The organism is Chelativorans alearensis (genome assembly GCF_010993735.1).
In the GTDB taxonomy this organism is placed as follows: domain Bacteria; phylum Pseudomonadota; class Alphaproteobacteria; order Rhizobiales; family Rhizobiaceae; genus Chelativorans; species Chelativorans alearense.
Window position 1 is genome coordinate 331,741 of record NZ_WQNI01000002.1, and the last position, 108,821, is coordinate 440,561.

116 protein-coding genes, 1 tRNA gene, 1 pseudogene and 1 riboswitch (2 of these 119 only partly in view) are annotated in these 108,821 nt (G+C 64.5%); of the genes and pseudogenes, 64 read left to right on the forward strand and 54 right to left on the reverse strand.

Translation table 11 applies throughout. From position 1 onward, the window contains the following. Positions 1-75: the beginning of an MBL fold metallo-hydrolase gene (locus GPJ75_RS04400; protein ID WP_163265495.1), read on the reverse strand. It extends 720 nt beyond the left edge of the window; the window shows 75 of its 795 coding nt (coding positions 1-75); it begins with the start codon at positions 73-75; its stop codon lies beyond the left edge, outside the window. Between the two features lie 181 nt (positions 76-256). Here GPJ75_RS04400 and GPJ75_RS04405 point away from each other — a divergent pair, with 181 nt between their 5' ends. Together GPJ75_RS04405 and GPJ75_RS04410 are read left to right on the forward strand one after the other, a co-directional pair. Continuing rightward, positions 257-1,006, forward strand: coding sequence for a YebC/PmpR family DNA-binding transcriptional regulator (locus tag GPJ75_RS04405; protein WP_163265497.1), 750 nt, complete (start codon positions 257-259; stop codon positions 1,004-1,006). A gap of 4 nt (positions 1,007-1,010) precedes the next feature. Continuing rightward, the gene (locus tag GPJ75_RS04410) at positions 1,011-1,310 is read left to right on the forward strand and encodes an Rdx family protein (RefSeq protein WP_425482647.1); all 300 of its coding nucleotides are present in this window, start codon (positions 1,011-1,013) and stop codon (positions 1,308-1,310) included. Positions 1,311-1,364: 54 nt separating this feature from the next. On the opposite strand, the gene rpmE is transcribed toward GPJ75_RS04410, so the two are convergent. Next, positions 1,365-1,586 carry a 50S ribosomal protein L31 gene (rpmE, locus tag GPJ75_RS04415; protein WP_163265501.1) on the reverse strand — a complete coding sequence of 74 codons (222 nt, stop codon included), beginning with the start codon at positions 1,584-1,586 and terminating at the stop codon, positions 1,365-1,367. A 194-nt stretch (positions 1,587-1,780) separates the two neighbouring features. Here rpmE and GPJ75_RS04420 point away from each other — a divergent pair, with 194 nt between their 5' ends. Beyond that, a complete protein-coding gene (locus GPJ75_RS04420) occupies positions 1,781-3,586 on the forward strand; it encodes an ABC transporter transmembrane domain-containing protein (protein ID WP_163265503.1) in 1,806 nt (601 codons plus the stop codon). 3 nt (positions 3,587-3,589) lie between these two features. On the opposite strand, the gene GPJ75_RS04425 is transcribed toward GPJ75_RS04420, so the two are convergent. The 3 genes from GPJ75_RS04425 to GPJ75_RS04435 are packed head-to-tail and all read right to left on the reverse strand — an operon-like array spanning position 3,590 to position 7,351. Next, complete coding sequence (locus GPJ75_RS04425) at positions 3,590-5,248, reverse strand: FAD-binding dehydrogenase (RefSeq protein WP_163265505.1); 1,659 nt, start codon at positions 5,246-5,248, stop codon at positions 3,590-3,592. A gap of 55 nt (positions 5,249-5,303) precedes the next feature. Beyond that, a complete protein-coding gene (locus GPJ75_RS04430) occupies positions 5,304-6,335 on the reverse strand; it encodes a peptidoglycan -binding protein (RefSeq protein WP_163265507.1) in 1,032 nt (343 codons plus the stop codon). After that, complete coding sequence (locus GPJ75_RS04435) at positions 6,335-7,351, reverse strand: MotA/TolQ/ExbB proton channel family protein (protein WP_163265509.1); 1,017 nt, start codon at positions 7,349-7,351, stop codon at positions 6,335-6,337. Before GPJ75_RS04435 ends, GPJ75_RS04430 begins: the two co-directional genes overlap by 1 nt. Before the next feature lie 236 nt (positions 7,352-7,587). On the opposite strand from GPJ75_RS04435, the gene GPJ75_RS04440 reads away from it, so the two are divergent. After that, the gene (locus GPJ75_RS04440; protein ID WP_163265511.1) at positions 7,588-8,523 is read left to right on the forward strand and encodes an NAD-dependent epimerase/dehydratase family protein; all 936 of its coding nucleotides are present in this window, start codon (positions 7,588-7,590) and stop codon (positions 8,521-8,523) included. 34 nt (positions 8,524-8,557) lie between these two features. Here GPJ75_RS04440 and GPJ75_RS04445 read toward each other — a convergent pair whose 3' ends face one another. The 4 genes from GPJ75_RS04445 to GPJ75_RS04460 all read right to left on the reverse strand — a co-directional run bounded on the left by GPJ75_RS04445 (position 8,558) and on the right by GPJ75_RS04460 (position 11,739). Continuing rightward, positions 8,558-9,352: an inositol monophosphatase family protein gene (locus tag GPJ75_RS04445; RefSeq protein ID WP_163265513.1), complete on the reverse strand. Its 795-nt coding sequence runs from the start codon at positions 9,350-9,352 to the stop codon at positions 8,558-8,560. A gap of 37 nt (positions 9,353-9,389) precedes the next feature. Further along, a complete protein-coding gene (efp, locus tag GPJ75_RS04450; protein WP_163265515.1) occupies positions 9,390-9,953 on the reverse strand; it encodes an elongation factor P in 564 nt (187 codons plus the stop codon). 150 nt (positions 9,954-10,103) lie between these two features. Then, entirely contained in the window at positions 10,104-11,081 is a 978-nt protein-coding gene (locus tag GPJ75_RS04455; RefSeq protein ID WP_163265517.1) for a tetratricopeptide repeat protein, read from the reverse strand. Between the two features lies 1 nt (position 11,082). Beyond that, positions 11,083-11,739: a thiamine phosphate synthase gene (locus GPJ75_RS04460; protein ID WP_163265519.1), complete on the reverse strand. Its 657-nt coding sequence runs from the start codon at positions 11,737-11,739 to the stop codon at positions 11,083-11,085. A 179-nt stretch (positions 11,740-11,918) separates the two neighbouring features. Between GPJ75_RS04460 and GPJ75_RS04465 the strand changes: the two genes are divergently transcribed. The 22 genes from GPJ75_RS04465 (at position 11,919) to serA (ending at position 34,441) form a co-directional block, all read left to right on the forward strand. Beyond that, complete coding sequence (locus GPJ75_RS04465) at positions 11,919-12,692, forward strand: sulfite exporter TauE/SafE family protein (protein WP_163265521.1); 774 nt, start codon at positions 11,919-11,921, stop codon at positions 12,690-12,692. Between the two features lie 50 nt (positions 12,693-12,742). Next, positions 12,743-14,386, forward strand: a complete 1,644-nt coding sequence (locus GPJ75_RS04470; protein WP_163265523.1) for an acyl-CoA synthetase — start codon at positions 12,743-12,745, stop codon at positions 14,384-14,386. A 340-nt stretch (positions 14,387-14,726) separates the two neighbouring features. Further along, a complete protein-coding gene (gene rcdA, locus GPJ75_RS04475; protein ID WP_163265866.1) occupies positions 14,727-15,257 on the forward strand; it encodes a protease adaptor protein RcdA in 531 nt (176 codons plus the stop codon). 132 nt (positions 15,258-15,389) lie between these two features. Then, the gene (gene ruvC / locus GPJ75_RS04480) at positions 15,390-15,905 is read left to right on the forward strand and encodes a crossover junction endodeoxyribonuclease RuvC (RefSeq protein ID WP_163265525.1); all 516 of its coding nucleotides are present in this window, start codon (positions 15,390-15,392) and stop codon (positions 15,903-15,905) included. After that, positions 15,902-16,522, forward strand: a complete 621-nt coding sequence (ruvA, locus tag GPJ75_RS04485; RefSeq protein WP_163265527.1) for a Holliday junction branch migration protein RuvA — start codon at positions 15,902-15,904, stop codon at positions 16,520-16,522. Before ruvC ends, ruvA begins: the two co-directional genes overlap by 4 nt. Positions 16,523-16,600: 78 nt before the next feature. Continuing rightward, positions 16,601-16,867 (forward strand): AbrB/MazE/SpoVT family DNA-binding domain-containing protein, encoded by a 267-nt coding sequence (locus GPJ75_RS04490; protein WP_163265529.1) that lies wholly within the window; start codon positions 16,601-16,603, stop codon positions 16,865-16,867. Further along, positions 16,854-17,252: a type II toxin-antitoxin system VapC family toxin gene (locus GPJ75_RS04495; protein ID WP_163265531.1), complete on the forward strand. Its 399-nt coding sequence runs from the start codon at positions 16,854-16,856 to the stop codon at positions 17,250-17,252. Before GPJ75_RS04490 ends, GPJ75_RS04495 begins: the two co-directional genes overlap by 14 nt. Continuing rightward, complete coding sequence (gene ruvB, locus GPJ75_RS04500) at positions 17,249-18,289, forward strand: Holliday junction branch migration DNA helicase RuvB (RefSeq protein ID WP_163265533.1); 1,041 nt, start codon at positions 17,249-17,251, stop codon at positions 18,287-18,289. The genes GPJ75_RS04495 and ruvB overlap by 4 nt, the downstream gene beginning before the upstream one ends. A 6-nt stretch (positions 18,290-18,295) precedes the next feature. After that, positions 18,296-18,766: a tol-pal system-associated acyl-CoA thioesterase gene (gene ybgC / locus GPJ75_RS04505; protein ID WP_163265535.1), complete on the forward strand. Its 471-nt coding sequence runs from the start codon at positions 18,296-18,298 to the stop codon at positions 18,764-18,766. A gap of 256 nt (positions 18,767-19,022) precedes the next feature. Beyond that, positions 19,023-19,751 carry a protein TolQ gene (gene tolQ, locus GPJ75_RS04510; RefSeq protein WP_163265537.1) on the forward strand — a complete coding sequence of 243 codons (729 nt, stop codon included), beginning with the start codon at positions 19,023-19,025 and terminating at the stop codon, positions 19,749-19,751. Then, the gene (gene tolR / locus GPJ75_RS04515) at positions 19,751-20,203 is read left to right on the forward strand and encodes a protein TolR (RefSeq protein WP_163265539.1); all 453 of its coding nucleotides are present in this window, start codon (positions 19,751-19,753) and stop codon (positions 20,201-20,203) included. Before tolQ ends, tolR begins: the two co-directional genes overlap by 1 nt. 5 nt (positions 20,204-20,208) lie before the next feature. Continuing rightward, positions 20,209-21,261, forward strand: coding sequence for a cell envelope integrity TolA family protein (locus GPJ75_RS04520; protein ID WP_163265541.1), 1,053 nt, complete (start codon positions 20,209-20,211; stop codon positions 21,259-21,261). Positions 21,262-21,310: 49 nt separating this feature from the next. Next, a complete protein-coding gene (tolB, locus tag GPJ75_RS04525) occupies positions 21,311-22,627 on the forward strand; it encodes a Tol-Pal system beta propeller repeat protein TolB (protein ID WP_163265543.1) in 1,317 nt (438 codons plus the stop codon). Between the two features lie 179 nt (positions 22,628-22,806). Then, positions 22,807-23,316: a peptidoglycan-associated lipoprotein Pal gene (gene pal, locus GPJ75_RS04530; protein ID WP_163265545.1), complete on the forward strand. Its 510-nt coding sequence runs from the start codon at positions 22,807-22,809 to the stop codon at positions 23,314-23,316. Between the two features lie 157 nt (positions 23,317-23,473). Then, positions 23,474-24,427, forward strand: coding sequence for a tol-pal system protein YbgF (gene ybgF, locus GPJ75_RS04535; protein ID WP_163265547.1), 954 nt, complete (start codon positions 23,474-23,476; stop codon positions 24,425-24,427). A gap of 65 nt (positions 24,428-24,492) precedes the next feature. Continuing rightward, positions 24,493-25,764, forward strand: coding sequence for a tRNA lysidine(34) synthetase TilS (gene tilS, locus GPJ75_RS04540; protein ID WP_163265549.1), 1,272 nt, complete (start codon positions 24,493-24,495; stop codon positions 25,762-25,764). A 122-nt stretch (positions 25,765-25,886) separates the two neighbouring features. Continuing rightward, positions 25,887-27,824 (forward strand): ATP-dependent zinc metalloprotease FtsH, encoded by a 1,938-nt coding sequence (gene ftsH / locus GPJ75_RS04545; protein ID WP_163265551.1) that lies wholly within the window; start codon positions 25,887-25,889, stop codon positions 27,822-27,824. 248 nt (positions 27,825-28,072) lie between these two features. Further along, a complete protein-coding gene (gene glmM / locus GPJ75_RS04550) occupies positions 28,073-29,425 on the forward strand; it encodes a phosphoglucosamine mutase (RefSeq protein ID WP_163265554.1) in 1,353 nt (450 codons plus the stop codon). A 201-nt stretch (positions 29,426-29,626) separates the two neighbouring features. Further along, complete coding sequence (locus tag GPJ75_RS04555; RefSeq protein ID WP_163265556.1) at positions 29,627-30,481, forward strand: outer membrane protein; 855 nt, start codon at positions 29,627-29,629, stop codon at positions 30,479-30,481. 255 nt (positions 30,482-30,736) lie between these two features. Beyond that, on the forward strand, positions 30,737-31,438 hold the full coding sequence (locus tag GPJ75_RS04560) for an outer membrane protein (protein ID WP_163265558.1): 702 nt from the start codon (positions 30,737-30,739) through the stop codon (positions 31,436-31,438). A 165-nt stretch (positions 31,439-31,603) separates the two neighbouring features. Next, positions 31,604-32,776, forward strand: coding sequence for a phosphoserine transaminase (locus GPJ75_RS04565; RefSeq protein WP_163265560.1), 1,173 nt, complete (start codon positions 31,604-31,606; stop codon positions 32,774-32,776). Between the two features lie 66 nt (positions 32,777-32,842). Beyond that, positions 32,843-34,441 (forward strand): phosphoglycerate dehydrogenase, encoded by a 1,599-nt coding sequence (gene serA / locus GPJ75_RS04570; protein ID WP_163265562.1) that lies wholly within the window; start codon positions 32,843-32,845, stop codon positions 34,439-34,441. Positions 34,442-34,486: 45 nt separating this feature from the next. Here the strand turns inward: serA and GPJ75_RS04575 are convergent, their stop codons facing one another. Beyond that, complete coding sequence (locus GPJ75_RS04575) at positions 34,487-35,413, reverse strand: DMT family transporter (RefSeq protein ID WP_163265564.1); 927 nt, start codon at positions 35,411-35,413, stop codon at positions 34,487-34,489. Between the two features lie 207 nt (positions 35,414-35,620). Here GPJ75_RS04575 and GPJ75_RS04580 point away from each other — a divergent pair, with 207 nt between their 5' ends. Beyond that, entirely contained in the window at positions 35,621-36,919 is a 1,299-nt protein-coding gene (locus GPJ75_RS04580) for an adenylosuccinate synthase (protein ID WP_163265566.1), read from the forward strand. A gap of 152 nt (positions 36,920-37,071) precedes the next feature. Continuing rightward, entirely contained in the window at positions 37,072-38,556 is a 1,485-nt protein-coding gene (locus GPJ75_RS04585; RefSeq protein ID WP_163265569.1) for a hypothetical protein, read from the forward strand. A gap of 35 nt (positions 38,557-38,591) precedes the next feature. Here the strand turns inward: GPJ75_RS04585 and rpoH are convergent, their stop codons facing one another. Together rpoH and GPJ75_RS04595 are read right to left on the reverse strand one after the other, a co-directional pair. Beyond that, positions 38,592-39,506 carry an RNA polymerase sigma factor RpoH gene (gene rpoH / locus GPJ75_RS04590; RefSeq protein ID WP_163265571.1) on the reverse strand — a complete coding sequence of 305 codons (915 nt, stop codon included), beginning with the start codon at positions 39,504-39,506 and terminating at the stop codon, positions 38,592-38,594. A gap of 176 nt (positions 39,507-39,682) precedes the next feature. Beyond that, positions 39,683-40,708, reverse strand: coding sequence for an RluA family pseudouridine synthase (locus GPJ75_RS04595; RefSeq protein ID WP_163265573.1), 1,026 nt, complete (start codon positions 40,706-40,708; stop codon positions 39,683-39,685). Between the two features lie 29 nt (positions 40,709-40,737). On the opposite strand from GPJ75_RS04595, the gene GPJ75_RS04600 reads away from it, so the two are divergent. The 3 genes from GPJ75_RS04600 to GPJ75_RS04610 all read left to right on the forward strand — a co-directional run bounded on the left by GPJ75_RS04600 (position 40,738) and on the right by GPJ75_RS04610 (position 41,678). Continuing rightward, the gene (locus GPJ75_RS04600) at positions 40,738-41,127 is read left to right on the forward strand and encodes a fimbrial protein (protein ID WP_163265575.1); all 390 of its coding nucleotides are present in this window, start codon (positions 40,738-40,740) and stop codon (positions 41,125-41,127) included. Continuing rightward, positions 41,124-41,537, forward strand: coding sequence for a VOC family protein (locus tag GPJ75_RS04605; RefSeq protein WP_163265577.1), 414 nt, complete (start codon positions 41,124-41,126; stop codon positions 41,535-41,537). The genes GPJ75_RS04600 and GPJ75_RS04605 overlap by 4 nt, the downstream gene beginning before the upstream one ends. A 65-nt stretch (positions 41,538-41,602) precedes the next feature. Beyond that, positions 41,603-41,678, forward strand: a tRNA-Glu gene (locus tag GPJ75_RS04610). 106 nt (positions 41,679-41,784) lie between these two features. Here the strand turns inward: GPJ75_RS04610 and GPJ75_RS04615 are convergent. From GPJ75_RS04615 to GPJ75_RS04625, 3 genes are all read right to left on the reverse strand, one after another. Continuing rightward, positions 41,785-42,288 (reverse strand): hypothetical protein, encoded by a 504-nt coding sequence (locus GPJ75_RS04615; RefSeq protein WP_163265579.1) that lies wholly within the window; start codon positions 42,286-42,288, stop codon positions 41,785-41,787. Positions 42,289-42,375: 87 nt separating this feature from the next. Further along, entirely contained in the window at positions 42,376-42,585 is a 210-nt protein-coding gene (locus tag GPJ75_RS04620; protein ID WP_163265581.1) for a hypothetical protein, read from the reverse strand. Continuing rightward, on the reverse strand, positions 42,585-42,893 hold the full coding sequence (locus tag GPJ75_RS04625) for a hypothetical protein (RefSeq protein ID WP_163264924.1): 309 nt from the start codon (positions 42,891-42,893) through the stop codon (positions 42,585-42,587). Before GPJ75_RS04625 ends, GPJ75_RS04620 begins: the two co-directional genes overlap by 1 nt. Positions 42,894-42,983: 90 nt before the next feature. Here GPJ75_RS04625 and GPJ75_RS04630 point away from each other — a divergent pair, with 90 nt between their 5' ends. From GPJ75_RS04630 to GPJ75_RS04660, 7 genes are all read left to right on the forward strand, one after another. Further along, positions 42,984-43,214, forward strand: a complete 231-nt coding sequence (locus GPJ75_RS04630) for a helix-turn-helix domain-containing protein (RefSeq protein WP_205602462.1) — start codon at positions 42,984-42,986, stop codon at positions 43,212-43,214. A gap of 49 nt (positions 43,215-43,263) precedes the next feature. Beyond that, positions 43,264-43,641 (forward strand): hypothetical protein, encoded by a 378-nt coding sequence (locus GPJ75_RS04635; RefSeq protein WP_163265583.1) that lies wholly within the window; start codon positions 43,264-43,266, stop codon positions 43,639-43,641. A gap of 43 nt (positions 43,642-43,684) precedes the next feature. Further along, positions 43,685-44,446: a hypothetical protein gene (locus GPJ75_RS04640; protein WP_163265586.1), complete on the forward strand. Its 762-nt coding sequence runs from the start codon at positions 43,685-43,687 to the stop codon at positions 44,444-44,446. 106 nt (positions 44,447-44,552) lie between these two features. Beyond that, positions 44,553-45,158, forward strand: a complete 606-nt coding sequence (locus GPJ75_RS04645) for a type VI secretion system-associated protein TagO (protein ID WP_163265588.1) — start codon at positions 44,553-44,555, stop codon at positions 45,156-45,158. A gap of 7 nt (positions 45,159-45,165) precedes the next feature. Next, the gene (locus GPJ75_RS04650; RefSeq protein WP_163265590.1) at positions 45,166-45,528 is read left to right on the forward strand and encodes a hypothetical protein; all 363 of its coding nucleotides are present in this window, start codon (positions 45,166-45,168) and stop codon (positions 45,526-45,528) included. After that, complete coding sequence (locus GPJ75_RS04655) at positions 45,525-46,304, forward strand: DUF433 domain-containing protein (protein ID WP_246248901.1); 780 nt, start codon at positions 45,525-45,527, stop codon at positions 46,302-46,304. Before GPJ75_RS04650 ends, GPJ75_RS04655 begins: the two co-directional genes overlap by 4 nt. Beyond that, a complete protein-coding gene (locus tag GPJ75_RS04660; RefSeq protein WP_163265592.1) occupies positions 46,301-46,699 on the forward strand; it encodes a PIN-like domain-containing protein in 399 nt (132 codons plus the stop codon). The genes GPJ75_RS04655 and GPJ75_RS04660 overlap by 4 nt, the downstream gene beginning before the upstream one ends. Positions 46,700-46,778: 79 nt before the next feature. Here the strand turns inward: GPJ75_RS04660 and GPJ75_RS04665 are convergent, their stop codons facing one another. The 15 genes from GPJ75_RS04665 to GPJ75_RS04735 form a co-directional block, all read right to left on the reverse strand. Next, positions 46,779-47,378: a hypothetical protein gene (locus tag GPJ75_RS04665; protein ID WP_163265594.1), complete on the reverse strand. Its 600-nt coding sequence runs from the start codon at positions 47,376-47,378 to the stop codon at positions 46,779-46,781. Further along, the gene (locus GPJ75_RS04670; protein ID WP_163265596.1) at positions 47,359-48,060 is read right to left on the reverse strand and encodes a hypothetical protein; all 702 of its coding nucleotides are present in this window, start codon (positions 48,058-48,060) and stop codon (positions 47,359-47,361) included. Before GPJ75_RS04670 ends, GPJ75_RS04665 begins: the two co-directional genes overlap by 20 nt. Next, entirely contained in the window at positions 48,057-50,219 is a 2,163-nt protein-coding gene (locus tag GPJ75_RS04675) for a tape measure protein (protein WP_163265598.1), read from the reverse strand. The genes GPJ75_RS04670 and GPJ75_RS04675 overlap by 4 nt, the downstream gene beginning before the upstream one ends. Then, positions 50,219-50,539 carry a hypothetical protein gene (locus GPJ75_RS04680; protein ID WP_163265600.1) on the reverse strand — a complete coding sequence of 107 codons (321 nt, stop codon included), beginning with the start codon at positions 50,537-50,539 and terminating at the stop codon, positions 50,219-50,221. The genes GPJ75_RS04675 and GPJ75_RS04680 overlap by 1 nt, the downstream gene beginning before the upstream one ends. A gap of 33 nt (positions 50,540-50,572) precedes the next feature. Next, entirely contained in the window at positions 50,573-51,019 is a 447-nt protein-coding gene (locus tag GPJ75_RS04685) for a hypothetical protein (protein ID WP_163265602.1), read from the reverse strand. Between the two features lie 284 nt (positions 51,020-51,303). Then, positions 51,304-51,834 carry a hypothetical protein gene (locus tag GPJ75_RS04690; protein WP_163265604.1) on the reverse strand — a complete coding sequence of 177 codons (531 nt, stop codon included), beginning with the start codon at positions 51,832-51,834 and terminating at the stop codon, positions 51,304-51,306. Between the two features lie 2 nt (positions 51,835-51,836). Beyond that, a complete protein-coding gene (locus tag GPJ75_RS04695) occupies positions 51,837-52,205 on the reverse strand; it encodes an XkdF-like putative serine protease domain-containing protein (protein ID WP_163265606.1) in 369 nt (122 codons plus the stop codon). After that, positions 52,205-52,810, reverse strand: coding sequence for a hypothetical protein (locus tag GPJ75_RS04700; protein WP_163265608.1), 606 nt, complete (start codon positions 52,808-52,810; stop codon positions 52,205-52,207). The genes GPJ75_RS04695 and GPJ75_RS04700 overlap by 1 nt, the downstream gene beginning before the upstream one ends. A gap of 49 nt (positions 52,811-52,859) precedes the next feature. Further along, positions 52,860-53,309, reverse strand: a complete 450-nt coding sequence (locus GPJ75_RS04705) for a helix-turn-helix domain-containing protein (protein WP_205602463.1) — start codon at positions 53,307-53,309, stop codon at positions 52,860-52,862. A gap of 414 nt (positions 53,310-53,723) precedes the next feature. Next, positions 53,724-54,041, reverse strand: a complete 318-nt coding sequence (locus GPJ75_RS04710; RefSeq protein ID WP_163265612.1) for a DUF6074 family protein — start codon at positions 54,039-54,041, stop codon at positions 53,724-53,726. Then, the gene (locus GPJ75_RS04715; RefSeq protein WP_163265615.1) at positions 54,031-54,792 is read right to left on the reverse strand and encodes a helix-turn-helix domain-containing protein; all 762 of its coding nucleotides are present in this window, start codon (positions 54,790-54,792) and stop codon (positions 54,031-54,033) included. The genes GPJ75_RS04710 and GPJ75_RS04715 overlap by 11 nt, the downstream gene beginning before the upstream one ends. Before the next feature lie 199 nt (positions 54,793-54,991). After that, positions 54,992-55,186, reverse strand: a complete 195-nt coding sequence (locus GPJ75_RS04720; protein ID WP_163265617.1) for a hypothetical protein — start codon at positions 55,184-55,186, stop codon at positions 54,992-54,994. After that, positions 55,183-55,371, reverse strand: a complete 189-nt coding sequence (locus tag GPJ75_RS04725) for a helix-turn-helix domain-containing protein (RefSeq protein WP_163265619.1) — start codon at positions 55,369-55,371, stop codon at positions 55,183-55,185. Before GPJ75_RS04725 ends, GPJ75_RS04720 begins: the two co-directional genes overlap by 4 nt. 91 nt (positions 55,372-55,462) lie before the next feature. Further along, positions 55,463-56,242: a hypothetical protein gene (locus tag GPJ75_RS04730; protein WP_205602464.1), complete on the reverse strand. Its 780-nt coding sequence runs from the start codon at positions 56,240-56,242 to the stop codon at positions 55,463-55,465. Beyond that, on the reverse strand, positions 56,239-57,624 hold the full coding sequence (locus tag GPJ75_RS04735) for a tyrosine-type recombinase/integrase (RefSeq protein ID WP_163265623.1): 1,386 nt from the start codon (positions 57,622-57,624) through the stop codon (positions 56,239-56,241). Before GPJ75_RS04735 ends, GPJ75_RS04730 begins: the two co-directional genes overlap by 4 nt. A 414-nt stretch (positions 57,625-58,038) precedes the next feature. Between GPJ75_RS04735 and GPJ75_RS04740 the strand changes: the two are divergent. The 7 genes and pseudogenes from GPJ75_RS04740 to phoB form a co-directional block, all read left to right on the forward strand. Beyond that, a pseudogene (locus tag GPJ75_RS04740) lies at positions 58,039-60,852 on the forward strand (response regulator); the annotation flags it as partial. Positions 60,853-61,039: 187 nt separating this feature from the next. Further along, positions 61,040-62,083 carry a substrate-binding domain-containing protein gene (locus tag GPJ75_RS04745; RefSeq protein ID WP_163265627.1) on the forward strand — a complete coding sequence of 348 codons (1,044 nt, stop codon included), beginning with the start codon at positions 61,040-61,042 and terminating at the stop codon, positions 62,081-62,083. A gap of 67 nt (positions 62,084-62,150) precedes the next feature. Continuing rightward, the gene (gene pstC / locus GPJ75_RS04750; RefSeq protein ID WP_163265629.1) at positions 62,151-63,611 is read left to right on the forward strand and encodes a phosphate ABC transporter permease subunit PstC; all 1,461 of its coding nucleotides are present in this window, start codon (positions 62,151-62,153) and stop codon (positions 63,609-63,611) included. After that, on the forward strand, positions 63,608-64,966 hold the full coding sequence (gene pstA, locus GPJ75_RS04755) for a phosphate ABC transporter permease PstA (RefSeq protein WP_163265631.1): 1,359 nt from the start codon (positions 63,608-63,610) through the stop codon (positions 64,964-64,966). The genes pstC and pstA overlap by 4 nt, the downstream gene beginning before the upstream one ends. A 14-nt stretch (positions 64,967-64,980) precedes the next feature. Continuing rightward, complete coding sequence (gene pstB, locus GPJ75_RS04760) at positions 64,981-65,796, forward strand: phosphate ABC transporter ATP-binding protein PstB (RefSeq protein WP_163265633.1); 816 nt, start codon at positions 64,981-64,983, stop codon at positions 65,794-65,796. A gap of 39 nt (positions 65,797-65,835) precedes the next feature. Next, positions 65,836-66,540, forward strand: a complete 705-nt coding sequence (gene phoU, locus GPJ75_RS04765) for a phosphate signaling complex protein PhoU (protein WP_163265635.1) — start codon at positions 65,836-65,838, stop codon at positions 66,538-66,540. 20 nt (positions 66,541-66,560) lie between these two features. After that, a complete protein-coding gene (gene phoB / locus GPJ75_RS04770) occupies positions 66,561-67,250 on the forward strand; it encodes a phosphate regulon transcriptional regulator PhoB (RefSeq protein WP_163265637.1) in 690 nt (229 codons plus the stop codon). 38 nt (positions 67,251-67,288) lie between these two features. Here the strand turns inward: phoB and gloB are convergent, their stop codons facing one another. After that, positions 67,289-68,056: a hydroxyacylglutathione hydrolase gene (gloB, locus tag GPJ75_RS04775; protein ID WP_163265639.1), complete on the reverse strand. Its 768-nt coding sequence runs from the start codon at positions 68,054-68,056 to the stop codon at positions 67,289-67,291. A gap of 100 nt (positions 68,057-68,156) precedes the next feature. Between gloB and GPJ75_RS04780 the strand changes: the two genes are divergently transcribed. After that, positions 68,157-68,915 (forward strand): class I SAM-dependent methyltransferase, encoded by a 759-nt coding sequence (locus tag GPJ75_RS04780; RefSeq protein ID WP_163265872.1) that lies wholly within the window; start codon positions 68,157-68,159, stop codon positions 68,913-68,915. 79 nt (positions 68,916-68,994) lie between these two features. Here the strand turns inward: GPJ75_RS04780 and metA are convergent, their stop codons facing one another. After that, the gene (gene metA, locus GPJ75_RS04785; protein WP_163265641.1) at positions 68,995-69,933 is read right to left on the reverse strand and encodes a homoserine O-acetyltransferase MetA; all 939 of its coding nucleotides are present in this window, start codon (positions 69,931-69,933) and stop codon (positions 68,995-68,997) included. Positions 69,934-69,986: 53 nt separating this feature from the next. Beyond that, positions 69,987-70,064, reverse strand: a riboswitch (SAM riboswitch). A 78-nt stretch (positions 70,065-70,142) separates the two neighbouring features. Here metA and hisC point away from each other — a divergent pair. Together hisC and GPJ75_RS04795 are read left to right on the forward strand one after the other, a co-directional pair. Continuing rightward, complete coding sequence (hisC, locus tag GPJ75_RS04790; protein WP_163265643.1) at positions 70,143-71,243, forward strand: histidinol-phosphate transaminase; 1,101 nt, start codon at positions 70,143-70,145, stop codon at positions 71,241-71,243. Between the two features lie 4 nt (positions 71,244-71,247). After that, positions 71,248-72,198 carry a prephenate/arogenate dehydrogenase family protein gene (locus tag GPJ75_RS04795; protein WP_163265645.1) on the forward strand — a complete coding sequence of 317 codons (951 nt, stop codon included), beginning with the start codon at positions 71,248-71,250 and terminating at the stop codon, positions 72,196-72,198. 39 nt (positions 72,199-72,237) lie between these two features. Here GPJ75_RS04795 and GPJ75_RS04800 read toward each other — a convergent pair whose 3' ends face one another. Continuing rightward, positions 72,238-73,221, reverse strand: coding sequence for a DUF2125 domain-containing protein (locus GPJ75_RS04800; protein WP_163265647.1), 984 nt, complete (start codon positions 73,219-73,221; stop codon positions 72,238-72,240). A gap of 64 nt (positions 73,222-73,285) precedes the next feature. Between GPJ75_RS04800 and GPJ75_RS04805 the strand changes: the two genes are divergently transcribed. After that, a complete protein-coding gene (locus GPJ75_RS04805; protein WP_163265649.1) occupies positions 73,286-73,804 on the forward strand; it encodes a gamma-glutamylcyclotransferase in 519 nt (172 codons plus the stop codon). A gap of 11 nt (positions 73,805-73,815) precedes the next feature. On the opposite strand, the gene GPJ75_RS04810 is transcribed toward GPJ75_RS04805, so the two are convergent. The 4 genes from GPJ75_RS04810 to ftsE all read right to left on the reverse strand — a co-directional run bounded on the left by GPJ75_RS04810 (position 73,816) and on the right by ftsE (position 77,153). Next, positions 73,816-74,622, reverse strand: a complete 807-nt coding sequence (locus tag GPJ75_RS04810; RefSeq protein ID WP_163265651.1) for a lysophospholipid acyltransferase family protein — start codon at positions 74,620-74,622, stop codon at positions 73,816-73,818. A 102-nt stretch (positions 74,623-74,724) separates the two neighbouring features. Next, the gene (locus GPJ75_RS04815; protein WP_163265653.1) at positions 74,725-75,426 is read right to left on the reverse strand and encodes a YdcF family protein; all 702 of its coding nucleotides are present in this window, start codon (positions 75,424-75,426) and stop codon (positions 74,725-74,727) included. 76 nt (positions 75,427-75,502) lie between these two features. Then, the gene (locus GPJ75_RS04820) at positions 75,503-76,501 is read right to left on the reverse strand and encodes a cell division protein FtsX (protein WP_163265655.1); all 999 of its coding nucleotides are present in this window, start codon (positions 76,499-76,501) and stop codon (positions 75,503-75,505) included. Beyond that, entirely contained in the window at positions 76,494-77,153 is a 660-nt protein-coding gene (ftsE, locus tag GPJ75_RS04825; RefSeq protein ID WP_163265657.1) for a cell division ATP-binding protein FtsE, read from the reverse strand. Before ftsE ends, GPJ75_RS04820 begins: the two co-directional genes overlap by 8 nt. Before the next feature lie 179 nt (positions 77,154-77,332). On the opposite strand from ftsE, the gene GPJ75_RS04830 reads away from it, so the two are divergent. The 4 genes from GPJ75_RS04830 (at position 77,333) to GPJ75_RS04845 (ending at position 79,629) form a co-directional block, all read left to right on the forward strand. After that, positions 77,333-77,980 carry a hypothetical protein gene (locus GPJ75_RS04830; protein WP_163265659.1) on the forward strand — a complete coding sequence of 216 codons (648 nt, stop codon included), beginning with the start codon at positions 77,333-77,335 and terminating at the stop codon, positions 77,978-77,980. 8 nt (positions 77,981-77,988) lie between these two features. Next, on the forward strand, positions 77,989-78,531 hold the full coding sequence (gene hpt / locus GPJ75_RS04835) for a hypoxanthine phosphoribosyltransferase (protein ID WP_163265661.1): 543 nt from the start codon (positions 77,989-77,991) through the stop codon (positions 78,529-78,531). Positions 78,532-78,590: 59 nt separating this feature from the next. Continuing rightward, positions 78,591-78,956 carry a response regulator gene (locus GPJ75_RS04840; RefSeq protein ID WP_163265663.1) on the forward strand — a complete coding sequence of 122 codons (366 nt, stop codon included), beginning with the start codon at positions 78,591-78,593 and terminating at the stop codon, positions 78,954-78,956. Between the two features lie 94 nt (positions 78,957-79,050). Beyond that, positions 79,051-79,629, forward strand: coding sequence for a TMEM175 family protein (locus GPJ75_RS04845; RefSeq protein WP_163265665.1), 579 nt, complete (start codon positions 79,051-79,053; stop codon positions 79,627-79,629). A 162-nt stretch (positions 79,630-79,791) separates the two neighbouring features. On the opposite strand, the gene groL is transcribed toward GPJ75_RS04845, so the two are convergent. The 4 genes from groL to GPJ75_RS04865 all read right to left on the reverse strand — a co-directional run bounded on the left by groL (position 79,792) and on the right by GPJ75_RS04865 (position 85,162). Beyond that, on the reverse strand, positions 79,792-81,420 hold the full coding sequence (gene groL, locus GPJ75_RS04850) for a chaperonin GroEL (protein WP_163265667.1): 1,629 nt from the start codon (positions 81,418-81,420) through the stop codon (positions 79,792-79,794). A 45-nt stretch (positions 81,421-81,465) separates the two neighbouring features. After that, entirely contained in the window at positions 81,466-81,780 is a 315-nt protein-coding gene (groES, locus tag GPJ75_RS04855; RefSeq protein WP_163265669.1) for a co-chaperone GroES, read from the reverse strand. Positions 81,781-81,985: 205 nt separating this feature from the next. Further along, positions 81,986-84,508 carry a TIGR02302 family protein gene (locus GPJ75_RS04860; protein WP_246248902.1) on the reverse strand — a complete coding sequence of 841 codons (2,523 nt, stop codon included), beginning with the start codon at positions 84,506-84,508 and terminating at the stop codon, positions 81,986-81,988. A 177-nt stretch (positions 84,509-84,685) separates the two neighbouring features. Next, positions 84,686-85,162: a MarR family winged helix-turn-helix transcriptional regulator gene (locus GPJ75_RS04865; RefSeq protein WP_163265673.1), complete on the reverse strand. Its 477-nt coding sequence runs from the start codon at positions 85,160-85,162 to the stop codon at positions 84,686-84,688. A 190-nt stretch (positions 85,163-85,352) separates the two neighbouring features. On the opposite strand from GPJ75_RS04865, the gene ectA reads away from it, so the two are divergent. The 5 genes from ectA to GPJ75_RS04890 all read left to right on the forward strand — a co-directional run bounded on the left by ectA (position 85,353) and on the right by GPJ75_RS04890 (position 90,228). Beyond that, positions 85,353-85,898: a diaminobutyrate acetyltransferase gene (ectA, locus tag GPJ75_RS04870; protein ID WP_163265675.1), complete on the forward strand. Its 546-nt coding sequence runs from the start codon at positions 85,353-85,355 to the stop codon at positions 85,896-85,898. Between the two features lie 47 nt (positions 85,899-85,945). Continuing rightward, the gene (gene ectB / locus GPJ75_RS04875; RefSeq protein ID WP_163265677.1) at positions 85,946-87,235 is read left to right on the forward strand and encodes a diaminobutyrate--2-oxoglutarate transaminase; all 1,290 of its coding nucleotides are present in this window, start codon (positions 85,946-85,948) and stop codon (positions 87,233-87,235) included. 6 nt (positions 87,236-87,241) lie between these two features. Next, positions 87,242-87,640, forward strand: coding sequence for an ectoine synthase (locus GPJ75_RS04880; RefSeq protein ID WP_163265679.1), 399 nt, complete (start codon positions 87,242-87,244; stop codon positions 87,638-87,640). Positions 87,641-87,684: 44 nt separating this feature from the next. Beyond that, the gene (thpD, locus tag GPJ75_RS04885; RefSeq protein WP_163265681.1) at positions 87,685-88,617 is read left to right on the forward strand and encodes an ectoine hydroxylase; all 933 of its coding nucleotides are present in this window, start codon (positions 87,685-87,687) and stop codon (positions 88,615-88,617) included. A 120-nt stretch (positions 88,618-88,737) separates the two neighbouring features. Next, positions 88,738-90,228 (forward strand): aspartate kinase, encoded by a 1,491-nt coding sequence (locus tag GPJ75_RS04890; RefSeq protein ID WP_163265683.1) that lies wholly within the window; start codon positions 88,738-88,740, stop codon positions 90,226-90,228. Between the two features lie 12 nt (positions 90,229-90,240). On the opposite strand, the gene GPJ75_RS04895 is transcribed toward GPJ75_RS04890, so the two are convergent. The 6 genes from GPJ75_RS04895 to GPJ75_RS04920 all read right to left on the reverse strand — a co-directional run bounded on the left by GPJ75_RS04895 (position 90,241) and on the right by GPJ75_RS04920 (position 94,274). Beyond that, the gene (locus tag GPJ75_RS04895) at positions 90,241-90,537 is read right to left on the reverse strand and encodes a GNAT family N-acetyltransferase (RefSeq protein WP_159586119.1); all 297 of its coding nucleotides are present in this window, start codon (positions 90,535-90,537) and stop codon (positions 90,241-90,243) included. Then, on the reverse strand, positions 90,534-91,172 hold the full coding sequence (locus GPJ75_RS04900; protein WP_163265685.1) for an alpha/beta hydrolase: 639 nt from the start codon (positions 91,170-91,172) through the stop codon (positions 90,534-90,536). The genes GPJ75_RS04895 and GPJ75_RS04900 overlap by 4 nt, the downstream gene beginning before the upstream one ends. 4 nt (positions 91,173-91,176) lie before the next feature. Then, positions 91,177-92,109, reverse strand: coding sequence for a VOC family protein (locus GPJ75_RS04905; protein WP_163265687.1), 933 nt, complete (start codon positions 92,107-92,109; stop codon positions 91,177-91,179). A 205-nt stretch (positions 92,110-92,314) separates the two neighbouring features. After that, positions 92,315-93,346: a PRC-barrel domain-containing protein gene (locus GPJ75_RS04910; RefSeq protein WP_163265689.1), complete on the reverse strand. Its 1,032-nt coding sequence runs from the start codon at positions 93,344-93,346 to the stop codon at positions 92,315-92,317. Positions 93,347-93,525: 179 nt separating this feature from the next. Beyond that, on the reverse strand, positions 93,526-94,065 hold the full coding sequence (locus GPJ75_RS04915) for a sigma-70 family RNA polymerase sigma factor (RefSeq protein ID WP_163265691.1): 540 nt from the start codon (positions 94,063-94,065) through the stop codon (positions 93,526-93,528). A gap of 2 nt (positions 94,066-94,067) precedes the next feature. Next, positions 94,068-94,274, reverse strand: coding sequence for a NepR family anti-sigma factor (locus GPJ75_RS04920; protein WP_163265693.1), 207 nt, complete (start codon positions 94,272-94,274; stop codon positions 94,068-94,070). A gap of 198 nt (positions 94,275-94,472) precedes the next feature. Here GPJ75_RS04920 and GPJ75_RS04925 point away from each other — a divergent pair, with 198 nt between their 5' ends. Beyond that, a complete protein-coding gene (locus tag GPJ75_RS04925) occupies positions 94,473-95,267 on the forward strand; it encodes a response regulator (protein ID WP_163265695.1) in 795 nt (264 codons plus the stop codon). Positions 95,268-95,277: 10 nt separating this feature from the next. On the opposite strand, the gene GPJ75_RS04930 is transcribed toward GPJ75_RS04925, so the two are convergent. The 3 genes from GPJ75_RS04930 to xylF form a co-directional block, all read right to left on the reverse strand. Beyond that, the gene (locus GPJ75_RS04930) at positions 95,278-96,063 is read right to left on the reverse strand and encodes an ATP-binding cassette domain-containing protein (RefSeq protein ID WP_163265697.1); all 786 of its coding nucleotides are present in this window, start codon (positions 96,061-96,063) and stop codon (positions 95,278-95,280) included. Positions 96,064-96,074: 11 nt separating this feature from the next. Further along, complete coding sequence (locus GPJ75_RS04935) at positions 96,075-97,391, reverse strand: sugar ABC transporter permease (RefSeq protein ID WP_163265699.1); 1,317 nt, start codon at positions 97,389-97,391, stop codon at positions 96,075-96,077. A 102-nt stretch (positions 97,392-97,493) separates the two neighbouring features. Then, the gene (xylF, locus tag GPJ75_RS04940; RefSeq protein WP_163265701.1) at positions 97,494-98,537 is read right to left on the reverse strand and encodes a D-xylose ABC transporter substrate-binding protein; all 1,044 of its coding nucleotides are present in this window, start codon (positions 98,535-98,537) and stop codon (positions 97,494-97,496) included. Between the two features lie 171 nt (positions 98,538-98,708). On the opposite strand from xylF, the gene GPJ75_RS04945 reads away from it, so the two are divergent. Genes GPJ75_RS04945 through GPJ75_RS04955 form a run of 3 tightly spaced genes read left to right on the forward strand, consistent with a single transcriptional unit; the run spans position 98,709 to position 103,089 of the window. After that, positions 98,709-99,956: an ROK family transcriptional regulator gene (locus GPJ75_RS04945; RefSeq protein WP_163265703.1), complete on the forward strand. Its 1,248-nt coding sequence runs from the start codon at positions 98,709-98,711 to the stop codon at positions 99,954-99,956. Further along, on the forward strand, positions 99,953-101,368 hold the full coding sequence (locus GPJ75_RS04950; RefSeq protein WP_163265705.1) for a cytochrome c family protein: 1,416 nt from the start codon (positions 99,953-99,955) through the stop codon (positions 101,366-101,368). Before GPJ75_RS04945 ends, GPJ75_RS04950 begins: the two co-directional genes overlap by 4 nt. Beyond that, a complete protein-coding gene (locus tag GPJ75_RS04955) occupies positions 101,368-103,089 on the forward strand; it encodes an FG-GAP repeat domain-containing protein (protein WP_343036166.1) in 1,722 nt (573 codons plus the stop codon). The genes GPJ75_RS04950 and GPJ75_RS04955 overlap by 1 nt, the downstream gene beginning before the upstream one ends. A gap of 324 nt (positions 103,090-103,413) precedes the next feature. On the opposite strand, the gene yddG is transcribed toward GPJ75_RS04955, so the two are convergent. Together yddG and GPJ75_RS04965 are read right to left on the reverse strand one after the other, a co-directional pair. After that, on the reverse strand, positions 103,414-104,307 hold the full coding sequence (yddG, locus tag GPJ75_RS04960; protein ID WP_163265707.1) for an aromatic amino acid exporter YddG: 894 nt from the start codon (positions 104,305-104,307) through the stop codon (positions 103,414-103,416). A 22-nt stretch (positions 104,308-104,329) separates the two neighbouring features. Next, positions 104,330-105,094, reverse strand: coding sequence for a DUF3108 domain-containing protein (locus GPJ75_RS04965; protein WP_163265709.1), 765 nt, complete (start codon positions 105,092-105,094; stop codon positions 104,330-104,332). An 888-nt stretch (positions 105,095-105,982) separates the two neighbouring features. Between GPJ75_RS04965 and rpmB the strand changes: the two genes are divergently transcribed. Both rpmB and GPJ75_RS04975 read left to right on the forward strand, forming a co-directional pair. Next, positions 105,983-106,279 carry a 50S ribosomal protein L28 gene (gene rpmB, locus GPJ75_RS04970; RefSeq protein ID WP_163265711.1) on the forward strand — a complete coding sequence of 99 codons (297 nt, stop codon included), beginning with the start codon at positions 105,983-105,985 and terminating at the stop codon, positions 106,277-106,279. Between the two features lie 61 nt (positions 106,280-106,340). Beyond that, a complete protein-coding gene (locus GPJ75_RS04975; RefSeq protein WP_163265713.1) occupies positions 106,341-106,967 on the forward strand; it encodes a queuosine precursor transporter in 627 nt (208 codons plus the stop codon). Positions 106,968-106,970: 3 nt separating this feature from the next. Here the strand turns inward: GPJ75_RS04975 and GPJ75_RS04980 are convergent, their stop codons facing one another. Both GPJ75_RS04980 and GPJ75_RS04985 read right to left on the reverse strand, forming a co-directional pair. Then, the gene (locus GPJ75_RS04980) at positions 106,971-108,602 is read right to left on the reverse strand and encodes a GMC family oxidoreductase (RefSeq protein ID WP_163265715.1); all 1,632 of its coding nucleotides are present in this window, start codon (positions 108,600-108,602) and stop codon (positions 106,971-106,973) included. A 16-nt stretch (positions 108,603-108,618) separates the two neighbouring features. Then, on the reverse strand, positions 108,619-108,821 hold the 3' portion of the coding sequence (locus GPJ75_RS04985) for a 3-ketoacyl-ACP reductase (protein ID WP_163265717.1). Its footprint extends 559 nt past the window's final position; 203 of the gene's 762 nt are visible here — the last part of the coding sequence; the start codon falls outside the window, past its right edge; it ends in the stop codon at positions 108,619-108,621.

Consider the following 108,821-nt stretch of genomic DNA (forward strand, 5'->3'; position numbering starts at 1 on the left):
CGTCTCCTGCGCATGGGCGGTAAGCGGCATCAGCAGAAAGGCGAACATGGAGGCAATCAGGCGGAAGGCGGACATCGGCATCTCCCGGGATCGACAAGGCCGGCATCCTAACCGATGATAGCGCCTCCCGCCACGGAGGGCGCCGTAACCATTGCGTGAGGACGCTCGCCGTTGCGCCTTCTGGACGTTGCCGGCCAATTTCACTATAAGGCCGCCAATCCGTGAAAGCGCAGGAATATTCCGACGAAGGAGCCCCATGGCCGGCCATTCCCAGTTCAAGAACATCATGCACCGCAAAGGCCGCCAGGACGCGGCCAAGTCGAAGGTCTTTTCCAAGCTGGCGCGCGAAATCACCGTCGCCGCCAAGTCCGGCTTGCCCGACCCGGACATGAACCCGCGTCTGCGGCTTGCCGTGCAGAACGCCAAGGCCCAGTCCATGCCCAAGGACAATATCGAACGGGCCATCAAGAAAGCCACGGGCGGCGACGCGGAGAACTACGAGGAAGTGCGCTACGAGGGCTATGGGCCCGGCGGCGTGGCCGTGATCGTCGAGGCGCTTACCGACAACCGCAACCGCACCGCCTCCAACGTGCGCGCCGCCTTCACCAAGGCCGGCGGGTCATTGGGGGAGACCGGCTCGGTGTCCTTCATGTTCGACCGGGTGGGCGAGATCGTCTATCCGGCGAAGGCCGGCGACGCCGACAAGGTGATGGAAGCGGCGATCGAGGCCGGCGCCGAGGACGTGCAGTCGGACGACAACGGCCATGTGATCACCTGCGTATTCGAGGATATCGGCGAGGTGACCACGGCACTGGAAAAGGCGCTCGGCGAGGCGGAATCAATAAAGGCGGTGTGGCGGCCGCAGACCGGCACACCGGTGGACGAGGATCGCGCGCAGTCCGTGTTGAGGCTTATCGCCGCGCTTGAGGACGACGACGACGTGCAGAACGTCTACGCCAACTTCGAGGTCGACGACGAGACCCTCGCCAAACTGAGCGCAGCCTGAGGAGATGGGCATGACCGATCACCGCGTGACCATCGCCTATTGCTCCCAGTGCCACTGGCTGCTGCGCGCCGGCTGGATGGCACAGGAACTCCTATCCACCTTCTCCACGGAATTGGCTGAGGTGACGCTGAAGCCCGGCACCGGCGGCATCTTCGAAGTCCATTGCGACGGCGAACTCATCTGGGAGCGCAAGCGCGACGGCGGCTTTCCCGACGCGGCCGAACTCAAGCGGCGCGTGCGCGATCTGATCGATCCCGAACGCGACATGGGGCATCTAGACAAAGAGCGCCCCGCGGCCGGATAACAAAAAGCCCGCCGTTAGGCGGGCTTTTTCGTTTTCCGTCCGTGAAGGCAGGGCTTAGATACCCAGGCCCTCGTAGCGCTTCTTGAAGCGGGAGACGCGGCCACCGCGGTCCACCAGCGTCTGCGCGCCGCCGGTCCAGGCGGGGTGCGTGGTGGGGTCGATGTCGAGGTGCAGCGTGTCGCCCTCCTTGCCCCAGGTCGAGCGCGTCTCGAATTCGGTGCCGTCCGTCATGACGACCTTGATCATGTGGTAGTTGGGATGAATGTCGGTTTTCATCGGTCTGTCCTGAATCTGCGTCCGCATCTAGGCGCTGCACTTGCGCTGCGGCAATCTCGCCCATGCTGAAAACTTGAAGCCGCGGCCATTGACCGCTACGGCTTCGAAAAGGTTCGCGTGCCTATACATCAGGCGCCCGATGGACACAAGGCCGGCACCGTTCGAATCTTCGACGGGGGCCGGAGGGGCATGTCATGGCAGAGATCAGTGCGGGATCGGACGGGAAGGCGAGGCGCTCGCTCCATCCGCTCTGGCGCCTGGCGCCGTATGTGGGCCGCTACCGCGGTCTCGTCGTCGGCGCCTGCCTGTTCCTGCTTCTGGCGGCGGCCGCCACGCTGACGCTGCCACTCGCTGTCCGGCGGATGATCGACCACGGTTTTTCGGAAGCCGACAGCACCTTCATCGCCAACTATTTCTCCATGCTGATTGTCGTGGCCGCCGTCCTGGCGGTGGCATCGGCCTGCCGGTACTATTTCGTCGTTACGCTCGGCGAGCGGGTGGTGGCCGATCTGAGGCGCGATGTCTTTGCCCATGTCACGCGCCTTTCACCGGCTTTCTTCGACCGCGCGCAGTCGGGGGAGATCGTGTCGCGGCTGACGGCCGATGCCACGCAGATCAAATCCGCCGTCGGCGCAACCGCCTCGCTGGCGCTGCGCAACACCATCATGGGGCTGGGTGCAGTGGCGATGATGGCGATCACGAGCCCGCGCCTTTCGCTGCTGGTTGTCGTTGCCATCCCTTTCATCGTCCTGCCGCTTGTCGCTTTCGGCCGCTCGGTCCGGCGGCGAGCGAGGCGCGCGCAGGACACGCTGGCGGAGGCGACGGCCTATGCGAGCGAGCAGATCGGCGCCGTGCGGGTGCTGCAGGCATTCACCAGCGAGAAAAGCGTGAGGGCGCGCTTCGGCGCGGCGGTGGAGGCGGCGTTCGCGGCGGCGCGCTCCTCCATCTTCGCGCGCTCCTTCCTTACCTTCTTCGCCATCTTCACCACCTTCACCTCCGTGGTCGCGGTGCTGTGGGTCGGCTCGCATGACGTCCTTGCCGGCACCATGACCGCCGGCACGCTCGGCCAGTTCCTGCTCTATGCGGTGCTGGCGGCCGGGTCGCTGGGCGCCTTGTCTGAGGTGTGGGGCGAGCTTTCACAGGCGGCGGGCGCTGCCGAGCGCATGGGCGAGCTGCTGGACGAGGAGCCGGCGATTGCCGCGCCGGAGGCGCCTGTCGCCATGCCGTCGCCGCCGCGCGGTGCCGTCTCCTTCCGCAATGTGGACTTTTCCTACCCTTCCCGGCCGGAGCGCTCGGCATTGCACGGGCTGTCTTTCGATGTCGCGCCAGGCGAGACGGTGGCCATCGTCGGACCGTCCGGCGCGGGCAAGAGCACGATCTTCTCGCTGCTTCTGCGCTATTACGACCCGGTCGAAGGTCAGGTGCTGGTCGACGGCATCGACATAAGGACGGCGGATCCGCAAGCGGTGCGCGGGCGGCTCGCCATCGTGCCGCAGGACGTGACGGTGTTCGCCGAGAGCGCGGCGGAAAACATCGCCTTCGGCCGGCCGGGCGCGAGCCGGGAGGAGGTGGAGGCGGCGGCACGGGCAGCGCTCGCGCACGATTTCATCGTGGCGCTTGAAGACGGCTACGATACGCAGGTGGGCGAGCGTGGGGTGATGCTGTCGGGCGGGCAACGCCAGCGGCTGGCGATCGCCCGGGCCATTCTGCGCGATGCGCCGATCCTGCTTCTCGACGAGGCGACCTCGGCGCTCGACGCCGAAAGCGAGACACTGGTGCAAAAGGCGCTGGAGGGGCTGATGGAGGGGCGGACCACCATCGTCGTCGCGCACCGGCTGGCGACGATCCTGAAAGCCGACCGCATCCTGGTGATGACGGATGGAAAGATCGTAGAGGAAGGCACGCACGCCGAGCTGGTCGGCCGGGGCGGGATCTATGCACGGCTTGCAAGCCTGCAGTTCGAAGCGGGTGCGGATGTCTTCAAGGGCGCGGCGGAGTAGCGCCTACAGCGCCTTCGCGGCATGCCGGCCGGCGTTGCGGCCCGAGAAGAGACAGCCACCGAGGAAGGTTCCTTCCAGCGCGTTATAGCCGTGGTAACCGCCGCCGCCGAAACCTGAAGCCTCGCCCACGGCATAGAGGCCAGGCACCGGCTCGCCTTGAGCATCCAGCGCCTGCGCGTCGAGGTTCGTGTGCAGCCCGCCCAGCGTCTTCCGCGTCAGGATGTGGAGCTTCACGGCGATCAGCGGGCCGTTTCGCGGGTCGAGGATCCTGTGCGGCTTGGCGGTGCGGATGAGACGGTCGCCCAGATAGGCGCGGGCGCCGCGGATGGCGATGATCTGCGCATCCTTGGCGAACGGGTTTTCGAGTTGGCGGTCACGGGCGGAGATCTGTGCCTCGATGTGGGCATAGTCGAGCAGGCCGTCGCCGGCAAGCGCGTTCATCGCCGCCACCAGGTCGCGAAGATTGTCACGGACGATGAAATCCTCGCCCTTTTCCTTGAAAGCCTCGACGGGCGGCGGCGCGCCCTTGCCGCGGCGGCTTTTCAGCACCTGGAGCCAGCTCTTGGAGGTCAGGTCCGGGTTCTGCTCGGAGCCCGAAAGCGCGAACTCCTTCTCGATGATCTTCTGGGTCAGCACGAACCAGGAATAATCGTAGCCGGTCGAAAGAATGTGCCGCAGCGTGGACAGTGTGTCGAAGCCGGGGAGACAGGGGGCGGGCAGGCGGTTGCCGCGGGCGTCGAACCATAGGGAGGAGGGGCCGGGCAGGATGCGGATGCCGTGGCCCGGCCAGATGGACGACCAGTTCTTGACGCCTTCCGTATAGTGCCACATGCGGTCGGTGTTGACGGTGGCCGCTCCCGCCTTTCTGGCGATCTCGATCATCCTGCCGTCGACGTGATGGGGTACGCCGGAGACCATGGATTTGGGCGGCGGGCCCAGGCGGTCCGTGGGCCAGTTCTTGCGCACCAGATCGAGGTTGCCGCCGATGCCGCCGGAAGCGACGATGACGACGGGCGCCTTGAAGGCGAAATCACTGATGACGGTGCGGCCGGATTTCTCGCCGCGCTTCACGGTGGAGGGTTCGAGGATATCGCCGGCGACACCCGTTATCGCGCCCTTCGCCTTCATGAGCCGGGTCGCCCGGTGGCGGAACTTCAGCGTGACCAATCCTTGCCCGACATGCGCGCGCACCCGCCGCTCGAACGGTTCCACAACGCCGGGGCCGGTGCCCCAGGTGATGTGGAAGCGGGGGACGGAGTTGCCGTGGCCGTGAGCCTGCGCCCCACCGCGCTCGGCCCATCCCACGACGGGGAACCAGCGCATGCCCATTTTATGGAGCCAGGAGCGCATCTCGCCGGCGGCGAAGTCGACGAAGGCTTCGGCGACCGTTCTCGGCCAGCGGTCCTCCTCGCGATCGTAGCCGGCGGAGCCCATCCAGTCCTGAAGCGCCAGCTCCCGGCTGTCGCGGATGCGCATGCGCCGCTGCTCGGGACTGTCGACCATGAAGAGCCCGCCGAGCGACCAGAAGGCCTGGCCGCCCAGAGAATTCTCGCCTTCCTGCTCGAGAATGAGGACGCGCTTGCCGGCGTCCGCCAGCTCCGCCGCTGCCGTCAGACCGGCAAGCCCGCTCCCGATGACGATTGCGTCGGCATCGTCGGCCATGATTCCCCCTCCGTTTCGGCCAGATTAATTGGAGCCGTTGGAAAGGGGAAGCGGCTCACTTTTCTGTCAGCTTCAGCTCGATACGGCGGTTCCTGGCACGCGCTTCCTGCGTGTCGGCGGCATCGAGCGGCTGGAACTCGCCGAAGCCGGCGGCGACCAGCCGGTCCGACGGCACGCCGTTCTCGATCAGGAATTTCACGACGGCTGTGGCGCGCGCCGTGGAAAGCTCCCAGTTGTCGCGATAGCGCCCGGTGCCGGACAGCGGCACGTTGTCCGTGTGGCCGTCGACGCGCAGCACCCAGTCGATCTCCGGCGGGATCTCCTTTTGCAGGTCGAGGATGGCGCCGGCGAGTTTCTGCATCTCCTCCTGGCCGTTTTCGTTGATCTCCGTGGCGCCGGATGCGAACAGCACCTCCGACTGGAAGACGAAGCGGTCGCCGACGATGCGGATGTTCTCGCGGTCGGAGAGGATCTCGCGCAGGCGGCCGAAGAAGTCGGAGCGGTAACGGTTCAGTTCCTGCACGCGCTGAGCCAGCGCCACGTTGAGCCTGCGGCCGAGATCGGCGATCTTGGCCTTGGCTTCGACATCGCGCTGCTCGGATACGTCGAGCGCGGCTTCGAGGGCGCCGATCTGCTGGCGCAGCGCGGAGATCTGCTGGTTCAGGAGCTCCACCTGGGAAAGGGCGCGCTGGCTGACCTGGCGCTCTTCTTCGAGCTCGCCGGTGAGCGTGCCGATCTGCTGCTGGGCCGCCTCGCTGCGGCCGGTGTCGCTCGCCAGAAGCTGCTCGAGGCGCGACTGCTCGGCCTCGGCATCGGCCAGCGAGGCGCGCAGGCTGGCAAGCTGGTCCTCGGCATCCTGGAAATTGGCCTGCTCCAGCGCAAGGAGCTGCGTCAGCTCGTTCACCTGTGCGTTGAGACGGTCGAGAACGGCGTCCCGGCTGGTGATCTCCTGGCTGAGGAAAAACTGCGCCAACACGAACACTGACAGCAGGAACATGATGGCAAGCAGCAGCGTGGCCATGGCGTCAACGAAGCCAGGCCAGTAGTCGACTGCTCTCTCACGGCGACGCGCGCGTGCCAGCGCCATCAGTTATTTTCCCGTTTCTTCAAGGAGGCGGCGATCTTGTCGAGCGTTTCGCGCAGCGCCTTCTGATCCTCGGCCTGCGCCTCCACCCAGTCGCGCATCATCTGCTGCTCCTGGCGCATGTTCTTCACCAGGCCGGAAATGCCCGAGGCGAGCGAGGCCATGGCGGCGGCGGTGCGCGGGTTGCTGCCCCCCGTCTCCTGCACGGCGCGCAACTTTTCCGCCAGTGCGCGCAGCTCTTCCGACGAGCCGTTCTTGGCGCTCTCGGTAAGGTCGGAGCTCAAATCGGTGACGGTGGACAGCCAGTTCTCGAGTTCGGTGTAGAAGCGGTTCTGGGCGCGGCCGGCCTGCAGATCCAGAAAGCCGAGGACGAGCGAGCCAGAGAGGCCGAAGAGCGAGGACGAGAAGGCCGTTCCCATGCCGCCCAGCGGCGCCGACAGCCCCGCCTTCAGCGAATCGAGGATGTCGTTGGCATCGCCCGAGCCCGGATCGAGCGACTGGATCGTGTCGCCGATGGAGCTGATGGTCTGCAACAGGCCCCAGAATGTGCCGAGCAGGCCGAGGAAGACGAGCAGGCCGATCAGATAACGCGAGATGTCGCGGCTCTCGTCGAGGCGGGTGGCGATGGAATCGAGGATGGAGCGCATGGAGCTGGTGGACAGCGCCATGGCGGAAGAGCGGCTCAACAGCGCCTTCATGGGGGCGAGGAGAACCGGCTCCGTCGCTTCGGTTCCGGCCAGGAACGAGTTGATCCAGCGTACCTCGCGAAACAGCCTGATGACTTGCGCGAAGGCCAGCAGGATGCCGACCGCGAGCACGCCGAGAATGAGCCCGTTAAGTCCCGGGTTGCTTTGGAACGCTGAAGAGATCTGGCGATAGAGGATTGCCGCCACGAAGCCGGCGATCGCCAGGAAGATCAGCATCGAATAGAGGAAAACATGAGGGCTGGAAAGGCTTCGCGGATCGTATCTCTCCTCGGCGGTGAGACCGTCCGTTCCCAACGATTTCAGCAAGGCCATATGTCCCTCGAGTTCGTTAGGCCGTGTGGGCGGATCGTGTTGCGGGCACGGAGCGCTGCCCGGCATGAGTGTAGCCTACATCGCCCGCTCCGGGGGCACCAAGTACAATCCATCGCCCGACCTCCGCCTGAGACTGGCCGAGACTCTAAACGGAATTGTGACGAAATTGAAATAAGCCTTATTACCTTCTTCTGCCGAGAAAACGTACACGCGGCCAACCAGCGAGGGCAAGTTCCATGGCGAAAGTGCTCGTCACCGGCGCTTCCGGCTTCATCGGCCGCCATCTCGTGCCGCTGCTGGCGGCGCGGGGCCATGAGGTCGTGGAGGCGGGCAGGCGCCCGCGCACGGGGGCGGAGCGCTTCTTCGCGGTTGGCGGGATCGGCGCGGCGACCGACTGGCAGGCGGTGCTTGCCGGGGTCGAGGCGGTTATCCACCTTGCCGGGGTGGCGCATCGGGAGGATGCGCGCGAGGCAGAGTATTTCGCGGTCAACGACGCGGGGACGGCGCGGCTTATCGAGGCGTGCGCGGCTGCCGGCGTGCGCGCGGTCGTTTTTATCAGCAGCATTGCCGCGCGCGAGGGCGTCAACGCCTATGGGCTTTCGAAACAGGCCGGCGAGGGGCACGTGCGGCGTTTTGCCGGGGCGAAGGGCAAGGCCGGGATCGCGCTGCGCCCGCCGCTCGTCTACGGACACGAGGCGCCGGGCAACTGGGGACGCCTGCAACGCCTCGCGGCCTCGGGCGCGCCTTTGCCCTTCGGGCTGGTCGCCAACCGCCGCTCCCTGTGCTCGGTGGGAAACCTTTGTGACGCGATCGCCGTTGCGGCGGAGGCGGGGCTGCGCGGTATCGGCAGCGGGGCCTACGAAGTCGCGGACCGGGAGCAGGTATCGCTCCGCGAGATACTCGCGCTGCTCAGGACGGGGATGGGACGGCCAAGACGGCTCTTGCCCGTTCCCCCAAGCCTCTTGCGGCTGGCCGGGCATCTGACCGGCAGGCAGAAGATGATGGCGGCGCTGCTGGACGATCTGACGCTCGATCCGTCCGATTTCATGCGGGTTTTTGCATGGAGCCCGCCCGAGATGGCGCAGGATGCGATTGTGCGGTGCGGGCAGGATTATGTGAAGCAGTCCCGGCGCGCGGCGTCCCGCCCTCGTGGTTCGACAAGCTCACCTTGAGGGCTGTGTTTGCGCTCTTCCTCTACAGGCAGAATCAGCGAACCGGCTTCGCGAGAGCCTTGAGAAGGCTGCGGTGGATGGTTTCGTTGCCGGCGACGATGGAGCCGGTGCCGAACATGTCCTGGCCACCTTTCCTGTCGGTGACGAAGCCGCCGGCCTCGCGCACCATCAGGATGCCCGCCGCTGTGTCCCAGGGCTGCAGCGCGTCTTCCCAGAAGCCGTCCATGCGGCCGGCTGCGACATAGGCAAGGTCGAGCGCGGCCGCGCCCATGCGGCGGATGCCGGCCGTTTCGGCCATCACGTTGCGCAGGTCGAGGAGCGCCTGGCCGTGGTGGCCGCGGCCGAGATGGGGGATGCCCGTGCCGACCACCGTGTCGGACAACCGGGTGCGCGCGGCCACGCGCATGCGCCGGTCGTTGAAGAAGGCGCCGCCGCCGCGCTCGGCGGTGTAGAGCTCGTCCATGGCCGGGTTGTAGATGACGCCGGCGACGAGCTGGCCCTGCCGTTCGAGCGCGATGGACACGGCGAAGATTGGGATGCCGTGCAGGAAATTCGTGGTGCCGTCGAGCGGGTCGACCAGCCAGCGGTGCTGGGCGTCCTTGCCTTCCACCACGCCGCGTTCCTCCATGAGGAAGGCATAGTCGGGGCGGGCGCGCGAAAGCTCGGCGTGGACGATCTCCTCGGCGCGACGGTCGGCCTGGCTGACGTAGTCTCCGGGGCCCTTGAGCGAGACCTGCAGGTTCTGCACCTCGCCGAAATCGCGCGCCAGCGAGCGCCCGGCCTTCATGGCGGCTTGAACCATGACGTTTATGATGGCCGAACGCGGCATGGAGAATGTCCCTGGAGTCGTGTTGTAAGACGCGCCGTCAGTCGGCGCGGCGTATATAGGTGATGTCGTTGGTGTCGACGACGATCTTCTCACCGGAGGTGACGAACGGCGGCACCATGACGCGGATGCCGTTTTCCATGACCGCCGGCTTGTAGGAGGACGCCGCCGTCTGGCCCTTGACCACGGGGTCCGCCTCGACCACTTGCAGCGTCACCTGGTCTGGCAGCGAAATGCCGATCGGCTTTTCCTGATAGAGCTCCACCGTCACGGTCATGCCATCCTGCAGGAAGGCGGCGCGGTCGCCGACGAAATCCTTCTGCAGCTCAAGCTGCTCATAGGTCTCCGTATCCATGAAGACCAGCGCCTCGCCCTGCTCGTAAAGATAGGAGAAGTCCTTCTGCTCCAGCCGCACCTTCTCGACCGTCTCGGCGGCGCGGAAGCGCTCGTTGAGCTTGGTGCCGTCAATGAGGTTCTTGAGCTCGACCTGGTTGTATGCGCCGCCCTTGCCGGGCTTGACCGCATTCGTCTTCACCGCGACCCACAGGCCGCCATTGTGCTCAATGACGTTTCCGGGACGGATTTCGTTGCCGTTGATCTTCATCGTGACCTGTCCTGATACGTGTCCGCGTCGCATGGGCGCGAGCCGGCGCCTCCAAGACCACAAAACACATAACTAAGCAAGACGGGCGGGAAGGGAACAGGTGGGTGCGGTAGCGCAGCAGGGCAAAGCGCCCCTCGCGGCCGTACTGCCTTATCGCAGCCTGTTGGCGCGCTCCAGGGCGGCCTTCAGCTGCTCGTTTGTCAGGCCGTCCATGAAATCCTCCATCTCGCGGTCCACGAGGCCAGCGCGGCGCGCCAGGATGTACCAGGCGGCGGCCTCCACAGGGTCCGCCTCGACGCCGACGCCGGCGCGATAGAGCTTGGCGACGCGGTTCTGGGCGGCGACGTTGCCGCCGTCGGCGGCGCGCTTCAGCCACGCAAAGCCCTCCTCGGGCTTCGCCTCCCCGCCGCGGCCCTCGACGAGCCATGTGCCGAGGTCAAGCTGTGCGGTGTCATAGTTCTGGCGCGCGGCCCGCAGCAGCCAGCGCCGCGCCGCGGCCGCGTCCTCCGGCTGACCGCCGACGCCGTTGGCATGCACCTGTGCCATCGCATATTGCGCGTCGGGCAAACCTGCCTTGGCGGCACGCTCGTACCAGTCGACCGCCTCCTCCATGGAAGCGCCCTCGTCGGTCAACATCTGCGCGAGGTTGAACTGGGCGAGCGGCTTTCCGGCCTCAGCCGCGCTCCGCATCAAGGTGTAGGCTTTTTCCCGATCTTCCTTCACCAGGCGGCCGTCTATGAGCATGAGCGCGTATTGCATCTGTGCCTCGGGGTCGCCCTGTTCCGCCGCTTTGCCATACCACCTGGCCGCTTCCTCGGCGTTGCGGGCGACGCCCAGGCCGCGGGCGTAGATCTCCGCCATCAGCGTCTGCGCGGCGGAATTGCCTGCTTCGGCGCGGGGGCGGGCGAGCTCCAGGGCGGTGAGATAGTGCCCGCGCTGGAAGGCGCCGAAGGCAAGATCCGGCACCTTGCCGAAGCGCTTGGGGTCAACCTCGCCGGGCGAGGGCTCCTGGAGGCCCGGTCTGGCCTGCGTGTCCGTGCCGCCATCCTCCTGCGCCCACGCAGCCTGGCGGCCCGTGGCAAGCGCAAGCAAGAGGATCGAGAGGCAGGACTTTGCGGCTTCGTTCATGTCACCTGTCTTCGAATACGGGCGCGTGCCGATCGAGCAGCCTGTTGGCTTCCGCCACCATGCACGCCGGGTCCGCATCCGGCGCGAAGACAGCGGTGCCGAGGGCGACGAATTCCGCGCCGGTTTCGGCCACCGCCTGCACGGATTGGATGTCGGCGCCGGCCATCACAATACAGGGTAGCTCGATCATCTGCGACCACCAGGCGCCAAGCGTGAGATTGCGCGGATGGGGCTCCGGCTTCAAATCGTAGCCGAAGCGGCCGAAGAAGATGTAGTCGGGCTGCGTTTCGCCAAGTTCCAATGCGTCATCGCGGGTCTTTGCGCCGCCGCAGCCGATCGTCATCCGGTCCTGATATTTGCGGACGGCATCCGCCAGCTCCGACTTCGAGCCCTCGACATGGATGCCGTCGGCCTGGACGCGGGCGGCGGTGCGCGGCTCTCCGGCGATGATAACGGCGACGCCGCGCGCCTGGGCGAGCGGGGTCAGCCGTTCGGCGCGGGCCTGGAAGGCCGCTTCGTCGGCGCCGTAGTCGGGCAGGATGAGCGAGGCGACGTCGCCGGCCGACAGCGCGGCCTCGAGGCGGGCCGCATCGTCCGCGCCGGCCGGCGGGGCGATGAGCACGATGCGGCAGCGGTTGGGCGTTTCCACTTCACTCATGGCGTACCGATATCGCTTTCCGGTATTGGCGGGCAGCCGGTTCTGCCCGCCGTTTTTGGTTTGATTGGGGCATAGCGAAGGGGCGGTAAGCCCACAAGAGAAATCGGAAACTTCGCCGCCGCCCCTCGTCAAGCGGCGGGAATGAGTCTATGCCGCTACCTCACAATCGACGTCTCGACATGGCTCCCATTCTCAGCGATCCGCTTTTCTATCTGGCCGCGATCCCGGCCGTCATCCTGGTCGGCCTGTCCAAGGGCGGGTTCGGCGGGGCGATGGCGCTGCTCGGCGTGCCGCTGATCGCGCTGGTGGTGCCGCCGGTGCAGGCGGCGGCCATCCTGCTGCCGATCCTCATCGTCATGGATATCGTCTCGCTATGGGCCTGGCGCGGCTTCTTCGACCGACGGCTGCTCGCCATCATGCTGCCCGGCGCGCTTATCGGCATCACCGTCGGCTGGCTGACGGCGGCTGTCGTCACCGAGGGGCACGTGCGGCTCATCGTCGGCATCGTCACCTTCCTCTTCTTCCTGCGCTGGGCGGTTGAAAAGGTGCGCCGCAGCGAGCGTGTCGCCGGTCACAACCCTGCGAAGGGCTTCTTCTGGGGCACAGTCTCCGGCTTCACCAGCTTCGTGGCCCACGCGGGCGGCCCGCCTTACCAGGTCTATGCCCTGCCGCTGAAGCAGGACCCGAAGCTCTATACCGGCACGAGCGTCATCTTCTTCGCCATCGTCAACGCGGTGAAGCTGATCCCCTACTTCGCGCTCGGCCAGTTCGACACCACCAACCTGACCGCCTCGCTGATCCTCGTGCCGCTGGCGCCGCTCGCCACGCTCGCCGGCGTGTGGGTCGTCAAGCGCATGAAGCCGCAGGTCTTCTATCCCTTCATGTATACGATGGTGCTGATCGTTTCGCTCAAGCTCATCCACGACGGCACTACAAGCCTTTGGGGCTGGTGAGGCCGCATCTCCTGTCCTAAGAATGGAGGAAAAACCTGGGAGGGAAAAACGTGAGCGACAATCCTTACGCACAGAATCTCGACAGGAACCCCGCCAATCACCAGCCGCTGACGCCGCTGACGCTGATGGAGCGGGCAGCACGGGTCTTTCCCGACCATCCGGCCATCATCCATGGCAAGACCCGGCGCACGTATGGTGAATTCTGGCAGCGCTCGCGGCAGCTCGCCTCTGCCCTTGCCCGCCAGGGCATCGGCAAGGGCGATACGGTCTCGGCGATGCTGTCCAACACGCCGCCCATGCTGGAGGCGCATTTCGGCGTGCCGATGACGAAGGCCGTGCTGCATTCGATCAACACGCGCCTCGACGCAGCCGTCATCGCCTTCCAGCTCGACCACGCCGACAGCAAAGTGGTGATCGTCGACCGCGAGTTTTCCGGCGTCATGAAGGAGGCGCTGGCCAAGGCCAAGGTAAAGCCGCTGGTGATCGACTACGACGACCCGGACTATCCCGCCGACGCGCCCCATCCCAAGGGCGAGCCGATCGGCAGCGTCGAGTACGAAGCCTTCGTTGCCTCCGGCGACCACGATTTTGCCTGGGCGATGCCGGATGACGAGTGGGACGCCATCTCCCTCAACTATACCTCGGGCACGACGGGCAATCCCAAGGGCGTCGTCTACCATCATCGCGGGGCGGCGCTGATGGCCTTTGCCAACACGGTCCATGCCGGCTTCGGGCGGCACCCGGTCTATCTGTGGACGCTGCCCATGTTCCACTGCAACGGCTGGTGCTTTCCCTGGACGCTGGCGATCCAGGTCGGCACCCATGTGTGCCTGCGCTGGGTGCGGGCGAAGGCCATGTACGACGCCATCGCCGACCATGGCGTGACGCATCTGTGCGGGGCGCCGGTCGTCATGGGTACGCTGGTCAACGCCGAGGAGGCGGACCGCCGCGACTTCCCGCAGACCGTCATCTTCAACACGGCCGCCGCGCCGCCGCCCGAATCGGTTCTGGCGGCGATGGCGGACGCCGGCTTTATCGTCAATCACCTCTACGGGCTGACGGAAACCTACGGCCCGGCGGTGGTGAACGAGTGGAAGACGGCGTGGGACGGCCTCGACGGGCCGGAGCAGGCGACGCGTAAGGCGCGGCAGGGCGTGCGCTATGCGACGCTGGAGGGGCTGACGGTGATGGATCCCGAGACCATGGAGCCCGTCCCACCGGACGGCGAGACGCTGGGCGAGGTGATGTTCCGCGGTAACATCGTCATGAAGGGATACCTGAAAAACAAGAAGGCGACGGACGAGGCCTTCGCCGGCGGCTGGTTCCATTCCGGCGATCTCGGCGTGCTGCACCCCGACGGCTACATCCAGCTCAAGGATCGTTCCAAGGACATCATCATCTCCGGCGGCGAAAACATCTCCTCCATCGAGGTGGAGGACGCGCTCTACAAGCATCCGGCCATTGCCGCCTGTGGCGTGGTGGCGCGCGCCGACGACAAATGGGGCGAGACGCCGGTGGCTTTCGTCGAATTGAAGCCGGGGAAGGAGGCAAGCGCGGAGGAGATCATCGACCATTGCCGGCGGCTGCTCGCTTCGTTCAAGTGCCCGCGCCACGTGTTTTTTGTGGAAATCCCGAAGACGTCGACCGGGAAAATCCAGAAGTTCAAGCTGCGCGATCTGGCAAAGACGATGTGAGGATAAGGGACATTTGCCCGCGGTTTTTAATCGAGAATCTACAACTTCATTAACTCCCTGTTAAGCTTTACGGGTGTTTACTGTGTTTATCCAGTGATCTGGATTCTTACCGAGTGGCTGGAGCCATTCTGTTTGACGCCTCCCTGTTAAACTCCTGAGAGCCGCAACCGCGGCTCTTTTTTTGTTTCAGTCATCGCTATTTTCGCCGGAATCGGCCGTTAACGCTTTATTAAGCGAGGGCTTGCGTTCAGGCTTTTCAAGGCGCATTTTCAGCTCTCAAGAAGGCAATAAAGATGGACATGCGCCGGATCGGGCGCGTTGGGATTGGGGCGTGATACGCATGATCACGGGCAGTACGGGCAGCGCCAACATGGTGAAGTTGGCCGAGAGGCGGGTTTTCTCCCATTCGTTCAAGCCGCTCTACAACGAGGGCATGGGGCTGGTCGAAGAGGCGGCCGAATATCTCGATGGCGATGGGCGCCTGGCCGCCAAGGAGCTGCCGCGGGCCGCGGCAGGGCTCTATGCGGCCGAATCGATGCGTCTGACGACGCGGCTCATGCAGCTTGCCTCGTGGCTACTGCTGCAAAGGGCTGCCAACTCCGGTGAGATGACGCGGGAGCAGGTGGCGGTCGAGAAGGCAAAGGTTCGGCTCGACACCGCCTCCGTCAACGAGGATGCGCCGGGCTGGGCCGAGTTGCCCGAGGCATTCCGCAGCTTGGTGCGGCGCTCGCTGCGGCTGGAAGCGCTGGTGCGGCGCATGGATGAGGAAATCTACGGTCCGGAAGCGGAGCGGGCTTTCGAGGAGCCGTTAACAGTCAACCCCGTTTCCGACCAGATCACCCTTCTGCAAACCGCCTTCGGGCGCGGTTGAGTCGATCCTCAGGCGGCAAGGGCGCTTATTGCCGCCCTGCCCACGCCGTCTGCTGTGCGATTTTTCTTCCCATTGTTCCTGTTCTCCGCGTTGGCTGATGGCAATAGGTCTGGCGGCGGCTATGGTAGTGCCATGGCAGGCGCGATTCGCATTATTGGCATTGATCCGGGGCTGAGGCGCACCGGTTGGGCAATCATCGAGACGCTGGGCAATTCGCTGCGTTTCGTGGCGGCGGGCACCGTGCGTTCGGATGAGAAAACCGATCTCGCCACGCGGCTGTGCCAGCTTCACGACGGCCTTTCCGGCATATTGCATGCGCACATGCCGGAGGAGGCTGCGGTGGAGGCGACCTTTGTCAACAAGGACGCGGCCGCAACACTGAAGCTCGGTCAGGCGCGTGGCATCGCCATGCTGGTGCCGGCACGCGCCGGCCTGCGGGTGGCCGAGTATGCGCCGAATGCGGTCAAGAAGGCGGTGATCGGCGTTGGCCACGGCGACAAGAAGCAGATCCACATGATGGTGAAGGTGCTGATGCCGAAAGCGCAGTTCGATACCGACGACGCGGCGGACGCTATCGCGATCGCCATCTGCCACGCCCATCACCGGCAGTCGGTCGCCTACCGCCTGGCGCTGGAAACGGTGAAATGATCGGCAAGCTGAAGGGCATCGTCGACGAGATCGGCGAGGATCACTGCATCGTCGACGTCGGCGGCGTGGGCTACATGGCCTATTGCCCTGCGCGCACGCTTGCGGGGCTGGACGGCGTCGGCACGGCGGTGACGCTGTTCATCGAGACCTATGTGCGCGAGGACATGATCCGCCTCTACGGCTTCCGCACGGCGCTGGAGCGCGAGTGGTTCCGCCTGCTGCAGAACAACGTGCAGGGTGTGGGGGCGAAGGTGGCGCTGTCGGTACTGTCGACGCTGTCGGCGGCGGAACTTGCCAACGCCATCGCCCTCAAGGACGTCGCGATGGTGGCGCGGGCGCCGGGCGTCGGCCGCAAGGTGGCCGAGCGCATCGTCACGGAACTGAAGAGCAAGGCGCCGGCCTACGCGGGCGAGGCCACGGGAACCATCGGGCTGAAGCAGGAGCTGGGAGAGGGCGTGGCGGCGGCGCCCGTCTCCGACGCGGTCTCGGCGCTCGCCAATCTCGGCTATTCGCGCGACGTGGCGGCGAACGCAGTGGCCGCGGCGCTGAAGGCGGCCGGCGAGGGCGCGGAGGCGGGTACGCTGATCCGGCTGGGGCTGAGGGAACTGGCGCGGTAGAGGTGCGCATGGAATTCCTTGCAAACGGGCCTATTCTTACTATTCTATAAAGTAAGGAAATCTCCATGGTGTAAGGAAATGGGAATCGAATCGAAACTGACCTCGAAGTGTCAGACCACGATCCCGGCGGAAGTCAGGGAGTTCCTGAAGATCGGGGCAGGTGACAGGATTGGCTACGAGTTCGTTGAAGGCAAGGTTGTGCTCGTTCCGAAAAACCGGAGCGCGCTTGATCTTGCTGGTGCTCTATACGTTCCCGGCCGCAAGCCTGTGTCGATCGAGGAGATGAACGAGGCGATTGCAGACGCGGCTGCCGAGAAGTACGAGCGCTCACGTGCTCGGCGTTGACACGAGCATTATCGTCCGGCTTCTGACACGCGATGATGCACGCCAGTATGAAGCTGTGGTCGGGTTGATAAAGAACAACAAGAGCCGCGGCGCGCTGTTCGTCAATCCGGTGGTCGTCGCTGAAACGATCTGGGTGTTGGAGCGCGTGTACAAAACGGATCGGGAAATAGGACGCAAGTTGCTGTCGGAACTCCTTGAAACTGTCGAGTTCGTCGTTCCTGCTTCCATGCATCTGGAGGGTTGGAGCGAATGGTTCCAGTCGCGTCACCAGGACTTTTCCGATGTGCTTATCGCCGGCATCAATCGTGACAATGGCTGCTCTGCCACGGTGACTTTCGACCGCGAGGCAGCAAAATCCGTCCCCGGCATGGAGCTTCTTTCATGAGCGAGGCCGACCGCCTCATCTCCTCCGACAAGCGCGGCGAGGATGTCGACACCACCATGCGGCCGCAGACGCTCGAGGAGTTCGTCGGGCAGAGGGCGGCGCGGGCGAACCTCAAGGTGTTCGTGGAGGCGGCGCGCGGGCGTGGCGAGGCGCTGGACCATGTGCTCTTCGTCGGGCCACCGGGGCTCGGCAAGACGACGCTGGCGCAGATCATGGCGCGCGAACTCGGCGTCAACTTCCGCGCGACGTCGGGCCCGGTGATCGCCAAGGCGGGCGATCTGGCGGCGCTGCTCACCAATCTGGAAGAGCGCGACGTGCTCTTCATCGACGAGATCCATCGGCTCAACCCGGCGGTGGAGGAAATCCTTTATCCGGCGATGGAGGACTACCAGCTCGACCTCATCATCGGCGAGGGGCCGGCGGCGCGCTCGGTGAAGATCGATCTTGCGAAGTTCACCCTGGTGGCGGCGACGACGCGGCTCGGGTTGCTGACTACACCGTTACGCGACCGTTTCGGCATTCCCGTGCGTTTGGAGTTCTATACGGTGGAGGAGCTGCAGGCGATCGTCACCCGCGGGGCGCGCATTCTCGGCCTGCCTTTGACGGAGGACGGGTCGGAAGAGATTGCCCGGCGCGCCCGCGGCACGCCGCGCATCGCCGGCAGGCTCCTGCGCCGGGTGCGCGACTTCGCCTCCGTCGCGGGTGCGGAGAAGGTGACGCGCAAGGTGGCCGACGAGGCGTTGTCGCGGCTGGAAGTCGATGCGCTCGGCCTTGACCAGCTCGACCGGCGCTACCTCACCATGATCGTCGAGAACTTCGGCGGCGGGCCTGTCGGCATCGACACCATCGCGGCAGGTCTTTCCGAGCCGCGCGATGCCATCGAAGACATCATCGAACCTTATCTCATCCAGCAGGGCTTCATCCAGCGTACGCCGCGCGGACGCGTGCTGGCGGCGCGGGCGTGGAAACATCTGGGGCTGACGGCGCCGAAGGAGCTGACACAGGCGCAGATTAGCCTGTTCCAGGAGGAGGAATAGCAGTCCTTGTCCGACGTCGACCGCAACGACGCGCTGATCGCCGGCCTCAGCGGCCAGCTTACGCCCGAGGGCCATCGCCTGCAGGCGCGCGTCTATTTCGCCGATACGGATTTCACCGGCGTCGTCTACCACGCGCGCTATCTCGAGTTCCTGGAGCGTGGGCGCTCGGATTTCCTGCGTCTGGCCGGTGTCCACCACACCGAGCTTGCCGACGGCAAGCATGGGGAGCGGCTTTCCTGGGTGGTGCGGCGCATGGATATCGAGTTCCGCCAGCCCGCCCGCATCGATGACATCGTGATCGTGGATACGCGGGTGGAGCGGATTTCGGGTGCGCGAATCTTCATGGCGCAGCAGCTTTCGCGCGATGGCGAGCTCTTGGTGGAGGCGCGGGTGGAGGCAGCGATCATCGGCGTTTCGGGAAAGCCGCGGCGCTTTCCCAAGGAGTGGGCGGCAGCTTTTCTGCGCCGTCCAGAGTAAGGTGAGGGTGCACAGGCCTTTGAATAATTACGATTTCCGACAATTATCGGTCTATTCGTAATACACCGTTAACCATGACTCCCCATATGATCTAGGCATAACCAGCGGCACGCGCGCCTTCCTTTGACCAAAATTTCCCGGAAAAAGGCGCGAATGAAAGCTCGCGGGGGGCGCTGCGGCTTCATTGGGTGACGCGGCCACGCGGGCGGGACGGATCGGCACAGATGCTGCCCAGATTTTACGAGGATGTTTGTCCATGGAAAGTGTAGCGCTCACCGCGCCGGGTGGGGATTTGTCCATCTGGGCGCTGTTCTGGCAGGCAGGATGGGTCGTCAAGCTGGTGATGATCGGCCTTCTCGGCGCCTCCATCTGGACCTGGGCTATCATCGTCGACAAAACGGTTGCCTATGCGCGCATGCGTGTCGCGCTCAACCGCTTCGAGCAGGTGTTCTGGTCCGGGCAGTCGCTGGAGGAGCTCTACCGCTCGCTGTCGGAGCGCAAGACGGCGGGCATGGGGTCGATCTTTGTGGCCGCCATGCGCGAGTGGAAGAAGAGCTTCGAGAAGGGCGCGCGCTCGCCGCTCGGCCTGCAGACGCGTGTCGACAAGGCGATGGACCTGGCGCTGACGCGCGAGATGGAGCGCCTCGAAGGCAAGCTCGGCTTCCTCGCTTCGATTGGCTCCTCGGCACCCTTCATCGGCTTGTTCGGCACGGTGGTGGGCATCATGACCTCTTTCCAGGCCATCGCCGGCTCCAAATCCACCAACCTTGCCGTGGTGGCGCCGGGTATCGCCGAGGCACTGCTGGCCACCGCCATGGGGCTTCTGGCGGCCATTCCCGCGGTCATCGCCTACAACAAGCTGACATCCGACGCCGGCAAGCTGGCCTCCAGGATGGAAGGCTTCGCCGATGAGTTCTCCGCCATACTGTCGCGGCAAATCGATGAGAAAGCTGCGCCGAAGCAAAGGGCAGAGGAGTACGCCTGATGGCCATGTCGGTTTCCTCGGTCCACGCGGGCGGAAACGGGCGCAGGCGCCGCGGGCGCCGGCACGCTCTGATGTCGGAAATCAACGTCACGCCCTTCGTCGACGTGATGCTGGTGCTGCTCATCATCTTCATGGTGGCCGCTCCGCTCCTGACAGTTGGCGTGCCCATCGACCTGCCCGAGACACAAGCCAGGGCGTTGAATTCCGAAACGACGCCGATCACCATATCGGTCAACAACGAGGGGCTGATCTATCTCCAGGAAACGGAGATCCCGATCGACGAGGTGGTGCCGAAGCTGGAGGCCATCGCCCAGGCCGGTTATGAGGAGCGCATCTATGTGCGCGGCGACAAGTCCGCGGATTACGGCACGGTGATGCGGGTGATGGCGCGCATCTCGGCCGCCGGCTTCCGCAATCTCGGCCTCGTCACCTTGCAGGAACAGGACAGCTGATCTTCATGAAGACCGGTCTCGTCACATCGGTCACGATGCACGCGGTGCTTCTCGGCTTCGGGATATTCTCGTTGTCGGCGCCGCGCGCCTATGAAGTGGCCGATGTCGAGGCGCTGCCGGTCGACATCGTTCCTGTCGACAGCTTCTCACAGGTTCAGGAAGGCGACAAAAAGGCGCCGTTGGAGCAGAAGCCTACTCCGACGCCGACCCAGCGTCCCGACCCGGTGGAGAACGCGCAGAAGGTGGGCGAGGCGGATACGGACCAGAAGACGCCGCCCACGCCGGAGGTGACGCCGAAACCGGTGGAGCGGACGGCTGAAGCGGCTCCGGCCCCCGAGCCCCAGCCCAAGCCCGTGGAGAGACCCGTCGAGGAGACGCAGCAGGCAAAGGCCGAAGACGTGCCCGCGCCGGCCACCGAGCGCGAGCCGGAGCCGCAGCCTCGACAGGAAGTCACGCCGGAGCCGGCCGAGGAGCCCCTGGTGGCGGAGAATGCGGAAGACGAAAGCGTGAGCCTGCCCCAGTCGGCTCCCGTGCCGCAGGCGCGCCCGCAGCCGCCGAAGGCGCAGACGGCCAAGGCGCCGGAACGCAAGGAGACGGAGAAGCCGACGGCGAGCGAGCAGGCGAGGAACGAGGAGAAGGACGACGAGCTGTTCGATCAGGTTGCCGCGCTCCTGAACAAGGAGCAGGCTTCCGGCGGCGGTGCCAAGCGCTCCACGGAAGAAGCCGCGCTCGGGGGCGAGCGCACGACTGCCGGCGAGACGCTGACGCAGAGCGAGGAGGACGCCATTCGCAGGAAAATGGAGCAATGCTGGCAGGTGCCGGCGGGCGCCATGGGCCTGGAGGGCGTGAGGATTTCGATCCAGTTCCGGCTGGACCCAAGCGGTGCGGTTGAAGGCAACCCAGAGATCGTTTCCAGCGTCAGCTCGAGCGTGGAGCGCGCAGTAGCCGACTCGGCACGGCGTGCTATCCTGCGGTGCCAGCCCTACAACCTGCCCGCCGAAAAATACAACGCCTGGGCCGAGATGAAAATGAATTTCGACCCCACGGATATGTTCTGACGCAAGCCCGTACCGGGCGCCTACCCGAGAATTCAAGAGGCATGAGCTGATGCGGAAATTCGTGAAAACGACCCTCGCCATTGTGGCGCTCGTCGCAGGCATTGCCGCGCTGGCGGTTGTCCCGGCGCGGGCGCTGGTCGAAATCGACATCAACAAAGGCGTCGTCGAGCCGGTGCCGATCGCCATCACCGATTTTCTGTCGGGCGATGCGATGGGTGTCGAGATCGCTGGTGTGATTTCCGCCGATCTCCGGCGCTCGGGTCTCTTCGCGCCGATCGAGAAGAATGCCTTCATCGAGAAAATATCCAACCCCGACGTGACGCCGCGCTTCGAGGACTGGAGGGTCATCAACGCACAGGCTGTGGTGACGGGACGCGTGACGCAGGAGCCGGACGGGCGGCTGCGCGTGGAGTTCCGTGTGTGGGACACCTTCGCCGGCCGGCAGCTCTCAGGCGAGCAGCTCTTCGCCAACCAGGAAAACTGGCGCCGCGTCGCGCACATCATCGCCGACACGATCTACGAGCAGTTCACCGGCGAGAAGGGCTATTTCGACAGCCGCATCGTCTATGTCAGCGAGTCGGGGCCGCGGGACAACCGCGTCAAGCGGCTTGCCATCATGGACCAGGACGGCGCCAGGCACGAATATCTCTCCGACGGCCGCTCGATCGTGCTGACACCGCGCTTTTCGCCGCAGCGTCAGGAAATCACCTACATGTCCTACGAGAGCGGCAATCCGCAGGTTTATCTGCTGCAGCTCGAAACCGGCCAGCGCGAGCTGGTGGGCAACTTCCCGGGCATGACCTTTGCGCCGCGCTTCTCGCCCAACGGCGACAAGGTCATCATGAGCCTGCTGCGCGAGGACGGCAATTCCAATATCTACACGATGGACCTGAGGACGCGGAACACAGCGCGGCTCACCGACACCAATGCCATCGACACCTCGCCCTCCTATTCGCCGGACGGCAGCCAGGTGGTCTTCACCTCCGACCGGGGCGGGCGGGCGCAGATTTACGTCATGGGTGCCGACGGCTCGAACCAGCGCCGCATCTCCTTCGGCGACGGCGCCTACTCGACGCCAGTCTGGTCGCCACGCGGCGATCTCATCGCCTTTACAAAGCAGAGCGGCGGGAACTTCCAGATCGGCGTGATGCGCACCGACGGCTCGGGCGAACGGATCATCTCGTCGGGCTTCCTGCAGGAGGGGCCGACGTGGTCGCCCAACGGCCGGGTCATCATGTTCTTCCGCCAGGATGCCGGCGCGGTTGGGCCGAAGCTCTATTCCATCGACCTCACAGGCCGCAACGAGCAGCCGGTGGCGACACCGAATTTCGGCTCCGACCCGGCGTGGTCTCCACTGCTGAAATGATTTCCGCCGCCTTTCAGCCGCATTTGCCACTACCGTCCGAATCACGGTTTCTGTAATGTGGTGCGGGCGGGATAAAGCGAAAGCAACGAAGCGTTAACCTCGTTTTTTGAACGTGCGTTAACCGCGCCATGGTTACTAGGTGTTGAAGAAATCCACTCAAATGCCAAGGAGTGACGGCAATGCGCCGTATCGCAGCCCTGACTAGAAATCCCGTTGCCATCGCCCTTTTCGCAGCCCTTGCGGTTGCCGGATGCCGGTCCCAGCAGCAGGTTCCCAACACGGCGGCCGAACTCGGCCTGGGGGGCGCGGGGTCGGCAACGCCGGGCTCCACGCAGGAGTTCACAGTCAGCGTCGGCGACCGCATCTTCTTCGATACGGATTCCTCCGTCATTCGTTCCGACGCGCAGGCCACGCTTACCCGTCAGGCACAGTGGCTGAACAAGTACCCGTCCTACTCCATCACCATGGAAGGCCACGCCGACGAGCGCGGCACGCGTGAATACAACCTGGCGCTGGGCGCCCGCCGCGCCGCTGCCGCGCGGGACTTCCTGGTGTCGCAGGGCGTACCGGCGAATCGCATCCGCACGATCTCCTACGGCAAGGAGCGGCCGGTTGCCGTCTGTGACGACATCTCCTGCTGGTCGCAGAACCGGCGCGCCGTCACGGTGTTGGGCGGGGCGGGAAGCTGACGCCCGAGCGAGAGCGGTTCCTGAGGGCGGCAAACGATGCCGCCCTTCTTGCATTGCGCGGCAATCAAAATTTGGCCGAAGTCTCACGGCCTGATAAAGGGAAGGCGGTGGCGGCTGCCGCCGTATTTATCACTTCCTTTTCAAGAGCGAGACAGGAATGCTGTTCCGAACATATTTGAGCGGTCTGGCCGTTGTAGCCTTCTCCCTCGCCGCCACGGTGGGGAGCGGCGAAGCGGGGTTCCAGCCGCGTCTGCCCGATACCCCCACTATCGGCCAAGAAAGCCGGCATGGGGCACCCGTTATCTTGGCCCAGGCGAGCGACCCGCGCCTTATCGCCCTCGAGGAAGAGGTGCGGCGGCTGAACGGCCGGGTGGAGGAATTGAACTTCCAACTCCTGGAGACGCAGGACCAGCTGCGCCGCATGCAGGAAGACAACGAGTTTCGTTTCCAAGAGCTGGAGGGCAAGCGCTCCGAGGCGACGGGCGCCGAACCGGTTCAGAGGGCTGAACGTCCCGCAGTCCCCTCCAGCGACCCGGCCACGGGCACGGCCAGCACGGCGGATACCACCGCCCCGACGCACGGGGAGCCGCCGCGTACGCTCGGCACCATCACCCTCGACGAGGACGGCAATCTCGTCTCCAGCGGCACCGGCGGGCCGGTGGATCTCTTGCAGGGCGGCCAGGGGGCCGGCAACGGTGGCTCCGTCATTGCCGCCGTACCGCCCTCCGACGATCCGGATGAGATTTACCGCAACGCCTACGAGTTCGTTCTTTCCGGCGATTATGGTACGGCGGAGGCCGGCTTCCGCCAGTATCTTGAGCGCTTTCCCGACGGGCAGCACGCCGCCGACGCCAGTTTCTGGCTGGGCGAAGCGCTCTTGGGGCAGGACCGCCACCGCGAGGCGGCGGAGGTCTTCCTGCAGGCCAACCGCGACCATCCCAACGCCGGCAAGGCGCCGGAGATGCTCCTGAAGCTCGGTGTCTCTCTTGCTGCACTCGACCAGATCGACGTCGCCTGCGCGACCTTCACCGAGATCGGCCAGCGCTACCCACAGGCCTCTGACGCGCTTAGGGAGCGGGTCAGGCGGGAACAGGCTACCGCCGGTTGCTGAGCCAGGTGTCCCCGCTCGCGGCGGCTCCTCTTCTTTCCGCGATCGATCTTGCCGGGCGCAGATGCGTGATCGCGGCAGTTTCGGGCGGCGGCGATTCGCTTGCCCTTCTTCTCCTTCTCCGCGACTATCTGAAACGCGCGCAAAGCGGACCATCGCTTCTGGCCGTGACCGTAGATCATGGCCTGCGCGCCGAGGCGGCCGAGGAAGCGCGTTCGGTCGGCAGGCTGTGCGCGGCGCACGGCATCGCGCACCGTGTTCTTCGATGGGAGGGGCCGAAGCCGGCGACAGGGCTTTCGGCCGCGGCGCGGGAAGCCCGGCTGCAGCTTCTGGCGGGGGCGGCGGGTGCGGCCGACAGCGACCTCGTATTGACCGGCCACACGGCGGACGACCAAGCCGAGACGCTGGCCATGCGGCTGAAGCGCGGAGGCGGGCGAGGGATCGCCGGCATCCCCCCGGCGACGCTCTACGATGGCCGCGTCTGGTTCGTCCGGCCGCTTCTTAAGGTGCGCCGAAGCGCGCTGCGCGGCTTTCTTGAGGCGCGAGGCATCGGCTGGGTCGATGACCCGAGCAACAGGGACCGACGGTTCGAGCGGGCGCGCGTGCGCCAGGCGCTGGGTGAGGAGGATATCGATCGGCTAACCGGCCAGGCGCGGGAAGCGGCCCTCGCACGGGAGGATGCGGGGAAAAGGGCCGCCACTCTTATCGCCGGCGCGGCGCGGCTCGGAGCGCCGGGTCTCCTTTATCTACCGCATTCGGCGCTGCAGGAGGCGGAGAGGGGCGCCGCCATCTACACACTCCGCATCCTGCTGGCCGTTGCCGGCGGCACGCCGCATCTGCCCGACGAGGCGCGCACCGCCGCTATCCTGGCACGTGCGGGAGACGAGGGCTTTCGCGCCACTCTGTCGCGGGCGGTGATCGCTGTCAGGCGTGGGCGTCTCTATATATACCGGGAGAGGCGCAATCTGCCGCGGCTGGCATTAGCCGACGGCATGATCTGGGACGGGCGATACCGCGTCATGGTGCGTGGCGAGCGAAAGGATCTGGCGCTTGCTCCGTTCGGCGCCGAGAATGCTCGGGAAGCCGAGGTTGCCGATGTGGACGCGCCCGCAGGCCTCGTGCGGTCGGCCCTTGCGGCCGAACCGGCGCTTTGGCGCGATGGGCGGTGTCTCGGCCGTGCGAGCGAAGGAGCGGTGGTGTCCCTGCGGCCGGTGGCGGGGCCGTGGGCGCGGCTTTTGCCCTCGTTCGACCTTGTTCCGGCGCGGGCGGTTGCCGGGGTGATCGGTGGTGCGACTATTCCGCCCTTGCCATGGCGCGGCCACAAAGAGGAGAACAGATAACCATATCGGTTAGGATACCGGCGCAATAGTGGGCTTGCGCTTGGCAACGTTGCGCACGCTCCCTATGTTAGTTGAAACCAGTGCTTGGATGATGCCGGCCTCGGCGCACTTACAGGACGCACATGAATCCGAATTACAGAAACTTTGCGCTGTGGGCGATCATCGCCGTTCTGCTCATCGCGCTGTTCAACCTCTTCCAGGCGCCCCAGCAGCGGGGGGCGACGCGCGACATCGCCTATTCGGAGTTCCTCCAGGAATTGTCGAACGGCCGCGTTGAGAGCGTAACGATCACCGGGGACCGCATCACCGGCACCTACACGGACAACCAGACGCCTTTCCAGACCTATTCGCCGGGAGATGCGAGCCTCGTGCAGCGGCTGGAAGACCGTGGCGTGACCATCAATGCACGGCCGGAATCGGACGGCTCCAACTCAATACTGGGCTACTTCATCTCCTGGCTGCCGATGATCCTCATCCTGGCCGTGTGGATATTCTTCATGCGGCAGATGCAATCTGGCTCCGGCCGCGCCATGGGCTTCGGTAAGTCGAAGGCGAAGCTTCTGACCGAGGCACATGGCCGCGTCACCTTCCAGGATGTGGCGGGTGTCGATGAGGCCAAGGAAGACCTTGAGGAGATCGTCGAATTCCTGCGCGACCCGCAGAAGTTCCAGCGGCTCGGCGGCAAGATCCCGCGCGGCGTGCTGCTCGTCGGTCCTCCGGGAACGGGTAAGACGCTGCTCGCCCGCTCCGTCGCGGGTGAGGCGAATGTGCCCTTCTTCACCATTTCGGGCTCCGACTTCGTCGAGATGTTCGTCGGTGTCGGCGCTTCCCGCGTGCGCGACATGTTCGAGCAGGCCAAGAAGAACGCGCCCTGCATCATCTTCATCGACGAGATCGACGCGGTCGGCCGCCATCGTGGCGCTGGCCTCGGCGGCGGCAATGACGAGCGCGAGCAGACGCTGAACCAGCTGCTGGTCGAGATGGACGGCTTCGAGGCCAACGAAGGCATCATCCTGATCGCCGCCACCAACCGGCCCGACGTGCTCGATCCGGCGCTCCTGCGCCCCGGTCGGTTCGACCGGCAGGTCGTGGTTCCGAATCCGGACATCGCCGGCCGCGAGAAGATCCTCAAGGTCCACGTGCGCAACGTGCCTCTCGCGCCCAACGTCGACCTCAAGGTGGTGGCGCGCGGCACGCCGGGCTTCTCCGGCGCCGATCTCGCCAACCTGGTCAACGAGGCCGCTCTGATGGCGGCGCGCCGCAACAAGCGCCTCGTCACCATGGCCGAGTTCGAGGACGCCAAGGACAAGGTGATGATGGGCGCGGAGCGGCGCTCGCACGCCATGACCCAGGAGGAGAAGGAGCTGACCGCTTTCCACGAAGCGGGGCACGCAGTGGTGGCGCTCAACACGCCATCCTCCGACCCGGTGCACAAGGCGACCATCATTCCGCGTGGGCGGGCGCTCGGCATGGTCATGCAGTTGCCCGAGGGCGACCGCTACTCCATGAGCTATAAGTGGATGATCTCGCGGCTCGCCACCATGATGGGCGGGCGCGTGGCCGAGGAGATCAAGTTCGGCAAGGAGAACATCACCTCGGGTGCGGCCTCCGACATCGAGCAGGCGACCAAGCTCGCGCGCGCCATGGTCACGCAGTGGGGCTTTTCCGACAAGCTTGGCCAGGTCGCCTATGGCGAGAACCAGGAGGAGGTGTTCCTGGGCCACTCGGTCGCGCGCCAGCAGAATATGTCGCAGGAGACGCAGCAGAAGATCGACCAGGAGGTTCGCCGGCTCATCGACGAGGCCTATGACACAGCGCGCGAGATCCTGACCAAGAAGAAGAAGGAATGGATCGCTGTTGCCGAGGGGCTGCTCGAATACGAGACGCTGTCGGGCGACGAAATCCGTGCCATCCTCCGCGGCGAGAAGCCCGCGCGCGACCTCGGCGACGATACACCGCCGTCGCGCGGCTCCACCGTGCCCAAGGCGGGCGCGCGCAAGGAGAACAAGAAGGGCGGCGAAGAGCCCGACGCTGGGATGGAGCCACAGCCGCAAGGGTAGGACCCCTCGCAAAGGACAGACACAAAACTGCGGGGCCTGGCGCCCCGCAGTTTTGTTACCGCGCCCTCTCTCCCCCGTATCAAGCTTGTTTACATACCGTTAATCATAGTGGGCAAGCGCCTGTTCATATAGATCGATTACGATTTCTGACATAAAGTGATGCGCATAAGCACCCAAACCTGTGGCAAATGAAGATGGGGACCGCAGTTTTGCGACAAACTTCCAAATCGGTGCGGGCAAAAAAAGATATGACGAAGAGATATTTCGGGACCGACGGCATCCGCGGTCGGGCCAATCGATTTCCCATGACCGCCGAGGTGGCCATGAAGGTGGGTATGGCCGCCGGCCTTACCTTCCAGAACGGCAACCATCGCCATCGCGTGGTGCTCGGTAAGGACACACGCCTTTCGGGCTATATGATCGAGAACGCGCTCGTCTCCGGCTTCTGCGCGGCGGGCATGGACGTGTTCCTTCTGGGGCCGATCCCGACGCCGGCGGTGGCCATGCTTGTGCGCTCGCTGCGCGCCGATATCGGCGTCATGATCTCGGCCTCGCACAATCCGTTCGAGGACAACGGCATCAAGCTGTTCGGGCCCGACGGCTACAAGCTTTCCGACAAGATCGAAGGCCACATCGAGGCGATGCTCGACAAGGACATCGAGCTGGCGCTGGCCGATGCCGAGATGCTCGGCCGGGCCAAGCGTGTCGACGGCGTGCATGATCGCTATATCGAGTTCGCCAAGCGCACGCTGCCGCGGGCGATGTCGCTTTCGGGCCTCAGGATCGTCGTCGACTGTGCCAACGGTGCGGCCTACAAGGTGGCGCCCGCCGCCCTCTGGGAACTGGGGGCGGAGGTGGTGTCCATCCACGTCGACCCGGACGGCCTCAACATCAACCGAGATTGCGGCTCTACCAGCCCCTTGAGCCTTGCCAAGAAGGTGCACGAGGTGCGTGCCGACATCGGCATCGCACTCGACGGCGATGCCGACCGGGTGGTGATCGTCGACGAGAACGGCACTGTGGTCGACGGTGACCAGATCATGGCGTTGATCGCGCAGTCCTGGCATGAGAGCGAGCGGCTGGCCGGCGGCGGCATCGCCGCCACGGTGATGTCCAATCTCGGCCTGGAGCGCTTTTTAAAGGGCCGTGGGCTCGATCTGCACCGCACCAAGGTGGGTGACCGCTACGTGGTGGAGCACATGCGTGCCAATGGGCTCAACGTGGGCGGCGAACAATCCGGCCACGTCATCCTTTCCGACTTCGCCACCTCGGGCGACGGGCTGGTCACCGCGCTGCAGGTTTTGGCCTGCATCAAGCGCGAGAACCGGCCGGCCAGCGAGGTGTGCCGCAAGTTCGAGCCGGTGCCGCAGGTCTTGAAGAATGTGCGCATCAGCGGCGGCAAGCCGCTTGAACGGGCGCCCGTCAAGGCTGTGATCGCCGAGGCGCAGTCACGGCTCGGCGAGAGCGGCCGCCTCGTCATCCGCCCCTCCGGCACCGAACCGCTCATCCGCGTGATGGCCGAGGGCGACGACCCGGACCTGGTCCACGCCGTGGTCGACGATATCATCGATGCCATCGGCGATGCTCGGACGGCGGCCTAGATTTATCGATCTTCGGCCTGCCGGAGCAACAGCCGGCTTAAGTCTCAGAGGGCTCACCCAGAGCAAGCATAACGCGATCGCCGCAGGAAACTGCGCGTTAGGGTTAAGTGCGGCTTAACTTTTTTGCTTCAATCTTCGCCATGACTCAACCAAGCGGGGCGCCAAACCGTGTAGCCGTCGCATTTCTTGGGGATGGGGAAGATGCTGAAGACGATGAAGCCGGCTGTCGCGGCTGCCGCGTTTGCCTTTGCCACCGGCGCCTACGCAGCCGACATCTATGAACCGCCGGTGGTGGAGACGCCGCCGCCGCAGTTCGTTGAAAAGCAGGTGGCCGCGGGCGGCTGGTATCTGCGTGGGGATATCAACTATCATTGGTCGGAGTTGCGCGACGCCGAATTCATCACTTACGGGCCGCCGCCCGGCACGAACGGTTTCACCAGCGACGACCTCGACGGTGCCATGTCGCTGGGTGCCGGCGTCGGCTATCAGATAACGCCTTATCTGCGCACCGACTTCACGGCGGACTACTGGTTCGAGTCGGACTTCCGCGGCTCGACGAGCGGTACCTGCCTCGACGGGGATCCCTGCACCTCATCGGACTCCAGTTCCTACGAGGCGCTTCTCCTGATGGCCAATGCCTATGTGGACCTCGGCACCTATCACGGTGTGACGCCCTATGTCGGCGCGGGCATCGGTGGCGCCTATGTGAAATGGGACGACCTGACGAACATCACCGAGGATGGCGAATTCGTGCACAAGGGGGGCAAAGACTGGCGCTTTGCATGGTCGCTGATGGCGGGTGCTTCATACTGCCTAACCGAGAACCTGCAGCTTGACGCCGGATACCGTTTCACCCGCATCGAGGGCGGTCGCATGTTCGAGGAGTTCTCGCCCGGCGGCGTCAGCATCGGTGCTGGCCCAGGCTTCGACGACGGCTTCAACGTGCACGAGGCGCGCGCCGGCCTGCGCTATTCTTTCGGCGGCAACACGAACTGCGCCGTGCCGCAGATGGTGGCCTACGACCCGCCGCCCTACGAGCCGCCAGTCTACAAGTAATACGTCTTCCACCGCTCTTGTCGGCCGCCCGGCTTTCCGCCGGGCGGCATTTTTTGTGTCGCTCGCACTATCGCATCGGCCCCGAAAATCGGAACCGATTTTCGAAAAGACACGATGCATGGAATTGGAGCGTCCGCTCTTCCCGTTCACCCGCTGTTATCCTTAACCATGGCTTAACCGAAATGGTTAACACTGCTTCTCGACTGGCGGCGGGGGCGAGTAAATGCTCCGGCGCACTTCGGGGAGCAGGTCACTATGTATAGGTTTTCCAGTAGTCTGATTCTGGTCGTCACGGGTGCCGCGCTGGCACCGGCGACGTCCGCCGGTGCGGCCGATTACGACCCACCCATCGTCATCGAGGAAGCGCCGCAATACGTGCCGGTGGAGTTCGGCTCGGGGTGGTACTTGCGCGGCGACGTTACCTACAGCGCCAACGATTCGGTCTATGACTTCAGCCTCTTCGGCGAGGAGGCGGACAACAATCGTTTTGGAGGCAGCATCGGCGTCGGCTATCACTTCACCGACATGCTGCGGGCGGACGTCAATCTCGCCTATATCGGGGACGACAGCTTCGACTATGACGACGGGGTCAATTTCGTGTCGGGTGAGAACCGGGTCCTGGGCGCGATCGTCAACGGCTACGTCGACCTCGGCACCTTTGTCGGCATCACCCCTTATGTCGGTGCCGGCGCTGGTCTCGTCTTTTCCAAGCACGATCTGGAGGTCGATTCACCGCTGCTGAATACTCCTCCCTCTCCACCGGATCGGCAATACGAGTTCGCCTATACCCTCAACGCGGGCGTCAACTACCAGGTGACGAAAAACATGTCGCTGGATGTGGGGTATCAGTATCTGAACTCGCCGAGCCTTGAATATCTCGACGTGTCCTCCAATACCATCGAGGACGGCGTGGACTATCACCAAGTCAAGGTCGGACTGCGCTACGATCTCTGGTAAGCCCGGCAACGGCCCAAAGTTTCCGCGGTGGCGGGCCCGACGGCCCGCCATGCGCTGTTCTGTCTCGGGAAGAACATGCTTGACGCGGCGGCCCTGACAGCATAACCCCCTCCGTGGGCCACCCCTCCCCACCGAGGGGCGAGCTATCTGGAAGGGTAGAATATCATGAGCACATTCCCCAAGCCGGGCATCCGTCCGGCCAATCCCAATTTCTCGTCAGGACCTTGCGCAAAGCGCCCCGGCTGGACGCCCGAGGCGTTGAAGGATGCCGCGCTCGGACGCTCCCACCGTGCCAAGATCGGCAAGGAAAAGCTGGGGCGGGCCATCGAGCTTACGCGTGAAGTTCTCAAAGTTCCCGCAGACTACCGCATCGGCATCGTGCCGGCGTCGGACACCGGCGCCGTCGAGATGGCGCTTTGGTCGCTCCTGGGCGAACGCGGCGTCGACATGGTTGCCTGGGAATCCTTCGGCTCCGGCTGGGTGACGGATGTCGTCAAGCAGCTCAAGCTCGGCGACGTGCGCCGCATCGAGGCGGACTACGGCGACCTGCCTGATCTGGCACAGATCGATTTCGGCCGCGACGTGGTCTTCACCTGGAACGGCACGACCTCCGGCGTGTGTGTGCCGAACGGCGACTTCATCCCTGCCGACCGCAAGGGATTGACCATTTGCGATGCCACGTCCGCTGCTTTCGCGCAGCGGCTCGATTTTTCGAAGCTCGATGTCGTCACCTTCTCCTGGCAGAAAGTGCTGGGCGGCGAGGCGGCGCACGGCATCCTTATCCTCAGCCCCCGCGCGGTCGAGCGGCTGGAAAATTATACTCCCGCCTGGCCATTGCCGAAGATATTCCGCCTCACCAAGGGCGGCAAGCTGATCGAGGGCGTCTTCAAGGGCGAAACCATCAACACGCCCTCCATGCTGTGCGTGGAAGACTATCTCGACGCGCTTTCCTGGGCGCAGTCGGTGGGCGGGCTCGACGCGCTGATTGCCCGTGCCGATGCCAACTTCGCCGTCATCGACCGGTTCGTCGAAAAGAGCGATTGGCTCGCGCATCTGGCGCGGGATCCGGCCACGCGCTCCAACACCTCCGTGTGCCTGTCGATCGTCGACGAGACGGTGGCGCGGCTCGATGCCGACGCCAGGGCGGCCTTCGCCAAGGGCATGGTATCCCGGCTCGACAAGGAGGGCGTGGCCTACGACATCGGCCACTATCGCGACGCGCCTCCGGGCCTCAGGATCTGGGCCGGCGCGACCGTCGAGACCTCCGATCTCGAAGCGCTGATGCCTTGGCTCGACTGGGCATTCCAGGAGCAGAAGGCGGCGCTGCAGAGCGCCTGAAACCGTCCGGCGCCGGCGCCGGCGCTGATCCTTCCCATCGCATTCGCTTAATTAGGAGCCCCTGAAATGGCACCTCGCGTTCTCGTTTCCGACAAGCTTTCGCCCACGGCCGTCGACATCTTCAGGCAGCACGGCATTGAGGTCGATTACCAGCCGGATCTCGGCAAGGACAAGGAAAAGCTTCTCTCCGTCATCGATCAGTACGATGGCCTGGCCATCCGCTCGGCCACCAAAGTGACGGAGAAGCTGATCAATGCCGCGGCCAACCTGAAGGTTGTGGGCCGCGCCGGCATCGGCGTCGACAACGTCGATATCCCCGCCGCCTCGCGCCGCGGCATCATCGTCATGAACACACCCTTCGGCAACTCCATCACCACGGCGGAGCACGCGATTGCCATGCTCTTCGCGGTGGCGCGGCAGATCCCCGAAGCCAACGCCTCCACCCATGAAGGCAAGTGGGAGAAGAACCGCTTCATGGGTGTCGAGATCACCGGCAAGACGCTGGGCGTGATCGGCTGCGGCAACATCGGTTCGGTGGTGGCTATGCGCGCCATCGGGCTGAAGATGCATGTTGTGGCGTTCGACCCGTTCCTCTCTACTCAGCGGGCGGAGGAGCTGGGCGTGGAGAAGGTGGAGCTGGACGAGCTGTTTGCCCGCGCCGACTTCATCACGCTGCACACGCCGCTGACCGACAAGACACGGGGCATCATCAGCGCCGCGGCGATCGCCAAGATGAAGGACGGGGTGCGCATCATCAATTGCGCGCGCGGCGGCCTGATCGTCGAGGCCGATCTGGTCGCGGCACTGAAATCCGGCAAGGTGGCGGGCGCCGGCGTCGACGTGTTCGAGAACGAGCCGGCCACGGAAAACCCGCTGTTCAACCTGCCTAACGTGGTGTGCACGCCGCATCTCGGCGCCTCGACCAGCGAGGCGCAGGAGAATGTCGCCCTGCAGGTGGCCGAGCAGATGTCGGACTACCTCATAAAGGGCGCTGTCGCCAATGCCATCAACATGCCCTCGATCAGCGCCGAGGAGGCGCCGCGGTTAAAGCCCTTCATCAAGCTGGCGGAGGTGATGGGCGCATTCGTCGGCCAGGTGACGGAGGAGGCGATCCGCGAGGTGGAGGTCGTCTTCGACGGCTCCACCGCCGCCATGAACACGCGCGCCCTCATCAGCGCCGCACTGGCGGGCCTCATCCGGCCTCAGGTCTCCGACGTCAACATGGTCTCGGCGCCCGTCATGGCGAAGGAGCGCGGCGTCATCCTGTCGGAGGTCAAGCGCGACAAGTCGGGCGTCTTCGACGGCTACATCAAGCTGACGGTCAAGACATCGGCCAAGACGCGTTCGATCGCCGGCACGGTCTTCTCCGATGGCAAGCCGCGCTTCATCCAGATCAAGGGCATCAATCTCGATGCCGAGGTGGGCGAGCACATGCTTTACACCACCAATTACGACACGCCCGGCATCATCGGCCTGCTCGGCACCATCTGTGCCAAGCACGGGGTGAACATCGCCAACTTCCAGCTCGGCCGCAATCGGCCAGGGGGCGACGCGATCGCGCTCTTGTATCTCGACGCGCCGTTCCCGGAGAATGTGCTTCAGGAATTGCGGGCGAACGACTCCATTATCTCGGCCAAACCGTTGCATTTCGACGTGAGTGCGTAAGGCTGGTGCGTAACGAAGGCGCGGTTCCATCCCGCGCCTTCGAGGTCACGACCCGTCGACCGGAGCCCGCACGCGCGGCGGAGCGCCCATCGCTTTGCGGCCGCTATATTCGGCGAGCCCTATGCCGCAGAAGACGAGCGCTATCGCGAAGGCGTGGTATGGGTAAAAATCCTCTCCCAGGATGAGGATCGACAGCAGCGTGCCGAATATCGGCACGAGGTTGACGAACAGGCCGGCGCGGTTGCCGCCGATGAGTTCGTTGCCACGGATATAGAAGACCTGGGCGAGGACCGAGGGCATTGCCGCAGTGTAAAGCACGATCATCCAGCCGCGCAGATCCGGCAGGATGAGGCTGCCGGCCGCGTATTCCCAGGTGAGGAAGGGGATTGAGCTCAACAGGGCCGACGTCGCAAGTACGGTGATCATGCTCAGCCAGTGGATGTCGGGCTTGAAGCGCAGGCATACGGTGTAGATGCCGTAGAACAGGACGGCGAGCAGCATCAGAAGATCGCCGATATTGATGTCGAGCTCGGCAAGCCGCGACAGGTCGCTGTGGCTCGCGGTCAGCGAAATGCCGACAAGGGAAAGCGCGAAGCCGACGAGCTGCAGTCTTGTCGCCCTCACCCGGAAGAGGCAGAAATTCAAAACGATGATGACCATCGGGATGGCCGCCTGCTCGATCGAGACATTGACCGCCGACGTGAAGGTGAGGGCGCTGTAGAAGGTGGCGTTGAAGCAGGTGAAGCCGAGCGTGCCGAGCATGACCAGAAGCGGCAGGTTGCTCCTGATCTGCGGCCAGTCGCGCCCGAGCGGCTTCCAGGCCAGCGGCAGGAGAATGGCAAGCGCCACGATCCAGCGCAGGAAGGTCAGGGCGAAAGGCGAGACGTGGCCGACCGCCAGCTTTCCCGCAACCGCATTGCCGCCCCAGAAGAGCGTCGTGAAGAGGAGGATGACGTAGGCCTTGTTGTGCATCGGGGTCTTCCGGGCGGGCTTCGAGGCGGTAGGAGGCAATAGCCGGTTCGATGCGCCTCGTAAATCGAACGCCACAAAGAAAACCGGCGGGAGGCGGGCGGCACGGCTGAAAGGGAGTCGCATCGCCAGACGCATGACGGTATAGAGCCTGTGGTTTTTCACGAGCAGCCGGGCGCTTCGCGCAAAACCGGCAAGAAGGGTGCACTGATGGCGAATGTTGTGGTCGTCGGCTCGCAGTGGGGCGACGAGGGAAAGGGCAAGATTGTCGACTGGCTGTCGGAGCGCGCCGACGTGGTGGTGCGCTTCCAGGGCGGGCACAATGCCGGCCACACACTGGTGATCGACGGGGTGAGCTACAAGCTCTCGCTTCTTCCCTCCGGTGTGGTGCGCCAGGGCAAGCTGTCGGTCATCGGCAACGGCGTCGTTTTCGACCCGCATGCTTTCGTGGCCGAGGTCGAGCGCCTTGCGCAGCAGGGCGTGGCCGTGTCGCCTGCGAGCCTGAAGATCGCCGAGAACACGGCGCTGATCCTGTCGCTGCACCGCGAGCTTGACGCCTTCCGCGAGGACGCGGCCTCCAACTCGGGCACCAAGATCGGCACGACGCGGCGCGGCATCGGGCCGGCATATGAGGATAAGGTCGGCCGCCGGGCAATCCGCGTCATGGACCTTGCCAACATGGAAACGCTGCCGGCCAAGGTCGACCGGCTTCTCACCCACCACAACGCGTTGCGCCGGGGGCTGGGCCACGCGGAAGTTTCGCACGCGGCCATCATGGAAGAGCTTTCCTCGGTGGCCGACCGCATCCTGCCGTATGTCGACCGTGTATGGAAAATCCTCGACGATGCGCGCCGCTCGGGCAACCGCATCCTGTTCGAGGGTGCGCAGGGCACGCTGCTCGACATCGACCACGGCACCTATCCTTTCGTCACCTCGTCCAACACGGTGGCAGGCCAGGCGGCCACGGGCTCGGGGCTGGGGCCGAACGCCGTCGACTATGTCCTGGGTATCACCAAAGCTTATACGACCCGGGTCGGCGAAGGCCCGTTCCCCACCGAGCAGGACAACGAGATCGGCGATTTCCTGGGCACGCAGGGCAACGAGTTCGGCACGGTGACGGGGCGCAAGCGGCGCTGCGGCTGGTTCGATGCGGTGCTCGTGCGCCAGGCGGTGGTGGCGAACGGCATGAGCGGCATCGCGCTCACCAAGCTCGACGTGCTCGACGGACTTGACGAGGTCAAGGTGTGCACGGGGTACAGGCTCGATGGGCAGACGATCGATTATCTGCCGGCCGGACAGGGCGCGCAGGCGCGGCTGCAGCCGATATATGAGACGCTCGAAGGCTGGAAGGAGACGACGCGCGGCGCCCGCAGCTGGAACGACCTGCCGGCCCAGGCGGTGAAGTATGTGCGCCACATCGAGGAGCTGATCGGCGCTCCCGTGGCGCTGCTGTCGACCAGCCCGGAACGCGAGGATGCGATCCTGGTGACGGATCCCTTTCAGGACTAGCTCGGAGCGGATGGCCTAACGCTTTGAATCTACGAGCTGATCTTTTAGAAGGCGATTCCATTGTTTGAGGCCATGCTGTAGAGTCACCACAATTTCATGCATGTTGCGGGTGATACTCGGACAGTGAGAGGGTAGGAGCGGACAGTTTAGGCATGGCGGATTTTGCTGCGGTTTTGCGCAAGACGATCGGTGCGCTGAAAGATAATACCCCCGCAACGCGGGCGAAAGTCTACGACAAGGCACGCGCCACCATCGACGCAAAGCTGGCCGCGGTCTCGCCGCCGCCTTCGCCACAGCTTGTCGAACGCCAGAAGAAGCTGCTGGAAGACGCCATCAGCACTGTCGAGGCTGAGTACGCGGAGCCTGCCGCGCCGCCGGAAGACGATCTTGACAGCGTCATGGCGGAGCTGAGCACCCCGTTCGGGCTGCGCCCTTACCCCGATGCCGACGAGGCGGAAGCCGAGCCGACCGCAGAGACAGCAGTGCAAGGCTCTGACGAGACAGCCGTAACGGACGCCGGCGACCTCGCAGAGCCACTAGAGGCGGACGATGAGGCGCATCACCAAACGTCCGAATGGCCGGGGATCGGTGCATCGGATGTGCCCGTGGAAGGGCCGGAATCCGGCGAGGATGACGATATAAACCTTCCCGGCGATCAGCCTGACCGCCGACGTCGCGGCGCGGGCGGATGGGTCGCGCTGCTTCTCATCGTGGTTTTGCTCGGCGCGGCAGCAGCCGGCGCATGGCTTTATCGCGACGACGTGGCACAACTCGCCGGATTCCAGAGCTTCGACCAGATGATGGCGCGGGACACCGCCACCACACCGCCCGAGGAGGTGGAAGAGGAGCCGGACGAAACCACGCAGGCGGGCAATCAAGAAGAGAGTTCGGCACCGGCGGGCGCCGAGCAGCCGCCCAAGTTCACCCAGCGCCTGACGCCGGACGGTCGGGAAGTCGACCCGGGCCCCGCCGAAGGCCAGCCGGGTGTGGGGGAGGGCACCTCCGTTGCGGAGGCCACGCAAAGCGGTACCGCGCCGGGCGAAGGCGGCGGCAGCGGCGAGCCGGAAGGTGAAGCCTCCCTCCCCGTGGGGCAGAGGGCGATCTTCTACGAGGAGCGCACGAACGCGTCGCAAGGCTCTGCCGACAGCGGCGCGGTGGTATGGTCGATCGTCGAGGAGTCGCCCGGCAACAATCTCCCGCCGGAGCCGGCCATCCGTGGCGAGGCGACCGTCCCGGACAAGGGACTGCAGCTCAAGATGACCATCCGGCGCAACGTCGATCAGTCCTTGCCGGCAAGCCACATCATGGAGCTCATCTTCCTGACGCCCGACGACTTTCAAGGCGGCGGCATCGACAATGTGCTGCGGGTGGCCATGAAGCGGTCGGAGCAGGATACGGGCAGCCCGCTTCTCGGCATTCCGGCGAGGATCGCCCCGGGCTTCTTCCTCGTGGCGCTGAGCGACAACAGGGCGGATGTCGAGACCAACACGCTGCTCATGCGGCGGCAGAGCTGGATCGACATTCCGATCGTCTATACGTCCGGCCGCCGCGCCCTCATCACGTTGGAAAAGGGCGTGCCCGGCGACCGGATATTCAGTGAGGCACTGGAAGCCTGGCAAAGGGCGTCGAGCGGGTAAGGATCCGCCTTTCCCCTCTGCCTTGCGGGAGAGAATCAGACGGCGGCGCCTTCGCCCTGAGCGGTGCGCGGGGGCTGCGCCTGTTTCCTTGCCGAAGCCTTCACCGCTTCCTGGACCTTCTCGAATGCGCGAACCTCGATCTGGCGCACGCGCTCGCGGCTGATGTCGAACTCGCCGGAAAGCTCCTCCAGCGTCAGCGGTTCGTCGGACAGCCGGCGTGCCTCGAAGATTCGGCGCTCGCGGTCGTTCAGGATGCCCATCGCGTCGCCCAGCATGCGACGGCGGGATTCAAGCTCGTCCTGCTCGACCAGCATCTCTTCCTGGCTGTCGTGCTCGTCCACCAGCCAGTCCTGCCATTCGCCGGACTCGCCCTCGGTGGCGCGGATGGGCGCATTGAGCGAGGCATCGCCGGAAAGGCGGCGGTTCATGGAAACCACTTCCTCCTCGCTCACGTTTAGCCGGGTGGCGATCTCGGACACCTGCTCGGGGTTGAGGTCGCCCTCGTCGAGCGCCTGGATCTTGCCCTTCACCTTGCGCAGGTTGAAGAACAGGCGCTTCTGGTTGGCCGTGGTGCCCATCTTCACGAGGCTCCACGAGCGCAGGATGTATTCCTGGATCGAGGCCTTGATCCACCACATGGCGTACGTGGCCAGGCGGAAGCCGCGCTCCGGCTCAAACTTCTTCACGGCCTGCATCAGGCCGACATTGCCTTCGGAGATCACCTCGCCGATAGGCAGGCCGTAGCCACGGTAGCCCATGGCAATCTTCGCCACGAGCCGCAAATGGCTGGTGACCAGCCTGTGCGCAGCGCTGGTATCGTCATGCTCGCGATAACGCTTCGCAAGCATGTACTCCTCCTCCGGCTGCAGCATGGGAAAGCGGCGGATTTCCTCGAGGTAACGGGTAAGACCACCCTCGCCCGAAACGATGCTTGGTAGTGTCTGGGCCATTTATAGCACCCTCCTCATCTTCAACGTCCCCTAACCGAGGCGGACGGAAAGCACGGCCGCATCAGCGCGCACCGCGCCATATGGTATATAGGAACAAATTCCGAAAGGCAAAAGCGTCCGGTAACAGTCAACAAACCGTGACCGACCGTGAACAGCGATACTACGCCTGCTTCCGGCTATAAACGAGCGAAACGTGTCATCAGTTCCACTATATCGGCCGGAATCGGCACCTCAAATCGCATTATAGCGCCAGTCTCAGGATGACGGAAGGCCAATAGGCGCGCGTGCAGCGCCTGGCGCGGAAATGTCGCAACCATGTCCGCCAGCGGTTGCGGCAGGCGCTTCGCCTTGGTGCGGAAGGCACGGCCATAGGCGGGGTCACCGATGAGCGGATGGCCGATATGCGCCATATGCACGCGGATCTGATGCGTGCGGCCGGTCTCCAACCGGCATTCCACGAGGGCGGCGATCTCGTCGTTCGGCTGGCCGTACCGCTCAAGCACGGTGTAATGGGTGACGGCGAGACGGGCGTCGGTGCGGCCCTCCGGCACCACGGCGCGCAGGGTCCGGTCGCGGGTGGAGCGGCCGAGCGGGGCATCGACGGTGCCGGAAAGGCGCTTCGGCACCCCCCACACCAGCGCCACATAGGCGCGTTCCAGATCGCCGGTGCGGCCGTGGTCGGCAAAGGCTTCCGCCAGCGCCCGGTGGGCGCGGTCCGTCTTCGCCACCACCATGACGCCGCTCGTCTCGCGGTCCAGCCGGTGCACGATGCCGGGCCGGCGCACCCCACCGATGCCCGACAGCGTGTCGCCGCAATGGTGGATGAGCGCATTCACCAGCGTGCCGGTCCAGTTTCCCGGGCCGGGATGCACTACCAGGCCAGCAGGCTTGTCGATGACGATGAGCGCATCGTCCTCGTAGAGAACGGTAAGGGGAATGGCTTCGCCCTCGGGCTCCGGCGCCTCGGCTTCGGGCAACACGATCCGGTAGTGTTCGCCGGCGGAAACCTTGCGCTTCGGCTCCGTAACGGCGGCGCCCTCGAGCGTCACCGCCCCGGCGCGGATGAGCGCCTGCACGCGGCTGCGCGAGATATCCGGCGCAAGGGCGGCGGCAAGCCATTGGTCGAGCCGCTTGCCCGCCGCCGCTTCATCCGCCGCAAGCTCTTTCAATTCCGTGCCGGCTTCGCTATCAGGGTCGCTCATTTTCCGACACATCCTGCGATTGGGCACCCATGGCCGGACCGGCAGCGCCGCACCATACCGACGAAGACAAGCCGCTGGACCCGGCGGCGGAGCGCGTGCGCCGCAAGCTCGTGCGTTTCATGGGCATCAATCTCGCCATCCTCTTTGTGGCGGTTATGGCGGTGGTGCTGGCCCTTGTCTACAGGTCCATGACGCCGCAGCGTGACGATGCGGCGCTTACGCAAGCGCCATTCTCCGCCGATGCGCTGTCGGGCGATATCCGCCTGCCGGCGGGATCGCGTATCGTTTCGCACGCGGCATCGGGCAGCCGGCTGACACTGCATCTCCAGCTTGCCGAGGGCGGCGAGGCGATCGTCGTCTACGACATGGCTGAGGGGCGGACGATCGGCCGCTTCGAGATCGGCTACGAGACGCCATGAACCCCGGAGCGAAGCGCCGCATCGCGCTGACGACGCTTGTCGTGCGCGACTACGACGAGGCGATCGCCTGGTACCGCGAAAAGCTCGGCTTTGAGGTCGCCGAAGATACGCCGCTCGGGCAGAGCAAGCGCTGGGTGGTGATGGGGCCGCAGGGCGCTGACGGCACCTGCCTGCTCCTTGCCAAGGCGGACGGCCCGGCCCAGGAGACGGCCATCGGCGGGCAGACAGGCGGCAGGGTTTTCCTCTTTCTCCACACGGACGACTTCTGGCGCGACTACCGCGCCATGCAGGCGCACGGCGTTATCTTCCGCGAAGAGCCGCGCCAGGAAAACTACGGCACCGTGGCAGTTTTCGCCGACCTTTACGGCAACCTTTGGGACCTTATCGAGCCAAGAGTTACGAATGTTTGAGGCAGCGCCATCGCGCCTGTTGCATTTGCCGGCAATCACGACTATATCGCGGCCTTCACCCGGACGCTCCCATCGTCTAGCGGTCTAGGACGCCGCCCTCTCACGGCGGAAACAGGGGTTCGATTCCCCTTGGGAGTGCCAATGAAATCAATCACTTATTTGATTTTTGCCCTGGCGCATCGAATATCCGTCGAATAAACGCTCACGGATTTCCGTGAACGCACATAGTTGTCCAACCGGAACCGCGTCATGGGCGCCCTAAGCGCTTTTGTTTCTTCCTGGTGACCCGGCGCCGCTTCGCCCTCAGCTTCGCCAGCACCATGTTGGCAGCTTTGCTCTCTGGCTCTGCTGGCTTTCGGGACGACCTGAAAATCGCATCGAGTTGTCCCGGACTGATCAGGATCGCTTTATTGACTTCGAAGAACATCCCTTTGGCCAGAGCGCGTTTGCGAATATCTGCCGGCGAAATAGGGGCGCCAGCCTCGGCGAGCCGTTCCGACCAATATTCGGCCGGACGGGCTGCCGCCAAGACGTCTGGATACGGCAGCACTTGGGTTCGGTCGAGCAGCATCACCACCCGCTCAGTTGCGTCCTTCTCCTCAAACACCTCTTTCAAGTAGCGCAGACCGGCCTCGATCATTACCGTTGCGTCGACGAGAGCATAGGCCACGCCGATCTCGCGCTCGGTCTTGCGCAAGGCGAGGATGCCGCGGCGCACACTCAGGTCCAGTTGGTCGAGATCTGCCCTCATTGCCGTTCCTCCGTCGGCCTCTACGACATGAATGGTGCCTGGCCGCCGAGGCAACCAGGCACCCGCTCCGTGGCAGGATAACGCTACTCAGGTTGAAACAAAGACCTCACGCACGACACTTTTTGCTCCGTCCCTGCCCAGGGTCGATTCCAGAAAACATACGGCGCCGACGATCTGGGCGATGGCTTCGCGAACAGCTTCGCTTTGACCGCGGTCGTCGCGCGCCTGCAGGTGGCCAGCCATCGCCTCGCGCGACAGCGCCATGTTCAGGTCGTTATCAAGGTTTTGGTGCATCATCAGGCCATCTCCATCTCAAGCTGCTTGGTGTCACCACCGGTGAGCACCGGTGGGGTGGTTGCGGGAACGGCAAAGCAGGCGCCGTCATCACGCTCTGCACGGTCAAATGCGTCCCGAACAAACGGATCGCAGATCAGGTTCGAGAGACGCCGCGGGGTGTAGCGATCCACCATCCGTAAGGCGCCATCGATGTCGTTGCGACCGAGCCGCTCTGCTACCTCGTGCAGCGCGTCGGGCGACGGGTCGTTCGCAATGAAAAACAGGAAGGCGCGCCGGGCGCTGGTGCTCAGGTGTCCGATGGGGCTCATGGTCGAATCCTCATTGACCGATATTGATAACATTGTTACTAAAACATATTACCTGCCAATGCAAGAGAAATAGTAACACGGTTACCAAAAATGAACGCAGTGCAATGCCGCATGGCGCGGGCCGCGCTGGGCCTCGGAGTGCGGGAGCTGGCGAAGATTGCAGACGTGTCGCCGAATACGGTTGCACGTCTCGAGCGGGGGGAGGACATGCGCGAGAGCACGGTCGACACGATCCGCACGGCGTTGGAGGCGGCCGGCGTGGAGTTCATCGCTGAGAATGGCGGTGGTGCCGGCGTGTGCCTACGTTCCGCTAAAGATTGACCATGCACCCCGGTTACTGCACATTGCCTTCGGGTTTGGGAGAGGCAACATGCAAATGCGATCGATCATTGCGGCCGCGGTATTAGCCGGCTTTTTTACACTGCCGCAAGCATCCGCTCAGCAGACGACGGCAGAGTGGAGCACTGAGAGCTTCGAAGAGGAACTGCAGCAAGCACTTGGTGAGAGAGCGGACGGCGTGGACGTTCCTTACGCGTTTGTCGCTAGCGTCTCGGAAGATATTCAGAAGGCCGTCGCTACGATCGCTGACGCCACAGATTACATTGCGGAGAAACTCTGCGGCCGACGCTCAAGGCCTACAAAGCTCACCCTCCACCTAACGGCGGGATTTGATCTCGTATTCTCGGGCGAGACGGGCTCGCAAGTTGAATGGGACCTCGAGACGGTCTGCCCGCGCATGGAGCAATAGGCCGACGGCCGCCGGCGTCGTGAATCCTTGGAAAGGAGATGCAATGCCCTGGTGGGTGAGCCCATGGGTGGGTATCAGTGCCTTGGCCATCGGGGTCCTGCTCAGCTTAAGACCGGTTTTCCTTCTCGTCGAACGTGTAGCATCAGGGGGGATAACTCCGGGCGTAGCAACACTTCTGGGCGCTCTCATCGGGTTTTCAGCAGTCGCATGGCAAGCTCGCGTCGGATTCCGAAATCTGATCCGCTCGCAGACCAGCCAATCAGAACTCGATCGCAAAGCACGCGAACATGAAGCTGAACTTGTCAGGAGAGAGAAGGAAAGCGATCGAAGACACGAGAGAATTACGCTAGCAGGCGCACTAAGCGGAGAACTCGGTGCCGCATACTCAAGGCTGGCCAACGGCAGGAGTATTCTTCGACTGCAGGCATCTGCCTACAAGGCCATGGGCAATTCAATCCCACCTTTGCCAATCGATATGAACGCGATCTTCCCCAAGTTCGAGCCGAAGGTGTTCAACCAAAACATCGGCGGCTTAGGGCTCTTGGGACCGTCGACGGCTTCCGACGTGGTGGAAGTATATCAGGTGCTTTTTTGGGACCGGTCCGCGCCGCCTTCGACAGCTCTTGCCGGCAAGCAACTCGCTTCCATAGTTGAGATGCAGATCAAGGTGATCGATCAATGGCTCCTTGATTGCTACCACGTCAATCAGCGTCTGCTTTCGGTTTTTGGGAGCATCGCGGATCCCGGGCCCCTTATCATGGCCAGGCAGAAGCGTGAGGAACCGCATATCGACAACACGCACTAATTCGGCATCGCCCATTGCCCTCATCGTCGCCCGCCCCTTGAGAGAGGAACAGGATTGACCGGCCGCCCCGGTTGCGCCACCTTGCCCTCGGGTTAGGGAGGGCATCATGAGAACAATAGTCACCGCAGCCGCTATCCTGGCGGCAGGCAGCGCCATCGCAGCGCCTGATGCGTGCATCCAGATCGACAGTGATCTCGATCGCCTCGCCTGCTACGACAGGGAAGCCGGCCGCACGCCAAAGCAGGAAATACTTCCGACGCCCGCGGGCAAGTGGTCGGTCCGCAAGGAGACCTCGAAGCTCACTGACCAGACCAACGTCTTTTTGACGGTCGCGTCAGAGGAAACGGTCAACTGCGGCTGGAACAGTGGCGACAAGATCCGGCTCTACGTCCGATGCATGGAGAATTCCACGTCGCTGATTTTTCAGACCGGCTGCCACATGACTTCTAGCGATTATAACGACTATGGCCACATCACCTATCGCCTGGACGATGAGAAAGCACGCACGGTCAGCGGTGACGAGTCGACGAACAACCGCTCGCTCGGCCTTTGGTCTGGAGGGCGCTCGATCCCGGTGATCAAGCAGATGTTCGGCAAATCGCAAATGATCGTGCGCATGACGCCCTATAGCGAAAGCCCGTTCACTGCGACGTTCAATATCGCCGGGCTGGATGAGGCGATCACGCCGCTAAGACAAGCATGTAGCTGGTAAGAAGAACATGGATGCGCGCGTCATTGCGATCATGGTGGTAGCCGGGTTGGGTGCTGTCGCCTTCTTTACGACTGGCCAGGAGCCGGCCGAGACGGCCGCGCCGATCGTAGACGACTGCGACCGGATCAGGGCCTTCGTCGCCTCGCAGACGTTCGTCAAGCGCGAGATGAAGGTGCCGGCGACCGCCGAGTTCCCCTACATCTCGTCCGAGGGCGTATCGGTGACCGAGCTTGGCGATTGCCGGTTCACCGTCAAGGCTTATGTCGACGCCGAAAACAGCTTTGGGGCGAAGCTCAGAACGCCATACTCCATGGACATCAGATTTAATCGGGCCGACGAAATCTGGTCAGCATCAAATATAACTCATTGATTGATGGGCTGGACTGCCGCGCACAAAATCTCCTTGCGACCAACACCAACATGGCTATCTTGCCGACGATGACGAAGCAGCGCACTGATCACGATAACCTCCCGCTCGGTGTGGGTTCCTACACCGCGCCCGAAGCTGCTCGCCTTCTTCACACCTCACCTCTCAATGTGAGGCGCTGGCTATCTGGTTACAAATTTCGACGTCACGGCGAAGAGCGCAATATGCCACCGCTGTGGCAGTCACAGCTTTCGATGATCGGTGATCACCTCGAAATCGGCTTCCGGGATCTCATCGAGTTGCGTTTCGTGAAGGCATTCGTCGATGCCGGCGTCGGTCTTCTGGCCATCAGAAATTGCCTAGAATACGCTCGCGTGTGCGTGCAGGATGAGCGCCCTTTCTCAACTCGGCGATTTCAAACGGACGGCCGCACCATCTTCCTCGAGAGCATAGAGCGCTCGGGTGAGGCCAAGGTGCTGGATCTGAAGAAGCGCCAATACGTATTTCGCCACGTCCTCGAGCGAACCTTCAAAGATCTCGACATCGAGAACGACGCCGTGGCGCGGTGGCGACCGTTCGATGGCAAGCAGTCGATCGTGATCGATCCTCAGCGCGCGTTCGGTCAGCCCATTGCCGCGCAATACGGCATCCCGACGATCGCGCTTGCTGACGCTGTAGAAGCAGAAGGCACGGTCGAACGGGTGGCTCGCCTTTATGACGTTTCAGCGTCAGTCGTCCGTGACGCCGTGAAATTCGAAAAGCGTCTGAGAGCCGCGTGAAGGTCCTCGTTGACGAGAACATGTCGCCGGCCATCGCTCGCTCACTTGACGCCCTATTTTCTGGGGAGCACGTCGTTGTTCACATCAGGGACAAGTTCGGAACTGGTGTAAAAGACGTGGATTGGATCGGGCGCCTGAGTGCGGAAGGCCGCTGGATCGTCGTCTCGGGCGATCGACGCATAACACGCAACAGAGCGGAGTATCTGGCTTTTCGCAGCTCGCGCCTGGTGGGCTTCTTCTTGGCAAAAGGCCTCTACAAATCGCCGGTTATTAGGCAGATGGAACGGCTTCTCGCGCTCTGGCCGGTAATTGAACAGCAATCGTCTCTGGTTGCCGGCGGGGCTCTTTTCGAGCTCCCAATGAAGAGCACCAGAATCAAGCAGCTCAAGGTTTAGGCGGTGCCAATAGACTGTGCAGAACCGCGAGGACAGCGCCGCGGTGCCGAGCCCGTACAGGTGAGGCGCGCGAGGCCGCTTAGGCTCTCGCACCGAAGAGCGCATCGAATAGCGCCGGCGTGAGCGGTCGAGATTGAACCTGCGGTGCCGTTGATGCCGGTTTATCGTCACCACCACCGAAGCAGGCCTTCAACATGTCGATGCGACCATCGTAGGCCACGCGGATCGCGTTCATGTCGGCGCCCAGGGCGGTCTCAGGGCTCCACCCGAGCCAGCCCATGGCGATCCCGGCCATCTCGTCGCAGAGCTCGGCGAGCGTGATGCTCTCGGTGGGCACGCCTGCATCGTCCTCAGCGCCCTTTCCGGTGGGTGGAGTGCCACCGCTGGCGACGATGACCAGGAATCGCGTCACGGGCCCTACAAGCGCCTCCATGCCGGTGCGCCATGCCTCATCGCGCACCTGGTCGATATCCGTGCGGCCAAGCCCGAGCGCCAGGACGCGCACCAGCGTCTCGAAGTCGTAGCGGCCGACGGCCTCGACCATCGGCATGATGCCGCCATCCTCTCGAGCCACGGCCAGACCAGCCCGTAGGGTCGGCCGGAGGACCACCTCGCGGCCGTCGAGCCTGATCGGCACATCGCCGGCGCCGAGATGAGGCTTATGGCTGTTTATCGGCATCAGCAAACGGATCGATCATCTCGCCGATCTTGTCTGGCCACCGCTTCACGATGCGGGAAAGGATGCCAGAGTGCGTCACGGTCACTTCCTCAATGAACATGCCGACACAGTATCCCTTCTCGCATGCATCGGCGCTGTCGCCGGGCAACCCAATGAAATGCGGCGTCTCCCGCTGCGCCTGCATGAGCCGGTGAAGACCTTCTAAGCGGATTGTGCCTTCGACAGGCACTCCATTGGCCTCAACACGGTCACGATCTGGAATCGGTGCCATGTAGATTGCTGGTGTCGGCTCCAGCTTGTCTCGGCATTCTTCCCAGCTATCCATGTGGAAGCTGTAGCTCTCGAAGCGCTCGCGGCTTTCAGACCACCCGCAAACAGCTAACTCTGCAATGCCATGGCGGTCAGGGTAGAATTGGTGGAAACGGTCACACTCTGTGTCCGCTTGCTCCGGTAGGATCGTCACCAACTCATCGAATGAAGCCCACGTGGACCGATGATTCATATTGAGTTGGAGAAGCATATTCGCCGTGCCCCGCACCACCATAGCGCACGTCAGGTGAGGTAACACGAGCGTTTTGCTCATCATGCCAGTGACGGCGAAATCGTCGAGGCCGCGATAGCTGGCACCGTCTGAAAGAATGATGATCTGCTCTTCCATGCGCGCCGTGAGAAATGCACTCATCGCAACACGTCTCCCCATCCGCCGGATTGCCCTACCATGACACTTGGGTCTTCCAGCGCAGGTACCAGGCCCCCTCCAGCAAAGCCAGGCAAGCCATTGTTGACCGCCTCCAGCAAAGATCGGATCCCCGGCTTTCGCACCTCCGAAGCGCGTACGACATACTCACCAGCATGAACGATACCTGCTGGCTGGTTCTTGCCGCCGGGCCCGGTGTATCCGCCCTGCGCATAGAGGCCGCCCCCGGGAACTGGCGGGAAATTGTCGACCCCCGCGCCACCGCCGCCACCAATGCCGAGCAGGCGGCCAAGGAAGCCGAGAATACCGCCGCCTGCGCCGTTGGCCTTGAAGAGTGCATCGATGAGCTGGTCTTCGATCTTGCCGATGATCTTGTCGAGCACGCTGAGCGCAATATCGCCCATCTCCTGCCAGGACAGCTTGCCGTCCTCGAGCGCGGACCTCAGATCGCTCATGGCGCCTTTTAGAAGATCCTGGTGGAAGCGCATTTCCTCCTGGGCCTTCGCCTGCTCTTCGGCGAGCCGGGCAGCTTCTGCTCCGGCTAGGGCATACTGCTCCGCCAGCGCTCTCACCTCCTCGCGAAGCTGTGGCGTGATGGCTTTGCCGTCCTCCTGGGCGGCCGTGAGCAAGTCGAACTCGGTTCGGGCCTTCTCGACCGCGTAACCGAAATCATCGATCAGCGGATTAAGGGTGCGTTGGGTCTCGGTCTCCAAAACGAGCGCGGCCGTCGAATTTGCGACGCTCTGAGCAAGACGCTCGTATCCGTCGGCGCGCTGGCCGGTCTTTTTCTTGCCGTCCTCATCTCCGTCTTCAGGCAGCTCATAGTCCGAAAGCGACACCTGCTTTTTCGCTGTCTTGCGCCGCTTTCCGCCGCGTGTCGAAGGGCCGGAGCTGTCGAAATAGGACGCCGCAAGCAGATCCTCCAGACGAAGGATCTCTGCCTCGATCTCGTCGTTGCCGAAGCCAAGCTCCTTTGCAACGTCGGTCATATTTCCGGCTTCATCGCGCAGCTGCTGGATGCGCTCCATCAGCGCGTCACGGCCAGTCGCCGGCGGCGTCTCAGGTGCCAGGAACTCGCTGATGGCAGTTGCGATCTCATCATTGAAGCTGAAACGCGAGAGGAACCCAAATGTGGCGCGGGCCTTGTCGTCCAATTCTCCCAGCTTGGAGATGAAGTCACCGATCGGGCCGTTGGCGACGCGGACCAATGCGTCGCCGAAGATCTTCACAGCGTCGGCGAGACGGCCGATTGCGCGGCCGGTTTTGCCGCTGGCATCAGTCGTATCGTCAAGCTTGCCCGCGGAGTCGACGAGGACGTTCTGCAGGCGCACCATGTGCTGAGAGACGGTCATCTCAGCTCCAGCGAGACGGTCCTGCAGCGCGCCGGCACCCGCCTCAAATGCTCGGAAGAATGCCTCCGAGCTCACCTTGCCGTCGACGACGAGCTTGCGCAGCGCTGCTACGGACCCGCCGGCCTCCTCTAGGCCCGCGGCGGCAGCCTGGGCGATCGTCGGCGCCCCCTCCAATATCGAATTAAACTCCTCCGCCCGCACCGTCCCGGAACCGAGCGCCTGGCCCAGCTGCAGTAGGGCGCCAGATGCCGCGGTCGCGTCAGTGCCGGCGACGCGCAGTGCGAGGGATACGTTGTCCGTGAAGCGCAGAAGCTCTTGCGACGTGACGCCGAGCTCCTTCTGCTGCAGCGCGGCGCGACTGTATAGCTGCGTCAGGGTCTCGATCGGCGCCGCGTTCTTTTGCGCGCTCTCGAAAAGCTGATCGTAAACAGCGGCCAGTTCAGCGCCGGACAGGCCGGCGACTTTCAACGCGTTGGAAATGCGGGTCGATGTGTCGATAAGCTCCTTGGCCTTCTGTACCGTGAATCCCGCGACTAGGGCGCCGGCAGCAGTTCTGGCGAAGCCGGCCATGGCCATACGAGCCTGTCCGGCCGCGGCCGTGACGCCGCGCAGGTGCCGCTGGCTGGCCACCACGGCGCCGTTCATGGCGGCGATCTCGGTCGTGGTGCCCCGGAAGTGCCGGGACGCGCTGCGGTCAAATACGCCGGCCTCCCGGCGCGCTTGCTCAAGCCCGCGCTGGAACGGTATCAGCTCGACATCGATGCGTACGGCGACGGCGCCAGCGAGTTCCATCAGGCAGCCTTCTCATCTGCAGGCTTGCTCCGGCGACCGCCGCTGGCCAGCAGCCCCAGAAACCTGACCGTTGGAACCAACAGCTCGGTAATGCCGGTGGCGAATATCCGGCGCGGGAGCGCCTCGCGCTCGGCCTCGGCCAGATCGGCGCCGGCGGCGATTGCGAAGGCGATGGCATCTGTATCGAAACGCTGCACGCGGTCGACCGCGTTCAGAATGCCGCCGAACGCCTGGCTGACCTTGCTCATTGCCTTCGGGCTCGGCGTTAGGGTCAGCTCCTCCTCGCCGATTTTGATCTTAACGGTTTCAACTTCGTTCATGATTGACCTCTTTCAGGATGGGCGCCAACCGTCTTAGCCAAGATACGCGAGACGCAGGTGGATGGAGTATTGCATCGGCGTTGCGCCGGATGATGCGTATCCGGTGCACGAAAACTGGATAGGCGTGCCCTCCTTCACGGGGAGAGTGAAATCGGCCTCGCTGGTCGAACCCGACATATTCTCGTCATCTCCCGGGATCGAGGTTGTCACCGGTTCACCTGTGTCGTCATCGACATAGGTGAACGTGATGGCCGGTAGCGTGGCCGATGTCGTTGCTTCCTGCGCATACACTGTGACAACTGTTATGCGATACAAGCCGCCCTTCCCGGCAGGGACCGCATACAGCGTCGTTGTGGGAATATCGGCAGCCAGCGCCGTTGCGTCATAATTCGCAGTGGCGCCCTCGCCAGGGTAAGGCGTGCCGTCCTCATTGAGGAAGCCCGGCGCCATGAGTGGCCGGTAAAATTTATCGACGCCCATATTTGTTCACCTCAGAGGGATTGAAAGGGAGGGGCGACGACGAAGCCGCCGCCCGTGGACTTCCGATGGAGAAAGTGCCGCCGGGCCATTCACCACGGCCCAGCGGCTTGTCGAACCCGTCAGCGTTCGGGCCTTGCAATCGCGCGGCAAAGGAGAGCGCCGCCACTGCTTTTCGGTGTTATTGCGGGCACCGCCGAATGGCCCGCCCCGGTGCTCGATGAGAACCCGAGGGCCTCGCGCCAAGGTGAGGTCGCCTAACCGAAACCTGGCAGCGAAGATCTGCATCAGACGAACCCCTGAGCCTTCTTGACGCGGATCTGGTTCGTGTAGAGCTGCGGGTTCTCTGCGATGACCCGCGCGTAGGCCTTCTCAAAGGTCTCGCCATCCTGCTGCGCTTTGCGCACCAGCTCGTCGATCAGATCGTCCACTTTGCTGATTTCGTGCAAGGCACGCGCGATAGGATCAGCCGCCCTCGCGGCGGCTTCCGCGGTCTCTTGCCTCTCCATCCTCTTCTGCACGGCTTTCGCCGGATCCTCGGCGAGGTGTTCGCGGTAGAGCTGGCGCCCCTCGTCGGTTTCCAGGACCTCTGTGTAGGCCTTGGCGAATGGAACGCTGCGCTTATCGGCGTGAGCCTTCGCGAGCGTCTCCAGCTTCTCCTCCGCCGACGCTGAGCCATCAGCCTTCGCGATGCTGACCACCGCACCCTTGACGGCCGGCCGGACGCCCTGCGAGAGAATGCTGATCTCGTCGACCTCCAGTCCGGATAGGCGGTTCTTGCCGCCCATGGTGCGCTTGAAAATTTCCTGCGGATCCATCCTTAGAACTCCTGCCTCTGTGCCCGGCCGCCGATCGACAGGGCGTGTCCGACCTCGCCAGCCTTCACGCGGGCCCAAGCATCGGGATCTTCGATCTCCAGCCCGACGAGCCAGGCTGACTTTCCTTCGGGGCGAGAGACGCCCATTGCGTCGGCAATTTCCTTCGTGAGGGGCCACGAGGCGACAAGGCGTCCGACGCCGGCGCCCTCATGATCGATCTTCACGATAGCGCCACGCTTGACCGCCTGAACGGCTGCGTCCTCGAGCTCGGCATCGCCGACGACGTCACCTTGGCTGTCCACTTCATCGGCAATGAGCGCGATGCCGTACAGGCGTTGGCGATCGTCGTCGCGTTTGAGGATGGTGCGCATCAGGCGGCCACCTCCTTGGCATCTTCTGAAGAGGCGATGGCGCCCCCGAAGAGCTCCTGGCGGTGGGCATCGCTTTTCGCGAGCGGGTGCCGATGCGCGCCGTCGACGTGTTTAAGTACGTCGTACCGCCCGAGGCCGGCCGCCCAAAGAGCGGACATTACACGTGAAGGACGCTGCAGCGCGCCGATGTAGCCGTCGTACAAAACGCGGGTGCCACGGAGCTCGCTGATCAGAGCAGCGCGCTTCTCCAAGATCTCCACCAGTTGCATTGCCACTACATCGAACTCTACGGCGGCAGCCTCGATCGCCTTGGAGATACGTTTCGCCTCTTTGTCGCGGGCGAGTTGATCCTTCTCGGCCGCAATGCGATCTGCTTCGGCCTTTCGCTTTTCGGCCTCCTCCAGCGCAAGGGCCAGAGTGTCGGCCTCGTCGCGCACCGCACTCTCTTCCGCCGCTATCTTGGCAACAGCAGCACTGGCCTTCTCATCACCGCCAAAGGCGCCCAAGGCATGCGGCCGGCGCTTCTCGCGAAGCTCTGCCAGGCGGTCGGCCGTGCTGGCGATCTTCGCGCGGATCTCGTCGATCATCTTGGTGAAATCGGCCATCTGCTTCTCCTTCTCCGGGACAGGCGCGTCTCAAGACGGGCAGGCTTCATCATGCTGCTTTCTGGTGGACCGCCTGCGGATGCGAAACGGGCGAAGCATTCTCCCGCCGTTCCGCAGCCCGTAGGAGGATTTCGAGCTCTTCTTCGGTGAGGTCCGAGAGGTCTGGAGCAACTCTCTTGGTCTCGATCGGTCCTCCGTCAGGACCAGTGTTCTCGACGCGGCGCGTGTACCCGCGATCCTTGGCTTTGGTCTCCAGGTACCAGCGGACGGTTGGCATATCTCCGTCGCGTATCGCCTGGATCAGCTTGGTCTCTGCAAGATCTTTGATCTCCTCGTCGATCTCATTTGCGATCTGAGCCAAGGTCGGGTGACGCTGAAGGAAGCGATAGAGCGTAGCGCGATGACACTTCAGCATCCGCGCAGCGATGGTCTTGATCCCGCCGGCTGCACGCAGCGCTTCCTCGGCGCGTCTCACAGTTAACCGGGGCTTTCGTGACATTTCACCTCCCAAATTCTGCGACATCTGCGACATTCATGCGCGCGCGATAGCTGGCAGCTAGTGCAACATGAAAACGAAAATCGGCCCTTATCTGCTGCTCTGCGTCCGCTATAATTGACTGATATGCGACGTATAGCATGATCGTCGCACTAACACACTGATTTTATTAGTTCATTAGTGTTCGCCGGTGTCCATGTTCCCGCCTTAAGACGGCGTAATCCTGTTCGACCAGAAAAATGATCACGAATGGGCTGTTCGAGCCTTGCGGCGGCCGCGTCCGTGATGAGTCGGCGCATCGAGGCGCCCCTGACGGTCTGGTTCTTTTCCTGACGACCATTTGATGGAGGGGTTCCATCATCGGTCTCAAAACCCTTGCCCGATAGGCACTTGAGCGACGGTAGAGGTTTCACCTCGTCAGTATCCCGTCAGGAACCCATCAAGAAAACAGGATGCTGGCTGCACCCCCCTTCCAAGGCCGCGGTCGAGATCAGCGCGGAAGATCTCCATCTGCACGGCGTCGAAGAACTCCAGAAGCTGACGGTCGATCTCATCTTCGGAAAGGCCGATGCTCGATAAATGCCGCTGCTCGGATGCTATGATGCTGCGCCAGTAGGCAGTCGCGCCGCTGCCGTGCTTCATGTCGAGGGTGCGGGCAACGTGTTTCACCGTGGCAACACGCCTGGCGAGCGGAAACCCGAGGACTTGTGCTTTCAAATCAAGTTCAAGCTGCATTGAGACGCTCCCCGAGTTGAGACCGGAGCCGAGACGCTCGTTGAAAATCATCGCCGCTGAGACTTCCGTTCTCGATTTCGTCGAGCCACTCCAGCCACTGCCGAGCCTGGTCGTCGTTCAGGCCGTTCTTTATTAATCGCTCGATCAACCCAAGGTTAGAACCAATGCTCCTGCTAGGTGCCCGCTCATAAGCCCTTTTTCCCGCCGTAGGAGTCGCTTCTGCGGGATGTTTTGATTCCGTTTCTACGGGATTTATTACAGTTTCACTGAATATATTGTCCGAGTTATCTATCTGTTTTTTTTGTGAATTTTGATTTGGCTTGTTACCTATTGGGACGGCCTCTGGGGCAGGCTTGTTACCTATTGCTTCGCCGAGAGTAGCGAAATTGCTACCTATCCCGGGCTTATAGGTAGCAGATTTGTTACCTGTCGCGGCCTTGGTCGAGGCGAGATACTCACCGTCAAACTTGATGTATTTGATCCGGTACGTGCGCGTTCGACGGTTGATTGGATGTCGGCCGGCCTCGACATATCCACACTCGACGAGCCGGGCCAGCGATCTTGAGAGGCTCTTTTCGTGGCATCCAACAAGGGCTGCCAGACGTGTGTGAGAGGCGAAACAACCGATGCCGTTCGCCCCCAGACGGTCATGGGCGGAGACCGCCATTAGGACCCTAAAATCCTCTCCCGACAGCCGCTTGTCGCCCATCGCACGCGCCGGTAGAGGCGCGTAGATTGGCTTGTCGATCATTGCCCTACATCTCCGTAGGCCAGCTCGGCTACGCGTCGGGCGACCGGCCCGGACAGGCTGGGAAATCGGCGACGAATGCATATGGCTTGCAGGTCGGCGACGTTCGAGCTACTTTCGTGCTTGGAAACGCCACCCGCTTTTCCTATCTTTTGAGAGCCCGTCGCCTTGCCCGCGACGGGTTTTCGCTTTTCCGGGCATCTCATGCGGCGCGCTCCCGGCGAAGGTTCGCCTCACGGATTGCTTCGATTGCCTCGGATACCGACAGGCCAAATTGCTCCCTGATGTGAGGCACGATCGGTCGGTCGATTTGCTTGTGAGGTGGCAGCGCGAGCCATTCTGCAGCAGCGTCGATCGCGGCGCTATGCTCATGCTCTGGCGGGGTGAGGATGCTCATGCCGCCTCCCGAACGGGCAGCGACTTCAGGAAGTCGGCCAGATCTTCCGTCAAGATGACGGTGCGTCGGCCGAACTTGCGGGCTTTGAGCTGGCCGGTCTTGATGGCCTCGAAAATCTTCGTGCGTCCGATGCCGCTGTTTGCCACGGCATCATCGATCGTCATTCCGATCTGCTGGGTATCCATTGTTTAGCTCCGATTGAACGCGCGGTAATTCGCGCTGGTACGGAGCGAAGATCGCGAATGCCGGGATGCGGAAAAAGGTGTCCGCCGAAACTCAGGACAGGGGTTTCCGGACGTCCCGTTTTGCTGGACGTCCCGTTTTGCCCATCTGCGGAACATGAGCCGCCGGCAGCGTAAGTCCGAACAGAACGCCCGTCGCAGGCCACTCTGCGCGCGGCACGTGAGGTTGCCATCCGGCCCACGGAGCAATGAAGCCGCGCGACAGGTAGGCGGAACTTGCAGATGGAGATCGAGTCCCGTCCCACAACACGAGCCTGTGTCGAAGGAACATGGCCTCGGTCATGAAAGCACCGGCATCAGCAACGCCATCATAGCCTCGAGCCGGATCGGCCAGAAAGCTGGAGCCGCGAATCTCCCACGCGCCCCATAGATGCAGTACCGATGCAAAGCGGTTGAGGTTGTCCCGAAACGTAGCGCGCGTCCCACGGTCGCCGCGCAATGAGGCATCGTCGATTGCGATCTTGACCGCAGCTTCCCATGAGGCGCGCTCGGGGTGCGAACAGATGAGCGCCCACAGGAACTTCACGATCCTGCCGACTTCGGCACCCTGGCGCTGGCGCTCATCAATGTCCTTCGGCGCCGCCGCACAATTAAGCGCGTCGAGGTGTTCGATCTGCTCTGTCGCGTTGAAGGTGTATCCCGCTCGAAGATAGTCCTGCAGCGGCCGGCGGGCGAGCAGGTGAGCCGCGTAAGCTTTGGCCGCCACCAGGTCATCAGGGAATGTCATCACCGCGCGGATTGACGATCCGAGATCTCCAAAGAAAATCGGCAACACGAGTGCCTCGTGAACGTTGGTCGACGTCCATGGCATCACGCACCGCTCCTCAACTGCACAATTTTCGCGCTGTCCTCCTGCGGCACTAAGGGAACGATCGCCGCCCGCGCCATTTCTTCCAGCCCGGTTGTGATCCATTTCGAATAATGACGCTCGATCATCGCCGTCGACGTGTCATGCAGCGCGGCCACGAGGCGGATAGGGAGATTCGCACGGATGCCCTTCACGATGCTGGAATGCCGAAGCGCATAGGGAATGACGTCGGGCATTTCGGCCCGCGCCCGAATGCCATGCCAAGGCCGCACAAGCTCGCTCGGGCTCTGCCATGGACCGCGACCAGCCCTCTGCCAATTGCCGACGCTTCCCGGCTCCTGCTTATGGCGCCAACGTTCCAAGAGAGGGTCATCATTGGCACGTCCAGTCACCACCGGCTGCAACGTATCGAGCACATCCTTACCGACCGGCGTCGGAACGCTCCCACGCTTGCCGCCCTTCCCCTTGCGGCTCACCGGCACCATGAGGCGCCCCTGTGCCCGCTGGACGTCTCCCACCTTCATGCGCACGATTTGGCTGAAGCGGGCGCCCGTGGCGGCCAACACCACGACGAGCCGGAGGAGATCGCCATCCCATTCCTGCTCGGCATCGATATCCTGCGCCGCGCTTATCAGGCGCCCCACCTGCGCATCCGTGAGTATCTGGTTGTCGCGGGCTCGCGGCTCGGCCTCGTCAGCATCGACCGCGACCGCCTTCAAGCCATGCCGGATGATCTCCGGTAGGGTCGGCTCCAGACGGTCCCTATGAGCCCCATAGGCCGCGTTCAATGCTGCTTTCAAGTCGTTGATGGTCCGCTGCACCGCGCTCGCCTTCAATGTCTCAGGCAAGCCCGCACGCCATTTGAGCAAGTCTTTCTCTTTCAATGCGTGGAGCGCCACATCGGCCAGGAGTGCGGCAGGAACAGCTTTTTGCTTGCCGCGGGCCTCTTGGCCCAAGACGTAGCGCGCAAGCCGCTGATGCGCGTCAGAGCGAACCGGCCGGCCTTTTCTTCGGCTCTCACGGGCATCGCGTTCAGCGATATAGGTCTCGACAGCGAAGCGAACCGTGAGAGGGGGCCCGTCGGCCGTGGCCTTTGCCTCTTGGCGGGCTCGTTCAACTATTTGACGCGCCTCCTTTTCAGCCTGGGAATATGTGAGCAGGCCTTCGGTCGGCTTGTCGTTCACGTCGTTGGCGGGACCGATGGCCGCCTGCCGGTAAGCCGCGCCGCTGAGATGGTTCCGCCAACGTGCGAACCAGACACCACCGCGGACACCCTTTCGATAATAGATCGCGGACTCCGCATCGAGCCGGCGAGCGTGCTCACCCTTCCCAAGCTTCGACCGCGCGTTCGCCGTCGTGATTTGAGCTTCCTGCAGAACCTTCGCCATGTACCGTTCCTAAAATACGTCGCATATTCGCCGAATAAGACTGCGGCGTACGTCACTGAACGATATAGGATGAAATCCTTGTATTGCAAGGACTTTGGCGAATTAAGGCGAACGAAAGGGCGTCGAATATGCCGCTGTCCACACCCTCTCACGGCGGAAACAGGGGTTCGATTCCCCTTGGGAGTGCCATTTTCCCGAAATAGCTGTCGTTCGGTTGCCGGTGCACAACCGCAAGCCCTCGCGCGCGCTCCATGCACGTCGCGTTAGCCCGCTATTAAGCTTAGTCAATCGTTAATGCTTAGCGGTCATCCTTGGAAACTCGGGGGCGTTGCGAGAGGACGAGCTTTGGGGGTGAAGGGCACAAACCTGGAGTCCGCGTCCGGACAGGGGCGTGAGGATCGTGACGCGTCTGCCGCGGCGCTGGAGCAGTGGAAGCTCGCCCAGGCGGTGCTCGACGGCCTTCCGAGCCCGATTTTCGTCAAGGACGCGAATCTCGACTTCGTGCTGGTGAACAAGGCGTTCGCCAAGCTGTTTGATGCCGAGCCGCGCGACATGATCGGCAAGAAGGGCGGTGACTACGTGCAGCCCGCCGATGCCGCCCTGTTCGAGGAGACCGAGCGGCGTGTGCTGGAGACCGGCGAGGACTATCAGGCGCAGGAGGACTTTGCGTTCCGGGGTATCGGCGGCAGCCGTCTCGTGCGCAAGAACCGGGTCCGGCTTCCAAGCGGCAAGGACTACGTGGCCTGCACGATCTTCGACGTGTCGGACCTCAAGCAGCGCGAGGTCGACGCGGAGGAGGCGCGCGCGCGGCTCGCCCATGTGCTGGAAACGCTACCGGCCGGCGTCGTCATCTACGATCGGGACGACCGCTTCGTGCTCGCCAACCAGAAGATCCACGATGCGCTTCCCGCCATGGTGCCGGCCATGCAGCCGGGCAAGCCGCTGCGCGAGGCGGTGGAACTGGCGCACAAGGCGGGTTATTTCCGCGACAGCGGCGACCCGGAGCTCGACCGCCTTTACGATAGCGATCCGGAAGCCTGGATCGACCGTTACACAAAGCTCTATCGGGATAAATCGCGCATCGTCGAGCGGCGCAATCCCGACGGCCGCTGGTTCAAGGTGTTCGATACACGGAGCGAGGACGGCACCTTTGTCGGCGTTCGCGTGGACATCACCGAGATCAAGGAGCGCGAACGCGAGCTCAGGGAGAGCATGCGCGAGAACGAGGTCTTCCGGAACCTCATCGACAACGTTCCCGTCGCCATCTATGCGAAGCGCCCGGACCTCAGGCTGATGTACGTCAACAAGGGGTGGTCGGATCTGGTCGGTGTGCCGCGGGAGGAGGCGATCGGCAAGACCGACGTGGAACTCTTCGGCCCCAGCGGCGAAGCCTTCATGGAAGGAGACCTTGCCGTCCTGCGGACGGGGGAACGCCAGGTGGTGGAGGAAACGCACACGCTGGAGGACGGCACGGCGCGCCACCAGATCGCCCGCAAGGATGCGCTGGTCGCCTCCGACGGGTCGCTTTACCTGATCGGCTCGACCACCGACATCACCGAAATGAAGCGCCGCGAGGAGGAATTGCGTGTCGCCCAGGAGAAGGCCGTCCTGGCCGACCGGGCGAAGTCGGAGTTCCTGGCCAATATGAGCCATGAGATCCGCACGCCGATGAACGGCGTGCTCGGCATGGCGGAGCTTCTGGCAAAGACAGGGGTCACGCCGAAGCAGAAGACCTTCATCGACATCATCGCCAAATCCGGCAGTGCCCTGCTCACCATCATCAACGACATCCTGGATTTCTCCAAGATCGACGCAGGTCAGCTCGTGCTCGACCCGCAGCCCTTCAAACTGGCCGAAGCCGTGGAGGACGTCGCCACGCTGATTTCCTCGGGCGCCAGGGAGAAGGACCTGGAGATGATCGTGCGCGTCGACCCGGATTTGCCGGAGACTTTCGTCGGCGATGCGGGGCGCATTCGGCAGATCGTCACCAACCTCCTGGGCAACGCTGTCAAATTCACCGACCACGGGTATGTCCTCGTGGATGTCGCCGGCGAGACGGCGGACGGCCACACGCGGATCAAGGTGGAAGTCACCGACAGCGGCATCGGCATTCCGAAAGAAAAACTCGACCTCATCTTCGACAAGTTCAGCCAGGCCGACACCTCCTCGACCCGGCGGCATGAAGGCACGGGCCTCGGCCTTGCCATCACCTCGCGCTTGGTGGATCTGATGGGCGGCGAGATCGGTGTCGAGAGCGAGGAAGGCAGGGGCTCCACCTTCTGGTTCACCCTGACGCTGCCGAACGCCGAAAACGATGCCGAAACCAAGGTCGCCCCGCGCGACGTGACGGGTGCGCGGGTTCTGGTGGTCGACGACAATGCCATCAATCGCACGATCCTCGCCGAGCAGATGGCCCATTGGGGCTTCGACGCCTGTGCGGCGGAAAGCGGCGAGGAGGGCCTGAAAGTGCTCCGGGCAGCGGCCCGCCTCGGCGTGCAGGTGGACTGCGCGGTGGTCGACTACCAGATGCCGGGCATGACCGGCATCGACATGGCGCGCGCCATACGCGCCAACGAAGAGATCGCACGGATACCCCTGATCTTCCTAAGCTCCGTCGACCAATCCTTGTCGACCGCCACTGCGCGCGAACTTGCCATCGATGCGCAACTTGTCAAGCCGGCGCGGGCAGCGAGCCTGCTGGAGACGATGGTGCACACGATCCAGAAGCACCGCGTCGACGAGCCCGAGGGCGCCGGTGGGGCGGAAGGGGGACCGCAATCCGCTTCGCCCGTCATCCTGCGCACGGCTGGTGACCGTGAGGCGGTGCATGGCGTCGACATCCTGGTGGCGGAGGACAATGAGGTGAACCAGCTCGTCTTCACGCAGATTCTGAGCGAAAGCGGGCTTCGCTTCGAGATCGTCGACAATGGCCGCCTGGCGGTCGAGGCCTACCGCAGGCTCAACCCGCGGCTCGTGCTGATGGACGTCTCAATGCCGGAGATGAACGGGTTGGAGGCGACGAAGGAGATCCGCCGCCTGGAGACAGAGGGCGGGCGGCATGCGCCAATCATCGGTGTAACCGCCCACGCGCAAAAGGGCGACCGCGAGCGTTGCCTGGAAGCGGGGATGGACGATTATCTGTCGAAGCCGATCAGCCCGAAGACCCTGCTCGAGAAGATCGGCCGCTGGGCGTCGGGGAAGCGGTCCGCCAACCCCGCGCTCGCCTGAACCCCCATCCGAAGCGCGCCGCGTGGCGGGCTGAAAAAGCGGCGCATTTGCTCTAAAAGTGTCGTTGCGCGAATCTTAACCGCACCGACACGAAACTGTCATCCAACTGTTACATAGGGCCGCTATGCGACTCCCCGTCGCTTTAGAAAAAGGCGTCACGTCGAATTCCGAACAGGGAGAAGCCCTCATGAAGAAACTCATCCTTACGGCATCGGCGACGGCAATTGCCGCGTCGTTGTCCGTCGGCGCCGCCGCGGCGCGCGACCAGATTCAGATCGCCGGTTCGTCGACGGTTCTTCCCTATGCGTCGATCGTCGCCGAAGCCTTTGGCGAGAACTTCGAGTATCCGACGCCGGTCGTGGAATCCGGCGGCTCGGGTGCCGGCCGCAAGAAGCTTTGTGAGGGCGTCGGTGAGAACACCATCGACATCGCCAACTCTTCCTCGCGCATCAAGCAGTCCGATATCGACAATTGTGCTGCCAACGGCGTGACGGAGATCCAGGAAGTCCGCATCGGCTATGACGGTATCGTCTTCGCCTCGGACATCAATGGCCCCGAGTACGCCTTCACGCCGGCCGATTGGCACAACGCCCTGGCGGCCAAGGTGCTCAAGGACGGCGAGCTGGTCGACAATCCCTACAAGAAGTGGAGCGAGATCCGCTCCGACCTGCCGGATCAGGAAATTCTCGCCTTCATCCCGGGCACCAAGCACGGCACCCGCGAAGTGTTCGACGAGAAGGTGATCATCGACGGTTGCGAAGAAAACGGCACCATGGAAGCGCTCGCCGCCGCCAACGGCGGTGACGAGGACGCAGCCGAAGAGGCCTGCATGGCGCTGCGCACGGATGGCGTATCGATCGATATCGACGGCGACTACACCGAGACGCTGGCCCGCGTCGACGCCAACAAGAACGGCATTGGCGTGTTCGGTCTGTCCTTCTACCAGAACAATACCGACAAGCTGCAGGTCGCCACGATGGGCGGCATTGCTCCGTCGGTCGAGACGATTGCATCCGGCGAATATCCGGTTTCCCGTCCACTGTACTTCTACGTGAAGAATGCGCATCTGGACGTGATCCCGGGTATGCAGGAATACATCGAGTTCTTCGTCTCCGACGAGATTGCCGGCCCCGATGGCCCGCTGGCGGCCTACGGCCTCGTCTCCGATCCGGAACTCGCCGAGACCCAGGAAAAGGTCCAGAACCGTACCCCGATGGGTCCGCTGGAGTAATCCTTGGCATGAACGTGGGCGGTGCTGTTGCGGCGCCGCCCATATTTTCGATCGAGGCGGACGTGGTATGACCCCAGGCGTACTCATAATCATCGTACTGGTGCTCACCGTGGCCGGCTATGTTCTCGGCCGGCGGCGTGCGCTGGCCCTGGCCAAGCGGGACGGTGCGCGTCTTCATTCGCTGCCCGGCTACTATGGTCAGTCCGTCGCCTTGTTCGCGGCGGTTCCGGCCCTGCTGCTTTTGGCCGCGTGGCTGTTTCTGCAGCCGCTTCTTATCGAAAACCAGGTCAGTACCCAGATTCCGAACAGTGCGATCCCTGAAGGCGGTGCGCGAAGCCTCGTCATGGCGGACGTCCGCCGCATCGCCGACGGTCTGGATCGCCTCGTCGAGGCTGGAAGCCTTGGCGAAGACGATCTGGCGACGATGCGCGCCGATTTCTCCGATATCCGCGGCCGCCTCGCCAGTATCGGCGTCGCGCTCGGCTCCAATGTCTCACCGGCCGTGTTCCAGGCCGCCAAGTCCTATCGCAGCCTCAACGGGACGGGTTCGCTGCTGAGAAATACGGCGGTTATCGGCGTAAGCCTGGGCCTCGGCTTCTTGGCCTGGAGGCGGGTCCGGCCGTCGATGCGCGCCCGCAACACCAGCGAAACGTTCATTCGCGCCTTGTTGATGGGATCTTCTCTCATCGCCATCCTGACGACGTTCGGAATTGTCGGTTCGCTGCTTTTTGAAACGATCCACTTCTTCCGAATGTATCCGGCCGGCGAGTTCTTCTTGTCGACGGTGTGGAACCCGCAGTTCCGCGGTGGTTCCACTCTCGGCATCCTTCCGCTGCTATGGGGCACTTTCTACGTTTCGTTCGTCGCCCTTCTGCTGGCCGTGCCGATTGGCCTGATGGTGGCGGTCTACCTGGCAGAATATTCGAGCAAGACGCTTCGCAGTTTCGCCAAGCCCGCCATCGAGGTTCTTGCCGGCATTCCGACCATCGTGTACGGGCTTTTCGCCCTTATCACCGTCGGACCTTTGTTACGGGACTGGATCGCGCAGCCTCTCGGGCTGGGAAGCTCGTCGTCGTCGGTCATGACCGCTGGCCTCGTCATGGGCATCATGCTGATACCGTTCGTCTCCTCGCTCTCCGACGACATTATCAATGCAGTGCCGCAAGCGATGCGCGAAGGTTCCTACGGTCTTGGGGCTACACAGTCCGAGACCGTCAGGAAAGTGATCATGCCGGCCGCCCTCCCCGGTATCGTTGGCGCTGTCCTGCTCGCCGCGAGCCGTGCCATCGGGGAGACCATGATCGTCGTCATGGGCGCCGGTGCGGCCGCACGCCTTGGTCTCAATCCCTTTGAAGCCATGACCACGGTGACGGTGAAGATCGTCAGCCAGTTGACTGGCGACACCGAGTTCGCCAGTCCCGAGACGCTGGTTGCCTTTGCGCTCGGCCTGACACTCTTTGTCTTCACGCTCGGTCTCAACATCCTAGCGCTTTACATCGTCCGCAGATACCGGGAGCAGTACGAATGACCGATCTGACAGCAACGCCCGATGGTGCTGCCGTCGGCTCGAAGAGCGGATCGCTTTTCGAACGTGGTGCGCGTACACGGCGCCGCCATGCCGCGGAGAGAAGGTTCCGGATGATCGGCCTGGCGGCGGTCATCTTCGCTATCCTGGCGCTGGTTGGCCTCTTGGGATCGATTCTTTCGAACGGCCTCTCGTCCTTCCGGCAGACCTATGTCGTACTCGACGTCTATCTTGATCCCGCCAAACTGGACAAGACAGGCGATCGCGATCCGGCGGAACTGCAGAAACTCACCACGTTTTCCTATGCGCCGCTCCTCAAAACCGCCATGGAAACGCTGATCGAAGAGAAGGGCATCAGCGTCGACGGTGCCAGCAGCAAGGACGTAGACGCGATCATTTCGAAGGAGGCTGCGGCGACGCTCAGGCACTTCGTGCTTGCGAATCCGTCCAGCATCGGGGAGACGGTCAAATTCGACCTTCTCGCCAGCGGACGTATCGACGGGTACTACAAGGGCCGGGTCACGATGGAGACGGCGGAGCTTGACCGCAACGTCTCGCCCCAGCAACTGATGCTGGCCGACGAGCTGAAGGCGGCCGGTGCGTTGACGACCCGGTTCAATCTGAGCTTCTTTACAGCGCCGGACGCTTCCGACACGCGGCCCGAGGCGGCGGGCCTGGGCGTTGCCATCCTCGGCTCGATCTACATGATGCTGGTCGTTCTGGTGTTGTCGCTGCCGATCGCTGTCGCGGCCTCGATCTACCTGGAAGAGTTCGCGCCCAAGAACAGGCTGACCGACATCATCGAGGTCAATATCTCGAATCTCGCGGCTGTTCCGTCGATCGTCTTCGGTATCCTCGGGCTGGCGGTCTTCATCAATTTCGCGGGATTGCCCCAATCCGCGCCGATCGTGGGCGGGTTGGTCCTCACGCTGATGACGCTACCCACCATCATCATCGCGACCCGCGCGGCCTTGAAGGCCGTGCCACCTTCAATTCGCGAAGCGGCGCTGGGCGTCGGTGCGTCGAAGATGCAAGCGACTTTCCATCACGTGCTGCCTCTTGCAGTGCCCGGCATCCTGACCGGCACGATCATTGGGCTTGCCCAGGCGCTCGGCGAAACCGCGCCGCTGCTGCTCATCGGTATGGTGGCTTTTGTGCGCGAGTTCCCGGCGGCACCGCCGGGAGGCTTCTTCGACCCCGCGTCTGCCCTGCCGGTTCAGGTGTACAACTGGACGCAGCGCGGCGATCCTGCATTCGTCGAGCGGGCCTCCGGCGCGATTATCGTCCTACTGGTCTTTCTTGTCATCATGAACGGCCTCGCCATAGTCTTGCGTCGGCGCTTCGAACGCCGCTGGTAATGGAGCAAGGGGACATGAATATGTTGACCGAAGCAGCTGTCGAACGGAAACTCGATACCATGGACGAACAGCCTGCCATCAAGATGCGGGGCGAGAACGTCACCGTCCATTACGGTGATACGCAAGCGCTGTTCGACGTCAATCTGGATGTACCGGAGAAGCAGGTTATTGCGCTGATCGGGCCATCCGGCTGCGGCAAGTCGACGTTTCTTCGCTGCCTCAACCGCATGAACGACACGATCGACATCTGCCGGGTCGGCGGCAAGATCACGCTCGACGATGAGAATATCTACGATCCGAGGATCGACGTCGTGGAACTTCGCGCTCGCGTCGGCATGGTGTTCCAGAAGCCCAACCCGTTCCCGAAATCGATCTTCGAGAATGTCGCCTACGGTCCGCGCATCCACGGCCTTGCCAGCGCCAAGAGCGATCTCGACGGCATCGTCGAGACCAGCCTGCAGAAGGCGGGTCTGTGGAACGAGGTGAAGGACCGGCTGCACGCGCCGGGCACCGGGCTTTCGGGCGGCCAGCAGCAGCGCTTGTGCATCGCCCGCGCCATCGCGGTGTCGCCCGAGGTGATCCTCATGGACGAGCCGTGCTCGGCGCTCGATCCGATCGCCACAGCCAAGATCGAGGAACTGATCGACGAATTGCGCGAGAACTACACCATCGTCATCGTTACCCACTCCATGCAGCAGGCCGCCCGCGTGTCGCAGCGCACGGCCATGTTCCACCTCGGCAACCTTGTGGAAGAGGGGCCGACGGACAAGATGTTCACCAACCCGGAAGAAAAGCGCACCCAGGACTACATCACCGGCCGGTTCGGCTGATCGATCGTCCGCGCCGCGGCATCAGAAGGAGCAGTTTCCATGGCCGAGCACATCGTCGCCTCCTTTGACGAGGAACTCGAGCATATCGACCGGCTGTTGCGCGACATGGGCGAATTGGCCGGCTCCATGACCCAGGCGGCGACCCGGGCGCTGCTCACCTCCGACAACGCGCTGGCGCAGCGCGTCGTCTCCGACGACACCATCATGGACGCCAAGCAGACCGAGCTCGATGAACGGGCCATCACGCTGATCGCCAAACGCCAGCCGATGGCGCAGGACCTGCGTGCCGTCGTCGGCGCCATCCGCATGGCCTCCGACCTCGAGCGCATCGGCGACCTGGCTAAGAACATCGCCAAGCGCGTCGGCGCGGTCGGCCAGAGTGCAACGCCGCGCAAGCTGTCGCACTCGATCGACACCATGGCCTCGATGGTGCTCGCCCAGGTCAACGCGGTGGTCGACCGCTATGTGGCGCGCAAGGCGCCCGAGCTTATGTCGCTACGCGACGAGGATGAGAAGATCGACATCCACTACACATCGGTGTTCCGCGAGCTCCTCACCTACATGATGGAAGACCCGCGCAACATCACCGCCTGCACGCATCTCCTGTTCTGCGCCAAGAACCTGGAACGGGTGGGCGATCACGTGACCAACATCGCCGAGAATGCGTACTATATCCTCACCGGCGAACAGCTTCCCGTGCAGCGGCCAAAGCTGGACGAGACGCAGATGACGGCCGAATCGTAGGCGGGACAGAGGGCGTGCGCATGATCGCTCCAAAAATCATGGTGGTGGAGGACGACGAGCCGCTTTGCGTGCTGCTGCGTTACAACCTCGAGGCCGAGGGCTACCAGGTCGAGGTGGTCAACCGCGGCGACGAGGCGGAGATGCGGCTGCAGGAGAACGTGCCCGATCTCCTCGTGCTCGACTGGATGGTGCCGGCCATCTCCGGCATCGAATTGTGCCGGCGGCTCAGGATGCGGGCCGAAACGGAGCGTCTGCCCATCATCATGCTGACAGCGCGCGGCGAGGAGGGCGACCGCGTACGCGGGCTTTCCACCGGCGCGGACGACTATCTCGTCAAACCGTTCTCGACGCCCGAGTTCGTCGCCCGGGTGCGGGCGCTGCTGCGCCGTGCCAAGCCGGAGGTGCTGTCGACGGTGCTCAAGGTGGGCGACATCGTGCTCGACCGCGAGGCGCACCGCGTCTACCGCCGCAAGAACGAAATCCGCCTCGGGCCGACGGAATTCCGCCTCCTCGAATTCATGATGCAGCACCCTGGCCGCGTCTTCTCGCGCAGCCAGCTTCTCGACAATGTGTGGGGCGAGACGATCTATATCGACGAGCGCACCGTCGATGTGCATGTCGGCCGCCTGCGCAAGGCGGTGAACCAGGGCCGCATGCCCGACGTCATCCGCACGATACGCGGCGCGGGATACGCAATCAGGGAATCGTAAGATTCGGTGATGCCGGTCTATCCCCGGTCTGACCGCGTTTAAAAGAGGTCCTTGCGCTTGCGGATTTCCGCGAACACCGCCTCATCCGAAGCCTCTTCCATGCCGAGATTGCGGCGGATCACCGGGTCGTGCCAGCGCAGGAAGGGGTTGGTCGCCATTTCATCGGCCAATGTGGTCGGCAGCGTCGGCTTGCCTTCGCTCCTCAGTGCCTCGATGCGCTTGGCCCGCTCCTTCAGCGCCGAGTTCGTGGGATCGACCGTCAGCGCGAAGCGCGCGTTGGCCTTCGTGTATTCGTGCCCGCAATAGATCACCGTTTCGAGCGGTAGCGCCGCAAGCTTCTTCAGCGAGCTCAGCATCACCGGCGGCTTGGCCTCGAACAGCCGCCCGCAACCGAGCGCGAACAGCGTGTCGGCGGTAAAGGCGATGCCCGCGTCGGCGAAGTGATAGGAGATGTGGCCGGCGGTATGTCCCGGCGTCTCGATCACCTGCGCCTCCTGCCGGCCGACGCGCACCGTGTCGCCCTCCTTCACCCGCCGGTCGATGCCGGGAATCTTGTCGGCCTCCGCCGCCGGCCCGACGATGGCGAGCTTGAAGCGCTCCTTCAGCGCCAGGTTGGCGGCCACGTGGTCGCCGTGGTGATGGGTGGTCAGGATCATAGTGGGCGTCCAGCCCGTGCGCTCGACCGCTTCGAGGATCGGCCGCTCCTCCGGCGCGTCGATCAGCGCTGTCTCGCCGGTCTCGCTATCGCGGGCGAGGATGCCGAAGTTGTCGCTGCGGCACATGAACTGTTCGATTTCGAGTGTCATGAGAGGCCTCCGTGAACCGAACGATAGGGCGGCGAAGGTGGTTTGTCACCCGCGACAAGGCACCTTGCGGTCGCCATCGGCGATGCTTACCGTCTTTTCCATGAATGCGGACATCGTCGATCTCAGAGCTTTCTACGCCAGCCTGCTCGGGCGGCTGGCGGAGCGCTCCATTGCCATGGCGCTTTCCTCGATCTGGACCAAGTTGCCGGAGGAGCGGCTCGTCGGCCTCGGCTACACGGTGCCCTGGCTCGACCGCTTCGGCTCCGACGCCGAACGCGTCTTCGCTTTCATGCCGGCGCGCCAGGGCGCCGTGCGTTGGCCGCCAGGCAAGCCGTCGGCCACCGCGCTCGTCTTCGAGGAAGAGCTGCCGCTGTCTGATTCTTCGGTGGATCGCATACTTCTCGTTCACGCACTGGAGCACGCGGAAAATCCGGAACAGACGCTCATGGAGATATGGCGCGTTCTGGCGCCGGGCGGCCGTCTCGTCATCGTCGTGCCCAACCGGCGCGGCCTGTGGGCCCGTTTCGAGCATACACCCTTCGGCACGGGCCGGCCCTATTCGCGTGCCCAGCTCGTGGAGGCGCTGCGCGGAGCCAATTTCACGCCCGGTGCCTGGGCCGATACGCTGCACTTCCCGCCGGCCCGCCGGCGGTGGGTCATGCGTCTGCACGGCTGGCTGGAGCGCGCCGGCCAGCGCTTCTGGCCGCTCTTTGCCGGCGTCCTGGTGGTGGAGGCGGAAAAGCGCCTCTACCAGGGCCTGCCGGCCATGACGCGCCGCTCGCGCCGCGCGCTGGTGCCGGTGCTGACCCCGCAGGGCGTGGCAGGTTTCGGCTCGGGCGCTGCAATGCGCGACCATTGAGGAAAAGAGGTGGATACGGCGGCTTGGAAGACGCCTTCTCGGCAGGAACGCCGCCCGATCAGCAAGGTACCCGCACAGTTCACGACATGACGGGTTGCGCGTTCTCGCCGATCTTCTCCATCTCGTAGGGTGTGGTCTGGTAGACCTGATTGATCCAGTTGCCAAAGAGCAGGTGGGCATGCGAGCGCCAGCGGTTGAGCGGCGGGCGGGCCGGATCGTCCTTGGGGAAATATTCGTGCGGCACCTCGATCGGCACGCCGGCGGCTACGTCGCGGTCATACTCCTCCTTGAGAGAGGTGGAGTCGTATTCGATATGGTTGAACATATAGAGCCGGTTGCCGGTCTTTTCTGCCACCATGCAAGGGCCGGTTTCGTCCGATTCCATAAGCACCTCCAGGCCTGAACCGGCGGGAATGTCGGTGCCGCGAACTTCCGTCCATCGCGAGACGGGAATCGCGAAGTCGTCCGAGAAGCCGGCAAGATAGGGCGAGGCGGGTGCGTTGTTGCGGTGGCGGAAGACGCCGAAGGCCTTCTTCTCCAATGTGTGCTTGGGAATGCGGTGGAAGTGCCAGGCAGCGGCCATCGCCCCCCAGCAGATGAAGAAAGGGGAATGGACGTGGGTCGTCGTCCAATCGAAGATGCGCGTCAGTTCATCCCAGTACGTGACTTCCTCGAAGGCCAGAAGCTCCACCGGCGCGCCGGTGACGATGAAGCCGTCGAATTTGCGATCCGCCACCTCTTCCCACGTCTGGTAGAAGGCAATGAGGTGGTCCTCCGGCGTGTTCTTGGCCTTGTGGTTGCCGATGCGCACCAGCGTCAGCTCCACCTGAAGGGGCGACGCGCCGATCAGCCGGGCGAGCTGGGTCTCCGTGCGGATCTTGTTGGGCATGAGGTTCAGGAGCCCGATCTGCAGCGGACGGATGTCCTGACGCAGCGCCGTCTCTTCGCCCATCACGGACACACCCTCGCGTGCGAGCACGTCACGGGCGGGAAGCTGGTCGGGAATCTTTATCGGCATGGCGCAGGCTCCAAATAAAAAGACCGGCGGCGAAATCGCGGCCGGTCTCAGCGGAATTTGCATCCTCGGCCTTTTAGCGACTTGTTTTACGTGGCTGCAAGCCGACCGGCCAAATCACCACGGAATGGCGCCTTTTAAGCCGGACAACCCTTTGCGTCAATGCGGTTAATGGACTAAAGCAGGCGGCTTCGATTATTTGGAACCATCCGATGAGCCCGCTCGACCGTCCGCAGCCCAAACCCGGCATCCTGGATATCGCCCCTTACGTTCCCGGCCGCGAAGACGCACCGGGCGTGGCAAAGGTTTGGAAGCTCTCCTCCAACGAGACGCCGCTTGGCCCTTCGCCGGCCGCGCTCGAGGCTATTCGGGCGGCAAGCCGCCACGTGGAGCTCTATCCCGACGGCTCCGCGGCAAAGCTGCGCGAGGCGATCGCCGAGGCGCACGGTCTCAATCCGGCGAATATCCTGTGTGCCAACGGTTCGGACGAGCTTCTGGGCCTGCTCGCCCAGACCTACCTGAAACCCGGCGACGAGGGCCTCTTCTCCGAGCACGGCTTTCTCGTCTACCGTATCCAGATCCTCGCCGCGGGCGCCACGCCGGTGGCGGCGAAGGAGACGGATGAGCGCGCCGACGTCGACGCTCTTCTGGCGGCCGTGACGGAGCGCACGAAGATCGTCTACCTTGCCAATCCCAACAACCCCACCGGCACGTATCTGCCCGTGGACGAGGTGCGCCGACTGCGCGCCGGCTTGCCGAAGCATGTGCTCCTGGTGCTCGATGCGGCTTACGCGGAATATGTGCGCCGCAACGATTACGAGGCCGGTATCGAGCTGGTGTCCTCGTCCGACAACGTCGTCATGACGCGCACGTTCTCCAAGATCCACGGTCTGGCGGGCCTGCGCATCGGCTGGATGTACGCGCCGGCGCATGTGATCGACGCGGTGAACCGCGTGCGCGGGCCGTTCAACGTCAATGCGCTTGCCATCGAGGCGGGTGCGGCCGCCATCCGCGACAAGGCGCATGTGGAGCAAGCCATCGCCCACAACGAGACGTGGCGCACTTGGCTGACGGAGGAATTGACCGGGCTTGGCCTCAGAGTGACGCCCAGCGTCGGCAATTTCCTGCTCGTCCACTTTGCCGAAAACGGCAGCAAGACGGCGGCGGAGGCGGATGCCTTCCTCACCGCCCGCGGCTTCGTCCTGCGCCGCGTGACCGCCTATGGCTTCCCCAATGCCCTGCGCATGACGGTAGGGCCGGAAGAAGCCAATCGCGGTGTCGTTTCGGCGCTCACCGAATTCCTGAACGGTTAAGACTGTGCCTGAGCCTCTCTTTCAAAAAATCGCCCTCGTCGGCATCGGCCTCATCGGCTCCTCGCTCGCCCGCGTCATCCGCCGCGAAGGGCTGGCGGGCCGGCTCAGCATCGCCACCCGCCGCGCCGAAACGCTCGCCCGCGCCCGCGAGCTCGGCCTTGGTGACGATTACTTCCTGGATGCCGCCGAAGCGGTCCGCGACGCCGACCTGGTGATCGTCTCCGTGCCCGTGGGTGCCTCGGGCACCGTGGCCGCAGAGATCGCCGGGGGCTTGAAGCCCGGCGCCATCGTCACCGACGCCGGCTCGACGAAGACCTCGGTCATCCGTGAGATGACGTCCTTTATCCCGGAGAACGTCCACTTCATCCCCGGCCACCCCATCGCGGGCACGGAGCATTCGGGCCCCGATGCGGGTTTCGCAGAGCTTTTCGAGGAGCGCTGGTGCATCCTCACGCCGCTGCCCGGCACCGATGCAGAGGCGCAAGCGAACCTCACCCGCTTCTGGGAAGCCTGCGGCTCGCGCGTTGACACGATGGACCCGGAGCACCACGACATGGTGCTGGCCATCGTCTCCCACCTGCCGCACATCATCGCCTACAACATCGTCGGCACTGCGGACGACCTGGAGACGGTGACGAAATCCGAGGTCATCAAGTATTCAGCCTCCGGCTTCCGCGACTTTACCCGTCTCGCCGCCTCCGACCCCACCATGTGGCGCGATGTGTGCCTGCACAACCGCGATGCCATCCTGGAGATGCTGGCGCGGTTTTCGGAGGACCTCTCGGCCCTGCAGCGCGCCATCCGCTGGGGCGACGGCGACAAGCTGTTCGACCTTTTTACCCGCACCCGCGACATCCGCCGCTCAATCATCGAAGCCGGCCAGGAGATCGACGTACCGGACTTCGGCCGCCACGTGCTCGCCCACCCGCCGAAACCGGAATCCGAGAGCGCGTAGGTTTACCGACCGCCGCGCCCTCAATTTGCAACTGTAATGCTAGAGCGGCGGAATTCTGCCGAGCGGGATGAAGCCCGCGAAGACGCGGCCGCGTGTGATGCGGAGTTGAAGCGGCGCGTCGCCGAGGCCGCTGAAGGCGGCGGCCGCGGTGGTGATCTCGTCGCGCGCATCGGGAAAGATCTCGGCAAGAAACCGCCCCACCGCGGCGGGATCGTCCACGCGGACCGCAAGATCGGCGTCGATCAGGCCGTTCGAGCCGATCGCCACCGGCCCCGAAAGCGCAAAGCCGGCCTTCTCGCCGGCGATACCCACCGTCAGCTCCTGGATCGTGCCCGACTGCCCTCGCAAATCCGGTGAAGAATCGGCAAGCAGGGACAGGCCGTCGTTGAGGGTCATGCGCATCCTGCCGTCAAGCGGGGGCAAGCCGGGTGTCAGCTGTTCGTCGAGCGCAAGCGCGCTGAAGCTCGCCGCCGCTTCCAGATCCTCCCCCAGCGGCCGCGCATGGAACTGCACGGCCTCGGCCGTGGCGAGCGGCGCATCGGCGCCTTCCTCGTAGGAAAGCACCATCTGCCTGCCTTCGGCGGAAAGGCGCTCGGGCAAAGGGCGGGCGAGGCGGGTGCTGGCGCGCAGGTTCTCCCAGCGCGCCTCCAGCGCCGCGGCGAAAGGCAGCCTGATCGTCGCCGGCCCGTCCAGTTCGCCGACGATGCGGAAAGGCTGATAGACCTGCGCGGCGGAACGCAAGGCGCCGGCGCGCACGGAGATCCCGCCTCTGCCGTTCTCGTAGTACACGCTGCGGCAGAACAGGCCGATGCGGAAGGGATAGCCCCTTGCCTCGGGCTCCTCGCAGAAGGCACGCACACCGTTGCCATTGAACGCCGCGAGGGTCGCCGCCGTCCGTTGCTCGAGCATGTGCGCCAGATAGAACCACGCGGCCGTATAGGCGAAAACGGCGATCGCGATGGCTGCCGCCAGTAAAATCATGCGGCGGCCAAAGCGTGATTCCGTTCCCGTCCTTGACGCCATTGCCATCCTCCCGCTACCCGGAGTGTCACCGGCCCCCCATGGGCGAAGCAGACATCAGGTGGAAATGGACGATTTTTGGGTGTTTGGCTACGGGTCGCTGATATGGCGGCCCGGTTTTGCCCATGTTGAAACCAGGAAAGCGCGGCTCTTCGGTTATCGCCGGGCGCTGTGCGTGCATTCGCATGTGCATCGCGGTACGCCGGACCGGCCAGGCCTCGTGCTCGGGCTCGACCGCGGGGGCTCCTGCCTCGGCATGGTCTTCCGTGTGCCGGGCGAACTGTCCGGCGAGGTGATCGCCTATCTGCGCGAGCGTGAACTGGTGACGAACGTCTATCTGGAACGCCACCTGCCCGTGCGGCTTCACGATGGGCCTGTGGTCAAGGCGCTCACCTACGTCGTCGATCGCGCCCACCCGCAATATGCCGGCCGCCTCGACGCCGAGCACGCCGCGCAGAGGGTCTACGGCGCCGTCGGCCAGTCCGGCCGCAACGAGGAATACGTGATCAACACCGTCGAGCATCTGAAGGCGCTCGGCATCCGCGACCACTGGCTGGAAACGGTGGCCGCGCAGATCACGCGATAGCTCCCTCGGTCTCAGTCCTTCGTCAATGCGCCTTCGGTCTTCACGCCGAGCTCCGCAAGCCTTCGTCGTGCCGTCTCCGGCAGGGGCGGGGGGGTGGGGCCCCCAGCCGCCTCCACCAGAAGCGCGTCACACGCCGCCTCGGTCTCGCGGATCAGGCGCTCCTGAAAGGCCTCGCGCGAGAGGCCGGGTTCGATGGCCGGCAGGAAACGGGCGCGGATGGTGCCGGGGTAGCGCAGGAATTTGCGCCGCGGCCAGTGGAGGCCCGCCACATGCGCGACCGGCACCACAGGCACATTGAGCTGCTTGTAAAGCTCGACGATGCCGTATTTGTAGTCGGGCTCCGCGCCCGGTGCCCGTCGCGTGCCTTCGGGATAGATGATGAGCTGGCGGTTGTCCTTGAGGCGCTCGCGAGCGATCTTGACGGCCTGTCTGAGCGCCTTCGAGCGGCTGCCGCGGTCGATCGGGATCATGCGCATCTTGGCCACGTACCAGCCGAACAGCGGGATCCACATCAATTCCCTCTTCAGGATGTAGAGCGCATCGGGGATGTAGGGCAGGAAGGCGATGGTGTCCCAGAACGACTGGTGCTTGGGCGCGACGATGCACGGGCCGTCGGGCAGGTTCTCCAGGCCCAGGAACTCCGCATGCGCGCCGGCCAGCACCTTGTGCAGCCACAGGCTGGAGGCAGCCCACACCTTGGGCACGAACCAGGCCTTCTTGCGCGGCAGCAGGAAATAGAGCGGCGTCCAGACAATCATCTGGACGATCAGGTTCAGATAGAATGCGACGTTGAACGCCAGGGAGCGGACGATGAGCATACGTGGATTCCAGACCGAAGGCGCATAGCACCCGTTGGCCGTTGGTTACCCCAAGCGCGCCGATTGGCAAAGCCTGCAAAGGGGAGAATGAAAAAAGACCGTCTATTTCCGCACAATGGTGCGCATGTCCTGAACGCGCTCGTCGTCCAGGGAGGATGCGGGGTGCGGGGTTGGCACGAGACCGCGCGTCAGCGCGGCCACGTATTTGGCGTATTCGATGACGAGAACGCGCAAAGCGTCGGGATTGGCGAGCCAGGCGTTGCCGGAAAGCGGGGTGTTGACCACCGGATAGGGCTGCAGATCGGCCTCCGGCAGAATGCGGCGCATCTCCAGGAGGCTGCGCGGCATGTGGTAGTTGTTGGTCACGACGATGATGCTGCCATAGGTGTTGGCGCTCGCCCATTTGGCGCTTTCCTCGGCATTGCCGATGGTATTCAGCGCGACCCGATCGATATCGATGCAGCAGTTGAAAAGGTTGCTGTCGCCGCCTGTGGCAAGCCGGAGATCGTCGCGCCGGGCCACGGGATTGACGCCGCTGATGAGCAGGCGCTTGCCCTTGCCCGCCTTCAGGAGGTGGAGCCCGGTATCGATGCGCGACTGGCCGCCGGTGAGGACGACGATGCCGTCCGCCGTCCGCAACTCGGGTGGCGCCTTAAGGTTCGCCACATGATCGAGGAAGAGGGCAAAGCCGAGCACGAAGGCAAACGCACAGGCGGCAAGGGCTGCCATGCCCGCGCGCAGCAGCAACCGCCCACGGCGACGCTGCGAATCAGCCCTGGCCGACATGCCCGCAATCTCGCTCATATCGCATGGTTAATGTCCAAATGCGGCGAGGGATAGTCCTCGCCGGGCACCAGAAATAAAAAGATTCAAGCCGCGCTCACGTCTCGATCCGCTTCAGATGAGCCATGACGGTGACATGCGAGGTCGCCGCCGTCAGCACCGCGATCAGTATCACGACCAGCGCTACGCCGAGATAACCGGACGTACCGATGGCGAAATTGCCGAACAGCGCCGCCGTCTGGTCGCCCTCCGGCGTGGCGACGTTGCGCGAGGACCACCAGGAAAACAGTACGAAGACGATGATGGCGGCCGCCCCCCCGGCGGCCGCGCCGCGCGATCCGGCCAGAAGGAAGTGCCGGCGGAACTCCCGCGCGATGAACGGCGCCTCCGCTCCCACGAAATGCATGACCTCGATGACGTGGCCGTTGCCCGCCATGGCGCCGCGCGTGGCGAAGATCACCGTCAGCGCCGTCGCCGAAAGCATGAGCGCCAGGACGGCCATGCCGATTGTCACCGTGGTGCGCGCCATGGCCACCAGCCGGTCCACCCATGTGCGGTGATCGTCGAGCGCGGCGTTCGGCACGGCCTCCGCCAACTCGGCGCGCATGGCCGCAAAGTCCGGCCGCTCCACAGGATCGATGGTGACGATGACGAGCCTGGGCACCGGCAGTTCGTCGATGTCGAGCCCCGGCCCCAGCCACGGCTCGAGCAGGCGCGTCGTCGCCTCCCGGCTGACGATATTGGCGCCGCGCACGCCGCGATGGCCGGCGGCGATGTCGCGCGCGTCGGCAAGCGCGGCTTCCATATCCAGCCCGTCCGCCGGCTTGATCTGGATCGTCGCCTCGCGCGCGATCTGCGTCTGCCATGTGGCGGCGGTGTCGCGCACCAGGGTCACCGCACCCAGCGTCAGGCACGAAAGGAAGGTCATGATGGCAACGACGAGGATCATCGCGCGCGCGGCGATGTTGTCGGGCGGCACGATGGGCGTCTGCTTGCGCGCCAGGGTCCTGGCGGCCTGCTGGCGAACGCCGGCGCTGACCTTGTCCTTCAGCTTGACGGCGGGATGCAGCGCCTTCGCGGCTTTGGCCTTAGTCATAGATATCCAGCCTTCCGCCCGAAAGCACCATGCGCCGCGCCTCCACCTGTTCCATCAGGCCGATGTCGTGTGTGGCGATGACGACGGCGGTTCCCATCCGGTTGAGCTCGATCAAAAGGCGCAGTAGCCTGCGGGCAAGCTGCGGGTCCACGTTGCCCGTCGGCTCGTCGGCAAGCAGGATGCGCGGCTGCTCGATGAGGGCGCGGGCAATGGCGGCGCGCTGCTTTTCGCCGCCCGAAAGCACCGGCGGCAGCACGTGCATGCGGTCGCCCAATCCGACCCATTTCAGAAGCTCGACCACGTCGCCGCGATAGCTCGCTTCCTCGCGCCCGCGCACGCGCAGCGGCAGCGCGACGTTCTCATAGGTCGTCATGTGGTCGAGCAGCCGGAAATCCTGGAAGACCACGCCGATGCGCCGGCGCAGGAGCGGCAGCTCCTGCCGCGTCACGCGCGAGCGGTCCTTGCCGAAGATGGTGATGAGGCCGCGTGTCGGCTTGAGCGACATGAAGAGGAGGCGCAGAAGCGTCGTCTTGCCTGTTCCCGACGGCCCGCTCAGGAACTGGAACGAACGCTCGGGCAGATGGAAGGAGACGTCGCGGAGCACCTCCGGACCCATCCCGTATCTGAGGCCTACATTCTCGAAACGAATCACGTGGGGCGACCTGCGTGCTGGGCGTGGAGCGGACAAGCCTCCGCCGGTGCGAACCCGACCTTCGAGGCGCATGGTAAACCGATGGTTAACATGACCACGAAAACCGCAAAAATGGCGAAGCATTAACCATTTTGATTTAGCCAAGAACGGCCGGCGACGAAAGAACGGTTCTGCCCCGAATGCCCGAAAAACGAAGTCGAGCGCCCGTTTCGGGCGAAATCATCGTCGAGGGGGAGCCCGCTGCCGCAGGCTTCGGGCCGCCTGATGCCGTCTCCAGCCCGTTTATCGATATCCTCGAGGCCGAATACGAGACGCTGGCTCCGCAAGGAAGGATGCTGCAGGCTGCTGGCGCGGCGACGGCGGCAACAGCGCCTCCTTCGGGCCTCGACATGCTGCGCGGTGGCGCAAGCCACACTTCGGAACGAGGCCTTTCGCTCGGCAATCCGGCCTTTTGGGCATTCGGCCTTCTCGCCGTGGCCGGCGCTTTCTGGGTCTCCGGTGGCCATGCTGCGCTCGACCGTGTGTCGCCGGCGTGGGCGCAAGGCTCCGCCTCCGCCTTGCGCATCGCCGGGTTGGAAAGCCGCATGGAGCGCTCCGGCGGAAGAGCCCTTTTGCTGATCGACGGGGAGGCGGTCAATAAAGGCGGCGAGACCGAACGCCTGCCCGACCTGTCCATCAACGTGCTGGACATGGCGGGCCGCACGACCCACTATTTCCTGGGGACAAGCGGCAAGCATCTGGCGGCCGGCGAACGCTTCGCCTTCTCCAGCCGGCTTGCCGCTCCTAAGGATGGCGTGAAGTCGGTCTCGGTGACGTTCAGGGAGTAGCGCCAACAATGCCTGTTGTACGCGGTAAGGAAATCGAAGTTCTTTTCTCCGCCTCGGCGATCGCGCGGCGCAACCTGGAGCTCGCCAAGGAGGTCGCCTCGCGCGACTATCATGACCTGCTGGTCGTTTCCGTGCTGAAAGGCTCCTTCATCTTCGCCGCCGATCTCATCCGCGCCATGCACGATGCGGGTATCTCGCCTGAGGTCGAGTTCATCATGATCTCCAGCTACGGGGCGGGCACCACGAGCGGCGAGATCAAGGTCCTGCGCGACATCGACAACGATGTGAAGGGCCGCGATATCCTCCTGATCGACGACATCCTGGAGTCCGGCAAGACGCTCAAATACACGCGCGACCTGATGCTGTCGCGCGGCGCCAAGTCCGTTTCCATCGCTGTCCTGCTCGACAAGCACTCGCGCCGCCAGGCGAGCCTGGATGCCGATTTCGTGGGTTTCGAATGCCCCGACTATTTCGTCGTCGGCTACGGGATGGACGTTGCGCATGCCTTCCGCGAGCTTCCTTTCGTCGGCGTGGTGAAAGGCGACGCGTGAACCTTTTCGGTCGGTAGTCGTTCAGCGAACTGTTAAGGATTGATGGCGACAATCGCGGCATGGCTAGACTGCTGATCGTTGAGGACGACCTCTCCGTCCGCTCCTTCACCGCCCGGGCGCTCACCGCTGCCGGCCATTCGGTCGAGACGGCGGAAGACGGGGTGGAAGGGCTTCAAAAGATAGAGGCGGCGGCAGGCGGGTTCGACCTGGTGCTGTCCGACATCCGCATGCCGGCGATGGACGGCATAGAGATGGCGCGCGCCGCGGCGAGCGCCTTTCCCAGCCTTCGCCTCCTCCTGATGACTGGGTTCGCCGACCAGCGCGAGCGTGCTGCCGAGCTGGAGGGCACCGTGAAAGGCGTGGTCAACAAGCCCTTTACGCTGGCCGAGATCCGCAACCGCGTGGGCGAGGCGCTGGCTGCGTAGAAACGGCTTTCCCGAAAAATACCATCGCGGCGCTGTAGCCACGCCGCTACCAATCGAAATCCGGAAAGGAATGCCGGCCGCATGGAGAGCTGAAATGACAAGGGGACGGGTCGAGGCTTTTTCCGACGGGGTTCTGGCCATCGTCATCACAATCATGGTGCTGGAGATGAAGGTGCCCCATGGCGCCGACTGGGCAGCCGTCCTCCCGCTGTGGCCGGTCTTCCTGTCCTATATCCTGTCCTTCGCCCATGTCGGCATCTATTGGAACAACCATCATCACATGTTCCATGCCGTCAAGCGTGTCGACGGCCCGGTGCTGTGGGCCAATCTGCACCTCCTGTTCTGGCTGTCGCTCATGCCGTTCGCGACCGGCTGGATGGGAGAGAATCATTTCGCGCCGCTGCCTGTCGCCCTGTACGGTGGCGTGCTCATCATGGCGGCCGTCGCCTATTTCATCCTGGTGCACACTCTCCTGCGCCTGCATGGGGGCGACACGGCCTTCGCCAAGGCGATCGGCAGCGATTTCAAAGGCAAGGTCTCGGTCGTCATCTATGCCGCCGCCATTCCGCTTGCCTTCGTCACCGAGTGGCTCGCCTTGGCCTTTTACGTCGCCGTTGCCGTGATGTGGTTCATCCCCGACCGCCGCTTCGAACGCGTCCCGATGGAGCGCTAGAGCAATTCCAGGAAAAGTGGGAACCGGTTTTCCGTCCGGAATAGCGTAAAATCAAAAGGTTAGATCATTTCATCGTTTCCGTGAAACGGTGAAATGATCTGAAAAAAGCGAAGCGCGGCCGGAGGCCGGCCGCGCCTTTTTCGTGTCGCCGATCGGACGTTTTCAGAAGTCCATACCGGCACCGGCGTGCGCGGGCGGCGCGGCTTCCTTCTTCGGCCGCTCGGCCACCATCGCCTCGGTGGTAATCAGGAGGCCGGCAACCGAGGCCGCGTCCTGCAGTGCCGTGCGCACCACCTTCAGCGGGTCGACGATGCCCATGGCGTAGAGGTCGCCATAGTCGCCGGTCTGCGCGTTCCAGCCATAGCCGAAGTCGTCCTTCTCGCGCAGCCGGCCGACGATGATGGAGCCTTCGGCTCCCGAATTCTCGGCGATCTGACGAACCGGCGCCTCGATGGCGCGGCGCACGATGTTGACGCCCACCTGCTGGTCGTGGTTCTCAACCGTGAGGCCGTCCAGGGCCTTGACGGCGCGTAAGAGCGCCACGCCGCCGCCGGGCAGAAGGCCTTCCTCCACCGCCGCACGGGTGGCATGCATGGCGTCGTCGACGCGGTCCTTGCGCTCCTTCACCTCCACTTCGGTCGAGCCGCCGACGCGGATGACGGCGACGCCGCCGGCAAGCTTCGCCAGCCGCTCCTGCAGCTTCTCGCGGTCGTAGTCGGAGGTGGTCTCCTCGATCTGCGCCTTGATCTGGTTGATGCGGCCCTCGATCTCGGCCTTCGAGCCGGCGCCGTCGACGATGGTGGTGTTTTCCTTCTCCACCAGCACCCTCTTGGCCCGGCCCAGCATCTCCAGCGTCACGTTCTCCAGCTTGATGCCGAGGTCCTCCGAGATGGCGGTGCCGCCGGTGAGGATGGCGATGTCCTGCAGCATCGCCTTGCGGCGGTCGCCGAAGCCCGGCGCCTTGACGGCGGCAACCTTCAGGCCGCCGCGCAGCTTGTTGACGACGAGGGTGGCCAGCGCTTCGCCCTCCACGTCCTCGGCGATGATGAGCAGGGGCTTGGACGACTGCACGACGCTTTCGAGCACCGGCAGCATGGCCTGCAGGTTCGACAGCTTCTTCTCGTGGATCAGCACGTAAGGCTCTTCGAGCTCGACGCGCATCTTGTCCTGGTCGGTGATGAAGTAGGGGGAGAGATAGCCGCGGTCGAACTGCATGCCCTCGACCACTTCGAGCTCCGTCTCGGCGGTCTTGGCCTCCTCGACCGTGATCACGCCCTCGTTGCCCACCTTCTCCATCGCCTGGGCAAGGAAGCTGCCGATCTCCCGGTCGCCATTGGCCGAGATGGTGCCCACCTGGGCGATCTCGTCGTTGCGGGTGACCTGACGGGCGTTCCTCTTCAATTCTTCCACCACCGCGGCGACGGCCCGATCGACACCGCGTTTCAGGTCCATCGGGTTCATGCCGGCGGCAACCGCCTTGGCGCCCTCCTGCACGATCGACTGGGCAAGAACGGTGGCGGTGGTGGTGCCGTCGCCGGCCGTGTCGCTGGTCTTGGACGCGATCTCGCGCACCATCTGCGCGCCCATGTTCTCGAACTTGTCCTCGAGCTCGATTTCCTTGGCGACGGTTACGCCGTCCTTGGTGATGCGCGGCGCGCCGAACGACTTGTCGAGAACGACGTTGCGGCCCTTGGGCCCGAGCGTCACCTTCACCGCATTGGCGAGGATATCGACGCCTTTGAGCATGCGCTCGCGCGCGTCAGCGTGGAATCTTACATCTTTGGCAGCCATTTCAATACTCCTCGATGGGCAGCATCAACGACCGTACGGGCGCGCTCAGGCGGCCCTTTTTGTCGAGGCCGCGGCCTCTATGATGCCGAGCACGTCGCTCTCCTTCATGATGAGAAGGTCTTCGCCCTTGAGGCGAATTTCCGTGCCCGACCACTTGCCGAAGAGAATGCGGTCGCCGACCTTCACCTCCAGCGGCACGAGCTCGCCGTTGTCGGCGCGCGCACCGGGCCCGACGGCCAGCACCTCGCCTTCCTGCGGCTTTTCCTTCGCGGTATCGGGAATGATGACCCCTCCCGCCGTTTTCTCCTCCGCTTCTATGCGGCGGACGACCAAGCGGTCATGCAAGGGACGGAACTTCATGTCTTCCTCCTAAAGACAATGAGTGAAGCACCTCCCGCGCCGGCCTCCCCGGCGCGGCACGCGGCCCGTTGCGGCACCGCGCGAAGAAAATTTGGTCGCAAAAAAGTTCCCGTTCAAGAGGCGGAAAGGGAAAAATTAGCACTCATCGTATGAGAGTGCCAAAAAACCGTTGGGGTATGCACGGCACGCCGGCCGCCAAGCGCCCTCACTGCATATCGAGCAGCCGCTCCAGGTATTCGCGCTCCAGCTCGGGGCTCAGCGCATCGCCCAGCCGGCGGCGGATGGCTTCGAGGATCTCGCGCGCGCGCTGCGTGTCGATCTCGTCCGGTACGTCGACGGAATCGCCGAAGTCCGGCCCGGTCGTCGCGCGCGGACGGCCCAGCGGGTCCCTTCCTGCCCTGTCCTGGCGGCCGCCCTGCTGGCCTTCGCCCTGCTGGCCGCGCATGGCCTGCTGCATCTGGTTCATCATATCCTGCGCGCCGCGCCGCAGCGCCTCCAGCGCGCGGCCCTGTTCGCCGACAGCACGCTCGCCCTGACCTTCGCCGAGTGCGCCTTCGGCTCCCTCCATCGCCTCGCCGGCCTCGCCGAAACCCTCGCCGGGCTGGATGCCCAGGCCTTCGAGCCCCTCCATCAGGCTTTGCAGGTCGCCCCGCAGGCCGCCCTGTCCCTCCTGCAGGCCTCGCAGCGCCTCGGCAAGCTCTTCAGGCGACATGCCTTGACCTTGCTGGCCCTGGCCCCCCTGACCTTGCTGGCCCTGTTGCCCCTGTTGCCCCTGTTGCCCTTGTTGCCCTTGCTGGCCGCGCTGCTGCTGGTCGAGGCGGAAGGTCTCGTTCATCATCTCCTGCTGGCGGCGCATGATCTCGCCCAGCCGGTCCATCTGCTGGCGCATCTCGGACTGCTGCCCGCCGCCCTGGCCCTGCTGCGACCTGCCTGCCTGCAGGTTGTTCATCATGTTCTCGAGCTGCGAGAGAAGGTCCTGCGCCTGGTCGCGGGCGCCCGACTTGGCGAGTTCCTCGATCTGGTCGAGCATGCGCTCCAGGTCGCTCTGCCGCATGGTTTCGCCGTCCTGGCTCTCGGCGAAATCCTGGTTCTGCATGGCGCGCTCGGCGAACTCGCGCAGGAACTCCTGCATCGCCGTGCGCAATTCGTCCATCAGCCGCTCGATTTCCTCGTCGCTCGCCCCCTCCTCGAGGGCCTGCCGGAGCGCCTCCTGGGCCTGGCGCAGGCGCCGCTCGGCGGCGGTCAGGTCGCCGTCCTCGATGATCAGCGCGATCTCCCAAAGTTCGTCCACCACCGCACGCAGCGTCTCATCCCTGTCGGCGGCTCCAAGGCGCGAGCGCGCGGCAGAAATCAGCAGGAAATGCGAGGGCTCGTCGAACGTCTCCTCCGGCCACATGATGAGGGCATCCATGAGCGCCAGGACGCGGGGCTGCTCTTTCCTGTTCAGCGCCAGAATGCGCCGCTGCTCGATCAGCGCCTGGGCCAGCGGGTTGGTGAAAGGCCGTTGCGGCAGGACGAAGGTCCTGGTCTCGCTCTCGCCCGTCTGCTCGGCCGCGTCCCTGGCCGAAAGCGTCAGGTCTACCGGAAGCCCCGCCCACGGGTGCTCCCTCAGGTCGCGCGAGGTCTTGGCCGCCGCCCCATCCCGGTTGCCGCGGCGCGGCAAGGAGAGCGGCATTTCCGGCGCCTCGTAGAGCGGCTGTGCATCGGGGTTCGGCTCGGGCAGTGCGAACAGCGCCTCGGCACCCACGGCGCCGTAGTCGTCCTCGATCTCGTAGGCCAACTCCAGCGTCCCGTTCACCGCGCGCCTGGGCTCCTCTGTGAAGCGGATCTCGGGCGGCGTGTCGGGCACCACCGAGAATTGCCAGCGCTCCACCTCGCGTCCACCATCGGCAAGGCTGACGGTGCCTGCACCGCTAAGCGTCTTGGAAAAACGCAGCGCCCCGCCCGCCGGGTCCGCTCCTCCTTCTGGCTCGATCGCCCGCTCCGCGCCGCCCGCGTCGATGAAGGACAGCGCCTCTTCGCCCGAACCGCCGCTCACACGCACGGCCACGATGCTGTTCTGCGGCACGGCGAAGTCCCGCCGCTCGCGATTGGCGTCGGCGGTCAGGTAAATGGGTGCGCGTCCCGTATAGGGCGGCGGGGTGACCCAGGCATCGACGCGTGCCGGCGCGACGTCCGTCCGCGCCGGCGGCTGGAACGCGTCGGCGATGCGCCCACCATAGGGGCCCGTCGAATAGGCAAGTGCAGTGACGAACAGCAGCGCGGCGACAGCGCGCAATCCCCAAGGGTCGCGCTCGGGAACCGACGTTTGCGGCAGATCGCCGTGCAGGCGCGAGAGCCGCTCGGCCATCCGCTTCTGGTGCTCGCGCCACAGCGCGGAGGCAAAGGCGTCCCCATCGCCGCTGCCGGCCAGCCGGTCGGACTGTACGGAGACCGGCGCATGCTCAAGCAGGTTCGCCCGCTCTATGCGGCGGTCGATCTGGCTCGCCACAGGCATGCGAAACAGCCTGAGCGGCAACAGAGAGGCAAGCGCGGCAATCGCCAGCAGCGCCAGCAGGCCGAGCCGTACCCAATCCGGCAGGAAGCGGAAGACGCCGAACCACGCAAGGCTCAGGAACAGGCTCGTCACCACCACGAAAGGCAGGACGAGCGGCCACAGGCGTTCGACCAGGATCGCGCCGCGCACCACCGCGCGCGTCCGTGCAAGCCGGGCGAGAAGCCCGGACATTGGGCGATCAATGAAGCGGTGCTCGGCCATCATGCGTCCAGACTGCCGGGCGCGCGGCCCGATGCGGCACGCCCTGCTTCCCTAGGATAACATCAAACGCGGCGAAGGCGAGGCGATACGGGCAAAAGATGCCTGCACGCGTCTTCACGACCGCGTCATCCTTGTCCTCGAATACTGTTACTTGCGGTCGACCGCGCCGACGTCAAGAAGCGGCGAGGCGTCGATGGTGCCGGCATTCAGCATGGCACCCACCTTTTCCAGCGCCGCCACGACCATCGCCTGCTCCCAGTCGGGCAGCGCCTCGAACTGTTTGGAGAACGTGCGCTGCAGCGGGTCCGGCGCTGCCTTGAGCATTTCCAGGCCAGCCTCCGTCGGCGCCACCCAGACGACGCGTCGGTCCTGCTCGCCGCGCGTGCGCGTCACCAGCCCCCGCGCCTCCAGCTTGTCGACCAGCGCCGTCGCCGTCGCCTGGCCGACGCCGGCTCTTGCGGCGATATCCTTCGGCGTAATGCGCCCTGCGGCAGCGACAATCTCCAGAACGATGAGCTGCGGCGTCGTCAGCCCGGTCGCGCGCGCCAGGGTTCGGGCATTGAGCTCCGTCGCCCGCAGGATGCGCCTGAGCGCGATGAGGCTGGTCTGGGTGCGGTTTTCCATGGGGTAGCTTCGTCAGAGAGAGATAACCCTTTGATAGCAGAAAAAAAATGCTTTGATTAGCGAATGAATTTTCGCCGCAAAATCAGACAGAAAGCGCGCTTTTTGTAGGCATCTGCCCAAAAATTGTGCCGTCACCGGTTGAAATATCATTCGTCAATCGTAATATCCGGCCCGCTCAGGAGAAGAGACCATGCATACCGGAAACATCGAACTTGTTCGAAAACGATCTGGTCGGATCGCCTTTCGCACCCCCCGCACCGAGGATGGCACCGCCGTCTGGCGCCTCATCAGATCCTGCGACCCCCTCGACGAAAATTCCCTCTACTGCAACCTGCTCCAGTGCGACCATTTCAGCGACACCTGCATGGTCGCCGAGCGCGTGGCCGACGGCGCCATCGTCGGCTGGGTTTCCGGCTATCTGCTGCCGGACGACCCGTCTTTACTCTTCATCTGGCAGGTCGCCGTAGACGAAAGCGCTCAGGGTGAGGGTATTGCCAAGCGAATGCTCAAAGCTCTCCTTTCCCGCGCGGCCTGTGCGGACGTACGCGGCCTCAAGACCACCATCACATCCGACAACGCGGCAAGCTGGGCCCTCTTTAATTCCTTCGCCCGCAGCCAGGGCACGGAGCTGAAGAGCGAGCCCTATTTCCGCAAGGATGCCCATTTCGACGGGGAGCACGCCACCGAGCACATGGTGACGATCGCGCTGCCCGAGGAGGCGCGCAACGCGGCCTGATGGGCGCGATGCAACGCCTCCGAGACATTCAACCCGAAGGAAATATCATGACGACCGTACGAACGGACGACAAAGCTATCTTTGAACGGCGCGAGTCCGCCGCGCGCAGCTATTGCCGCAGCTTCCCCGTCGTGTTCGAGAAGGCGCGGGGCGCCACACTCACCGGCAGCGACGGCCGCGACTACATCGACTTCCTCGCCGGCTGCTCGTCGCTCAACTACGGGCATAACGACCCCGACATGAAGGCCGCCCTCCTCGACTATATCGCCGGCGACGGCGTGGCGCACGGCCTCGACATGCACACCAGCGCCAAGGCAGCTTTCCTCGAGGCCTTCGAGCGCATCATCCTGGCCCCGCGCGGCATGGACCATCGCATGATGTTCATGGGCCCGACGGGCGCCAACGCCGTCGAGGCGGCGCTGAAGCTCGCCCGTAAGGTGACGGGCCGCACCAATGTCGTCGCCTTCACCAACGGCTTCCACGGCGTCACGCTCGGTGCGCTCGCCGCCACCGGCAACGGCTATCACCGCGGCGGCGCCGGCGTTCCGCTGACGGGCGTCACGCGCATGCCGTTCGAGGGCGCGATGGGCAAGGACATCGACACCGCCGATTTCCTGAACCGCATGCTCTCCGAGCCGTCCAGCGGCATCGAGCCGCCGGCGGCGATCATCCTGGAAACCGTGCAGGGGGAGGGCGGTCTGAACGCCGCCTCCCGCGAGTGGGTGCGCCGCGTCGCCGAGATCGCCCGCGCCCACGGCGCGCTCTTCATCGTCGACGACATCCAGGCGGGCTGCGGCCGCACCGGCCCCTTCTTCTCCTTCGAGGAGATGGGGGTGAAGCCGGATATCGTCACCATGGCGAAGTCGCTGTCGGGTTTCGGCCTGCCTTTCGCCGCACTGCTGGTGAAGCCGGATTACGATGTGTTCGGCCCGGCCGAGCACAACGGCACCTTCCGCGGCAACAACCATGCCTTCGTCACCGCGCGCGTGGCGCTGGAGAAGTTCTGGGAGGAAGGCGGCTTTCAGGAGACGGTGACGAAGCGCGCCGCCTACCTGGAATCGCGGCTCGCGAAAATCGCCGAACGCCTGCCCGCCGCCCGTCTGAAAGGCCGCGGCATGATGCTCGGCATCGACGTCGGCTCCGGCAAGCTGGCGGAAGAGATCTGCGCCCGCTGCTTCGAGAACGGCCTCGTCATCGAGACCTCGGGCGCCCACGACGAGGTGGTCAAGGTCCTGGCGCCGCTGACCATCGATGAGAAGACCTTTGCCCGCGGCCTTGACATCCTCGAAGAGGCCGTGAGCGAAGTTGCCCAGTCCACCAGAATTGCAGCGGAGTGAACGTCGATGATCGTGCGTGACCTGAACGAGGCCAAGAACACAGAGCGCCATGTCTTCTCGGAGGGCTGGGACAGCGTGCGGCTGCTCTTGAAGTCCGACGGCATGGGTTTCTCTTTCCACATCACCACCATCTACGCCGGCGCCGAGCTTGAGATGCACTACAAGAACCATCTCGAAAGCGTCTACTGCGTCGACGGCACCGGCTCCATCGAGGACTGCGCCACCGGCAAGGTCCACCGGATAAAGCCGGGCGTGGTCTACGCCCTCGACAAGAACGACAAGCACATTCTCCGCGCCGACGCGGACAAGCCCATGATCATGGCCTGTGTCTTCAACCCGCCCGTAACGGGCACCGAAGTTCACAAGGACGATGGCTCCTACGCACTGGAGGCCGAGTCGGCGTGAGGTGAAGCCACGCCGGCAGAAACCAAAAGAAGAAGGAGAAAAAGATGTCTGCAATCACTCATCCCGCCGACCGACGACAGGATCCCTACCCGAGCCGCCTGCCGGAAGAGCGCTGGCTGCCGCGGCAGGACAAGACTGTCTGGAGCCAGTGGCGCCCCGACGCGCCCCTGACGGCTCAGCAGGCCGACCAGTTCGACCGCGACGGTTTCCTGGTGCTCAAGGACCTCTTCACCGAAGACGAGGTGAAGGCGCTGATGGCCGAATCGGCCGCTCTGCGCGGTGGCGAGCGTGAATTGATGGACGGCAGCATCATCACGGAGCCGGGTTCCGACGAGGTGCGCACGGTCTTCAAGCTGCCCGAGCAGAGCCCGCTCTTCAACCGGCTGGCGCGTGACCGCCGCATCGCCGGCATCGCCAGCTTCCTGCTCGGCGACGAGGTCTACGTCCATCAGTCGCGGCTCAACTACAAGCCGGGCTTCACCGGCAAAGAGTTCTACTGGCACTCCGACTTCGAGACCTGGCACGCCGAGGACGGCATGCCGCGCATGCGCGCCGTCTCCGCGTCGCTTCTCCTCACGGACAACGACGCGCTCAACGGCCCGCTCATGCTGATGCCCGGCTCGCACAAGCATTTCGTCGCCTGTGCCGGCGAAACGCCGGAGGACAACCACAAGGCCTCGCTGAAGAAGCAAGAGGTGGGCGTGCCCTCGCACGAGGCGCTGACCAAGCTGGCGTCCGAGCACGGCATCCATGCTGCCACCGGCAAGGCGGGCACGCTGGTTCTGTTCGACTGCAACACGATGCACGGCTCGAACGGCAACATAACCCCCTTCTCCCGTTCGAACGCCTTCTTCGTGTTCAACGCCATGTCCAACCAGCTAGAGGAGCCCTTCGGCGCCAAGAAGCCGCGGCCTGATTTCCTGGCCGAGCGCGGCGAGGCCAAGGCCATCGAGATCGCTTCCGGCAAGCTGGTTTAGAGCAATTCCAGGAAAATCGGAGACCGGTTTTCCGTCCGGAATTGAGAAAAAACAAAGAGTTAGATCAGTTCATCGATTTCATGAAACGATGAACGGGTCTGGGAGAAAACGGCTCAAGCCATGACACAATTAGCGGAAGAGGAGCACGCCGCGGCGGATCGCGGCGTGCCGGCAAATGCGCCCCGTAGCCATACCGTCGAGAAGATCGGCGGGACCTCCATGAGCCGGGCGCGCGAGTTGCTCGACACCATCCTGATCGGCGCGCGCAAGGGCGAGGCGCTCTATCACCGCGTCTTCGTGGTCTCCGCCTTCGGCGGCATCACGGACAAGCTGCTCGAACACAAGAAGTCGGGCAAGGCCGGCGTCTACGCGCAGTTTGCCCATGCCGACAACGAGCATGGATGGATGGAGGCGCTGGGCGAGGTCAGCCGCGCCATGCACGACATCAACGCGGGGATGTTCGATCATGCCGACGACCGGAAGGCCGCCGACGATTTCGTGCGCGAGCGCATCGACGGTGCGCGCCGCTGCCTGATCGATCTGCAGCGCCTGTGCTCCTACGGGCATTTCCAGCTCGTCGAGCACATGCAGACGATCCGTGAAATGCTGTCGGCCCTGGGCGAGGCGCATTCGGCCAGCAACCTGACCCTGCTTTTGCGCCGCCACGGCGTCAATGCGTGCCTTATTGACCTGACGGGATGGCGCGAGGAGGCCCAGCCAAGCCTCGACGAGCGCATCGAAGCGGCCTTCGCAGAGGTGGATCTTGCGCGCGAATTGCCCATCGTCACCGGCTATGCCCAGTGCCGCGAGGGCCTGATGCGCGAGTTCGACCGCGGCTATTCCGAGGTCACCTTCGCCACCATCGCAGCGCTCACCGGTGCCCGCGAGGCGATCATCCACAAGGAGTTCCACCTCTCCAGCGCCGATCCGCGCCTGGTCGGGGCGCAGAACGTGCGCAAGATCGGCCGCACCAACTACGACGTTGCCGACCAGCTCTCGAACATGGGCATGGAGGCGATCCACCCGAAGGCGGCGAAGAAGCTGCGCCAGGCGGGCGTTCCCTTGCGCGTCGCCAACGCCTTCGAGCCGCACGACCCCGGCACGCTGATCGACGCCGAGTCTGCGGACAGGCCCGGCGTGGAGATGGTCACGGGACTGCCAGTCACCACGCTGGAGCTGTTCGAGCAGGATATGGTGGGCGTGAAGGGCTACGACGCGGCCATCCTCGACGTGCTGACTCGCCACCGGGTGCGCATCGTCTCGAAGGTGTCCAACGCAAACTCGATCGTCCACCACATCCAGGCGCCGCTGAAGACCGTTCGCCGTGTCGAGCGGGACCTGACGGAGCGCTATCCCTCCGCCCGCGTCACCACCCGCCGTGCCGGCATGGTGTCGGTCATCGGGCGCGACCTGAAGGGCCTCAACGTCATGCTCAAGGGGCTGACGGCGCTCTGTGAGGCCGGCATCGAGCCAATCTCGGCACAGGAGACGGGCCGCGGCGTCGACGTGCAGTTCGTGGTGGCGAGCGAAAGCCGGGAGGAAGCGGTGAAGACGCTGCACCGGGCCTTCGTCGAGGCCGGCGAGAGCCCGCGCCTGGCAAAGGCGGCCTGACGTTTCTCCGGCTTACCGCGCCAAAACGTCCTGCCACTCGGGATGCCGGCGGAACTGGGCCGCTGCGAAGGGGCAGAGCGGCCTGATCTTCACACCGTCCTTGCGCGCCGCCTCCACCGCATGCGCCACCAGCCCTTCGCCGACGCCTTGCCCCCGAAAGGGCGTCGGAACCTCCGTATGATCAATGATGATCTGGCTCGTGCCAATCCTGGTGAAGGTCATCTCCGCCTTCTCCCCGTCGGCGGCATAGACATAGCGGCCCTTTCCACCCAGATCCTCAAGATGGATACGCGACGGATCGAATGTCATTCGCCGGCCTCCCGCACGGCTTCGCCCGCGTAGGGAGCGAGGAAGCGCCTGGCGGCCGCCGGCTCCTCCGGCCGCACCTCGTGCCCACCCTCGTGCCACACGATCTCGCTCTCGGCGCCGGCGGCGCCCAGATGCGCCATCAGCCGCTCGGTGAGCGTCGGGGGGCAGATAGGGTCCCTGCGGCCTGCCGTCAGCAGCAGCCGGGTCTTGAACGTTTCAGCGCCGATGCGCGGCTGGAAGGGGATAAGCGGATGCATCAGCACCGCGGCATCGAACAACGCCGGATCGGCGAAGATGACCGAGGCAAGGATGTTGGCACCGTTGGAGTAGCCGAGGCCGAGGACGGCGCTCGGCTCCTGCGCCGCCACATGGGCGCGCACGAAACCCGCCATCTTCCCCGTCGCACGCGCAAGGTCGTCCATATCATAGACACCCTCGCCCGTGCGCCGGAAGAAGCGCGCCGCGCCTTCTTCGTCGACGTCGCCGCGCGGGGCGACGATGCCGGCGCCCGGCAACACCGTTTCGGCCATCGACAGAAGCTGGCGCTCATTGCCGCCCGTGCCGTGAAAGAGGAAGAGCAGCGGCCGGCCCGGCCCAGTGGGTGCGCTGTAATGCTGGTAGGCGTCGGCGGACATCGCTCTACTCTCCGATACGCGGCAGTTGGCTTTCCAGAAGGGGCCTGAGATGGGCATGCTGGCGCGGCAGCTTCAGCGCCTCGCCCAGATGCTCCACGTCCTCGTCGCGCGCAAAGCCCGGATCGTCGGTGGCGATCTCGAACAGCACGCCGCCCGGCGCCCGGAAGTAGATGGAGAGGAAATAGTCGCGGTCGATCACCGGCGTAACGCTGAACCGCTCCTTCACCAGCGCCTCGCGCACCGCCAGTTGCGCGGTGCTGTCGGGTACCGCGAAGGCGATGTGATGTACGGAGCCCGCCCCCTGGCGCGCCGCCCCCGCCATCCGGTCCGTCTCCAGATCGATGATATCGGCGCCGTTCCCGCCGGCGCGCACCATGCGGCGCAGGTTTCCTTCCTCCATGGCATTCTTGAAGCCCATCAGCTCCAGAAGTGCGCTTGTCCCTCCGCTGTCGTTAAGCGTCAGCGATGCGGAGTGGAAGCCGCGGATCGCGTGTTCGGCGGGAACGCCGGCGCCGGTCCAGGGCTGGCGGGCATCCTCTGCCACTTCCACCAGCGCGAAGCCGTCGCCGTCCGCACCGTCGAAATAAAGACGCTCTTCATCGAAGCGTGAGGCGCGCCGCAGCCCGCTCACCGCTTTGGCGTTGAGATGCTTCTCCCAGAAGTCGAGGCTGCCTTCGGGAACCGAAAAAACGGTGGTGCCGACCTCGCCCGCCCCGCGCGTGCCGCGAACGATGTTGGGGAAGGGAAAATATGTCAGCACCGTGCCCGGCTGGCCGATGCCGTTGGCATAGTAGAGGTGGTAGACATCCGGCGCGTCGAAATTCACCGTCTTCTTGACGCGGCGCAGCCCGAGCACCCTGGTGGCGAAGTTGTCGGTCCCCGCGGCGTCCTTCGCCATGGAGGTGATGTGATGAATGCCTTCGATGGTGTCGAGCATGATGCCGCTCCTTCGGTTGGATGGGTCCGCACGGCCCATATGGCGCGGCGCGGCCCGGCGCGGAAGGCGTCTGTCCGGATAAGGACTGTCTCCCTGCCGGCGACAGTGTCGACCTTTCCGCCGCTCGCGCCAAGAGATAATAAAGGCCCCGCGCCGGCAGGCGGCGCGGGGCCTCGTCTTGCGGCCGCAGGCGCGACCTCTAGCCTTACTGCATCTGCATGCGCATCTCGTCGCGCCGCTCAGCATACGTCGCTTCGTCGTATTCCGGCTGCGCCTCGAGTTCCTGCTGGGTGAACTCGGTGTAGAGATAAAGATCGCCGCCCTCGTCGGTCATGAAGGCCAGGTTGTCCATGCCGATGGCAACCTTCTTCTCACCGATCTCGAGGAACCCGCCGACATCGACGATCACCGCATCCACCTCGCCTTCCGGCGTCAGGACGACATCGCCGATCTCGCCGACGTTCTCCTCGTTGGCGCCGAAGACCGTGGTGCCGGTCAGGTTCTCCGCGCTGAGCTGTCCGGGCTCAGCCTCCTGCAGCTGGCTGCGATCGATGGCGCCGGTGCGGGTCGGGTCGGTCTTGTCCGCCTGACGTTCCTCCGTCATCGCTGCAGTGTCCTCGGCGGGACGGTCCTGGCGGTCCTCGGCCATGGTGGTCTCGCCTTCGCCGGCTTGGTCGTCAGGCGGGGCGGGGGCCTCGGCCGTGGTATCGCCCGTACCCATTGCGCCCTCGGCACCCTCGTCCGGTGCCGGCGCCGCGGCCAGGTCTTCTGCCGTGGCGGGCTTGGTCTCGGCGACGTCCGCATCGGCCGGCATCGGGCGATAGGCCGACCTGTCGAATTCGGGCTGCGCCCTCAGCGCGTCTGCCGTCGTCTCGACCACGAGCCAACGCTCACCGTCCTGCTGCTCCGACCACTGGGCGAGGTCGTATTCGAGCGCGACTTCCTTCTGGCCGATGCCGAGAAAGCCGCCGACGCCGACAACGATGGCTTCGACGTTGCCCTCCTTGTCGATCACGAGGTCGCGGACGGAACCGATATTCTCGGCGTCCTCGCCGGTGCCGTTGTAGACGGCCTCACCGATGATGTTGGATGCCAGATTGCCTTCCGCGCGGATCGTCATATCCACCGGCTGCTGATCCGTCGTGGTCGGATCGGCGGTGGGTGCCGTTGTCTGAGCGACCGCGCCGGTTGCAACCAGCGTAGCGATCGCGGTGGTCGCCAAAAGTTTGCGGATCATGATAAATCTCCATGTGCAGTTTTCTGTTTTCTGTACATGGCCGCGGAGTCGACCGACCTGATGCGCGGCCACTCCTCGTTTAAACGTCCATGCGCTCGAAACAGTTCCGCGACCGCCGACCATCGTTGCAGCGGTCTGCTCCCCGATTGCCCGCCGCCGCGAAATTCTCAAACGATCTTTCAGGCGACGTTCGTCACGTTGGTCGTGGAACTGGGACCGAAATCGCTTTCCCCCTCGATCCCGAGGATCTCCTGAAGCCGGGCCCGTGCACGGCTGACGCGGCTTTTGATCGTGCCCACCGCGCAGCCGCAGATCTCCGCGGCTTCCTCGTAGGAGAAGCCGGAAGCGCCGACGAGGATGATCGCCTCGCGCTGGTCTTCCGGCAGCAGTTCCAGCGCCTTGCGGAAATCGGTCAGGTCGGTCGAGCCCTCCTGGCTCGGATGCACGGAAAGCTGTGCCGTCATCGTCCCGTCCGTGTCCTCCACCTCACGCTTGCGCTTGCGCATTTGCGAGTAGAACTCGTTGCGCAGGATGGTGAACAGCCAGGCCTTCAAGTTCGTGCCGGCCTGGAAGCTGTCCTGCTTGTCCCATGCCTTGACCAGCGTTTCCTGGACAAGGTCGTCCGCCCGATCGGCGTTCTTCGCAAGCGAGACCGCGAAGGCCCGTAACACCGGCACCGCCGCCAACAAGCCGTTGCGGAAACTCGGTGATGGGGACATGCTCAATCCTCTTTCACCGCTGACTGAGGCTGTTCCTTCCCATCGAGTTCGCTTAACAACTGGCTGAAGCGGTCTGGAACCTCCTCCGAAATCAAGTCGGCATAATACTGCCGGAGCTTGCGGCCTATCTCCGAGTTGGGCCCCAGAGGGTCGGAACCAGAGCGTCGTTCCCCGGAATCTCGTTTCATTTCAGTCTTCTGATACTTCATGCCCATTCAACGCCCGTTTGGCACCCCGGTTCCGTACTGTCTTTCCGATCATGCATGTTGCCTGCGGTTACGCAAATTCGGACGGGAACGTCATGGAGACGAATTTGTTCCACCGCGGCGGGAACTTTTTAATGGCACCGGCGTTGAGGCCAGTCGTTCAGAATTTAGCTTCCATTCATCGAGGGAGACGAATTCAGCATGAGTTTGTCAGCGAAAATTGCCCCGCATTTGCCCTATCTGCGGAGGTTCTCCCGTGCCGTCTCCGGGTCGCAGACCAGCGGCGATGCGTTGGTCGCGGCGACCTTGGAGGCGTTGATCGCCGACACGTCGATCTTTCCCAAGGCCTCGAACGATCGCATTGCGCTGTTCAAGCTTTTCGCCAGGCTTTTCGGAACCCTCAAGATCCAGATGCCCGAGGCGCGGCCCACTTCCGCGTGGGAAGAGCGCGCCATCACAAATTTGTCCGCCCTCTCGCCACGGCCGCGACAGGCTTTCCTGCTGGTGGCGGTCGAGGGGTTTGGCACGGAGGAGGCCGCGGAGATCCTGGATGTGGAGGTGGGGCGCCTGAACGCACTTCTGAAGGAGGCAAGCGACGAGATTTCGCGTCAGGTGGCGACCGATATCCTGATCATCGAAGACGAGCCGCTGATCGCCATGGATATCGAGGAGTTGGTCGAAAGCCTCGGCCACCGCGCCGTCGGCACGGCGCGCACCCACCGCGAAGCGGTCGAACTCTTCCGAAAGACGAGGCCAGGCATGGTGCTGGCCGACATTCAGCTCGCCGACGGCAGCTCGGGCATCGACGCGGTCAACGAAATTCTGGAGGCCAACCCGATTCCCGTCATCTTCATCACCGCTTTCCCCGAGCGGCTTCTGACCGGGGAGCGGCCGGAGCCGGCCTTTCTCGTCACCAAGCCCTTCAATCCCGACATGGTGAAGGCGCTTATCAGCCAGGCACTGTTCTTCGGTCAGCAGGCAAAGGCGGCCGCGTAACCGGGCGGCCTCACGCGGCTACCTGCAGCGCACCGGGTCCCGGCACGGCACCGGGCGGGCATTTGCCGAGGATGATCATGCCCAGCACGTCGTCCTCGGTCACGTCGCCGGGGCGTGCCGTGCCGACCACTTGTCCGTTCTTCATCACCACCACCCGGTCCGCGAGGTCGAAGACGTCGTGGATGTCGTGGCTGATGAGGAAGATGCCGATGCCTTCCTGCTTGAGCTGACGTACGAGATCGGAGACCTGCGCCGTCTCCTGCGGCCCAAGTGCCGCCGTCGGCTCGTCCATGATGAGGATGCGTGCGTCGAAGTAGATGGCGCGGGCGATCGCCACCGACTGCCGCTGTCCGCCCGAAAGCCGGCTCACCGGCTCCTTGAAGCGCTGAAAGCGCGGGTTGAGCCGGCCCATCACCTTGCGCGTTTCCGATTCCATCGCCACGTCGTCGAGCGTCCCCCAGGAGGTCCTCAACTCGCGCCCGAGGAATAGGTTGGCGGCGGCGTCCACATTGTCGGCCAGCGCCAGCGTCTGATAGATGGTCTCGATGCCGTATTTCTTGGCGTCGCGCGGGTTGGCGATGTGCGCTTCCTCGCCGTTGACGTGGATCGTGCCCGCATCGCGCTTGTAGGCGCCCGACAGGATCTTGATGAGCGTCGATTTGCCGGCGCCGTTGTGCCCGACGAGCGCGACCACCTCGCCCGCGTGAAGGTCGACCGAGACGTCCTCGACGGCATGGATGCCGCCGAAGGCAATGGAGATGTTCTTCATCTCGACGAGCGGTGTGTTGTCTGCCATCGCGCCCTCCCTTACTGCGTGCGCTTGCGGTAGATCGTGTCGAGCCAGACGGCGACGACCAGAACCGCGCCGACAACGATGTTCTGCAGCGGCGTGTCGACGCCGAGCAGGATCATGCCGGTGGCGAGCGATTGCATCAGCACCGCGCCGATCATGGCGCCGGCGACAGTGCCCACGCCTCCACCGAGCGACGTGCCACCGATGACGGCGGCGGCGATCACCAGGAGCTCGTCGAGCGTTCCCTGCGCGTTGGTCGCCGCGTTGAGCCGCGCCGTCGATATGGCTGCGGCGATCGATGCAAGCACGCCCATGAGGATGAAGATCTTCATCACCACCCAGCGGGTGTTGATGCCGGCAAGCTCGGCCGCCTCTGGGTTGCCGCCGATGGCGAAGACATAGCGGCCGAAGCGCGTGCGTGTGGCCAGGAACGTCATGACGATGCCGACGCCGATGGCGATCAGCACCGGAATGGCGATGCCGTGCGCGATGAACAGCCCGCCTTCGGGAACGGGAATATTGTTCGCCTCGGCATAGCGCCGCGCGATGGCCGAGGGCAGCGGGTAGGCATTGGCCACCGCGACGGCGCCGAGGATGAGTGCGCAGCCGACGGTGCCCAGAAAGCCCTCCGCCCACAGCGGACGCAGGGGAAACTTGAACTTGCGCCTTTGCCTGCGCCCCTGGATCAGCATGAGAACGAGCGCCGCACAGGCAACGATGCCGATGATCCAGCTCCAGGTGGCACCGATCGAACCGCCGGGCCCACCGCCCATGAGGCGGAAGGTGGTGTCCATGGGGGCGATGGTGCGGCCGCTGGTGACCCACCACGCCGCGCCGCGCCACACAAGCAGCCCGCCCAGCGTGACGATGAAAGCCGGGACGCCGAGAAAGGCGATGATATAGCCGTGCAGTGCGCCGATGAGTGCGCCCACCAGGATGCCCACACCGAGCGCGATGATCCAGATGGCCGGATGGCCGAAATCCAGGAAGTCCGGCAGGAACGACACCTGGGTGACGGCCATGATCATGCCGACGAAGCCGAGAAGCGAGCCAACCGAAAGGTCGATGTTGCGCGTCACGATGACGAGCACCATGCCGGTGGCCATGGTGGCGACCGAGGCGGATTGGACCGAAAGGTTCCACAGATTGCGCGGCGTGAGGAAAAGGCCGCCGGAAAGCAGGTGAAAGCCGAGCCAGACGATCAGCAGCGCTCCCAGCATGCCAAGCATGCGCGTGTCGAGTTCAGTCGCCTTGAGAAACCGCGCCACTACGCCGTCTGGCGTCGCCGAGGCGCCCTGCGACGTCGACGCGTGGGACGTTGCATCCGCCATTCCGATCCTCCCTCACGGCCCCACCATACACCGCGCGGGGCTGATTATGAAAACGCCGCAGTCCGGTACGGACCGCGGCGTCTCGATTTTCTACGTGGCGCGTTAGCCGCAGACGTCGGCCGTGCCGGGCTGGACGCCCTGGCAGACGACATCCTTCGTCACCCAGCCGGCGTCGATGACGACGTTGAGGTTGTCCCGCGTGATCGGCACCGGCGCCAGGAAGACGGCATTCATCTCTACGCCGTTCGGGCCGTCGGACCACTTCACCGCGTTCTCGACATCTTCCATCGCCGTGCCCTCGGCAAGCTGGTTGGCGATCTTGGCCGCTTCCGTGCCGAGGTCGCGCGCGTCCTTCCACACCGAGACGGTCTGCGTGCCCAGCGCGACGCGGTTGAGCGCGGCATGGTCGCCGTCCTGGCCGGAGACCGGCACGGCACCGGCAAGGCCCTGCGCCTCGAGCGCAGCGACGACACCGCCCGCCGTGCCGTCGTTGGATGCCACGACCGCGTCCACCTCATTGTTGTTGGCGGTCAGGATCTGCTCCATGTTGCGCTGCGCGTTGGCGGGCAGCCAGCCGTCCGTATAGGCCTCGCCGACATTCTTGATCGCGCCGGAATCGATCGCTTCCTTGAGCACCTCCATCTGCCCCTCGAACAGGAAATCCGCGTTCGGATCGGCCGAGGAGCCCTTGATGAAGGCATAGTTGCCTTCCGGCTGCGCCTCGAACACCGCACGCGCCTGCATGCGGCCCACTTCCTTGTTGTCGAAGGTCAGGTAGAAGGCGTCGGCGTTCTCGATGAGCCGGTCATAGCCGACCACCGGAATGCCCTCGTTGACGGCATTTTCCACTGCCGGGCCGATGGCCGAGGAGTCCTGCGCCAGGATGATGAGCGCGTTCGCACCCTGGGAGATGAGCGATTCCACGTCGGTGAGCTGCTTGGCGGCCGAGGACTGCGCGTCGGCGGAGATGTAGCTGTTGCCATCCGCCTCGATCTGCGCCTTCATGGCGGCCTCGTCGGTTTTCCAGCGCTCTTCCTGGAAGTTGGACCAGGAAACGCCTATCACCTTGCCTTCGGCCAGCGCGGCCGTCGACAGCGACAACGAAAATGCGAGGCCCGCCAGGACGGCGGTCGTCATATTCTTCATGATTTCCTCCCAGGTGCCCGGAAAGGGCACGACAATTCTATTGCCTGTAACAAAGCCCCATTTTTTCGAGCTTCGAAAAAAAGAATGACTCACGTTTTCACCCGTGTCAATATGGCATTTCAGTCTGCCGGCGCGGGAGGAAATGCCGGTGCGGCCAAGGGAGGATGCGGATTGACGACCGGAATCCGCCATGACGAGATGCGCAAGCGCAATCGCGCGCTGGTGATCGCCGCCGTGCGGCGGGCCGACCAGCCGTCGCGCACGGAGATCGCCCGTCTGACGGGGCTTAGCCATTCCACCATCTCGGCCATCGCCTCCGACCTCATCGAGGAAGGCATCATGCGCGAGATCGGGCAGGGCGAGGCGGCGCCCGCCCGGCGCGGTCGCCCGCAGGTGGCGCTGGGGCTCGACCCCGAGGCCGCCACCGTCGTCTGTCTCCACCTGTCCTTCAACAGCCTGTCGGCGGTGCTGGTCGACTATTGCGGCCGCGTGATCGATACCAAAGCGCACCGCCTGTCGACGCTGACGCTCAGTCGGCAGGCGCTTCTGGACGCAGCGGTCTCCGCCGTGCGCGAGATCGCCTGCGGCCGCGAAGGCTTCCTGCGCATCGCCTTCGCCGTGCAGGGCATCACCGACGCCGCCGGCCGTCAGATGCTGTGGTCGCCGATCACCCCGCACAGCGACATCGCCTTCGGCCCGGAGCTGGAGGCGGCGTTCGGCGTCCCGGTGACGGTGCAGAACGATTGCAACATGATCGCCGCCGCGCTGCGCTGGCGCAATCCGGAACGCTACCGCGACAATTTCATCGCCCTCCTCCTGTCGCAAGGCATCGGCATGGGCCTGATGCTGAACGGGCAATTGTTCACCGGCACCCATTCATCCGCCGGCGAATTCGGCCACATGATCCACAGGCCCGATGGTGCCCTATGCCGTTGCGGGCGCCGGGGCTGCATCGAGGCCTATGCGGGCAACTACGCCATCTGGCGCAAGGCGCACGGCAAGAGCGCCATGGAAAAGCCGATCGCCGACATCAAGGCCGGCGAGATGGAGGCGCTGGCGGCAATGGCGCGCCGGGGGGACGGCCCGGCACGCCAGGCATTCCGCGAGGCGGCCGAGGCGATCGGCATCGGCATCGGCAGCCTCTTCGCTCTGATCGACCCCGCGCCCGTCGCCATGGTCGGCCAGGGCACGGCGGCCTTCGACATCCTGGAGCCGGAGATCCGTGCCGCGCTCGCCCAGACGGCCGGCGGCCAGCACGCCGAGGACGTTTCGTTCGAGACATGGCCCGACGAGGTGCCCTTCATTCAGCAAGGCTGCGCCATGACGGCGCTGACCGGCCTCGACTGGGAAGTTTTCGGCCCCGGCCTCCGCCCCGGCGCGGGCGGCAGAAAGCCCGAAGACGGGAGGGTCGTGGCATGAAGCGGGTCGGCCGTGTCCCGGCTCTCGCCGCGGCAGTCCTGATCGCCGCCGCAAGCGCGGCCGCGGAGCCGTGGCACGAGGGCGTGATATCGCGGCACGTGGACCAGGACGCCTTGTCCGGCACGCTCGACAAGGCGGCGCTCGAGGCTCTGCGCAAGCGCGGTGAAGAACTCTTCGTCGGCCACTTCACCCCCGCCGACGGCGTCGGCAGGCCGTTTGCCACCCAGGCCATCGTTCCGACCAAGCGCAAGCGTCCGCCCGAAAACGCCTTCTTCCGCTCCGCCGGCCTCGACGCCAACGCCTGCGCTGGCTGCCACAACCTGCCGGCCACCGGCGGTGCCGGCGATTTCGTCACCAACGTCTTCGTCTCGGAAGGCTTCGAAAGCGCCGATTTCGACAGCCTCGACCCGCAATTCTCCAACGAGCGGGGCACCAACCATCTCTTCGGCGCCGGCCTGATCGAGCTCTTGGCGCGTGAGATGACGGCGGATCTGCAGCGCATCCGCCGCGAGGCGCTGGTGAAGGCGCGCGGCGCGGGCAGCGCCGTCACGGCAAGGCTTGCGAGCAAAGGCGTCGATTTCGGCGCCATCGTCGCCGCGCCAGACGGCATGCTGGACCTTTCCGCCGTTGAAGGCGTCGATCACGACCTCGTCATCCGCCCCTTCAGCCAGAAAGGCGTGATGACCTCGCTGCGCCAGTTCACCGTCAACGCCCTCAACCATCACCACGGCATGCAGGCGAGCGAGCGCTTCGGCCTGCGCTGGACCGGCGAACCCGACCACGACGGCGACGGCGTGGAGGACGAGGTGAGCGCGGGCGACGTCTCGGCCCTCGTCGCTTGGCAGGCCGGCCTTGAGCCGCCGCTCGAGCGTGCGCCCGAGGACCCCGCATGGCAGGCGGCCGCCAGAAAGGGCAGCGCCGTCTTCGACACACTCGGCTGCACCGAGTGCCACCGCCGCTCCCTGCCGCTCCAATCGCTCTCCTTCGCCGACCCCGGCCCGCTCGACATGGCCGGCACGCTGCGCGGGAGCGAGCTTGCCGAGCCGGCCGTCTACGACCTCGCCCTCCTCGACTGGGCACGCGGCCTGCCGCGCAACGGGGAGGGCGCGGTGCTCGTGCCGCTCTTCGGCGACCTGAAGCGCCACACGATCGCCGATCAGGAGGTCGCCGCCCTCGGCAACGAGCTCCTCGCCCAGCGCTTCGTGGAGCGCAACGTCTTCATGACCGCCGAATTATGGGGCACCGGCTCGACCGGCCCCTACGGCCACCGCAACGACCTGCCGACGCTCGACGAAGTGATCCGCGCCCATGGCGGCGAAGGCCGCGCGGCGCGCGACCGCTATGTGGAAGCGGCGGAAGAGGAGCGCGGTGCGCTGATCGCATTTTTGCGGACGCTGGTGATTGGGCAGTGATGGATTTGCTCTTGGATAGATACGGCCGCATGGAGAAGGGGCGCTGCCTCCTCATCGCCCTTTCCCTTTTCATCGCCACCCCCGCCGCCGCCGGCCCCCTCAACGACATCCCCGCCATGCACGAGGAGGCCCTTGCCGCCGGCATCGAGCACGCCTATCGCGGCCCGTGGGAATATTTCGTCGGCGGAGGCGCCGCCTCCTTCGATTGCAACGGCGACCGGCGGCCCGATCTCTTCCTCGCCGGCGGCAAGGACCCCGCCAGGCTCTACGTCAACGAAACCACGGCCGGCGGTCCCCTGCGCTTTGCGGCGCGCGACACGGGGCTGAGCCAGCGCACCCTTGAAAAGGTGCTGGGCGCCTATCCGCTCGACATCGACAATGACGGCCATCTCGACCTCGCGCTCCTCAGGCTGGGCGAGAACGTGCTCCTGAAAGGCGGCCCGGACTGCACCTTCAGGCAAGCGAACGCGCTTTTCGCCTTTGACGGCGGCAACGCCTGGACCACCGCCTTCTCCGCGAGCTGGGAGGAGGGCAACGCCTTCCCGACGCTGGCCTTCGGCAATTATGTCGACCGTTCCGCCCCCGGCTCGCCCTGGGGCACCTGCCACGACAACGCCCTCTACCGCCCGGAGGCGGGCGAGGGCGGGCCGCGCTATGCCGAAAGACGCCCGCTCAGCCCCGGCTACTGCGCCCTCTCCATGCTCTTTACCGACTGGAACCGCTCCGGCACGCCCGATTTGAGGATCACCAACGACCGGCACTATTACCGCGGCGGCGAGGAGCAGCTCTGGCACATCGAAACCGGCCGCGCGCCCCGCCTCTTCAGCCGCTCGGAAGGCTGGCGCCACCTCACGATCTGGGGCATGGGCATCGCCGAAGGCGACCTTAACAGCGACGGCTATCCCGAATACGCGCTCACTTCCATGGGTGACACCAAGCTGCAGATGCTGGACGAGGAGGCCGAGGAAGACCGCCCCATCTACACCGACATCGCCTACGACCGCGGCGCCACGGCGCATCGCCCCTATATCGGCGAGGACCTGAAGCCCTCCACCGGCTGGCACGCCGAGTTCGCTGACTTCAACAACGACGGCCTGCTCGATCTCTTCATCGCCAAGGGCAATGTCGAGCAGATGCCGGATTTCGCGGCGGTCGATCCCGACAATCTGCTTCTCGGCCAGTGGGACGGCCGCTTCGCGGAGGCCGGCGCCGAAGCGGGCATCGGGTTGCCGACCAAGGGGCGCGGCGCCATCGTCGACGATTTCAACATGGACGGCATGCTGGACCTCCTGGTCGTCAATCGGGAAGAAAACGTCTCGCTCTTCCGCAATCTCGGCGCCAGGGCAATTCCAGGAAAAGCGGGAACCGGTTTTCCGCCCGGAACTGCGGCAAAGCAAAGGGCCGAAGCCGGGCCCACGCCCATGGGCAATTTCGTCGCCGTCGAACTCGCCCAGAAGGGCCCCAACGCAAATGCCGTCGGCGCGCTGATCGCCGTCAAATACGGCACGCGCACCGCCAACCGCACGGTGCAGGTGGGCGGCGGCCATGCTTCCGGCCATTCAGGCTTCGTGCATGCCGGCGTCGGCACCGCCGAGCGCGCCGAGATCCGCGTCAAATGGCCGGACGGCGAGTGGAGCCCGCCCTACCGCGTCTTCGCCAACAACTTCGTGCGCATCGAACGCGGTGCGGCGGAGGCGCGCTACTGGTATCCGGCGGAGTAGAGGGGTCTGTTTCTAGGTTGGCCAAAGGGAGATGCCTTCGCCCCTTCATGTGGATGGAGTCTTTAGTTCGGCTTCGCCGGACCCCCACCCTCAATCCCTCCCCTCAAGGGTGAGGGAGGCTTTGGCGCCTGGCACCAACATTGAAGCCAATCGCGCGACGCTGACGTCCCCCTCCCCCTTGAGGGGAGGGATTGAGGGTGGGGGTATAACGCCAGCCAGACCGCATGCACTTTCCCGCGCTCTTCAAGTGCACTGTAATACTAGGTTGGCCAAAGGCATCTCCCAACTCTCGATCCCGCGTATGCGCAGGACACCACCCCAACCTCAAGCCGCCGCATCACCCGGAACTGCCGGCTTGCGCCGCCGCAGCATGTTCTTGGCCGCCAACGCCGCCCCGCCGGTGATCAGCAGGCACGCGGCGAGGATGTTGATCGTCGGCTCCGCCCTGCCGGCGGCGATGAGGATCAGCGTCGACAGGAGCGGCGCTGCATAGCTCGCGGCCCCCAGCACCTGGATGTTACCGTGCTTGACGCCATAGTCCCAGGCATAGAATGCCGCCCCCACGGGAAGCAGGCCGAGGCCCAGAACGGCGAGCCATTCGCCGGCGCCCGCCGGCCACACCGTCTCTTCCAGGGCCAGGTGGCAAAGGGCGGAGAGGATCGCCGTGGCGGCGCAGAACCAGGTGACGATGCCGGTCGGCACGGCCTGGAAGCGGCGCGACAGGAGCGAATAGCCGGACCAGAAGAGCGCGCAGCCGCCGGCCGCCGCGTAGCCGAGCGCATAGCGGCCGTCGAGCGTGAGGCCACCTCCCTTGGTGACGATGAGGAAGGTGCCGAGAAGGCCGAGAAGCGCCCCGGCCACGTGGTGCCAGCCGAGCCGCTCCCCCGGCATCAGGGCCGAACCAAGCACGATGAGCAGCGGCCACAGATAGGCGATCAGGCTCGCCTCCACGGCCGGCGCGTTGCGCAGCGCGGTGAAGTAGAGGAAGTGATAGCCGAAGAGGCCGCCGATGCCGATGAGCCAGACGACCGGAGGAACGGCCTCGCGCCGGCGGAAGGCGGGCGACAGAAGCTGCGCGAGGCCACCGATCGCCGTGCCGACGGTGAAGGACAGCGCCGAAAGCTGGAAGGGCGGCACCTTGCCCGAGGCCGCGGTGAAGAGCGCCAGCAGCGCCCACATGGCAACAGCCGAAAAGCCGATCAAGGTGGCGCGCGCCATTTCCCCTCCTTCGCAACCACCCTCACATGGGACGCGCCCTGATGTGCACGGTTCCGATCTTCGTGGCAATGGTCGCCTCGACCGGAGAGTAAAGGTCGCGGCCCTCCACCGCTTCGAAGCCCACCAGAATCCGCGACCTGTCGCGCAGATAAGCGATGGAGGAGTGGCCCTTGCGGTAGCCGGCGACGGGCACGAAGCGCGCCCGGCAGGTAACAGCGGCGCGGGAGAAGGTCTCGCCTTCCGCCGCCGGCTGCAATACGAGGTCGGCGCGCGTCTCGCCGTCATAGACCTTGACCGTGCGCCGGCAGACCTCGGCCGCGTTCGATACGGGCAGAAGCAGCGCCGACAGCGGGTCGGCGACATCGGCCAGATGCTCGCGCGCCACCGGCACCCAGTCCTTGCCGCGCTTCTTGCGCTCGGGCCGGTTCTCCGTCTCGGCCACGCTCCCGTTGGCGAAGCGGATGGCCGTCTTCTTCGTTTTCCTCCCGCTCTTGTAGTCGAGCGTATATTCCTTCGGCTGGCTGGCGCTTTCGCCCATCCATCCGTTCACGCTCACCGTGCCGTCCGTGCGGTCGAAGATGCGGGCGATGCCGGCGCTGGCAAAGCGGCCGGCGATGGCAAACCCCCGGCCTTCGAAGCGGCTTTCCAGCACGGCGCGGCCGATCGGCAGCCCAAAGAGCGAGACGCTGTACTGCACGCGGTAGGACTCTCGCGCCGCCGAAAGCGGGCTGGCGATGCTTGCAAGCATGATGGCGGCAACGAGTGTGCGCGCGCGAAGCCTGGCCATTTCCTCATCTCCGCACCGGCGGCCTCCCCGCCAAGCCCCTCTCCCTTAGGCAAAAGCGGCAAATGGGGCGGATATGTGGAAGGAGCAGCGACAAGGGCCGCGAGATCGCCTCGACAATGCCCCACTCCCACGCCCTTCAGGCTTCGGTGGACGGGTCGCAGCGCCACCACTCAGGGTTGGAAGGGCGGCGGGCGCCCTTCACCTCAGCCGGCAATGCCTCGCCTGCGCGGGGATAAATTTCCGCCCCTTCAAAAAAACATTCGTTCCAAAACAATCGCTTATCATTTTTTTGCGCCGCCCAACCGCGCATTTTACCCCCGCTGCCCACGCCGCCCTTATCCTGTGCCCGTTCCTCCCGCGGGAACGTGGATCGCGACGGCGGTCTCGCGGGGAGGGGCCGGCGCCTCCGGCGGGCCGCTAACGTGGCGGCCGGCCCGGGGAGGCTCCGCCCAAGGGTTCCCCTGCCGCCACTACGGGCGGCGCGTGCCGGACGGTGCACTTTAAAAGGGAGCCGGGGAGACGGGGGCGCGGAGCGCCCTGTCGTGGAAGGCTCAAAGCCTTCCGGATCCGGCTTCGTGGAAGCGGAACGGGCGGAGACTTAAGAACGCCGGACGGGCGGCCGAGAGGTCGCTGAAAAAATTTAGACTGGCGACACCTTGGCCGCCCGTCTTCCCACCACCCTTCCCGAAGGGTGGGTTCTTTGAAATGGCCAGACGGTGAAAACCGGGCGTGGCAACGATGCCGCGCGTCCCCGAGACCCCGAGCTTGACCGGCAAGGCAAATGTCTTTATGGGGACGGCGACTTTCCACGAGGCCGCCTGAAACTTTCCGCGCGCCGTCCTTTCGGGTGCGGCAAGGGGTCATGGCCCGAAAGATAAAGGTAGAAAAATGTCCCGCGCATGTGAACTGACCGGTAAGGCCGTGTTGAGCGGCAACAATGTAAGCCACGCCAACAACCGGAGCCGCCGCCGCTTCCTGCCGAACCTGTGCGACGTCACGCTGATGTCGGAGGCGCTCGGCCAGAACTACCGGCTGCGCGTTTCGGCCAATGCGCTGCGCACGGTCGAGCATCGCGGCGGGCTCGATGCCTTCCTCATGAAGGCGAAGTCGAACGAGCTTTCCCAGCGGGCGCGCCTCTTGAAGAAGCAGGTCGCCAAGAAGCTGGCAGAGCAGGCGGAAGCCTGAGCCACCCGATCCGGGGCGGGAGCGTTTCCCGCCCACTGGTTCCATCACCCAGGATAAAAAAATGACGCGCATCCTTGCAGTCTGGCCCTTCGTGGCCGCCATGGCGATCGTCGTCGCCGCCTCGAACTTCCTCGTTCAGTTCCCCTTTTCCTATCTCGGCCTCGGCGAACTCCTCACCTGGGGTGCGTTCACCTATCCGATCGCCTTCCTCATCAACGACCTGACCAACCGCCGCTTCGGGCCGGACGCCGCGCGCCGCGTGGTGATGGTGGGTTTCGTGCTGGCGATGGCGCTCTCGGTGCTGCTCGCCAGCCCGCGCATCGCGCTCGCCTCGGGCTCGGCCTTCCTCCTCGCGCAGCTTCTGGACGTCGCCATCTTCGACCGGCTGCGGAAAAGCGCCTGGTGGCAGGCGCCGCTGATCTCGACGCTGATCGGCTCTGCGCTCGACACCGTGCTGTTCTTCTCGCTGGCCTTCGCCGCTGCCTTCTCCTTCCTCGACACGGGATTAGGCTTGGAAGACGGTTCGCTCGCCTTCCCGGTTCCGCTCTTCGGTTCCGGCATGGATGTGCCGCTGTGGGTGTCGCTGGCGCTGGGCGATCTCGGGGTGAAGCTTCTGGTGGGTCTAGCCATGCTCATCCCCTACGGCGCCCTGATCACCGTGCTCAGGCCGGCAGAGGCGGTGCGGTAAAAACTACGCCCTCTCCAGATTGTCCTTGAAGACGGCCGGAGGCGCCGGCTCGTGCTCGAGGATGAGGTCGGCCCCTTTCTCGCCCACCATGATGGCCGAGGCATTGGTGTTGGAAGAGGGGATGCGCGGCATGACCGAGGCATCGCACACGCGCAGGCCCTCCACCCCGCGCACCTTCAACTCCGGCGTCACGACGGCGGTCTCGCCCGTGCCCATGCGGCAGGTGCCGACGGGGTGATGATCGGTCTTTGCCGTGCGGCAGGCGTAGTCGAAGAGCGCTTCGTCGCTGTCGGCGCCGGGGCAGGGCAGCACCTCGCGGGCAACGAAGCGCCGCAGCGCCTTCTGCCGCATGATCTGGCGCGCCAGCCGTAACCCGCGGAACGCCATCTCCCGGTCGTGGGGGTCGCTCCAGTAGTTGGGGTCGATCAGCGGGCTATCGGCGGGGTCGGCGCTCTTCAGGCGCACCGTGCCGCGCGAGCGGGGGCGCAGGAAAGCGGAGTTGAGCGTGACGCCGGGGTTCTTCAGCTTCTCCACGCCCGCCTCGATGCCCGAGCCAAGCCCGAGGTGGAACTGGATGTCCGGATGGGCGGCGGTCGGGTCGGCGTACCAGAAGCCGCCGGTCTCGAAGAGGCTGGACGCGGCAGGGCCCTTCTTGAGCAGGATATACTGCAGGCCGGCCCAGACCGTCCGGTGCAGCTTGGCATAGTTGTCGTAGGTGTGGTCGCCGGTGCATTCGGCGATGACGAAGAGGTCGAGGTGATCCTGCAGGTTGGCGCCGACGCCCGTCAGGTCGTGGAGCGGCAGAATGCCGACGGATTTCAAGTGGTCGGCGGGGCCGATGCCCGACTGCATCAGAAGCTTCGGTGAGCCGATGGCGCCGGCCGAGACGATCACCTCGCGCTCCGCCCTCAGGACGACCGGCGCCGCGCCCGGCCTTTCGACCAGCTCGACCCCCACCGCGCGGCCATTCTCGACGACGATACGCGTCACCATGGCGGCGGTTTTCACCGCCAGGTTCGGCCGGTCGCGGGCGGGCTTGAGATAGGCGACGGCGGCGGAGGAGCGGCGGGCCCCGCGCTGGGTGAGCTGGTAGTAGCCGACACCTTCCTGGCGCGCGCCGTTGAAGTCCGGGTTGAAGGGGATGCCGAGTTCCTGCGCGGCGCGGAAATAGGCCTCGCAGATGGGCAGCGGCGCGATGGGATTGGAGACACCCAGCGGGCCGTCCCCTCCGTGATAGTCGTTGGCGAAGCGCTCGTTGGCCTCGGCCCGCTTGAAATAGGGTAGCACCTCGCGATAGCTCCACCCGGCGCAGCCTTCCTCGCTGACCCAGGCGTCGTAGTCGGCCGGGTTGCCGCGGGTGTAGATCTGCGCGTTGATGGACGAGCCGCCGCCGACCACCTTGGCCTGCGTATAGCGCAGCACGCGATCGCCCAGATGCTTTTGCGGCACGGTCGACCAGCCCCAGCTGGCGATGCCCTTGGTCATCCTGGCGAAACCCGCCGGCATGTGGATCAGCGGATGCCAGTCGCGCCCGCCCGCCTCGATCAGGAGGACGGAGTTCGCCGGATCCTCGCTCAGCCTGCTGGCAAGCACGCAACCTGCGGAGCCGGCGCCGACGATGATGAAGTCCGTCATTCCTTCCTCGTTCGCATCATAGCCGGGCGAGCGACAGCGCGCCGTCCAGGTTGACGATCGTGCCGGTGGCAAAGCCGAAGCGGCCGGTCGCCAGCCCCGCCACCGCGCAGCCCACATCCTCCGGCTCCCCCCAGCGCCGCGCCGGCACCAGGCCATCGGCGATCAGCCTGTCGTACTTACCGGCCACACCGGCGGTCATACCGGTACGGATGATGCCGG

Excerpts from the sequence above, each read along its gene's own strand:
- ruvB (WP_163265533.1), top strand. The coding sequence starts at position 17,249 with ATGAGCGAGGCCGACCGCCTCATCTCCTCCGACAAGCGCGGCGAGGAT.
- GPJ75_RS04930 (WP_163265697.1), bottom strand. The coding sequence starts at position 96,063 with ATGGCAGACAACACACCGCTCGTCGAGATGAAGAACATCTCCATTGCC.
- GPJ75_RS04445 (WP_163265513.1), bottom strand. The coding sequence starts at position 9,352 with ATGCCGCGTTCGGCCATCATAAACGTCATGGTTCAAGCCGCCATGAAG.
- GPJ75_RS04520 (WP_163265541.1), top strand. The coding sequence starts at position 20,209 with ATGAAGACCGGTCTCGTCACATCGGTCACGATGCACGCGGTGCTTCTC.
- hisC (WP_163265643.1), top strand. The coding sequence starts at position 70,143 with ATGAGCCCGCTCGACCGTCCGCAGCCCAAACCCGGCATCCTGGATATC.
- GPJ75_RS04715 (WP_163265615.1), bottom strand. The coding sequence starts at position 54,792 with ATGATCGACAAGCCAATCTACGCGCCTCTACCGGCGCGTGCGATGGGC.
- GPJ75_RS04560 (WP_163265558.1), top strand. The coding sequence starts at position 30,737 with ATGTATAGGTTTTCCAGTAGTCTGATTCTGGTCGTCACGGGTGCCGCG.
- GPJ75_RS04420 (WP_163265503.1), top strand. The coding sequence starts at position 1,781 with ATGGCAGAGATCAGTGCGGGATCGGACGGGAAGGCGAGGCGCTCGCTC.
- GPJ75_RS04665 (WP_163265594.1), bottom strand. The coding sequence starts at position 47,378 with ATGCCGATAAACAGCCATAAGCCTCATCTCGGCGCCGGCGATGTGCCG.
- GPJ75_RS04405 (WP_163265497.1), top strand. The coding sequence starts at position 257 with ATGGCCGGCCATTCCCAGTTCAAGAACATCATGCACCGCAAAGGCCGC.
- GPJ75_RS04720 (WP_163265617.1), bottom strand. The coding sequence starts at position 55,186 with ATGAGCATCCTCACCCCGCCAGAGCATGAGCATAGCGCCGCGATCGAC.
- glmM (WP_163265554.1), top strand. The coding sequence starts at position 28,073 with ATGACGAAGAGATATTTCGGGACCGACGGCATCCGCGGTCGGGCCAAT.
- GPJ75_RS04780 (WP_163265872.1), top strand. The coding sequence starts at position 68,157 with ATGAATGCGGACATCGTCGATCTCAGAGCTTTCTACGCCAGCCTGCTC.
- GPJ75_RS04585 (WP_163265569.1), top strand. The coding sequence starts at position 37,072 with ATGGCGGATTTTGCTGCGGTTTTGCGCAAGACGATCGGTGCGCTGAAA.
- GPJ75_RS04865 (WP_163265673.1), bottom strand. The coding sequence starts at position 85,162 with ATGGAAAACCGCACCCAGACCAGCCTCATCGCGCTCAGGCGCATCCTG.
- GPJ75_RS04955 (WP_343036166.1), top strand. The coding sequence starts at position 101,368 with ATGGATTTGCTCTTGGATAGATACGGCCGCATGGAGAAGGGGCGCTGC.
- thpD (WP_163265681.1), top strand. The coding sequence starts at position 87,685 with ATGTCTGCAATCACTCATCCCGCCGACCGACGACAGGATCCCTACCCG.
- GPJ75_RS04810 (WP_163265651.1), bottom strand. The coding sequence starts at position 74,622 with ATGCTCATCGTCCGCTCCCTGGCGTTCAACGTCGCATTCTATCTGAAC.
- GPJ75_RS04830 (WP_163265659.1), top strand. The coding sequence starts at position 77,333 with ATGCCCGAAAAACGAAGTCGAGCGCCCGTTTCGGGCGAAATCATCGTC.
- gloB (WP_163265639.1), bottom strand. The coding sequence starts at position 68,056 with ATGACACTCGAAATCGAACAGTTCATGTGCCGCAGCGACAACTTCGGC.
- metA (WP_163265641.1), bottom strand. The coding sequence starts at position 69,933 with ATGCCGATAAAGATTCCCGACCAGCTTCCCGCCCGTGACGTGCTCGCA.
- phoB (WP_163265637.1), top strand. The coding sequence starts at position 66,561 with ATGATCGCTCCAAAAATCATGGTGGTGGAGGACGACGAGCCGCTTTGC.
- GPJ75_RS04440 (WP_163265511.1), top strand. The coding sequence starts at position 7,588 with ATGGCGAAAGTGCTCGTCACCGGCGCTTCCGGCTTCATCGGCCGCCAT.
- GPJ75_RS04580 (WP_163265566.1), top strand. The coding sequence starts at position 35,621 with ATGGCGAATGTTGTGGTCGTCGGCTCGCAGTGGGGCGACGAGGGAAAG.
- GPJ75_RS04905 (WP_163265687.1), bottom strand. The coding sequence starts at position 92,109 with ATGCTCGACACCATCGAAGGCATTCATCACATCACCTCCATGGCGAAG.
- GPJ75_RS04910 (WP_163265689.1), bottom strand. The coding sequence starts at position 93,346 with ATGATCCGCAAACTTTTGGCGACCACCGCGATCGCTACGCTGGTTGCA.
- ftsH (WP_163265551.1), top strand. The coding sequence starts at position 25,887 with ATGAATCCGAATTACAGAAACTTTGCGCTGTGGGCGATCATCGCCGTT.
- GPJ75_RS04605 (WP_163265577.1), top strand. The coding sequence starts at position 41,124 with ATGAACCCCGGAGCGAAGCGCCGCATCGCGCTGACGACGCTTGTCGTG.
- yddG (WP_163265707.1), bottom strand. The coding sequence starts at position 104,307 with ATGGCGCGCGCCACCTTGATCGGCTTTTCGGCTGTTGCCATGTGGGCG.
- GPJ75_RS04435 (WP_163265509.1), bottom strand. The coding sequence starts at position 7,351 with ATGGCCTTGCTGAAATCGTTGGGAACGGACGGTCTCACCGCCGAGGAG.
- GPJ75_RS04890 (WP_163265683.1), top strand. The coding sequence starts at position 88,738 with ATGACACAATTAGCGGAAGAGGAGCACGCCGCGGCGGATCGCGGCGTG.
- tolB (WP_163265543.1), top strand. The coding sequence starts at position 21,311 with ATGCGGAAATTCGTGAAAACGACCCTCGCCATTGTGGCGCTCGTCGCA.
- GPJ75_RS04895 (WP_159586119.1), bottom strand. The coding sequence starts at position 90,537 with ATGACATTCGATCCGTCGCGTATCCATCTTGAGGATCTGGGTGGAAAG.
- pal (WP_163265545.1), top strand. The coding sequence starts at position 22,807 with ATGCGCCGTATCGCAGCCCTGACTAGAAATCCCGTTGCCATCGCCCTT.
- rpmE (WP_163265501.1), bottom strand. The coding sequence starts at position 1,586 with ATGAAAACCGACATTCATCCCAACTACCACATGATCAAGGTCGTCATG.
- rpoH (WP_163265571.1), bottom strand. The coding sequence starts at position 39,506 with ATGGCCCAGACACTACCAAGCATCGTTTCGGGCGAGGGTGGTCTTACC.
- pstA (WP_163265631.1), top strand. The coding sequence starts at position 63,608 with ATGACCGATCTGACAGCAACGCCCGATGGTGCTGCCGTCGGCTCGAAG.
- hpt (WP_163265661.1), top strand. The coding sequence starts at position 77,989 with ATGCCTGTTGTACGCGGTAAGGAAATCGAAGTTCTTTTCTCCGCCTCG.
- GPJ75_RS04615 (WP_163265579.1), bottom strand. The coding sequence starts at position 42,288 with ATGAGGGCAGATCTCGACCAACTGGACCTGAGTGTGCGCCGCGGCATC.
- GPJ75_RS04925 (WP_163265695.1), top strand. The coding sequence starts at position 94,473 with ATGAGTTTGTCAGCGAAAATTGCCCCGCATTTGCCCTATCTGCGGAGG.
- GPJ75_RS04975 (WP_163265713.1), top strand. The coding sequence starts at position 106,341 with ATGACGCGCATCCTTGCAGTCTGGCCCTTCGTGGCCGCCATGGCGATC.
- GPJ75_RS04640 (WP_163265586.1), top strand. The coding sequence starts at position 43,685 with ATGCCCTGGTGGGTGAGCCCATGGGTGGGTATCAGTGCCTTGGCCATC.
- GPJ75_RS04680 (WP_163265600.1), bottom strand. The coding sequence starts at position 50,539 with ATGAACGAAGTTGAAACCGTTAAGATCAAAATCGGCGAGGAGGAGCTG.
- GPJ75_RS04455 (WP_163265517.1), bottom strand. The coding sequence starts at position 11,081 with ATGAACGAAGCCGCAAAGTCCTGCCTCTCGATCCTCTTGCTTGCGCTT.
- GPJ75_RS04920 (WP_163265693.1), bottom strand. The coding sequence starts at position 94,274 with ATGAAGTATCAGAAGACTGAAATGAAACGAGATTCCGGGGAACGACGC.
- GPJ75_RS04635 (WP_163265583.1), top strand. The coding sequence starts at position 43,264 with ATGCAAATGCGATCGATCATTGCGGCCGCGGTATTAGCCGGCTTTTTT.
- GPJ75_RS04805 (WP_163265649.1), top strand. The coding sequence starts at position 73,286 with ATGGACGATTTTTGGGTGTTTGGCTACGGGTCGCTGATATGGCGGCCC.
- groES (WP_163265669.1), bottom strand. The coding sequence starts at position 81,780 with ATGAAGTTCCGTCCCTTGCATGACCGCTTGGTCGTCCGCCGCATAGAA.
- GPJ75_RS04710 (WP_163265612.1), bottom strand. The coding sequence starts at position 54,041 with ATGCAGCTTGAACTTGATTTGAAAGCACAAGTCCTCGGGTTTCCGCTC.
- phoU (WP_163265635.1), top strand. The coding sequence starts at position 65,836 with ATGGCCGAGCACATCGTCGCCTCCTTTGACGAGGAACTCGAGCATATC.
- GPJ75_RS04935 (WP_163265699.1), bottom strand. The coding sequence starts at position 97,391 with ATGGCGGATGCAACGTCCCACGCGTCGACGTCGCAGGGCGCCTCGGCG.
- GPJ75_RS04620 (WP_163265581.1), bottom strand. The coding sequence starts at position 42,585 with ATGATGCACCAAAACCTTGATAACGACCTGAACATGGCGCTGTCGCGC.
- GPJ75_RS04965 (WP_163265709.1), bottom strand. The coding sequence starts at position 105,094 with ATGGCCAGGCTTCGCGCGCGCACACTCGTTGCCGCCATCATGCTTGCA.
- GPJ75_RS04845 (WP_163265665.1), top strand. The coding sequence starts at position 79,051 with ATGACAAGGGGACGGGTCGAGGCTTTTTCCGACGGGGTTCTGGCCATC.
- efp (WP_163265515.1), bottom strand. The coding sequence starts at position 9,953 with ATGAAGATCAACGGCAACGAAATCCGTCCCGGAAACGTCATTGAGCAC.
- xylF (WP_163265701.1), bottom strand. The coding sequence starts at position 98,537 with ATGAAGAATATGACGACCGCCGTCCTGGCGGGCCTCGCATTTTCGTTG.
- GPJ75_RS04685 (WP_163265602.1), bottom strand. The coding sequence starts at position 51,019 with ATGGGCGTCGATAAATTTTACCGGCCACTCATGGCGCCGGGCTTCCTC.
- ectB (WP_163265677.1), top strand. The coding sequence starts at position 85,946 with ATGACGACCGTACGAACGGACGACAAAGCTATCTTTGAACGGCGCGAG.
- GPJ75_RS04595 (WP_163265573.1), bottom strand. The coding sequence starts at position 40,708 with ATGAGCGACCCTGATAGCGAAGCCGGCACGGAATTGAAAGAGCTTGCG.
- GPJ75_RS04565 (WP_163265560.1), top strand. The coding sequence starts at position 31,604 with ATGAGCACATTCCCCAAGCCGGGCATCCGTCCGGCCAATCCCAATTTC.
- ectA (WP_163265675.1), top strand. The coding sequence starts at position 85,353 with ATGCATACCGGAAACATCGAACTTGTTCGAAAACGATCTGGTCGGATC.
- GPJ75_RS04625 (WP_163264924.1), bottom strand. The coding sequence starts at position 42,893 with ATGAGCCCCATCGGACACCTGAGCACCAGCGCCCGGCGCGCCTTCCTG.
- GPJ75_RS04980 (WP_163265715.1), bottom strand. The coding sequence starts at position 108,602 with ATGACGGACTTCATCATCGTCGGCGCCGGCTCCGCAGGTTGCGTGCTT.
- pstB (WP_163265633.1), top strand. The coding sequence starts at position 64,981 with ATGAATATGTTGACCGAAGCAGCTGTCGAACGGAAACTCGATACCATG.
- GPJ75_RS04840 (WP_163265663.1), top strand. The coding sequence starts at position 78,591 with ATGGCTAGACTGCTGATCGTTGAGGACGACCTCTCCGTCCGCTCCTTC.
- GPJ75_RS04465 (WP_163265521.1), top strand. The coding sequence starts at position 11,919 with ATGGCTCCCATTCTCAGCGATCCGCTTTTCTATCTGGCCGCGATCCCG.
- ruvC (WP_163265525.1), top strand. The coding sequence starts at position 15,390 with ATGGCAGGCGCGATTCGCATTATTGGCATTGATCCGGGGCTGAGGCGC.
- GPJ75_RS04860 (WP_246248902.1), bottom strand. The coding sequence starts at position 84,508 with ATGTCCGGGCTTCTCGCCCGGCTTGCACGGACGCGCGCGGTGGTGCGC.
- GPJ75_RS04820 (WP_163265655.1), bottom strand. The coding sequence starts at position 76,501 with ATGACTAAGGCCAAAGCCGCGAAGGCGCTGCATCCCGCCGTCAAGCTG.
- GPJ75_RS04555 (WP_163265556.1), top strand. The coding sequence starts at position 29,627 with ATGCTGAAGACGATGAAGCCGGCTGTCGCGGCTGCCGCGTTTGCCTTT.
- GPJ75_RS04900 (WP_163265685.1), bottom strand. The coding sequence starts at position 91,172 with ATGTCCGCCGACGCCTACCAGCATTACAGCGCACCCACTGGGCCGGGC.
- GPJ75_RS04675 (WP_163265598.1), bottom strand. The coding sequence starts at position 50,219 with ATGGAACTCGCTGGCGCCGTCGCCGTACGCATCGATGTCGAGCTGATA.
- rpmB (WP_163265711.1), top strand. The coding sequence starts at position 105,983 with ATGTCCCGCGCATGTGAACTGACCGGTAAGGCCGTGTTGAGCGGCAAC.
- groL (WP_163265667.1), bottom strand. The coding sequence starts at position 81,420 with ATGGCTGCCAAAGATGTAAGATTCCACGCTGACGCGCGCGAGCGCATG.
- GPJ75_RS04950 (WP_163265705.1), top strand. The coding sequence starts at position 99,953 with ATGAAGCGGGTCGGCCGTGTCCCGGCTCTCGCCGCGGCAGTCCTGATC.
- GPJ75_RS04645 (WP_163265588.1), top strand. The coding sequence starts at position 44,553 with ATGAGAACAATAGTCACCGCAGCCGCTATCCTGGCGGCAGGCAGCGCC.
- serA (WP_163265562.1), top strand. The coding sequence starts at position 32,843 with ATGGCACCTCGCGTTCTCGTTTCCGACAAGCTTTCGCCCACGGCCGTC.
- tolQ (WP_163265537.1), top strand. The coding sequence starts at position 19,023 with ATGGAAAGTGTAGCGCTCACCGCGCCGGGTGGGGATTTGTCCATCTGG.
- rcdA (WP_163265866.1), top strand. The coding sequence starts at position 14,727 with ATGATCACGGGCAGTACGGGCAGCGCCAACATGGTGAAGTTGGCCGAG.
- GPJ75_RS04915 (WP_163265691.1), bottom strand. The coding sequence starts at position 94,065 with ATGTCCCCATCACCGAGTTTCCGCAACGGCTTGTTGGCGGCGGTGCCG.
- pstC (WP_163265629.1), top strand. The coding sequence starts at position 62,151 with ATGACCCCAGGCGTACTCATAATCATCGTACTGGTGCTCACCGTGGCC.
- GPJ75_RS04650 (WP_163265590.1), top strand. The coding sequence starts at position 45,166 with ATGGATGCGCGCGTCATTGCGATCATGGTGGTAGCCGGGTTGGGTGCT.
- GPJ75_RS04735 (WP_163265623.1), bottom strand. The coding sequence starts at position 57,624 with ATGGCGAAGGTTCTGCAGGAAGCTCAAATCACGACGGCGAACGCGCGG.
- GPJ75_RS04880 (WP_163265679.1), top strand. The coding sequence starts at position 87,242 with ATGATCGTGCGTGACCTGAACGAGGCCAAGAACACAGAGCGCCATGTC.
- GPJ75_RS04575 (WP_163265564.1), bottom strand. The coding sequence starts at position 35,413 with ATGCACAACAAGGCCTACGTCATCCTCCTCTTCACGACGCTCTTCTGG.
- GPJ75_RS04490 (WP_163265529.1), top strand. The coding sequence starts at position 16,601 with ATGGGAATCGAATCGAAACTGACCTCGAAGTGTCAGACCACGATCCCG.
- ybgF (WP_163265547.1), top strand. The coding sequence starts at position 23,474 with ATGCTGTTCCGAACATATTTGAGCGGTCTGGCCGTTGTAGCCTTCTCC.
- GPJ75_RS04695 (WP_163265606.1), bottom strand. The coding sequence starts at position 52,205 with ATGCGCACCATCCTCAAACGCGACGACGATCGCCAACGCCTGTACGGC.
- GPJ75_RS04460 (WP_163265519.1), bottom strand. The coding sequence starts at position 11,739 with ATGAGTGAAGTGGAAACGCCCAACCGCTGCCGCATCGTGCTCATCGCC.
- GPJ75_RS04410 (WP_425482647.1), top strand. The coding sequence starts at position 1,011 with ATGGGCATGACCGATCACCGCGTGACCATCGCCTATTGCTCCCAGTGC.
- GPJ75_RS04670 (WP_163265596.1), bottom strand. The coding sequence starts at position 48,060 with ATGAGTGCATTTCTCACGGCGCGCATGGAAGAGCAGATCATCATTCTT.
- GPJ75_RS04700 (WP_163265608.1), bottom strand. The coding sequence starts at position 52,810 with ATGGCCGATTTCACCAAGATGATCGACGAGATCCGCGCGAAGATCGCC.
- GPJ75_RS04745 (WP_163265627.1), top strand. The coding sequence starts at position 61,040 with ATGAAGAAACTCATCCTTACGGCATCGGCGACGGCAATTGCCGCGTCG.
- GPJ75_RS04630 (WP_205602462.1), top strand. The coding sequence starts at position 42,984 with ATGAACGCAGTGCAATGCCGCATGGCGCGGGCCGCGCTGGGCCTCGGA.
- ruvA (WP_163265527.1), top strand. The coding sequence starts at position 15,902 with ATGATCGGCAAGCTGAAGGGCATCGTCGACGAGATCGGCGAGGATCAC.
- GPJ75_RS04800 (WP_163265647.1), bottom strand. The coding sequence starts at position 73,221 with ATGGCGTCAAGGACGGGAACGGAATCACGCTTTGGCCGCCGCATGATT.
- GPJ75_RS04705 (WP_205602463.1), bottom strand. The coding sequence starts at position 53,309 with ATGTCACGAAAGCCCCGGTTAACTGTGAGACGCGCCGAGGAAGCGCTG.
- GPJ75_RS04690 (WP_163265604.1), bottom strand. The coding sequence starts at position 51,834 with ATGGATCCGCAGGAAATTTTCAAGCGCACCATGGGCGGCAAGAACCGC.
- tolR (WP_163265539.1), top strand. The coding sequence starts at position 19,751 with ATGGCCATGTCGGTTTCCTCGGTCCACGCGGGCGGAAACGGGCGCAGG.
- GPJ75_RS04725 (WP_163265619.1), bottom strand. The coding sequence starts at position 55,371 with ATGGATACCCAGCAGATCGGAATGACGATCGATGATGCCGTGGCAAAC.
- GPJ75_RS04815 (WP_163265653.1), bottom strand. The coding sequence starts at position 75,426 with ATGAGCGAGATTGCGGGCATGTCGGCCAGGGCTGATTCGCAGCGTCGC.
- GPJ75_RS04600 (WP_163265575.1), top strand. The coding sequence starts at position 40,738 with ATGGCCGGACCGGCAGCGCCGCACCATACCGACGAAGACAAGCCGCTG.
- GPJ75_RS04425 (WP_163265505.1), bottom strand. The coding sequence starts at position 5,248 with ATGGCCGACGATGCCGACGCAATCGTCATCGGGAGCGGGCTTGCCGGT.
- GPJ75_RS04430 (WP_163265507.1), bottom strand. The coding sequence starts at position 6,335 with ATGGCGCTGGCACGCGCGCGTCGCCGTGAGAGAGCAGTCGACTACTGG.